The sequence below is a fragment of the Hymenobacter sp. AT01-02 genome, assembly GCF_000961955.2.
Classification (GTDB): domain Bacteria; phylum Bacteroidota; class Bacteroidia; order Cytophagales; family Hymenobacteraceae; genus Hymenobacter; species Hymenobacter mucosus.
On the sequence record NZ_JZIR02000014.1, the window covers coordinates 57,235 to 172,577 of the forward strand.

Genomic DNA, 115,343 nt, shown 5'->3' on the forward strand with positions numbered 1-115,343 from the left:
TATTATATAGTAGCAGAAGAAAAGAAAACGGCCGACCTCACGGCTGAAGCGCTGCGCAAAGCAGGCCATCAGCTGCATGCTAAACTGAAAGCCGACAAAGTCCCGGAACTGTTCATCAACGACCTAACTGAAAACGGTGCTCTGGCAGTTGCCGAAGGTCTTGCTCTCACAGCCTACCAGTTCGAGGGCTACAAAACTGACGAGAAGTCGCGCAAGGCGCCCAATCTGCAACTCCTGACGCTCATCAGCCCCGCGCTTACGGCCGAAAAAGTGCAGGAGCTCGACTACTTGTTACAGGGCGTGTACCTGGCCCGCGACTTGGTCAACATGCCCTACAGCCACCTCAATGCCACCCAGCTGGCCCAGCGTTTTGAGCAGGCAGGGGAAGAAGCCGGTTTCCACGTAGAAGTGTTGGACCTAGTGCGCATCGAAGCGTTGCGCATGGGCGGTCTGCTGGCCGTAAACCAAGGTAGCCCCGAGCCGCCTACCTTCACTATAATGGAGTACAAGCCGGAAGGCGCTACCAATGCCAAGCCCATTATTCTGGTGGGCAAAGGTGTGGTATACGACACGGGTGGGCTTAGCCTCAAACCCACGCCCAACAGCATGGATTTGATGAAGTGCGATATGGCCGGCTCAGCAGTGGTAGTGGGGGTACTGTCGGCGCTGGCGAAGAACCAGGTGCCACTTCACGTTATTGGCCTAGTACCCGCTACCGACAACCGTCCGGGCGGTCCGGCCTTGGCTCCCGGCGACGTCATCACAATGTACAGTGGCCTCACGGTAGAGGTTATGAACACCGACGCCGAAGGGCGGCTCATCTTAGCCGATGCGCTGGCTTTTGCCAAGAAGTATGAGCCTGAGCTAGTTCTTGACTACGCTACTCTTACCGGCTCGGCGGTTCGGGCCATTGGCGTCGAAGGCATTGTATGCATGGGTACTGCCAGCGAAGAAGTGCTAGGACAGCTAAAGCAAGCCGGTAATGCCACGCACGAACGCCTAGTAGAGTTTCCGCTGTGGGATGAATACGCTGACCACATCAAAAGCAGCATTGCCGATATTTCGAACCTGGGCAAGGCAGAGGCCGGCGCCATCTCAGCCGGCAAGTTTTTGGAGCGCTTCACCGAAGGCTACCCATGGGTACACTTTGACATTGCTGGTCCCGCCTTCCTTACTGCCCCTGATTCCTACCGTGGCAAGGGCGGCACCGGCTCGGCGGTGCGCCTGACGTATGAGTTCCTGAAAAAGCAGGCCTAGCCTAAGCAGTTTACTGCTGGCGCGCCGCGCTGTCTAGGCGCGGTTGAGTAGGTTCCTCGGGGCTAACTTCCCGTCTTCTGCATTTCTCATTTCCCAAAGCACCCTTCATGCTTCCACGCATTGGTATTTCTGTCGGTGACTTAGCTGGCATTGGACCGGAAATAATTTATAAGACCTTTCTCGACCACCGTTTGCTTAAGCTATGTACCCCCGTGGTGTATGGCACGGCCACTGTGCTGTTCGATGACTTCCCTATTCCTGAAGGAGCAGAGCCACTAACCTTCCGCCAGGTACGGGAAGCGGCTGACATTGCTCCTGGCAAACACAACGCCGTGACCTGCTGGGACGACGACCACGCCCTCACACCCGGCCAACCTAGCCAAGCCAGTGGCACCGCTGCCCGCCAGAGCCTGCTGGCCGCTGCTCGCGACCTGAAGGCGGGCTTGCTCGATGCACTTGTAACGGCCCCTATCAGCAAGGAAAACACCCAAGCCGACGACTTCCGTTACCCCGGCCATACGGAGTTTCTCACGTCGTTCTTCGACGCGAAGGAAAGCCTTATGCTACTGGCAACGGATAACCTGCGTGTTGCTACGGCCACGGGTCATATTCCGCTGAAAGACGTGGCTTCTCGGGTTACCAAGGAGCTGCTGACTACCAAGCTTCGCATCCTGTTTGCTTCGTTAAAGCAAGACTTCGGCATCGAAAAGCCACGCGTAGCAGTCCTTGGCCTCAACCCGCACGCTGGTGAGAATGGGCTGCTTGGCACGGAGGAAGCCGATGTAGTAACGCCGGTACTCCAGCAGTTTTTGCAGGAAGGCCATCTTGCCTACGGCCCTTTCCCCGCCGACGGATACTTTGGTACGGGTCAGTTTCGTCAGTTCGATGCCACCTTGTCTTTGTATCATGACCAAGGCCTGATTCCGTTCAAAACGCTGGCCTTCGAGAAAGGAGTCAACTTCACTGCAGGACTCTCCGTTATCCGTACCTCTCCCGACCATGGCACCGCGTACGGCTTAGCCGGCCAGTTCAAAGCTGATCCTACCTCCTTCCGCGAGGCGCTATACATGGCTTGCGACCTAGTGCGCCACCGCAAAGCCGAAGCTGAGATTGTGCCCTTAATTCCGGGGCCACCTTTGCGTGGTGGTCGTCATGAATAAGTTGTCTTAACGAAGTAGCACACCAGCTTCCTCCGAGTGCTCTGGCCACTATCTATCCTAGATGGTGGCCATTCTTTTTGCCCTACCCGTAACATACTGGGTTACAACTGTAGAACAACTACTGTAATAACGCACAAACGAAACAATCTTTCCAAAAACGAAATTTACTTTGTGATAATAAAACTAATCTCTACATTTGCACCCTCAAAACTGTAATCAATCATTTATTCCCGATTTGCTTCTGTTTGCATGATGCTCCAGACCCCTGCCGACTACCGTACCGCCTTACGTCGCCTAGACGCATTGGCTGCTGCTGGGGTGGAAGGCAATGCAGCGCTGGAAACGGAATTTCGAGAACTGATTGCGGCACTGGATAACTATGAGGGTCAGTTGGGTCTGCTACCTATTCCAACCCTACCTACTTCCTTAGCCGAAATGATTGAGCTGAAACGCCAACAGATGCGGCTTAAACAAAAGGAATTGGCAGAGTTGTTAGAAGTACCAGCCGGGCGTCTCTCCCAGATCCTAAGTGGCAAACGTCGCGTCACGCTCGACCTAGCCAAACGCTTATATGAGCGCTTGGGCATTCCGCCCGATTTCATTCTTAAAAACGCCTAGGGTCGGCTCCAACAGCCGTTTCACTTTTACAAAACGGGGAAAACTTTCTACTTTTGCCCCCTGCTACAAATTCAGTTGTGAAGAAGGACTCCCAATACGACCTCAACATCGCCCGCCTGGCCGATAAAACGCATCACTTTGCGTTTGAGCTCGACCGCGCCTTCTTTGAGCAGTTTGACCAACAGCTCATTCCCGATGGCAAGGTGCACGCTGATGTGACCCTCACAAAAACCGAGCGTCTGCTGACCCTTGATTTCGACCTCCAGGGTACCGTTCGTCAAATCTGCGACCGGAGCCTGGATGAGTACGACCAGGAAGTAGAAGCGCACGAACAACTACTCGTCCGCTTCGGCGACCGGGTTGAGGAATTGGATGACAACGTGTTGCAAATCACGCCTGACACCCAGACTCTGCCTATCGCTCAGCACCTATTTGATTACATCGGGCTGGCTTTGCCAATGAAGAAGCTGCACCCGCGCTTCCAGAATGAGCCCGATGAAAACCCCGAGGCCGATGCCAAGCTCATCTTCACTACTCGCCAAGAGGGTGATGAGGATGATGATAACAACGATGACATCGACCCGCGCTGGAATGCGCTGCGCAATCTTAACTAGCGCCCCCGCCCCTGACTTCCGTTTGTATATTTTCTCTGCTTTTAATTAGCGTTTTCAACCATGGCACATCCTAAGCGCCGGACCTCCTCCGCTACCCGTGACAAGCGTCGTAGCCACCACAAATTGACTCCTAAGGCTATCAGCATCTGCTCGACTACCGGTGAGACCCACCTGCGTCATAAGGCGTATGTAGTAGACGGCGACCTGTACCTGAATGGTAAAGTAGCCATCAAGGACTACGCGCCCGTAGCTGCACCGGCTGCTGCTTCTGATACCGACGAAGAATAGTCAGCCCCGCCGCTTTTCTACCTTACGGTGAGTTCACATCCCCGGCTTGGCTACTTTCACTCAGGAGAAGCCAACCGGGGGTATTACTCCCATAAGGTTCTCCTCTCCGGACCTATTTGATACCTCGTTCATGAAGATAGCCCTGGACGCAATGGGGGGCGATTTCGCACCTCAGGCCGCCGTCGATGGGGCCATACTGGCCGCTAAGGAACTAGTCGGCAAGGCCCAGATTGTGCTCATTGGTCAGGAAGAACATGTGGCGCCGTTGCTCCAACAACACGGTGCCGACGCTGCTGACCTGCTCTTTATATCTGCTTCGCAGGTTATTGAGATGGGTGAGCACCCAGCGAAAGCCTACCAGCAGAAGCAGGACTCGAGTATTGCCGTGGGCTACCGCATGCTGCATGCTGGCGAAGTAGAAGCCTTCTGCTCAGCTGGCAATACTGGTGCTATGCTCGTAGGTGCTATGTTCTCCGTGAAACCAGTGCCCGGCGTGATGCGCCCAGCTATTGCCAACTTCGTTCCGAAGTTGCACGGTGGCCTTGGTATCCTTCTGGACGTGGGAGCTAACGCCGAGTGTAAACCTGAGATGCTTGAGCAGTTTGGGGAACTAGGTTCATTATATGCCCAGTACGTGCTTAGCATTAATGCTCCTAAGGTAGGACTAATGAACCTGGGCGAAGAAGAAGGCAAAGGCACTTCCATTACTCAGGCGGCGCACCAGCTCCTGAAAGTGAATCCCCACATTCAGTTCATTGGCAACATTGAAGGACGCGACCTGTTTAATGACAAGGCCGACGTAATTGTGTGTGATGGCTATACTGGAAATGTGATGCTGAAAATGGCAGAGTCCATTTACGACATCATCGCCTCCAAGCAGATTCACGACCCCTTCTTCGATAAGTTCAACTACGAAGCCGTAGGAGGTTCCCCTATTCTAGGTATCAACGACAACGCCATTATTGGGCACGGAGTAAGCACGCCATTGGCAATTTGCAACATGTTGCTGCAAGGCTACCAAATGGCTCACTCGGGCATCTCCGACCAAATAAAAAATACCTTCAAGTCCTAGCGACATAAGTCCGGCCACCAGCCGGACTTTTCCTTTGCCGCGTTTTTCCCTTCCTCAGTAATGAAGATTACCGCTGCCATCACCGGAGTAGGCGCCTACGTGCCCGACTACGTGCTCACCAATCAGGAACTCGAATCAATTGTGGATACAACGGACGAGTGGATTATGAGCCGAACGGGGATTAAGGAGCGACACATCCTAAAAGGCGACGACCAGGGCACCTCCGTCATGGGCATCAAGGCAGTAGAACAGCTACTGGCTAAGACAGGAACTGCCGCCGCAGACATCGACCTGATTATTTGCGCTACTACTACTCCTGACCTCGTATTTCCAGCCACTGCCAATATCATTTCGGCAGCAATTGGCGCTACGAAAGCGTTTAGCTTTGACATGCAGGCAGCCTGCTCGGGCTTTATGTACGCGCTAGCTACGGGCTCCCAGTTTATTGCCACCGGGGCCTACAAGAAAGTGGTAGTCATTGGAGCCGATAAAATGTCGAGCATCATTGACTATACTGACCGCTCCACTTGCATTATTTTTGGTGATGGTGCTGGCGCAGTATTGCTAGAACCTAACACCGAAGGCCTGGGCCTGCTCGATCAAGAGCTGCACTCAGATGGCAACGGAGAGCAGTACCTCCACCAGAAAGCTGGTGGTTCGCGTCGTCCTCCATCGGCTACTACGGTCGCTAACAGAGAGCATTTCGTATACCAAGAGGGAGCCGCAGTTTTTAAGTTTGCCGTCAAAAACATGGCCGATGTAGCGGCCCAGGTAGCCGACCGTAACGGTCTGACTCCTGATACCATTGACTGGCTGGTTCCGCATCAGGCCAACAAGCGCATAATTGATGCCACTGCGAACCGCGTGGGCATTGGCCCCGAGAAGGTAATGCTCAACATTCACAAGTACGGCAACACAACGAACGGCACTATCCCGTTGTGTTTAGCTGACTACGAGCAGCAGCTCCGCAAGGGCGACAACCTGATTGTTGCCGCCTTTGGTGGCGGCTTTACGTGGGGGTCCTTATACCTCAAATGGGCCTATGACCCGAAGCCCGGTCCTGCAGCTGTTTAACTCCAAGCGGCACTAAATCGGAAAACCTCCTATACTTGCACTCCCGACGTGCCGCCCCGCCATCTACCCGGGACGGCACTTCTGTTTAGAATTAGAAAGTAAAAGCCATAGAATACGACCAGTGGCGGGTCCCGGAAGGGCTTGTATCAATCGGTCAGCATTTTTTACTTTCTACTTCTCCCCTTTTAATACCCACTTCCTACCCATGGCCACCACCGCAGATTTTCGCAATGGGCTCGTGTTGAACTACAACGGCGAGCTGCACGTCATCACCGAATTCCAGCACGTAAAACCCGGCAAAGGCCCGGCTTTCGTACGCACCAAACTCCGTAACATCAAAACCGGCCGTGTCATTGACAACACGTTCAACGCTGGAGTGAAAGTAGAAACGGCGCGTGTAGAGCAACGTCCTCACCAGTACCTATTTAAGGACGACTACGGCTACACCTTCATGGACAATGAGTCGTTTGAGCAGGTGGTGCTGCCAGAAGCCATGGTACCCTTTGCCGACCTGATGAAGGAAGGCCAGGTAGCTACTATTCTTTTCCACGCAGAAACTGAGCAGCCCCTCACGGCGGAACTGCCTACTACCGTGGAACTGGTAGTAACGTACACTGAGCCCGGTTTGAAGGGCGATACGGCGACGAACACGCTCAAGCCTGCCATCGTGGAAACGGGGGCGCGCATTCAAGTGCCACTGTTCATTGACCAAGACCAGAAAATCCGCGTGGATACGCGCGACTACTCCTATGTCGAAAGAGTCAAATAAACAGTCCTCCAGCAAGCCCTCTCCCGCTGCCATGAAAGCCAAAGAACTACAAGAACTTATCGACTTCATCGCCAAGTCGGGCCTGAACAAGGTTAACATTGAAACCGAAGAGTTCAAGATTTCGGTGCAGCGTGAGCCTAGCTACAAGCCCGTAGTAAGCGTAGGACCCGCCTCGGTACCGGCTCCAGCAGCGGCTCCCGCCGCCGCGCCGGCCCTAGCGGCGTCGGCCCCAGCAACTACCCCCGCGCCCGCTCCTGCGGCAGAAGCTGCTTCTACCGGCAACTACCTCCCCCTGAAAGCACCCATGATTGGTACTTTCTACCGGAGCAGCGGCCCCGACGCCCCGGCCTTCGTACAAGTAGGCGACTTAGTGGAGAAAGGCCAGGTTATCTGCATCATCGAAGCCATGAAGCTGTTCAACGAAATCGAGGCCGAGCAGAGTGGCCGCGTAGTGAAAGCCCTGGTGGAGAATGCCTCTCCTGTGGAGTACGACCAGCCGCTCTTCCTGATTGAGCCAATGTAATTTGAGACCCGAGTAGCACGAAGTGAGAAGTGAGGCCGTAGAAGCAGTTTTTACTGTTCAGGTTTTACTTCTCACTTCGCTATTCTCACTTCTACAAAACGACCTGTGTTCAAGAAAATATTGATTGCCAACCGGGGCGAAATTGCCTTGCGCATTATTCGTACCTGCAAGGAAATGGGCATCAAGACGGTGGCCGTATATTCTACCGCCGACAAGGAAAGCCTGCACGTACGCTTTGCCGACGAAGCCGTGTGCATTGGCCCTCCCGCTTCTGCTCAAAGCTACCTGAGCATTCCTACCCTCATTGCAGCCGCTGAAATCACCAACGCCGATGCTATCCACCCCGGCTATGGCTTTCTAAGCGAAAACGCGGAATTCTCGCGCGTGTGCCAGGAAAATGGCATCAAGTTCATTGGAGCTACGCCCGAGATGATCAATCAGATGGGTGATAAGGCTTCGGCCAAAGCCACCATGATTGCAGCCGGTGTACCGTGCATTCCCGGTTCGGTGGGCTTGCTAGAATCGGTAGAACAAGGCAAGAAGGTAGCTGCCAAGATTAAGTATCCCGTTATCCTGAAGGCTACGGCCGGGGGCGGCGGACGTGGTATGCGTATCATTCCCTCGGAAGAGGACTTCGAGAAAGCCTGGAATGACGCCCGCACCGAAGCTAAGGCCGCCTTCGGCAACGACGGGGTGTACTTAGAGAAGTTTGTGGAGGAGCCACGCCACATTGAGATACAAGTATGCGGCGACCAATACGGCCGCGTGTGTCACCTCTCAGAGCGCGACTGCTCTATTCAGCGCCGTCACCAGAAACTAGTGGAGGAAGCCCCTTCTCCTTTCATGACCGAGGAGCTGCGCGAGCGGATGGGTAAGGCTGCCATTGCTGGCGCTTCGGCCATTAATTACGAAGGCGTGGGCACAATAGAATTCCTAGTTGACAAAAACCGGGATTTCTACTTCATGGAGATGAATACTCGTATTCAGGTAGAACATCCTGTGACGGAGGAAATCATCAACTACGACCTAATTAAGGAGCAGATTAAAGTAGCCGCAGGCATTCCTATTTCGGGTGACAACTACTTCCCCCGCATGCATGCCATGGAGTGCCGTATCAATGCGGAAGATCCCACTAAGGACTTCCGCCCCTCGCCTGGCAAAATTACGGTTCTGCACATCCCTGGCGGCCACGGCGTACGCGTAGACACGCACGTTTATGCTGGCTATCAAATTCCGCCAAACTATGATTCCATGATTGCGAAGCTTATCACCGTGGCCCAGACCCGCGAGGAGTGCATCGTGAAAATGAAGCGGGCTTTGAGCGAGTTCGTAGTAGAAGGTGTAAAAACAACTATTCCCTTCCACTTGGCCCTGATGGACAACGCCAGCTTCCAGCAAGGCGACTTTACCACTAAATTCCTAGAAACGTCGTTCGACTTCTCGACGCTCTAGCATCAAGTAGTCGCAAAGGCTCCACTAGCTCAGCTAATGGAGCCTTTGCATTCAGGCAGTGTATAGACACCACTGTAAGACATTATCAAGCTCCTGATGCTTGTTGCCAAAAAAAGGCCGACTTTGTAGTCGGCCTTTTTTGTAATTTATTTATTAGCTAATGGGCTGTTAGTCTCAATTTCCGTGACTAATTCTTGGTACCACTCCTCGCCGTACTTGCGCACCAGCGGCTCTTTGAGAAACTGGTAGATGCGCACCCCCAGATTGGCCCCGAAGGAGCAAGCCGGCGAGCAGATGTTCCACCGGTCATAGTTCAAGGCCTCGAAGTCCTCGTACTTTGTGATGCGGATGGGATACAAATGGCAGCTGATGGGCTTCTTGAAGCTGGTAGCACCGGCTAAGTACGCCTGCTCAATACCGCATTTCAGGATGCCACGCTCATCATAGAGCGCATAGGCACACTCCCGGTCGTTGATGGTTGTGGTGCTGTAGTCACCCTCCCAGTCCTTGATGTAAAGGCCCTGTTGCTCAATGGCCTGACGACCAGCTTCCGTCAGGAAGGGCTTGATTGCATCGTAGTCGTTGTGCAAAATCTGCAATTCGTTTTCTTCCAGCGGTGCGCCTAGGTCACCTTCTACGCAACAAGCACCTTTGCAGGCATCTAGATTGCAGACGAAGAAATTGTCCCGCACATCGTCGGAAATAACGGTATTCTGAATGATAATCATGGGAAGGCTTCTCGCGAGAATATGAGGCGGAAGAAAGACATTGATTTGGGGTCCACTGTTCCAGCCGGGTCACCAATCAATCCGCAAAGATACCCGAATTACGCCAGCGACCAGAGCACTTTCTCCGTCAGTTCGCATTGCCGCTGATGCGAATACGTGGTTAGAGCCTCAGCTTGTGCCGCTTGCCCTACACTGGCTGCCAGCGTGGGGGTTTGCAGCAAGCGGACAACAACAGCCGTAAAAGCAGCTACGTCGCGCAAAGGATACAACAGGCCCGTACGGCCGTCTTCTACTATTTCCAGCGTGCCCCCGGCAGCCGAAGCTACCACGGGCAAGCCAGCAGCCATAGCTTCAATCGTGACCATGCCGTAGGTTTCATTGGTTGATGCCGTAATAGAGATATCAAGGGCACGATAAGCTACCTCAGGCTGAAGCGTAAACTCTCGTACGTGCACTGCCTCGGCCAACCCAAGCGTCTGCACGCGATTCAGCACTGCTTCTCGGTAGTCATTCCCCTCATTACGCGTCGATTCGCCCACGAATAGCACCTGCACCTGCGGGTACTGCCGCCGTATTTCGGCCAGGGCCTCAACTACAAAGTCCTGGCCTTTGCCATCGTCAAAGCGGCCAATTAGCCCAAGCAAAACAGTGCTGTCGGGTAGGTGCAGGTTGAGGTGCTGCCGAGCCTGGGCTTGGGTTAGGCTGGCGTTAGCAAACTTTTCCAGCTCAATTCCTAAAGGCACTACGTGGAGTTTGTGGGGAGCCAGCCGGGTTTTTTCGAGCACTTGCCGGGCTAGGCCAGGTAGCGGCGAAAGCCACGCCGATAAGGCGCGGTACCGCAACGTGTGCACCAAGCCGCGTTTGGCTAGCCCCAACTGCATGTGCTGCTGGTATACTAAGTGCAGCCGTGGTAAACGCAAAGTTTTACATAGCACCGCCAAGCCCAGATCACCATTGCGGGTAATGAGTAGCACTTGGGTGCCAAAGCTGCGCACAAGTCCCGCAAGGCGGCCAGCCGCAGGTATATCGGCCGCTTTCCAAGGGTTTTGAAGCAGCGCAACGGATAACCCTATTTCTTGAGCCCGCGCCGCAATAGGCGAGTTGGGCACAGTAATAACTTGCACCGGCCACCCCCGCTGCTGCATCCAATTGGCAAAGCGCACTGTGTTCAGTTCCAACCCGCCCCAACTCTTGGAAAGGCAGAGCAGAGAAATGGAAAATTTGCTTTCAGCGGAGACAGATTCGGCAGGATTCACACCGCGAAGATACGGTCTGGTTTAGCAGCTTGCGCTTCAACTCTGGGTAGCAACCGAACGACTACCGGCCACGAGCTACTCAGCTACTAGCAGCAAATGCAAGCCGTGTTAACCTGATTTCGCTGCTGTTGCCTGAAAACAGGCAAGCGGAAGGCCATTGTATTGGTCATAGCTTTGTGAATAAATGCCAGGAGCAGCTACTTAACTACCCTTGCTCATTGCCAACACTTGGTGGGCGGTGCGCGCAACGAATCCAAGCAAGACGCGGTTATAACCTGGATAGCTACGGACCTTGTATAGCTAGAGTTAATCAGGCTGCGGGCCTTGCTTGTGGGGGTGCCTAATGCTTGTGGAGTGTTGCTTGCTGTATTTCCATCCCCCACCCGAAAGCCGTACCTTTGCTAACAAGCCAAAAAGCTTAGTTTCTCGACTACCTGACGAATGGGACTGGATTATCTTTCTTTACTGAACCCCTCGCAGGCGGCCGCGTGATGCAAATCGACGGGCCCTGCATGATTATAGCCGGTGCTGGCTCCGGCAAAACGCGCGTGCTTACCTACCGCATCGCCAATTTGCTAGAACAAGGTGTTGACCCGTTCAACATTCTTGCCCTCACCTTTACCAACAAGGCGGCCAAAGAAATGCGCGCGCGTATTGAGAAGGTAGTAGGTCCGGAGGCCAAAAACCTCTGGATGGGCACCTTCCACAGCATCTTCGCACGCATTTTGCGCTCTGAGGCCGATAAAATTGGCTTTCCACGCTCCTTTACAATCTACGATACGCAGGACTCTAAAACGCTTATCGGGCAGATTTTGAAGGAGCTAGAGCTGGACGACAAGCTCTACAAGCCCAACATGGTGCTAGGCCGAATTTCGTCAGCTAAAAACAAGTTGATTTCGGTGCAGCAGTACCTCAACGACCCCGTAATTCGGCAGGATGATGAAGCTGCATTACGGCCTAAGTTGGGCGTGATTTATCAGCAGTACGCCAACCGTTGCTTCAAAGCGGGAGCTATGGACTTCGACGACCTGCTCTACCAAACCAACGTTCTCTTCAAAGACCACCCCGATGTACTGAACAAATATCAGAACATCTTTAAGTATGTAATGGTCGACGAGTATCAGGACACGAACTACTCGCAGTACCTGATTGCGCGGAAGCTGGCAGCCAAAGAACGGAACATATGCGTGGTAGGCGACGATGCTCAGAGCATTTACGCCTTCCGAGGCGCCGACATTCAGAACATTCTCAACTTCGAGAAAGACTACCCTGAGCTGCAGGTTTTTAAGCTAGAGCAGAACTACCGCTCTACCAAGAACATTGTGTGGGCCGCCAATTCAGTTATTAAAAACAACCAGGCCCAGCTGCGCAAAGACGTATTCTCGGATAATGAGGACGGCCCATTAATCGAAGTGTTCAAAGCTGCTTCTGATAACGAGGAAGGCAAATTGGTAGCGCAGAGCATCTACGAAGACAAGATGAATTTTCACTTGTCGTACGATGATTTTGCTATCCTCTACCGCACCAACGCCCAGAGCCGGGCCATGGAAGAATCCTTGCGGAAGCTGAACATCAAGTACAAAATCGTAGGTGGTCTATCCTTCTACCAGCGTAAGGAAATCAAGGACCTAGTGTCCTATCTGCGCCTCACGGTAAACCCCAATGATGAGCAAGCCCTTCGGCGCGTCATTAATTATCCTAAGCGCGGCATTGGCGATACTACTCTGGCGAAGCTCATCAACACGGCGGAGGAGACCAACCACACCATTTGGGAGGTAGTTAGCAATGCCGATAAGTTTCTGCCTACCCGGGTGGCTAACCCAATCGTAGACTTTGCCGAGAAAATCAAGGCTTACACGGCCGTCGCGGCCAAAGAAGATGCGTTTGAGGCGGCTAAGTTCATTGCCAAGAACTCGGGCATGATTGAGGAGCTCTACGCCGATAAAAGCATTGAGGGTCTCTCCCGCTACGAGAACATCCAAGAACTTCTGAACGGTATCAAGGCCTATACTGAAGACCCCGAGCGGGAAGACAAGAGCCTAGGCTCCTTCTTGCAGGATATTGCCCTAGTGACTGACGCCGATACCAAAGATGCTCAGAGTGAGGGCGAGCAAGTAACCTTGATGACGATTCACTCGGCCAAGGGCTTGGAGTTCCGCAACGTCTACATTGTGGGTATGGAGGAAAATCTCTTCCCTTCCCAAATGATGATTACCTCCCGGGCCGATTTGGAGGAGGAGCGCCGCTTGTTTTACGTAGCCATCACCCGGGCCGAGAAAAAGCTCACGCTTAGCTACGCTACCTCCCGCTACCAGTGGGGAAACTTGCGCAGTTGCGAAAAAAGCCGATTCCTTGATGAAATAGACCCGCAATACGTGGACTTCAAGTTTTCGGCCGGGCCCGTTGGTGCCGCTGGTCCGGGGGAGTCGCCGTTTGGGCACGTGTTTGAGCGCCGCAGCAACTTGGTACCGCCAGCGCCTCGTAAAACGGTGGCGGCGAAGTATATCCCTCCGGCTGACTTTAAGCCATCTGACACGAGCAACCTTCAAACCGGACAACGAGTAGAACACCCCAAATTTGGGTTCGGCACCGTTAGTAAGCTCGAAACGGTGCAAGGCTCTACCAAGGCAATTATCCACTTTGAAGAAGTGGGCGAAAAGACTCTGCTGCTAAGTTTCGCCAAGCTGCGCGTGCACTAGTCTGAGCCAACTTGCGCGGGCCATTTTGGGTAAACCCTCTGAATGGCCCGTCTTTCCTTTGCTTTTGGCTTGCGCATGTAGATAGCATTGTCGCCATAGCTACAGTATTACCGTATCCGTCTTACCTTGGTAGCAGCACACCCCGGCTACCGTGGTAGTTCATCCATGCTATCCGTATCCTATTTGGGCGCCCGCGCGCCGTGGGGTTAGGTTTGGCTATATTTGTCCGGCGGTATGTACTGCCTCATTTCTTTCTATGACTCTTCCTTCTCTTCATAAGCACGAACTCCTTCAGCGCGAGTACGGCCAAAGCACTTTCCAACTAGTGCAGCAGCTACGCGACGTAGAAGACCGGGCCGAGCGTACCCGCCGTGCCCAGCAGATTGTGCAGCTTATTTTTCGTATTCAGCCCGGCCTACGCGACCAACCCGACAGTCAACAGAAGGTGTGGAACCACATCTTTGAAATGGCCGATGGGGAACTGGACGTGGATGCCCCATACCCCCTGGCGGCGCAGGCCAATTTGCCCGCTCCTAGCCGGGTAGTATATCCTAGCAAGGGCCCTAAGCTGCGTGCCTATGGCCGGGCAGTGGAACAGCTTATTGACAAAGCGCTGGCTATTGAAGACCCGGCTGAGCGTGAGCAGGCGACCATTTTAATTGGCCGCACCATGAAGTTCCTGTACCGGTCCCACAATAAGGAAAATGCAAAGGATGTCACCATTCTTAAGCATTTGAAAGAATTGTCGGGAGGCAAGCTCACGCTAGACCCTGACCAGGTAGACGCTCAGAACCTCTTTGAATTTACCGCAAATGGCCGGCCAGCACCCTTTATTGTGCCCCAGCCTCGCCAGGAGCGCGACCCTCGTCGTCTTACAGGTGGCGGCAACAACAACCGGCGTGATAAGCAGCGTCGGGGTGGGAAGAAAGGCCGGCAAGAGCCACAGCAACCCCCTCAGTAATATATTTGCAGAAACTAGGAGCTAGCTACGTTGAGTTAGCAAAGCAAGCGGACGTCTCATGGAGGTCTCGCTACTTTGCTTGTAACTCAGAGTACCTAGCTCTTAGCTCGTAACTACTCTCTCCATGGCCTCTTTTGAAGTAATTGGCGGTAAACCGCTGAAGGGTGAAATCGTGCCGCAGGGCGCCAAAAATGAAGCACTGCAGATCCTGTGCGCAGTGCTACTTACCGACGAGCCCGTCACCATTTCCAACATTCCCGATATTCGCGACGTCAATAAGCTTATTGAGTTGCTACGCGACATGGGTGTAAAGGTGGGCAAGCTCTCCCCCGACACCTACCGTTTCCAGGCCGACGACGTTCACCTCGACTACCTAGACACCCCCGAATTTGCTGCGCAGGGCCGCGCCCTTCGTGGTTCCGTCATGATTCTTGGCCCCATGCTGGCGCGCTTTGGCAAGTGTCAGCTTCCAAAGCCTGGTGGCGACAAAATTGGACGACGCCCTCTGGACACGCACTTCTTGGGTCTTGAGAAATTAGGCGGCAAGCTCACGTTGGAAGGCACGGATTTTTACCGCATCAGCACCGAAGGTCGCTTGCACGGAGCCTACATGCTGCTCGATGAAGCTTCTGTAACGGGTACGGCCAACATTGTCATGGGGGCAGTGCTGGCCGAAGGAGTTACTACCATCTATAACGCTGCTTGCGAGCCCTACTTGCAACAGCTCTGCAAGATGCTGGTGCGCATGGGAGCCAAAATCAACGGTATTGGCTCTAACCTACTGACTATTGAAGGGGTAGAGCGTCTGGGCGGTACGGAACACCGTATGCTGCCCGACATGATTGAAATTGGTTCTTTCATTGGCCTGGCCGCCATGACGGGCTCCGAAATTACCATCAAGGACTGCCAGATTCCAGAGCTGGGCTTAATTCCGGATACCTTCCGTAAGCTGGGCATTCAGTTGGAATTCCGAGGTGATGATATCTTTGTGCCAGCCCAGGACAACTACGAAATTGCTACCTACCTCGACGGCAGCATCCTTACCATCTCCGACCATACATGGCCGGGCCTCACACCCGATTTGTTGAGCGTGCTTTTGGTGGTGGCTACGCAAGCGAAGGGCACCGTTCTTATCCACCAGAAGATGTTTGAGTCGCGGCTGTTTTTCGTGGATAAGCTTATTGATATGGGCGCGCAAATTATTCTTTGCGACCCGCACCGAGCTACCGTTATCGGGCTGGATAAGCGTACCCGCCTGCACGGCATCACGATGACTTCGCCTGACATTCGGGCGGGGGTAGCCTTACTCATTGCAGCACTTTCTGCTAATGGCCGCAGCGTCATCGAAAATGTAGAGCAAATTGACCGTGGCTACCAGTACATCGACAAACGTCTCACGGCACTAGGCGCCCAACTGCGCCGCCTGTAAAGACATTGCATCTGCCTACATATAAAAGGCCCCGGCTACTGCAGTAGTAGCCGGGGCCTTTTATATGTAGGCGGTGTAGAATTGCTCTAGTTCACGACCATGTCTACAACAGCAGTAACTACTGATAGGGCAACGCTGAAGATTAAAGCGGCAATAAACCCGTCAATTTCGAAGCCGGAGAGTAATGCGCTTGCAATCATGACAATGGCAGCATTGATTACCAGTAGAAACAGGCCTAACGTCAGGATGGTAATGGGTAAGCCGATAATCTTTAGGATTGGCTTTAGCACAGCGTTTAAAATTGCTAGCACAACTACCAGAATCATTGCATCACCAAAGCCATCAATGTGGGCACCGGGGAGGTACGTAGCCAGCAGATAGGTAATGAGGGCCGTGAGCAGAAACTTGAGAATGAATCCCATGTGGTGTAAGGTTGAATGAGGGGAGAGAAATACTTCTAACGGAGCATACGCCACGATACGCATTTCTGCGCGCAGCGTTGGCCCCCTACCCTTACTTCTCTGTAGCCCGGGCTTTCAAGCGGCCTTGGGAGACGCCCATCCAATTGGCCATATGATAAAGCAAACGGCACCCACAATGGCATTCCACTCTGTATCGCCAGGAGCTACTTCGTTTAGGTCGCAGCCAATAATGGTGCGACCCGAACGCACTACCATTCGAATCAGATAGAGTGCTTGTTCAAACTCAAGACCACCGGGTACGGGCGTGCCAGTGCCGGGGCAAAGTTTGGGGTCAAGCCCATCAATATCGAAGCTCAAGTACACTTTCTGGGGAAGCTGAGCAATAATCTTCTTGCATTCCTTCTTCCACGACTTGCCAGCTAGCATTTCAGCTTGCAGGAAACGGTCGGCAAACAGAGCTACGCGACCATTGCTTTGGTCAATGAGTTCAGCTTCCTGCTGGCAGTAGTCACGAATACCTACTTGTACTAGCTTCTTTACTTGTGGCAGCTTCAGGGCATTATACATGATAGAAGCGTGCGAAAACTCGAAGCCTTCGTAAGCTGGCCGCAAGTCGCAGTGGGCATCAATCTGCAGAATACCAAACTCCGTGTGACGCTCGGCTAGGGCGTGTAAATAGCCCAGCGGAGTGCTATGGTCGCCCCCTAAAACGACGACACCTTTGCCCGCGTCAAGCAGGACACCCGTTTTGGCCTTAAGCCACTCAAGCAGGGCCTGGCCGCGCTGGTTAAGTTGCGCCGGCACCCCCGAGTGTTGGCCGTGCGTGGCTTCGGGCTCGCCTTCCTCTAGCCAGCCAATGTACTGCTCCGCGGTTGGCCGCAACTGACGGCTCTCCGCCGCTATCTGTTCATCTGGTTCCTCCATGGCCAAGCCCATCTTCCAGGCGTCGGGCAGGTCGGGGTCATAGAGGTCTACTTGTAGAGAAGCATCCCGAATAGCCTCAGGACCATCCGCAGTACCCGCCCGGTAAGAAACAGTAACTTCCCAAGGAACAGGCACTACCACCACTTGGGCCTCCTCAGGGGTGAAGGGTAGTCCGTACAAGCCGCCGGCAGCATCGCCTAGGGCGTTTGGGTTAAAAGCAGCAATTTTATCTTCTAAAGAGGACGAAGCCATAGAAAACAAAAGATTAAGGTGAGAGAAAGTATGTTAACGACAGCGGCCCCCGCGCAGCGAAGCTGAACCTGATGGGTTCTGCTCCCGGCATCGGGGGCCACTACTAGGTGTCAACCAGACTGGTAGTAGAGCTTACAAATTGGGCTGCTGGCCGCCCATAAAGTCGTAGGTGCGAATGATTTCAAGGATTTTCTCGAACGTCTCCCGATCGAAGAAGATCATCAGCGGCAACTCGACCGAATTCTCTTTGTCGGAGAACTGCGTGATAACCGAGAAAATCAGCGGCTGCACCATGGGACGGTCTAGCAGCAAGTTTTGTAAGGCGTTGGCCATATCACCGCGGGGGTGAGCGGGCGGAGCACCATAAATGTGAGCCTTTAGAATGTTGGCCAGCTGCGTCACCAAAGCACCGGTGATGATGTTACTAATTTCCAGTAACAACGACTCCTGCATTTCATCAATGTCGATGGAGTCGGACGTTTTCATGCGTAGACACACGCGTGAAAGCCGCTGCACATGCTGGCCGGAGAAGAACATGAGCGTAGTGCCGTTGAACTCGCCCCGAATATCAGACTGAATGATGACGTTCTTCTGCTGCAGTTCCCGCACCCGCTCGAGGATGCTTTTCCCCGACACGAGGTTCAGGTTAGGTACCTCCAGCAGCACCTTTTCCTGGGCAATTACCGCGAACGAATCGGCTGCACGGGCGAGGCCGATATTTAAGATTTCGCGGATAATATCCCGTTCCAGTTCCGTCATGTGCAAATCCATAAGAGTCAATCAATTGGAAGGCCTGCCGTCAAAACAAGCGGCATAGGTCTGCATTACGTGAGTTTATGGTCGTTTGGCTAAGAACAGACGAGTTAGTGCTGGTACATCCAGTACCAGACATACCTGTCCGCTGCCTAGAAGCGTAACGCCACCAAACAAATCAATGGTATCCAGCGGCTTACTCATGGGTTTAATGACGATGTCCTGCTGGCGCAGAAAACGGTCGACAATAAGCCCGAGCTTGCGGTTGCTGTAGTTAACGATGATGATATCCTGTCGGCCGGTAAGCTCTCCTTTTACGGCGGGAGGCAATGGACCATCACCATTGTGGAGTAAGTTTCGCAACGGTACTACCGGCACGTTTTCGTCCTGTACCCGGCTCATTAGCAACCCACCTACCACGTGAAAGTCGGTAGGTTGCAAGGAAACCACAGAATCGGTGTGCATGAGCGGAATAGCATAGCTACGCGCATCCAACTCGAATAAAAGGGCTCCTTTTACGGCAATAGAAGTAGGAAGCACCAGGGTAAACGTAGTGCCCTCTCCTAATACTGAATCAACACGGAGCTGCCCACCAAGGGAGTCGATGGCAAGCTTCACCACGTCGAGACCTACGCCACGGCCGGAAATTTCAGTTACTTCCTTAGCCATAGAAAAACCGGGTTCGAACAGGAAGGCCCGCACCGCGTCATCGTCTAGATTAGCCGCTACCTCTTGGCTTACTAGTCCTCGTTCAATAGCTTTCCGACGAACGTTCCCTACGTTGATACCCCGCCCATCATCTACTACTTGCAGCAACACTTCATCGCGTTGCGTCTGAGCAGAAAGGGTAAGGTGTCCTTGCGCCGACTTACCAGCAGCTAAACGGTCAGCGGGGGTTTCCAGTCCGTGACCAACGGCGTTCCGAACTAAATGCAGAAGCGCATCAGTAATTATCTGAAGGATGTTCCGATCGATCTGGATGTCTTCACCTACAATAGTCAGCTCTACATCCTTCTTCTCAGCCGTGGCTACGTCACGAACGACCCGAGGGAACTTGTTCAGCAACGAGCCCACATTCACCAAGCGAGCGTCCATTACGCTGTACTGGAGCTCGTCGGCAATGCGTGAGAAATGAGCTGCGGCCGTAGCTAGTGCTGGATTGCCAATCTCTCGACTGAGTGTCAGCACCCGGTCCCGATCAATAATTAGCTCGCCAACTAGGTTGAGTAGGTGATCTAACTTTTTAATTTGGATGTAGACCAAGTCAGAAAGCTCCAACTTCCGGTTAGCATCCTCATCATCTTCGTCAGAATCATCCTCCAGTATAGGCTCCTCTCCCTGTACCAGTCGGTCAAGGTTAGTGATTAGCTGGCTAATATCTGGTAGTTCGGCGCCTTCTCCTACCGCCCGAATCATTTCGCCAATGGTATCGACCCCGCGAAAGAGAACAGGCACCACTAGGCCCGTGAACGTCATTTCCTTGCTTCGAATGAGCCCGAAAATGGTTTCCATGTGGTGGGCGGCTTCTCCAATCTGGGTATAGCCCATCGCCCGGGAGTTCGACTTGAGATTGTGCATCAAGCGAAACAGCTCGTTTAAAGCTGCCTCGTCGGTTGGATTGCGCTCTAGCTCACTGATATGGCGGCTCATGGCGTCGTAATACTCGAGCGCCTCAGCCATGAATATTTCGCGGTACTCTTGCTCTCTCGACTTCATCGTGGTAGTGAATGAGAAGAAGCAAACATACCAGCCCGCCGTGCTGGCACCTGGCTAACGTGACGTAACACATAAGCCGTGATTTCGCGCAGCGGCAGCACTGCAGTAGCTAGCCCGGCCATAATTACGGCTTTAGGCATGCCGAATACAGCGGACGAAGCCTCATCTTGCGCTATTACTACTCCACCTTTCTGCCGGACATAGCTTGCACCCCGGGTCCCATCACTTCCGAGGCCAGAGAGAACCACCCCTAGTACTGAGCGCCCTGCAGTAGTTGCTACTGATTGCATCAATATATCAACAGAGGCACATCTAGGCTGGTTTCGTTTAAAAACTCAGTTTGCCAACCTTGCCAAGGAGAATTAGGTACGGGGCGAACTACCATATTGTACCCCCCAGGAGCTACCAACACGTGCCCCGCAACCAAGCGTGCTCCTTGTGTTGCAGCTTCTACGGGCAGCGAGGAGGCACGCTGCAGCCGATCTACTAGTGCATCGGTAAAGCCAGCCGGCAAGTGTACTGCTACCAGTACTGCCCAAGGGAAGTTAGTCGGCAGGTTGCGGACTACAGCCTCCACAGCGGTACTACCTCCCGTAGAGCCTCCAATAACCACAACCCCACCCGGTAGCAGGGGTGCCACTACTCGGCGCGCACTCATAGGTAAAGGCAAAGCTGCAGTAGGCTTCGGACGCATAGCGCCTACTTTCCGTAGGACCTCTCGTCGCCAGACTAGCTGCTCAGAGCCGTTTACAGGTAGTGCCGACAAATAATCCTGCACCCCTAATTGCGCTACTTCCCGCAACATTCCTGATAAGGGTGGGCGGGTACTATAAAGCAATACGGGGCCAGCGTATTGGCGGCGTAATTGCTCTAATCCTAGTAATTGATCTTCTCCCACTATTATTCCCCCTGGCTGCAAGCGCCTAGCCAATCGTGCTAATTCTTCGGTACCCGAAGCCGTACCAACAACTCGCAGGGAGGCATCGGTATGCAGCAAGCGGGTCAGCTCCCCTACCACTAGGTAGGAAGATTACCGAATACTATAGTGAAAGGAGTAGAAGAGTTGAGCACAGAGAAAATAGTGCGAGTAGAGGCAAACTGGGGTGGTACCCCTGTTGGCAGGTGATGGAAACGAGGTTATGCTTCGGTAGAATCTGAACCTTGCAAGGCGCTACCCACAATCTCAAGTACCTTCTCTTCCGAGAAAGGCTTCACGATGTAGGCAGTAGCACCGCTTTCCAACGCTTCGTTTACAATAACCTCCTGGCCTACAGCTGAACACATTACTACTTTAACGTCGGGCTGGTCCTGGCGAATACCTTTAAGAACATCAAGCCCCGTGTTATCAGGTAGGATGACGTCAAGGGTGATAAGGTCAGGAGTAGTTTGAGCTGCCATTTCCAGCGCCTGCTGCCCATTAGCAGCTTCTCCTACTACCTCATAGCCGGCGTCGGTGAGCATGTTCTTGAGCATCGTGCGCATGTAAAAAGAGTCGTCGACGATGAGGATGCGGTTTTTCATATTGGGTTGATCAAACAGAGAGAAAGAAGAGCAGCTGAACAGTTTATTAGCTTAGGCTTTTGTACGCGCGGCGGCGGCGGAAGATTCCCCTTTGGATTGCAACTGCATTATTTCGCCGGGGGTAAGCAATTTCAGCATGTCGAGTACCACGATAATTCGATCCTCGATTTTGGCAATTCCTTCAATGTACTTGTCGTGAATATTCAGATCCTGAATGAATTCAGGAGCCTTCTCGATAATGGAGACCGGAATAGACAAAGGCTGCGGTACTTCCCGCACCATAATGCCAATGGTGTAATCCTTGGCTTCGATGGCGAGGGTATACGTCACAGCAGGCAATTCCTCTCCTGCCGGCCGGAGCTGAAACCGCTCTTCCAGATCAATAACGGCAATGATGTCGCCGCGCAGGTTCGCAATGCCCTTCACGAAAGGAGGAGTTTTGGGCATACGCGCAATTTCAGGAGTAATAGTTACCTCCTTTACTTGTTCTATGCGAATGCCGTACTCCTCTTCTCCTAGCCGGAATACGATTAGCTGAATGACGGCTTCTTGTTTGCTGTATTTTTCGGACTCAGGCATACCTGAAACGGAAAGGGGGAAGTAGTAGCCAACCCATAATTAGCGGGTTGGCTTCACTATGCATCAGTAGAAAAATCAGAATTATTTCGCCTTGGCTTTGGTCTGCCGGGGCTTGGTGACAGGAGCTTCAGCCGCATCCGCAGGCTGAGGCGCTGCTTTTGCCGCACGGCGGGTGCTAGCCTTGCGGCTATTACCTCCGTTTGGCTGCTCAGTGGCAGCCTTTTCCTCCGTAGGCACTGCCGCCGGAACAGCCCGACGACCTGTTTTGCGCGCTGGAGCAGCAGTAATTACCTCTGGGGTAGCAACTGCTGAGGCCGCATTATGTCGGGTAGGGCGCGTGGCTGGGGCAGCTGGAACTGGAACTGCTGGGGCATTAGCACGCCGCGAAAGCAACCTATGACGCCGGATGGGCTCAGGCTCAGGCTCGGGTTCGGGCTCCAAATCCTCAATGAGTTGGAAGGCTGACAACCCAAGCTGAAGGTCATCGGCAATATCCGTGAGGTTTTGACTGCTGGTGGTTAGCTCCTGCATGCTGGTTGAGAGCTGCTTGGCAGTGCTAGCCACTTGCTGGGTACCAGAAGCTGTTTGCTCAGCAATGGCTACTACCTCTTCCACGTATTTTACTACGTCGCCAATCGAGGTCTTCTGAATTTCGGTAGCCGTTAGGATATCGCGCGAGGTGCGTAGCGTTTCGCCGCTGCTGGTAGCAATGTTTTTGAAGGCAGAGCTAGCTTCAAACGTAGCGTTTTTGCCTTTGAGTACCCGGCCTTCCATGGTTGAAATTGCCGTAGCAGCAGAAGTTGTATCCTTACGCACATCTTCTACCAGGGTAGCAATTTCGTTGGCCGACTTGCGGGAGCCCTCTGCTAGCTTGCGAATCTCTTCTGCTACTACCGCGAAACCCCGACCCGCTTCACCAGCGCGGGCTGCTTCGATAGCCGCATTCAGCGCGAGTAGATTGGTTTGCGCAGCAATGTCAGAGATGACGCCAAGCGACTTGCTAATCTCTACCGAACGCGTGTTAAGTACTTCAATGGTTTTAGAAGTTTGAGCAGCAGCTGAGCTGATTTCCTCCATGTTCTTCACCACCTCAGCCACTGTCTTTAGACCAAGCTGAGAAGTTTGCTCACCCAGAATAGCTGCTTTAATGCCTACATCGGCCTTGCCAGCGGTTTCCTTGGTGGCCTGCATGATTTCTTCAATCAGCTTAAAGGCCTGGTCAGTTTTAAGGGCTTGGTTCTGGGCACCTTCGGCCATCTGCTGCATAGCAAGGGCCACATCTACCGTTACTCGGCTCATTTCCTGGCCTTTCACTACCATTTCCTCCGACGACGTTCCTACTACTTGTGACGAGTCGTTGATTTCAGCCAGCAGGTCGTTCAAATTGTCAACGGCAAGGTTCAGGGCCGCAGCCATTGATTGAATGTCGCCGGCCGTTGTTACCTCTACCTGTTGCGTAAGGTCACCCTCAGAAATAGCGCGCACTACACGGCTTACCTCCAGTACCGGAGAGGCAATGGATTCGAGCAGGTCGTTGAGCGTATCTACAATTTCCTTCCACGAACCACTCACGCCGCCTACCGTAGCTCGCTCCGTCAGTTTGCCTTCTACGCCAGCTACTTTAGCCACGCGGCTTACTTCCTGAGCGAGGCGGTTCAGGTCATCCACCATGCGGTTGATGGTATCTGCTAGGTCTGCTACCTCACCCTTGGCATCTAGCGTCAGCTTCTGTGTTAGGTCACCTTGCGATACGCCAGTTACTACTTTTACAATGCCTCGTACTTGCGTTGTGAGGTTGGCGGCAAGGATGTTTACGTTATCCGTCAAGTCCTTCCACACCCCCGTCACATTGGGCACATTGGCCTGGCCACCGAGTTTACCCTCGGTACCTACTTCCTGAGCCACACGGGTTACCTCACCCGCAAAGATGTTGAGCGAGTCCACCATCTGGTTGATGTTGTCCTTCAAGTCAAGCAGCTCACCTTTTACGTCTACGGATACCTTCTGACTCAAGTCGCCGCGGGCAACAGCCGTCGTCACGTTGGCGATGTCGCGTACCTGGCTAGTCAAGGAAGCCGCCATCGTGTTTACGTTGTCGGTCAAGTCCTTCCATGTACCACGCACATTGGGCACAACCGCCTGGCCGCCGAGACGACCTTCGGTACCTACCTCGCGCGCTACACGGGTTACTTCGTCGCCGAACGTATTCAGCGAGTCCACCATCTGGTTTAGGTTGTCTTTAAGCTGTAGCAGCTCACCGCGTACATTTACCGTCACTTTCTGGCTCAAGTCGCCGCGGGCAACAGCCGTCGTTACGTTGGCGATGTCGCGTACCTGGCTAGTCAAGGAAGCCGCCATCGTGTTTACGTTGTCGGTCAAGTCCTTCCATGTGCCTGACACGCTAGGTACGTTGGCCTGGCCACCCAGGATACCCTCGGTGCCTACCTCCCGTGCTACACGGGTTACTTCGCCCGCAAAGATGTTGAGCGAGTCCACCATTTGATTGAGGATGTTTTTCAGGTCGAGAATTTCGCCTTTCACATCCACCGTCATCTTCTGGGTTAGGTCGCCTTTTGCTACGGCCGTGGCTACGTTGGCAATGTCTCGTACCTGAGAGGTCAGGTTCGAGGCCATCGTGTTTACGTTGTCGGTCAACTCCTTCCAAGTTCCCCCTACCCGAGGTACAGAAGCTTGGCCACCCAAGCGACCTTCGGTACCTACTTCACGCGCTACACGGGTTACTTCATCGCCAAAGATGTTGAGCGAGTCCACCATCTGGTTCAGGATGTTTTTCAGCTCTAGGATTTCGCCTTTCACATCCACCGTCATCTTCTGGCTCAAGTCACCGCGGGCTACGGCGGTAGCTACGTTGGCAATGTCTCGCACCTGCAGTGTCAGGTTTGAGGCCATGTAGTTTACGTTGTCGGTCAACTCCTTCCACACCCCCGCCACATTGGGCACCGAGGCCTGGCCACCCAGCTTACCTTCCGTACCTACTTCGAGGGCTACGCGGGTTACTTCGCCCGCAAACAGGTTGAGCGAGTCCACCATCTGGTTCAGGTTCTGCTTCAACTGCAGCAGTTCCCCCTTCACATCCACCGTAATCTTCTGACTTAGGTCGCCCTTGGCTACAGCGGTAGCTACGTTGGCAATGTCTCGCACCTGCAGTGTCAGGTTTGAGGCCATGTAGTTTACGTTGTCGGTCAACTCCTTCCACACCCCTGCCACATTGGGCACCGAGGCCTGGCCGCCTAGGCGGCCTTCCGTACCTACCTCTTGTGCCACGCGGGTTACTTCGCCCGCAAACAGGTTGAGCGAGTCCACCATCTGGTTCAGGTTCTGCTTCAACTGCAGCAGTTCCCCCTTCACATCCACCGTAATCTTCTGGGTCAGGTCGCCCTTGGCTACAGCGGTAGCTACGTTGGCAATGTCTCGTACCTGCAGTGTCAGGTTTGAGGCCATTGTGTTCACGTTATCGGTCAGCTGCTTCCATACACCACCCACGTTCGGTACTGAGGCTTGACCACCCAGCTTACCTTCCGTACCTACCTCTTGTGCCACGCGGGTTACTTCGCCCGCAAACAGGTTGAGCGAGTCCACCATCTGGTTCAGGTTCTGCTTCAACTGCAGCAGTTCCCCCTTCACATCCACCGTAATCTTCTGGGTCAGGTCGCCCTTGGCTACGGCCGTGGCTACGTTGGCAATGTCTCGTACCTGAGAGGTCAGGTTCGAAGCCATGTAGTTTACGTTGTCCGTCAGTTCTTTCCAAATACCACCCACGTTCGGTACCGAAGCCTGGCCACCCAGCTTACCTTCCGTACCTACCTCTTGTGCTACGCGGGTTACTTCGCCCGCGAACAGGTTGAGGTTGTCAATTGTCTTGTTGATGGTTTCGGCCATCACCTTGAAGTCACCCGACACGGGAATTTGGAAGGTCTCATCCAAATTGCCCTTGCTGATGTTCTTCAGTACTTTGCCTACTTCCAACACCGGTACGGCAATGCTGTCTACCAAGCCGTTGATGTTATTGATCATATCGCGCCAGAAACCAGCGGCATTATCGGCAGAGGCACGTGCCTTCAGGTTGCCTTCTACTCCCGCTACTTTCGAGATGCGCGACACTTCTCCTCCTACTCCACCAATCATCTCCACCATGGAGTTGTAGGCTTCAGCTATTTCGGCAAAGATGTCATCGTTTTGCTTGGTCAGGCGCACTGATACGTCCCCCTTCTTAAAGGCGTCGAGGGCGTAGAGCACCCGGTTGAGCTGCTCGTTGACATACTCTGAATCAGCCGTGGCACCCAAGTGGGAGCTGCTCCCCCGTTTTCGGTAGAGTTGCCATTGCGGGTTCCGTTTGCACGGCCTGGTTCCTCCGAGCCATTGGCAAGCGCGGGGGTCAAGGCATTTAAAGATTCCGGGTTGGTGGTATCCGGTTGATTATTCCTGGGCGTCTTTGCTGAGGCCATAGACAAAGTAGAGTGGCGATGTCAGCAAAAGCTGACGGTGCACGAACGGAACGGTTGGTGGGCTGGTTCCTAGACTTACAAAGGTAGTAAATCAAGCATTGTAGCCACTATTCAGCTTGAAAACTTACTCCTTAATATTAACTGGCGGATGCTGAACCTCTTGCCTGCGGGTTCATGTTCCTCAACTACCTTATAAAGCCTCAACTAGGGCTTTTCTACATCGTAATATTACTGGGCCGCAGTTGTCTACCGGATTATTCCAGCATCTTTGCGGCAAAATTCAACTTTACGCCGTGTGGACCGTTTTTAATACTCCACCCACGGCAACGCTCCTGTCGCCAGCATCCCCTGTATGGTAAAAAATCTAGTCATCGTCGAGTCTCCGGCCAAAGCCAAAACCATTGAAGGGTATTTGGGGAAGGACTTTATTGTCAAATCCAGCTTTGGCCACGTACGTGACTTGCCGAAGGACAACAATGCCATCGACATTGCGAATGGCTTCAAACCTACCTATGTTGTTTCGGCCGACAAGCGGGAGGTTATCAGCCAACTGAAGAAACTAGCGAAGGAGGCTGAAACGGTATGGCTAGCCAGTGACGACGACCGGGAGGGTGAAGCTATTTCTTGGCACTTAGCCGAAACCTTGAATCTGAGCGGTGGCGAAAAAACGCGCCGCATCGTGTTTCGTGAAATCACGAAGAACGCCATTCTCAATGCCATTGCTAGCCCTCGGGAAATCGACCTTAACTTGGTGAATGCCCAACAGGCCCGGCGGGTGCTTGACCGTTTGGTTGGCTTTGAGCTGAGCCCAGTACTGTGGAAGAAAGTAAAGACTGGCCTTTCTGCTGGGCGCGTGCAATCGGTGGCAGTGCGTCTGGTAGTTGAGCGGGAGCGGGAAATCAATCAGTTTAAGGTTTCCTCGGTGTACCGCGTGGTTGCCAAGTTTGATGCAGGCCGCGGTGCCGTGCTAGAAGCCGAGCTTCCTACCCGCTTTAAAACCCGCGAAGAAGCTGAGGCATTCTTGTCGCGTTGCATTGGCGCTACCTATCGCATTGAGAACTTGGAGAAGAAACCTGGTAAGCGCAGCCCTGCGCCACCTTTTACTACTTCTACTCTGCAACAGGAGGCTTCGCGTAAGCTAGGCTTCTCAGTAGCGCAAACCATGAGTGTGGCTCAAAAGCTGTACGAAGGTGGCAAGATCAGCTATATGCGTACTGACTCCGTAAACTTATCGCAAGATGCGTTAGCAGCCGCTAAGGAAGCTATTTCGGCCGCCTATGGTCCAGAATATGCGCACAGCCGTCAATTTAAGACTAAGTCGGCGTCGGCCCAGGAAGCTCACGAAGCTATTAGGCCTACTGATTTCGCTCTGGTAAAAGCTGGTGAGGACTCGCAAGAGCAGCGCCTATACGACCTGATTCGTAAGCGTGCCTTAGCTTCGCAAATGGCCGATGCCACTATTGAGCGCACGGTAGCCACCATTGGTATCAGCACGCAACCAGGTGTGTCCTTATCTGCTACGGGCGAGGTTATCACGTTTGAGGGCTTCCTCAAAGCCTATGCAGAGTCAAAAGACGAGGATGAGCAAGACGGTGAGTCGTCGTTCTCGCGTGGCTTGCCGCCCCTCAACGTGGACCAGGAGTTACCCTTGCAGCAGTTGCGGGCTACGGAGCGCTACGCTCAGCCCCCAGCGCGCTACACGGAAGCTTCACTGGTAAAGAAGTTGGAGGAAATGGGTATTGGCCGTCCTTCTACCTACGCGCCTACTATCAGCACCATTCAGAAGCGGGGCTACGTAGAGAAAGACTCCCGTGAAGGCAAGGAACGTAAATTCCACCTGCTCACGCTGGAAGGTGACACGGTAAAAACCGAAGTAAAAACTGAGACCTTCGGCGCCGATAAAGCTAAGCTGTTTCCCACCGACACGGCTATGGTGGTAAACGACTTTTTAGTGGAGCACTTCCCCGTAATCGTTGACTTCCAGTTCACCGCTAAGGTAGAAGACGAGTTCGACCGCATTGCAGATGGTCAAGAGCAGTGGACGGACATGCTGGCTGGCTTCTACGGAACCTTCCACGAGACTGTGGAGCGTGGTCAGGATATTGAACGTAGCACCCTGGGTAGCACTCGGGAGATTGGTGCTCACCCGGAAACGGGGCAAAAAATTACTGCTCGCCTAGGCCGCTTCGGTCCCTACGTGCAGATAGAGCCCAAAGAAGGCTCGGAAGAAAAGGCCGTGTATGCTAGCCTGCGCAAAGGGCAGTTTATCGAGAATATTACCTTAGAGGAGGCACTGGACCTGTTCAAACTCCCACGCATTGTAGGGCAGTTTGAAGAAAAGGACATGACGGCTGCTCTCGGCCGCTTTGGTCCCTACATCCGCCACGACAGCAAGTTCTACTCGATTGGCAAGGAGCAAGATCCGCACACCATTACAGCTCAGGAAGCAATTGACTTGATTGAAGCCAAGCGCAAAGCAGATGCGGAACGCCTCATCAAGGAGTTTACGGAGCGCCCAGATGTGCAAATCCTGAACGGCCGCTTTGGACCATACATCGTAGTCGGCAAGAAAAATGTGAAGATTCCAAAGGGCGAAGAGCCCGCCGGACTCACCTTAGAGCGTTGCTTGGAACTAGCCGAAGCTACTCCCGACAAGCCAGCCAAGGGCGGACGCTTTGCTAAGAAGGCCGTTACCCCCGATGCAACGGAGAAGGTGGACATGCCTGCCAAGAAGCCTGCAGCGAAAAAAGCAGCAGCAAAGAAGCCCGCTGCCAAGAAAGCCACCGATACAACCACTAAAAAGGCCACCAAAGCCAAATAGTCCTTTTAAAATTACTCAAAAGCCCTACCCTGTCTATATCAGGTAGGGCTTTTTTGTGCTCTGAGAATTGGCTTATTGACAATCAATCTTATAAGGTCATTCAGTAGTAGTTACTCTAATTTGCTTGGGCAGGTGCCGGTCTTTAGGCGCAGCAGTAGCAGCGTGGACCAAGTAACAGAAGAAGATGAAAATGCGTCTTTAGTAGCGTTTGTCGTTCTATACTGTCAAAGATGAAGAAGATTGTAGCGCTAACAGGAGCAGGTATTTCGGCGGAAAGCGGATTAGCGACGTTTCGTGGCGCCGATGGGCTTTGGGAAGGACACCGAATAGAGGATTTGGCCTCTCCAGAAGGCTGGGCACGAAACCCTAGTCTTGTCCTGGATTTTTATAATCAACGACGCCGATCAGCCCGTGAGGCTGAGCCCAACGCTGGTCACCAAGCCCTAGTGGAGCTAGCACAGGACTTTGAGGTCGTGATTATCACGCAAAACGTAGACAACCTTCACGAGCGGGCTGGTAGTCAGCAGGTAATTCATTTGCACGGGCAGCTATTTGAAGCCCGTAGCTCTTACTTCGACCAGTTGGTTTACCCCATGGAATCGGACCTCATAGAGCTTGGCGACCTGTGTGAAAAAGGCTACCAGCTTCGTCCAAACATTGTATGGTTTGGCGAGCAAGTACCCCTTATGGAACGCGCTATTGAAGAAGCCGCTACCGCCGATGCCTTCCTAGTTATCGGTACTTCCTTACAAGTGTACCCTGCAGCTAGCCTGGTGCATTATACTCGCCCGGATTGTCCTATCTATATCATTGACCCAAACCAACCTGCCGTTTCGGGCCGCCCTAGCCTGCACTTTGTGCCAGAGCCAGCCACTACCGGGGTAACACGGGTAGCGCGCGAGTTACGAGAGCAACTCGTTTGACGGCGTCCATCCCCAGTCAAGGCAGCGTAGTGCTCGTCCGTTTTGCGGAAACAGGCTCCCCACTAGCCAAGTGCATAGTTCCTTCCAAACAGTCAAAGATGGCATCCATTGTTGGGCACATGGTATTGGGTACAACCCTGGGCAAACTGCTGCTGCCGGCCAAGAGCAATTGGCGCTGGTGGTTACTGCCGCTGCCTGTGCATTTCTGCCCGATGCCGATGGTATTGGGTTTGCCTTTCGCGTGCCGTATGCGGGGTTGTGAGGCCACCACGGACTTCCCCATCCCCTGTTGGCCGCCGTGGTGGTTACGGCAAGTATCGTAGCTGGTGTAGCCATCATTCGGCCGAAGCCAGCCCCACCTCTCTTGCGGGTTTGGATAGCACTCAGGCTGGCTACTGCTTCGCACGGGGTGCTAGATGCCATGACAACCGGTGGCCTCAGTGTGGCCTTCTTCAGCCCTTGAAACCCAGAACGCTATTTCTTTGATTTACGCCCCATTCAAGTTTCGCCGATTGGGGTGAAGAAGTTTATAGGTGAGTGGGTAGCGCGTGTTCCCCGTAGTGAAGCACAATGGATTGATACTACCCTGTTTGGTAGTGCTTGTAGTGCAGCGGTTTATACACAGCATAGAAGCGAGGGCATAGCCGATTTAGCTTATTTTAGAGCAGAACAAGAAGTGAAGAAAACCTTAAAATTAAAATTAGGTTAAATCTGATCCGTTGCTTCTGCGTAGAACAGCCTTCTACAACTCCCCTTATGCCTCCACGCTACACTCGCGCGCTGCTTACTGGCCTTGGTTTAGCGGCCACTTTCCCCGCCTTTTCGCAGTCAGTTTCTCCTACTCATACTGTTTACTTACTCGGCAACACTGCTACTACCGATCTTCCAGTTCAACATGTACAGGCGCTGCGTCGGACTTTGGAGCAGCAAACTGGTACGTTCACGGTAGTTCATCTGGGCGATGTAGTAGGAAACGAAGGCCTGGGCAGTAAGAAGGACTCTGCTCAGGCTGCACAAACTGCCCGGGCCGATGCACTTATTGGCTTGGTTCAGGGACTACCGAATGGTAAGCTATACTTCATCCCCGGCGACAAGGATTGGGCGAACTCCGGGCCCGAAGGCCTAAAGCGGGTGCGGCGCCTCGAAAAGTATATCGAGGACAGGCTGCCCGGCCAAAACGCCTTCCTGCCTACCGGTGGATGCCCAGGCCCTGAAGTGGTAGATGTTGCCAGCAATGTGCGCCTTGTGGCCATCAACTCGCCGTGGTGGACCCATCCGTACGACCGGCCTGAAGCCCCCGACACGGAGTGCAAAACGCTTACGAAGGAAGAATTCCGAGAGCAGCTGCAAGATGTGCTGGACGACACCAAGGGCCGCAATGTGCTGCTGGTTGGTCACCAACCCATTTTCAGTACGGGCGTGTATGGTGGCCACATGCCCTTGAGCCGGCATTTGCTGCCTCCAGTGCTGGGCACCGTATACGCAGCTTACCGCCAAAACGTGGGGTCTCCGCGCGATTTAGCCAACCCAGCCTACCAGGAGTTCCAGAAGGACATGACGAACACCTTAAAGGATAATCCTGGGGTTGTGTACGCCTCCGCCCACGACTACAGCTTACAGCTGACCCCGTTTGCGGGCAACTACCAGGTGGTATCAGGCTCTTTTTCTGAGAAGCAGCACGTGGGCGCCAATGGCACGTCGCAGTTCAATATATCGGAGGAAGGATTTTCCAAGGTAGAGTACTACGCAGATGGCACTGTAAAAACCGCTTTTTACACGTTCACCGGAAGCGGTACCGACGTGAAGGAGGCGTATGCTACTACCCTGTTTCAGTCGGCTTGCCAGGAACCGCGCTTACCCAAAATTCCGGTCAATAGCTTTATTCCCGAGTGTCCTACGGCGCCCAAAGGAGTAGCTGAGGTCAAACCAGATGCCCCGTTTCAACCTACTCAAACCCTGGCCGCGGGCAAGCAGTACGGCGGCACCCGATCATCCCGGTTCTGGCTCGGCGACCTGTATCGGACTTCTTGGACCCAGCCGGTGCAAGTGCCTACTCTTAACCTAGCGACAGAAAAGGGTGGGCTGCGGCCGTTTGGTCGTGGGGGCGGACGCCAGACTACCTCCCTTAAGCTTATTGCTGCCGACTCTTCAGAGTACGTGTTTCGCTCGGTTGATAAGGATGTGACGCGCATCTTGCCACCCGAATTGCGCCGCTCTATTGCCGCCGACGTGCTGCGCGAAATCACGGCTACGGCCCACCCTACTCGGCGCTGGTTACGGGGTCATTACTGGATAAAACGGATATTCTGCATGCCCGGCCGCGGTTGTTTGTGCTCCCCGACAACAACCAGCTGGGCCCCTACCGAGAAGAGTATGCCGGTCTGCTTGGCACGCTAGAGGACCGGCCTGTAGACCCCAAGCCAAACCTACCCGGCTTTGGAGGGGCCACCGATGTGCGCCGTTCGTTTAGCTTCTTCCGCCAGCTGTATAAAGACAACGATAACCGCATTGATGCCGTGGCGCTGGGCCGCGCCCGCGCCTTCGATATGCTGGTGGCCGATTTTGGCAAGCACGAAGACAACTGGAAGTGGGCCGGCTATAAAGACGGCAAGAAGACCGTGTACAAACCCATTCCGCGCGACCGGGACCAGTCGTTTACGCTGTGGAATGGGGCACTTACTTACCTTGCCAACCGGGAATGGGCTGTGCCCAGCATCGAAGACTTCCAATCAGAGTTTCATGACCTGAAGAGCCTAAACTGGCCGGCTCGCCACCTCGACCGTTTTTTGCTTCAAAGCCTAAGCCGGGAGCAATGGCAGGAAATAGGCAAGTACATGCAGGAACGCATTACGCCGGCCGCCATCGACGAGGCAACGGCTACGTTGCCTCAAGAGCTAAAACCCCTTTCAGGCGACCAACTAAATCGTAAGCTAAAAGCTCGCATTCAGGAGCTACCCCGGGCACTCGATGATTACTACCTGCTCCTGGCAAAACGGGTAGACATAGTAGGCTCCAACAAGGCGGAAGTATTCTTGGTAGACCGCCTCTCGAATGGTAGTGTGCGGGTGCAGATGTTTGATAAAGCCAAGGAAGGTGACGGACCCAATGGCAGGCCGCTTTTTGACCGCACGTTCCACCCCAAGGAAACCAGTGAGGTGAGCCTCTACGGCCTCGATGGCAAAGATGTATTCACCGTCGCGGGAACGGCTAAGCGCAGTGTATTGGTACGCATCATAGGGGGCGACGGCAAAGACCAGATTGCCGACGACTCGCACGTGAGCGGCCTGCGCGCTAAAACCAAGGTGTACGATGTAATTGATACGGACTTGAAAGCCAGCTCCGAGACGGATAACCGCACCTCTACCCAACCAGAGGTAAACGCCTACGACCGGGAGCAGTTTGAATACGACACGTATAAGCCCCGTGCTACCTTAATCTATAATCAGAGCGACGGGTTTGGCGCAGGCGTAGGAGTAGACTTCGTGCACCAAGGGTTCCGCAAGCCGAACTACAAAAACCTGTATTCATTTGATATACGGGGGTCTAGCAACGGCAATTTTCAGGTAGCCTTGGCTTCGCGTTATCGGCATGCATTCGGGCAGTGGGATATAGGCGCCCGCACCGAGTATGGTAATTTTTTCCCTTTCTACAACTTCTTTGGCTTGGGGAACAACACTAACAAAGACGAAGGACTGTACGACGATAACTACTATAAGGCCCGCTACAAAGGCTACACGCTCAGCGCCTTCACGGAGCGGGTGTTTTGGCAGCGCAGCGTGTTTCGCATCGGGCCAACGTATGAGCACTACACGTCGAATTACGCCACCAACAGCTACCTGGGGCAGCTATTCAACAGCCCGCAGTTCCCCGAAACAGGAGTTCCTAATGCTAGTTTCCAGCGTCTAATTGGCTTAAACGCTTTGCTAGACTTGGATTTGCGAGACCGACAGAGCTTTGCTCGACGTGGCGTGCGCCTGCGCGTACAGCACGACAGCTACCATCAGCTTAATCGCAGCAAGAGCAACTTTGGCCTCACCCAAGCCTTCGCTGAGTACTATGGCACGGCTCGGCTGGGTATTCCCGTAACGCTGGTTCTAAAGGGCGGAGGCGCCAAAAATTACGGCAACGACGAGGAAATTCCCTTCTACAAATTTACCAGCTTAGGACTCCGTGAAAACCTACGCGGCTACTACCGCAACCGCTTCACCGGCGACGCCAGCTTGTATCTGAATACAGAGCTACGCTTGGCGCTTGGGCGGGTGCAAACGGGCTTCTTGCCTTTCTCGTACGGTGTATTCGGCTTCTATGATAAAGGCCGAGTATACTTCCAAGGCTCCTCCCCTAGCGGCTGGCATGAAGGCTACGGCGGCGGCTTCTACATCGCCCCGGTGTCCGACCAACTGGCATTGTCCGTATCCTATCAAAAGTCGCCAGAAAATGGTCTGATTCAGTTCGGCCTGGGCTTCCGCATTGATAACTAAGTGCTTTGCTGCTGACTGATGCGCCCTGTTTCCGCGAAAACAGGGCGCATTGACTTGCTAACGTGCTTTTGACCGTGCCTTCCCCACTATGACCGGCTATATTTGGTCATATTCTTTCGCTCAACTCTCTACTGAATGGAATATCCGCTCCTGAAACTTGCTGCCATTGACATCGGCTCGAATGCCGTGCGGTGCCAGATTTCGGCCGTACTCCACTACGGCGACCGGTACCGCCTCAAGCGCGTAGAGTACGTGCGCTACCCACTGCGTCTAGGCGAAGATGTTTTCGCCACCGGCCGCATCTCAGACAAGAAACAGGAGAAGTTTGTCAAGTTTCTGCATGCGTTGCGCTTACTCATGGAAGTGCACGACGTAGCCCCCAACCATTACCTCATTTGCGCCACTTCCGCTATGCGCACCGCCACCAATGGCCAGGCTGTAGCGCAACGAGTGCAGAAGGAACTGGGTATGACCATCCGCGTGATTGATGGCCAGGATGAGGCGGCCTACATCAACCGCGTAATTGAACAACTGCTCGAAGACAATAAGCACTACCTGCATATTGACGTGGGAGGTGGCAGCACTGAGTTCAACATCTACCACAACCGCCGCAAGGTAGCTTCCCAGTCGTTTGAGGTAGGCTCAATCCGCCGGATGCAGCAAGAAGAATCTGGCCTGGGTGCCGATGCGCTTAACGCTACCTGGAAGCGCATGGAGGAGTGGGTTACTGAGAATGCCCGCCGCTACCACGTATCGCGCGCCATTGGCACGGGCGGCAACATCAACAAGCTCTACAGCTTAGCCCAGCCCCAGCTTGATAAGCCCGTAACGCGGCGGCGTATTGCCACCATCCTCGAGCAGCTCACGGGCATGACCATGGATGAGCGCGTTAACGTAGCGCTACTCAACCCCGACCGGGCCGACGTGATTGTGCCGGCTGGTCACATCTACTTGTCGGCTATGGAGTGGGCCCACATTCACCAAATGATTGTACCCGACATTGGCCTTAAGGATGGTATGCTGCAAACGCTGTTTGAAGACCACTTTGACGAAATTCGGGCTAATGATGACCATTCTTTACAGAAGCCTATTCCCGCGGTGCAGAGTCGCCCAACCGAGGTAGAATAAGTAGCTGCGGATTCAACTCAAAGAAACAAAAAGGCCGGTACCACATGGTACCGGCCTTTTTGCTTCTCTTACTCTTGCGGATTGGCAACGCCTACTCTAACGCAGCCTCTTCATCTGGCTCTTGCCCGTCGTGGGCATCTACGGCAACGGGCTGCTCATTTTCTTCCTCCTCTACTTCTTGCGCATTGGGCTGATCGTAGGACGGGATGGAAGTGTGGTCATTGCCATTCGAATCAGCATTATCGTACAGTACATCGGCCCGGTTAAGCCATTCCTCGTACAGCGCGTTTTCACTCAGCAATGCGAAATTCTTGCTATAAAACTCCTTGTGCACGTTGAATACCGGCTCATCCGGCACTGGTTGGCGACGGATGTAGGCCCCATCCTCGCGCATGAGGTAGGTATTCTGATTATCCTTGAGGTTGAAATACAGGATATTGATGGCTTCCCGTTTTAGCTGCGGATTCACAATCAAGAACAAGGCTTCAATGCGACGGTCGAAGGAGCGCACCATCAGGTCGGCAGAGCCAGCGTAGACTTTCGGGTGGCCGGCTTGATGGAAGTAGAACAAGCGTGAGTGCTCCAAGTAGTCGCCTACAATGCTGCGTACCTCAATGTTGTCGCTGAGGCTAGCGCGCCCAGGACGCAGGCAGCAGATACCCCGTACGATGAAACGAATGGGCACGCCGGCACGGCTGGCTTTGTAGAACTCATCTATCATCTCCTTGTCCTCCAAGGAGTTCATCTTCATCACAATGCCACTGGGCAGCCCTTTTTTAGCGTTGCGCACTTCCTCCCGAATCAGAGAAATAAGCTGCTGACGCATGTCTTTAGGAGCCGTAATCAGGTACTCGTAGTCATCGGGCTGGGAATGGCCCGTGATAACGTTGAAAAACTCTGATACATCATGCCCATACACGTCGTTGGTTGTCAATAGGCTGACGTCGGTATAAATGCGCGACGTTTGCTCGTTGTAGTTACCTGACCCAATGTGCACGTAGCGCGTTACCTTCTCCCCTTCCTTACGGATAATTTGGAGCATTTTGGTGTGCGTCTTGTACTTGCTCACCCCGTAGATAACAAAGCAGCCAGCCTTTTCCAGGCGGGCCCCCTCCCGGATGTTGCGCTCCTCATCGAAACGCGCTTTCACCTCAAACAGTACCGATACGTGCTTGCCGTTTTCAGCGGCTTTAAGCAAAGCGGCTGTCACGCGCGAATCATCGGCCAGGCGGTAAATGGTTTGCTTGATTCCCAGAACGTGGGGGTCTTCAGCAGCTTGCTCCAACAAGCGTACTACTGGCTCAATGCTGTTGTACGGGTGGTGGAGCAGCACATCATGCTGCTTTAAGTAGTCAAATAAGTTGTCTTCGGCCCCCTCTGGCAGGCTGAGGGGCGTAACAGCCGCAGGCTGCTTGAAACCCTTGCCTCGGAAGTTCGGATGCTTTAGGACCTGGAATAGCCCCTTCAAATCAATTAAAGAACTGATAACAAATACATTGCCGTTATCAATATTCCACCGCTCCTTCAGTACTTGCATGAGTAGCGCCGAGGCATTTGGCTCTACCTCCAAGCGCACTACCCGGCCCTTCTTGCGAGTTTTCAGGCCCAGCTGAATTTCCTTGATGAAGTCCACATCAATGTCGTCAGACTCTTCCAAGGTGAAGTCGCCATTGCGCGTGATGCGAAACAAATCGGCCGATACAATTTCAACATTACGGAACAGCTTAGGCAGATTGGCCCGCACAATTTCCTCAATGGGCACAAAAATAACTTTGTCTTTGCGCGTTAGCTCAAAGAAGCGCGACAGGTTCTGGGGAATCTGCACGAAGGTGAGACGGTCTTGCCCGCGTTCCGCTTCCATGCTACCATCCAATCCACCGCCGGCTCGCGTCACAACCCCATAGATGAGCATCTGATTCATCATCAGCGGGAACCCGTGGTAGGAGTCGTACACCATGGGCGTGAGCAGCGGAAAGATGGTGTTCTTGAAGTAGCCATCAGCCTTCTTGAGCTCCAGCTCCGTCAGTTCAGACATCTTCAGTATGTTGAAGCCGTTTCTCTCAAACAGCGGCTTCAGCTCGTTGAGGTACGTGAGCGACTGATCGTTGACGAAACGGTGGGCAAAATCCAGCAGCTTGCGCCGGAATGGCAGCTCTCGCAGGCCAGAGTAATCAACCCGCTCTTTGCCATAATCCAGATAGTTATACAACGACCCCACCCGAATCATGAAGAATTCGTCAAGGTTGCTGGAAGTAATGGCCATAAACCGCAGCCGATCAAATAAGGACCGACCGGCATCTTTCGCTTGGTCGAGCACGCGGTAATTAAACCGTAACCAGCTCAGGTCGCGGCTAATGTATTTACTCTTGCGGATTAAGTCCGCGGATTTAAACAGTTTCATAACAGCAAGGAAAGGCCGGACAAAATACGAGCAAACGGCCCTTTGTAGGTACGTTACGCAGGAATAATAGCTGTGGCCTCTATTTCAACCAATAACTGTGGATCAATTGGGGCCTGTCCGGCTAGCATGGTGCTAGCAGACTAGATCTTGCCAAACGCTTCTGCATGGGCCTTCCCCACAGCTTCCCAATCAGCAATGTTGCTAAGGAAAATGCGTGTGCGGACCACCTGCTCGCAGGTAGCTCCAGCTTCTCATAAGGCTTCCTTAATTTTCTCCAGAACGCGCTTTGTTTGTGCATACGCATCGCGACCCGTGGTAGGGGTACCATCTCGCGCGGTAGTGCCAGCCACTTCCACCATATTGCTTTCCTGCATTGCCCGGGGGTAGCCTACGATTGGTTCCGAGGGCGCACCTGAATTAATTAAAGTTCTTATACTAGTGAAAAGCTAGGGTGGCACACTTGTACTCGCGCTGGTCGGCGTTCCACTTGGTTGAATAGACAGCCATGTAGGACAACAAAAAGGCCCGCTATACGGCGGGCCTTTCCAATCTAGTGATTACACGTCCAATTTCGCGTATTTGGCGTTTTTCTCGATGAAGTCGCGGCGGGGTGCCACTTCGTCTCCCATAAGCATGGAGAACAAATGGTCGGCTTCCGCAGCCGAATCTACCGTTACTTGCTTGAGGGAGCGGGTGTCCGGCTGCATGGTGGTTTCCCACAGCTGTTCGGCGTTCATTTCCCCAAGGCCTTTATAACGCTGCACGTTCACAGTCTCAGGACGACCTTTGCCCATTTCTTCCTGGGCTTGCATACGCTCATCCTCAGTCCAGCAGTAGCGCTCTTCTTTGCCCCGCTTTACAAGGTAGAGCGGCGGCAGGGCGATGTAGATATAGCCACGATCTACCAGTCACGCATGTAGCGGAAGAAGAACGTCAGAATCAGGGTACGGATGTGCGAACCGTCAATGTCAGCATCTGTCATGATGATGACTTTATGGTAGCGCAGCTTTGCGGTGTTCAGCGCTTTGGCATCTGCTTCAATACCCTTCTCTGGGTCGGCATTGACACCAAACGTAACTCCCAATGCCGTAATCATATTACGAATTTCTTCGTTCTCCAGGATGCGGTGCTCTTGCGCTTTCTCTACGTTCAGAATTTTACCCCGCAGGGGCAGAATGGCCTGAAATGCGCGGTTACGGCCCTGCTTGGCCGTCCCACCGGCCGAGTCACCTTCCACCAAGTAAAGCTCGCATACCTCCGGGTCTGATTCGGAGCAGTCGGCTAGCTTACCAGGTAGTGAGTTTGAACCTAACACCGTTTTGCGCTGCACCATTTCGCGGGCTTTGCGAGCAGCAATGCGGGCCTTGGCGGCCAGGATTACCTTCTCCACAATGATGCTAGCCTCTTTCGGGTTTTCTTCTAGGTACTGCGCCAGAATCTCACCCACAACGGTGTTCACTGCGCCGCTAACTTCACTGTTCCCTAGCTTTGTTTTGGTCTGCCCCTCAAATTGAGGCTCCGCTACTTTCACTGAAATAACTGCCGTGAGCCCTTCGCGAAAGTCTTCGCCCGAAATTTCCACCTTAGCCTTTTCCAGCTTGCCAGACTTATCGGCGTAGGCTTTGAGTGTGCGAGTAAGGGCAGAGCGGAAGCCAGCTACGTGCGTACCGCCTTCGTGGGTATTGATGTTGTTAACATACGAGAAGATATTCTCTTGGTAAGAGTCGTTGTACTGCAATGCAACCTCCACCGGCGTGTTGCCCTTCTCGCTTACCACGTGGATAGGCGTAGGCATCAGCGCATGACGCTCCGAGCCGTCGAGGTACTGTACAAACTCAGCCAGGCCACCTTCAGAGTGGAAGGTTTCTGTCAGGAAATCGGCTCCATCTTCTCCCTTCTCACGACGGTCGGTGAGGATAATGGTGATGCCCTTGTTCAAGTACGACAGCTCCCGCAGACGCGACGCGATAGTGGCGTACTTGTAGACCGACTCGGTAAAGATTGTATCGTCAGGCAAGAAGTCTACTTGCGTGCCGTGCTCTTCCGTTTCGCCAATCTCCCGTACTGGGTACTGAGGCGCCCCAATTTTGTACTCCTGCTCGTACATTTTACCGTTGCGGCGCACGGTTACTTTCAGGTCTTGGCTAAGCGCGTTCACGCAGCTTACCCCTACCCCGTGCAAACCACCGGATACTTTGTACGTGTCCTTATCAAATTTACCACCGGCGTGCAGCACAGTCATTACCACCTCTAGAGCCGAGCGGCCCTCTTTCTGGTGGAAGTCGACAGGAATGCCGCGACCATTGTCACGCACGGTGATGGAGTTGTTCTCGTTGATTGTTACTTGAATTGTATCGCAGTAGCCGGCCAAGGCTTCATCAATGGAGTTGTCCACTACTTCCCACACCAAGTGGTGCAGGCCCTTCACCCCGATATCCCCAATGTACATGGCCGGGCGCTTGCGCACAGCTTCGAGCCCTTCGAGTACTTGAATGCTGTTCGCGGAGTACTCGGCGGGGGCTTTTTTCTCTTTCGTTTCGCTCATGTTGCGGTAGGTTCAGCGCTAACTGCTTAAGTAGGCAAACATACCAAATTTATTCGGTTTTTGCCACTGTTTGCGCGGTTTTGGGTATTCTTGTCTTAACGCGCACCGACGCTTTATAGTGCCCTCAAACCGACTATTCTGCGCTACCAAACTATGCCAGAATCACGACCCATAAGCCCTCCCACTCGACCGACCAACGCTCTGCCTTCGATAGCCGAATTACTCCTCAAAGTTAGTGCGGAAAGCTGCTGACCAACCGTAAGTAGGCGAAACAGCTATACATCAAAGTACCGAGCGAAAAGCATCTCAACTGTCCTTAGCTTGTCCTAGGTGCAAGTATGGATCTGGCACTCTCGCCTGGTGGTGGGTACTAGTAATCTGCCTGCTTTCACGCCGCTGCGGACGCACTATGTATGTAAAGTACTAATCATCAGCATCCCAATTAGAGAGAACACAGTGCGCCGAACCATAGTGGATACAGTCAAGAGGTTGAAACTTAGAAGAGGTTGCGGCCTACTACAACAACCAATTATCGTGGCACTATCATCCTGTGTTCCAAGGCGCAACGTATTCACCGAAAAGCCATTCAATATAAAATACACAATTATCTTTGATTATTTACGTTATACTGCCTCCTGTTTCCAAAGTGAGCACTAGTCGTGCAACTCAGCATTACCAATCTCCGGCATGTCCACAACTGTTTCGAAGCGAGAAGATCGTAATTATGCGCTTGACCTATTGCGCTTTATTGCGGCTTTCGCTGTAGTTATATTCCACTACACTTACCGTGGCTACATGGCCGACAACTTGAACCCTGTATCCTACCCTTGGTTAGGCTCTATCTGTAAATACGGATACCTGGGGGTTCACCTTTTTTTTGTAATCAGCGGCTACGTCGTACTCATGAGCGCCATGGGGAAAACGGTATGGCAGTTCTTCTTTTCCCGCTTTACTAGATTGTATCCTGCATTCTGGGTTGCCTGCACCCTTACGTTCTTAGCAATACGATTTCTGGGACCAGTAGCTGACTCCCCCTTTCGAACTCATCTTATGGATGCCTCTTTGACCCAGTACATTGTTAACATGACAATGCTACAGCAGTTCTTTGGTTTTCGAGATTTAGATGGGGTGTATTGGACCCTGACCGTTGAAATCAGTTTTTACTTTTTAATCTCCCTACTGATTGCATATAAGCTAGTTGATTATATGCAATGGATTCTGATGGGGTGGTTGTTTTACTCGTTGCTGGCAGGAAGTACGCCTGCCCCCTCTGTTTTCTCCTTTGCGTTCTTTCCTCAATTCGCTCCCCTCTTCATTGGGGGCATGCTTCTTTACTTGCGAAAGATCGGTTTTACTCAGCGGTGGAAGCTTCATATCCTGTTGTTGGTTGCTTTAGGGCTGGCCCTACGTAATGGAATAGCAGCAAGCGTAGGGTTAGGCGTAGCATTCCATGACCAGTTTTCGCCTGTCATAGTAGGCAGTATCATTGTGGCAATATTTGCCGTTTTACTGCTGATTACAGACGGCCACATCACGCTAAAGCGCTTCAACGGCCTCGGCACACTAGGGGCCCTTACCTACCCCGTTTATCTGCTACACCATAACATTGGCTACATCTTCTACCAGCGCCTGCATACTATATCCAATAAATATGTACTCCTAGTAGGGCTGACGATTGCCAGCTTCATAGCGGCCTACTTGGTACATGTCTTAGTGGAAAAAAGATATGCCCGGGCACTAGGACAGCAAGTAGATGCTTTTCTTAAGAAGTTTACTCCTGCCTCATCAAAAGCGTAAGGAAACTGTATTTGAAAAGATTGATTAACGGAGGGCGTATCCTCAATACTTGACTAAGAGCTTTATAGTCACCTAATCAGAACTGACTAGAAGCAGCAAAATAAGATGGTTCAGTTAGGTGGAACAGATTAGGGCAATATTTATAAGTTGTTGTAAGTAACATATTTGCGAGGTTAAGTAGGCAAGAGTTGAGTGGCTTCACTCGTAACTATAGTAGCCAAAATACGTGGCTACGCTGTGCTGGGTGTCAGCTATGTCGTGAAAGGCAGGCCACTCCCGTTGTTCGAATTGCTCGGTTTTGAGGCGCAACTACAGGCATTCGGTATGGGCATTAGCGAGGCATTCCCACGTCGGCTTTAGAAGTATACAATTCCGTGCTGATGGAGCAGCGCCCAGTAGGCGTTGACGCAGTATTACCCACTCCGGTCGGAATGCCTTCGAAACATATTGATAAAACCGAGCGGCTAGGCAATTATGCTGGCTACCACACAGCGCATAACTAGTGGGGGTTAGTGAACCTAATGTTGTGGCTTGCCTAAAAGAGACTATCGGGTAAGGACAGGCTACTGAGCATGCCGCAGCCAATAGAGAATATAACCAGACCCATTTCAATGTAGATATCGAAAGCGGCTACCTATTCCACATAGTTGTCATGCGATTTGTGAATCAAGAAGTAGTATCGCTTCCGATGATCTACGATTAAGAGTCACAGGATGGAGTTATGCACCAACAACTGTTGGCTACTATCAGAAACTAGATCTGCTGCATAGTAGCAGACCTAATACTGGTTTTTCAGCCGATAGATATTGACGCGGTGAATAATATCACTCCTTGGATTGCGCTTATCACTTCCTTTTTACACCCATAGAGCCACTCGCATGAACCAACGTGTAAACTATCAACAAAAAAGCCACCCAGCGCAAAAGCTAAGTGGCTTATTATCAGCGTGGCCCCGATGTGATTCGAACACATGACCGGCTGCTTAGAAGGCAGCTGCTCTATCCAGCTGAGCTACGGAAAAACGTCCCTGCCAGCGTTTCTGGATGGTCTGAGTAGTGTTCTGCAGCTGAATTTCCCACTGTCGTCATCACTTGTATGCACCGCTGTAGGCACCGCGCCACAGTGGCCCTTTACGATGAGCAGAACGACAGAACACAAGGAAGGTCAGGCAACTGTACGCACTTACTACAAGGTCGGCAAGACCCTTGCTGACGGATCCCACCCCTTTCTGATCCGGATTACGAAAAACAGAAAACAGATTTACCGGTCCACAGGGCTATCCTTACACCCGAAGTACTGGAACCCTGAAAAACAGGAAATACGGCGTAGTTATCCGGAACCACAACGGACCCAACTTCTGCTGGAACTGCAGAAGTGGGAACTCAAGTACACAGAAGCTGCTAAATCCCTGGCCCTTTTCGATGAGCGGCATGATGCTGGCTCCGTCCTGGTTCAGGCAGCAACAGAGCGAAAGCAGTTACGCCGGGTCCATTTGCTTGAGTACGTCGGCGAGTTGATTACTGCCATGCTGGAATCGGGGCAAGCGGGCAACGCCAGAGTATACAGGGACTTACGCAACCAGCTGAGCAAGTTCATATCCGCCGAGTTCAACACCACCGATATACCTTTTGAGAAAGTAACAGTATCGTTCTGTAACAGATGGGAAATCGTACTGCGAGCTGCCGGGGCCAAGGAAACGACTTTCTCTAACAGGTTTCGCACCCTCCGAGCCGTTCTCAATAAGGCTATTGCGGCTGGTGACGCCAAGTCGTCTTATTATCCCTTTGCCCGGAACGCTGCGGAGCGTCACAAGTTCAGCATTGGCAAATTTGACGTCTCTACTACCAAGCGCGCAATCAGTCGTGAGTCCGTCCGCCGGCTTGAAGCTCTTCAGCCTGGAACCCGGCGTCTTTGCTTAGCCAGGAGTCTGTTTCTGTTCTCATTCTACTGCGGCGGTATCAACTTCGTTGATATGGCGAAACTAAGATGGAGCAACTTCACAGAGGAAGAAGCAGGTGCCATCAGACTCCGCTACGAACGCCAGAAGACTGGTGGTAAATTCATCATCAAGCTTCTCACACCCGCTGTCGAGATTTTGAACAGTTACCGTTCTCCAGCTCCCCTCTCCCCTCAGAGTTACGTGTTTCCTGTGCTACATACACAGAGACACCTGACATCTACTCAGATTCAGAACCGCTTACACAAGATGCTCGCGTGGGTAAATCAGGACCTGAAGGTGCTGGCTCTGCAAGCAAACATTACCACTCCCTTGACAACGTATGTAGCCCGTCACTCATTTGCTACGAGCCTAAAAAAAGGTGGGGTGGCTACCAGCATGATCAGTGAAGCAATGGGGCACAGCTCTGAAGCCGTGACAATGACCTACCTCGACTCATTCGACTCCGAAACAATGGACGCGGTTTTCAATCAGCTGCTTTAGTTCTGGGCGGATAGAACTGCTGCTCGCTCTGTTAGGGGGCCGAGTAGAAATCAGTAGCGGTGAGTACACTTTTGCGCTCATATGTCAATCATGTTCTGACAGCCCGGGTTCACAACAGCTTGGCGTCTTACTGCAGCCCAGTTCGTCGCTTACTCCCACCAGATTTCTCAGAAAGCCGACCAGCACTTGCATCCCTACACAACCATCAAATAGTTACCTAACAACGACTTACAACTTGTTTAACACGCTCCATTTTCGTATATTCTTGTACTCCCCCTTTGCCTTTTTAGTAATGTTCAACACACTACCCTACTACCTGTTTTTCGATACGGAAACCAGCGGAATCCCTCAAAACTTTTACGCACCCGCGTCTGACACTGACAACTGGCCCCGAGTTGTTCAGCTTGCATGGGCTCTCTACGATGAAGCGGGAGACCCCATTGAACACAAGAATTACCTCATCCGCCCGGATGGGTTTGCCATTCCACAAGAAGCCACTCTTGTTCATGGCATCTCTCACGCTCGGGCTGTGGCAGAAGGAACAGCCCTGGCTGATGTGTTGGAGGATTTTGCATTCGACCTCTCCTGCGTAAAGAAGATCGTTGCACACAACATCAACTTCGACACCAAGGTCGTAGGAGCAGAATTTCACCGTCTTGGCATTACCTCACAGCTCGAAACGGTGCCCAAGATCTGCACGATGGAAATTGGTACTGACTACTGTCGTTTTCCGGCTGCGGGCAGCTTCAAAGGCCACTCGTACAAGTGGCCCAAGCTTGGGGAATTGTACCAAGAGATATTTGGGCACGAGTTTAAGGGTGCACACGACGCACTGAACGACGTTATGGCGTGCGTGCGTTGCTTTTTCGCCATGCAGTACATGGGCTTGGTTGCATGAGTACAAGTTCACAGAAACTCACCCGCGACTTAGTCTGCGCATTCGTCATGTTAGTAGTTCATTATCTACTGCCCTACCTTCTCTAGGAGGTGTTCTCATCAGACAAGGGACTCACTGGTTGAAACTGGTGAGTCCCTTTTTGCATTTAAATGAGGTGTGCATGTTTCCACGGCATACAACGCTCCTCAGGACAGAGTTACGTCCGTAATCTCACTCATTCACTAACCAGTAGGTACACAGCTAGTGGGGTGCAGGCGCATTAGTCTGTACTCAGTACTTGTTCACGGTGAGCAGACAGAAGTGCTCCCACTGATATAGTTAGAGCGAACGTCAAATCCGCGCCGCTACCAAAAAGGGACAGCTTATGCTGCTCTCTCCTAGACTAACTCGGCTACTTCCGCAGACACATACCTTGTTTCAATACTGCCGGCAGATAGTAGTTCGGCTCGAACAGCAGCAAGCTCCATATTCAGTCCGAATGTACCCTGGCTAACGACATCCTCCCACGACTCACTTTTCTTCGCCCATTCACTTGGCAGCCGTCCTACAGATGCAGTAAGAATAAACTCATCAATAAGCGGCACAACAGTGTGAATAAGCTGCGATTGAGCCACCGTCAGGCTTTGACGTCGCCAGATACCGGGTAGGTCAAGGCGTGTCATTACACTGCCTTCCACGTCAACCTCGCCTGTAACATGGCTGAGCCACGCCAGCGTGTATGGAACGGCCAGGAACTTAGTGCCCTTGCGTTTAGCGGCTGTGTACGCAGCATCTGCCTCTTTCCAGAGTATCGCTACTGCTACCAAATCTTCAAACCAAGCGTTATTCGGGAGCTGACCCTCCTCTACCCTCTCACGGAATGCCGCATATGCCTTCTCCCCTCCCATTGCAACCTTATGGGGATTTTGCTCCCAGGCCAGCCGGCATTTTGCTACTAACTCCTTTGTAATAAGCTTGTTACGTGGGTTGTCAGAGTCAAATCTCTTCATGTTTGCCTTAGTCATTGTCCGGGCTCGTTCAACCCGGTACTGACCACGTGCCCGTTCAAAAAACCACCGCTGCTGCTTTCCGGTCCCGCTAAGAGCTGGAGCCCACGTGCTACGCGAAATTCTCTGCAGGGCGACATTAAACGGCTCGTTGGCTGACAGATCTGCCTGCTTTATCTGATTCTGCGTGTTTGCATATTGCGCAATGAGTGCAGCAAAGCGGTCAGTGTCGTGTGCCTCACTGAGCACCGTCAGTTTCATCTGCACAAACACTTTGTCAAGAGGAGCAGCGCCTTTACTCTGGTAATGCAGCTGGTAAATGGACGCTGTCGTCTGCCCTCCATTAACAATCTGCAGATCGTGAATCCGTCGGATAGCTGAGCCATCTTCTGTCAGCTCGACCCGTGCAGCTGTAGCAGCCAGACCATTGTTATAAGCCAGGAACCGCTCAGGAGTTTTCATGACAGTCTCCTGAATCCCTCTGTTTACTTTAGTACTGAACTGAAGAAACGCCCGGACGTTGCGCTCAAGTAGTCGCTGTCCATGACGCTCATATAGTTCGGCCAACACACTACCAGGCAAAATGGCCAGCCACGTCTGATAGTCGTCAGTAGCTACGGGCATGGGCAGGCAACGAATAGGGTGTGAGTGCTCAACGTCGAAGTCGATTACTATCGGCCCTTTGTCTGCAGTGCCTGCGCTAAGCCGCTGAAACCTTTCAATATCCCACAACTCATAGCTCACCATTATGCCGCCAATCTGCTTCTTCTCTGCAGCTCCTTCGGGTGAGCTCGCCCGCCCGTTAGTAAGTATGAATATGCGCACCCGCACTAATTCACTACCATATTTTGCGAGGTGGTAAGCCAGAGCGTATACAGGCGCGGAATCCTCAACTTGGTCAACATACCCCTTAACGGCTGTTTCCAGGAAGCGTGTTGCTTGTGAAATCGACTTTTCCAGATCTGCTTTCCCGAAAGTGCGCACACCTTCCTCAGGCCCTCCTGGACGATAAAAGCTGGTGATAAAAAGATCCAGGGAACTCCCCCCTTCGTTGATGGCATAGGCACTGATCCGGTGTATAATACGACGTCCAGACCTATCCTCACGCGCATCATGGCAGAGTAACGCGTCGCTGATGTAACCAGTGTCCTGCAGCAGATCTAACATGTAGCGGGTAGCTACCTCTTCCAGCAGAGCACCTCCTTCTTCTACACTTGCACGGTCAAGAACTTCTTGATTCAGCTGATCTAAGTAAACGGGTAGAGCATTCATAACACGCGTTAGTACAGCAACGTAAAAAGGGTACTCTCGTGGCAAAGCCAGGGATCGAGTGCGCCCGCATCAAGCTCGTATGTAGCTGCTGTGATAGCCGCGGGCAGCTCATGCGTGCGTAACCGTGGGAAGTCTTCTGAGACTGTCATTAGACGTGTGGGCTTCACCGACCACTTTTCGTCTTTGTACATAGCGGCCTGACTGTGCAGGTAACCGGCCGTTAGAAGCCGTGCTTCGAAACGACTTCCCAGGACAGGGTCGAGTGCAAACCTTTCCACTAAATCAGCGACAAGGACTGGAAGACTTTCTCCGGAAGCACTATTAACCAAAGGGATGTGTAACAGAAAAAAGTCAGTCGCGGCAACTGACTCAAGTTGCCAGAGTCCACCTATGCAGAGTGTGTTACTACCTCCCGAAGTTGTTTTAACCTCTAAGGCAGTGCCAGGGAACTGGAAATCCTGAGGTGCCCGTTCTGGCCCTACCCAAGCGCTGAGGACGGGTGAAGCGGGCACATTTCCAACCGCCAGCAACCAACGCATTGCCCAGAGCTCTCCGAAAAGCCCCTGACGGGCCGGGGCACTCAAACCACCCGGACTATAGTAGTTAAGTAGATCCTGCCAACGACTGAGTCTTTTCAGAAACGCACGAAGTTGATCAGCTTGAACGGTGATTGGCCCCACGACTTCAAGCATGTCAGTAGCCAGTATTGTAAAGATGTCACGTAGTTCTCCCTTCGTGAGCACCAGTGCAACGAACCCGTACCCTGGCGCATTTTGATCTTCTAAGGGGTCAAGGCGCAATCCTTGGTTACGGTCACTGGAAACGACCTTCCGTACCAGATGTACCGGCAGACGAAGTAAAACAGCTCTATTTGTGGGTCCTCCAGGTACGCGTCGTACCCCAGCCAGTAATTGTGCGGAAGGACTTCCTGTATTCTGGTACGACAGCGTATCAATGGACGAGTCGCTCTCCATCTGCTGCCAAATGATATCCAGCTTGCTCATTTGCTAAGTGCCAGTGCTTCTTCGTCTGGATCGACCTCATCGAAGTCGGTTTCAAACTCTTTCTGGAATACTTCATTTACAGCGTACTCCACACCTTCGTCGTTCCCAATCTTTGGAAAACTCAGAGCGTACCCGATAACAGGATGCTCTGCACCTAATCCAGCGGGTACAGGACTCAATGGGTAGAGCAACAACAACGCCTGGGTTTCCGGACGGGCAGCACGTATAAAACGGCCAGCGGGAAGATCTACCTTGAGTTCTTGGAATGCCGGTTCAGGCATCCCTACCTGAATTGAGTGTTTACGTTTCTCTTCTTGCTCCCATTTCTTCGCAGCCAAGTGGGCTTGGCACGCACGGTCTAACTGCTCATCCGAAAGATCCAGCAGTTCATGACGAGGGCTGATTATATGTGAGCGAACGACCATGTACGGCCCCTCTGTTGGAGGTTGCGCAGGAACGTCTTTATTCTTTTCGCCACGGGGACGCTCGTGCGCTCGATAAGTACTGTTTACAGACGTTAGCTCACCGTTGATGACAAATGGGTACGCAGGGGCATCCTCAGATTTTGCTTTTCGTTCAGGCTGAACCAACACTACAGTCCAATTGGTAATAATTCCGTGAGCTGACTGCTTCTGAATGTAGTCTGTCAGCTTCAGTGCTTCAATATTCGGCTGGCTGGTTTTAAAACGTTTCAGAAAGTCCATCACTACATCGGCAGTAGTGCTCCACGATAATGACTGTTGAGGAGATACTTCCCGTACAATGCGATTTGGCAGCTTCCCTGGTGCTCCCAGACCAGATACTAAATCACGCGTGAGCTGGTAGTTGTCAGCAACAATCCTTGGATCCCGCTTAAAACTGTACGTTTCCATAAGTCTGTCAGAATAGCTCAAACTCATCTTCACAGCTCCACGCATCTTGTTGGCAGCGGTAATCTGCAGCATACCTGGCAAAGTCCTGATCTTGATGCCGTACTTCCTGGGAGTACTGTTAAGCTGCACCATCTCGTCAAACTGGTCGCGCATTTCCTCCGAGGCGAGAGCAATGTGTTGATACCACTCCAGAAGTTGTGTAGTGGTAAACAAACGGCACAAATCTGCATACCCTGGTCGGTAGCCGAACCAGCGGCCCATCTGCATGAGTGTATCGTACATGCGGGATGCCCTTAAGAAATAGCTGACAGAGAGTCCTTCCAGTGTCAGACCTCTGGAAAGTTTGTCTCCGCCCACAGCAATCACCGAAAGTCCTGCTTCTGTACCATCTTCAGGATTTACCTTTTCATAGTCGACATAATTGATCGGCCGGTGCAGCGGGTTCCCACCAGATTTATCTGGAGACCCATGCGCTACACGGACAACTATTTTCTCCGTTGCTGGCAGTAGCGCAGGCAACACTTGCTCCCATGTACAAGAAACCACTGCCGGGTCACGCCAGTGCGGATCATTCTGCAGGACATGTACTACTTTACTAGTGGTGTCCTTATAATCCGCTTCGAACAACTCTTTCAGTTCTTCCAGCAGACTACCATTGCCGTAGCGAAGCTCACGTTGCATGTTCTTCAACGCGTCATCAACGAGTTCAGCCAACGCGTCCTGCCATATCACAAACCGACTGACATGCACCAGCATTGAACTATGGCGGTGTTGTTGCCCACGCACGCGCCGGATTGCGCATGTCAGAATAAAGCACCGCATGGCCCGCTCCAGACTTGGCGGCAGAGTAGACGGTGGCGTATCCTGCATCTTATGCTTGTCCGGTATGTAAGGCTTGTAGTCATCGACCAGACGCACTATGGGCAACAACTTCGCGGCAGCAGCTTCAGCCTGCTCATCATCCAGCACTCCCCCAAGACCAAAAATGCGCGTTGCACCTATGTAGTTAGATGGTGCAGGCAGGTTGACGATGAAGTCCCGCGGGAATAAGTCCTGCCCTACTATAAACTCTGCACCACTCACTTTATGCTGATGCCCCTCGTAATCAGCAGGTGCAAGTTCTGGAATGTATACGTTAGCGTAGGGGGTGGCGGTGTAACCCACATAAGCCTTCTGCTCAAACAATGAGAGGAGGGCACGTATGTTCCGGTTAATGGCCGATGCTGTAGTCTTACTAACGTTGACAGAAGCATTGTCAGCTTCGTCATCAATGAGCAGGAGTGGCAGGCGTGGGATGATTTTTGTCTTCCCATCTAACGTCTCGCCCTGTGCACCCAGCCAGCGTAACAGCGCGTTGAGAACACTGACGTTTTTCTTAACCACAATGAGCGTCGGGTCTGAGCTCAGAATACTGACCCCAGAGCTACGGGCTGACTTCAAACTAAAGTCTCCATCTTCAGCACTGGTTGTCAAAGCGTTGGCCGAAAACTGGTTATTAAAGCGGCCAGCGCCGATAATGTTGGTATCGTGTCCCGGCACCCAGGCACGCTCCATCTGAGTGTCCCGGCCTATAAAACCCTCGTCGAGACGGTGTTGCGTCTGGCTACGCAGACTACTGTGCAAACCTGTGAGGACGATAATGACACGGTAGCCTGCATCAGCTGCTTTACAGATGAGCCCTGTGTAATTACCTGTTTTACCAGACTGTACGTGTCCCACTACCATGCCGCGCCTGTCCCATCCCTTCGCTTGAGCTGGATTAGTGAGACGGTCGAGTATATCGTCGGTCAGGTTGTCCATCTTATTGATGGTATCTGTCGGCAACTCAACCACCTGCTCCATGAAGTCACGGTAACGCCGCCAGAAACGCCACTCGATATTGTTCTTGTTGCCAAACAACCATGTACGTTGCTGTTGGTCCTCACCATCCAGAATCTTATAATCCTGATTTACTACAACTGAGTTGGCCAGGAGCTCCTGTATCAGACGCTCTTGCTCTTCACCTGGAAGCTTTTTACGTGTAGAAGCATAGACAACCTCCTCGCGAATGAAGTCTTCTGTAAGCCCTGTTTCACCCGATAATGCACCAATGACACTCTTGCGAACCTGTTCGTAAGTGTTACTATTCATAATGTAGTTTATTTCAGCCTACCAGCTGCTCCAGAAGGTGGGGCTTGCGGTGGAAAGGATCGATACAAGATACGTACTGCCGGGCTTCATTTTGCGTGTGTCCAGCTGCTCTCTTTCGCTTGTAGACACGCTGCATCATTTCAAACGCTTCCCCCTCGTCATCATCAAAAGGGTATCCTTCCGAGCCATTGGCTTCTGACATTGTCACAGCTATCTGAGAAGTCGGAATAGACTCTTCCACTAAGCGCAGGGCGTCCTTCAACCTTGTGGCCAGAGGTGAGCCATCAAGGTCTGTCAGGAGTGACTGCAAGAATGGATGATCACGGTTAAGCTTGTAACGCGTCCTACCCTCCTTAACTTCCAGCATCCACACCGGAGACACATCATCACCTGCCCCGGTTAATTTTTGGAGTCTGGAACCGCGCGAACGATACACGTCTGCAGCCCGCTTGCGAGTTACCGCAGCAATAGCCTGCAACCGCTCTCTTAAGAAATGCGGCGGCCGGGCTCTTGCTTTACGAATGTCGATCTGCCACTCCTGGTCCAGGCTTGCAGGCAGAGAAATGGCGATACGTGCCAGTCTGTGGTGCTCGTTTCTGGGGAACATCCCCAGCCAGTCACCAGCGACCAGCAATCTGTCGTTGCGGTACACGTAGAACCCCTGATGACTATTCCAGCCCTTAATCCTTCCTGCGTTAGCACACTCCTCATCAGTATCAAACATCCTGTGATGAGGCAGGACGTAGGGAGTGATGGAAACCTGCTCGGCGAGTTCTTCATCCGGTAAGCGCTGTGTACCCTTCCGGCCAGCGAGAAAAGGATCCCACGGCTTGAGCAACACCCCGTTTATTTTTATTACCAGCCCTTGCTGCAGGTACCTGTGAAAGGTCATTTCGAGATGCCACTGTACCCGTTCGATGATTTGGTTGAACTTGCTCAGATCCTTACCCTTTTCGGATAGCATGCCCCCCACCAGCCGGTCTGCCAGCTCCCACACCACTACTGTTCCATGGGGCTGGGTCTTCAGTTGAGCCACAAGTATGGGGTCTGACACCCATGTTAGTAGTTGCCAGTCGTCAGTTGATGCTATATGGTTCAGATCCCAGCACCTGTAATGCACGTCACCGTCCTCTTCCTTGGACAGAACTGTCAGACGGCGGCACTGAGAAAACGACGCAGTCTTAAGCCCCATACCAAAGCGTCCTAAATCAGTGCTGTTACGCTCCTGAAGCGGGTTCTTGGAACCTGGACGCATTGCATTGACAAGTGAATCCTCAGACATACCATGCCATCATCGGTAATTATCACGACTGAGTCGGAACCTGCCCAACGGAAATCGACGGAAACTACGGATGCTGAAGCCGTTATACTGTTGTCCACTAAGTCAGCGATGGCAGTCTCAGGTGAGTACCCAATGGCGCGAAGCGTTTCGACAAAAGCCGCCGCCTCTGGCCGGACCTCTTCGTAAGCAACCCCAGCAAACGCCCCTGACTTCACATGTCCGATTAGGGGCTGCACCTGGAGTTGTGTTCTGTCAGGGAGTTGTTCGCTGGTAAGGCGATCCTGCTCCATTGCTCGTCCGGCTGAATGTACCTGAGGGCTGGCAATAACTACTGTAGCCCCACCTGCTTGATCATCACACATATCCAGCGGGACGTTGGACAAAAACGAGCGAACTGGATGAACTTCAGAGAGAGCATCTTGCAGTTTTCTGGCTAGCGTTTCCGGACTTACACCTATCATGCTTCCACGTACTCCTCCGCTCACGAGAAGTTCGCGCAACGCAGCATGTATTGCCTTGTCGTCATTCTGTGTCACACTCACAAGCAGAAGATTAACCCGGAAGGGCAGACCATCCGGACCATCGACAAACTCAATCAGAGCCAGATCGTCGGGTTTCAACTGACCGTAACGCGAAGGATCGCCATCCTGAGGGTCGTCTATCAACGCTCCTTCAAGTCTCCAGTTCTTGGACTGCTTTCTGACATAGCGCAGCATCTGGTGAACAGACGTTACGCCTGGCCCCTGCACATTCAGCTGCACTGGTATGGAAACTTCGGCTTCGCGTAACGCAGGAAAGAACAGATGAACCAGCACTGCCGCGTCCAGGTTGATGGCTTTCTGCTTGCTGGAGCGAGGAGTTGAGTCGAAGTACCGCTTGAATATTGTCAGATCAGAGTGTTTGAGGCACTTGAGCGCAATCTTGCGTGACGGCGGCGCGAGCTCCGTCGAGAGTAGTGGATATAGTACTGGCAACTGCATAAGAAAGTAAAGGAGGGACGGCGTTACCGATCTGTTTAAATGCCGGGTTCATAGTGCCGCAGAAGCCGAATCCGTCTGGGAATGATTGAAGACGGGCGGCCTCACGTACAGATATGGTACGCGCCTGTGCGCTGTCGTAGTGAATATGTGAATAGCTGTCCTTGCCCAGGTGTGCCATTAGTGTACGGGCAGGCTGATCCGGCTCCATCTTTCTCCACTTATTGGGAAACTTCTCCGGATCGTAGGGTGGTACGTATTCCTTGTGAAGCTTCTTGTAGCGTGCACTATCTACAGGGAGCGGCCGCTTGTAGCGCCTTTTAAGCTCCTCCTGGAACATCTGATTGGCGTACATGTGTGCCTGTGGATACTGGTCGCCTGCAGCCATACGCTGGAATATCTTGTAGTCTCGCGGCAGACTGCGGATCACATGGGCATCCACACCAGCTGTGCTCTCAAATCCACCCCATTCCCGCATCATAGTCCCATAAGCTCCTGGCTCAACTCCTGGGTTGTAAGGGCAAATGGCGTCCAGACGCTTTGTTCCACGCTTCATTTTGCCACGCAGATGCTCGGTAATCTTCGGTAAGTCACAGAGAGCGTCCTGTGCAGTAACAGCCGGAGGCAACGCTGGATTATCACGTCCTACTTCTACATAGTGACGCGAGAACAGGTCTACCCTAACGTGTTTGAGAGCGGCGTTACGTGCACTCAGGTAACCACGTGGAAGTTGAATGGAGTGGGTGGCTTCAGGAAATGTTACCTCTACGCCAAGTTCAGTCCGGTAGGCAATCAAGACCATCCGCTCACGCATCTGCGGGACTCCATAAAATGCTGAGTTCAACAACGTGTACTGGCAAGTGTATCCAAAACCCTTCAGCTCCTCACACGTCTCTTCAGCCACATTAATCCCACCATAATTCAATGCATCCGGCACATTCTCCATGACCAGCGCAAGTGGCTTAAACAGGGCAACGTACTCCAAATAACGCAAATACAGGTTACCACGCGTATCCTGCAGGTACGCTTCCGGGTGCTCAGCAAGCGCCCTGAGTTTTGCCCTCCCTATCCGGGTGTAAGCCTGACACGGAGGCCCCCCAACAATGATATCGACAGCTTCGTCAATAGGCCCCCTAATTCCTAACTCTTCCAACAGGTCACCAGGATCAACCTTAGTAATGTCACGGGAGCGGCCATGAACCTCCATTTCCTCAGGAGACCTATTGTGAAAGTTGCGGGCATGGGTAAGTGCCGCATGTGGATCCACTTCTACCGCACCAGCGATAGTGAACCCAGCCCGATGGAAGCCCAGGGATAGTCCCCCGCATCCCGAAAACAGATCTAACACACGAAGGGGAGCCCCTTCTCGAAATCGATTTAACTTCTCAACAAACGCCAACGGTAATCTATGGAGCGGTAAATCGGAGTAAATACAGACTGTCGTCACATACCGTTCCTCTCCAATTCTACAAAGAAGCAAAATGTAAGTTCAGGTAGCAAGGGCAGCTGAATCAGGTGGTCCTGTGATGTTATCCACTAATGCAGCCAGAGTTTCCTGCCTTCTGTGCGTCTTAAGCTCGCACTCCCAGATCGTTACCACTTTCCATCCAAGTGTTGCCAGTTCTGCCTGTTGCTTCAGGTCATTGGCTACATTTCGGCCTATTTTGTTCATCCAGAAGTCTGTACGTGTCTTTGGAGTAACAAAGTAGCGACACCCTTCATGCCCGTGCCAGAAACACCCGTGGACGAATACTGCAGTACGATATCTGGGTAGGACTATATCTGGTTTACCCGGCAGCTCCTTCTGATGGAGACGAAATCTGAGTCCCTGCCCATGAAGGTATTGCCGGACAACCAGCTCAGGTTTGGTGTCCTTACCCTTAATCTGGGACATATTGTAGCTACGGGTAGCGGTACTGTGAACATCAGCCATACTTTCTCAACACTCACATTGTACGTCAAATTCCCTCAGCAAGAGTTACGAAATCATCCTGCGGTAGCTCCTTAACCAAGCTCATCAGGCTCGGCAAACAGCACCTCACACTACAACGTCACCTGTAAGACACAGGCTCCTCAGTAAGCGAACCGTATACGGCACAGGTTTTATGAGTGTATTGCGGTACCTTTGTTACCACATCTCGACTGTAATGATCTTAGCTGAACCTACTGGCTTTGGATACTCTCCCAGAACATTTCTACACCTGTATTGCGAGTGTCAGAATGGTTCTACACCCCATTCAGCAGGGCGTACAATTCTTCAGGAGGACTCCAATATGCGAGTTGACCTGCACTGTCGTCGTTGTGGCAACCACGTTGAGCACATTACTAACAGGCTCCCTGATGGCTACCACGCTTACCATATACGGGTCACAGGAGAAGACGGGCCCCATCTACCTGACGAATTCAGACCGCTTCCTTACCTGGAAGAGGAGTTTCTTGTGGTAGGGCGCTCGAACCAGGATGCATATGAGCGTGCTGCTTTTGCATGTGGACTACACTTCTCGGGTCACAAAACTACATGGTACGTTGACGGAAGTGAGTGGAGGGACGAGCGGTTCTAGTTGCAGTGTAATGTTCCAAGCTACCTGTTAAAATCCCCCTCACCGACAGGCAGCAGGAAACACCAAAGCAAAATGAACGAGTACAGTTCTGTCCAACACGACCTCGACCCCAATCCACAACCAATTAGCTATTTCGAGCTAAAAGCCGACCTTTTCCGGGAAAAGGACAACTCGTTCTCAGACGCTCCTGTAAGCAAATACAGAACGGTTTTTCACAAGGTCGCGCTCGACCCAGGAACCTACCTCTCTTGTGGCACTCATCTGCGTGAATTAGATCTCCTCGCAGCCGATACTGCAGTGCTTAATTTCCAGGCTGGTTCGGGTAAGACCGAATTGCTGCTGGATTGTGTGCAGCGATACGCTGCATCTAATGAGTATGTGGTATTCTACTGCGCACCCTTTCTGCGCCTGCTCAGCGAACTAAGTGATAAGCTCACGCAGCGGAAAGTAACTTACGTCGACTGCACCAAACTTGCGAAGCTTGATACAGCGGCATCCCCATCTCCCCAGGCTATCGTTCACCTAATGACGCCGGATTTCCTGCTCAGCAGTGGGGGGCGAAAGTATGTACGACAAGCGACTAAAAAGCGTGATTACCGGGAAGAACTACGATCCTACTTGCATACTCACGGATGCAAGGTCATTGTGATACTGGACGAGATTCATGAGAAAACCTCTGTGTTCGATGCGGAGCGTTTTCCTCATCTGCTGGAGTGGTTCGGCTTGGTACACAAGGTCTTCATTGCCAGTGCCACCTTTACTCACGATGCTGTTGAGGTAGTCAAAGCAGTATCGTTTCTGACAGAAAGACGTATCAGCGTTTTCCAGGCCGACCGGGTCAAAGGGAAGACTCAAGCTCGTTTACATCTGCACATTTGCGCCCAGAACTATAGCGAGCGTGATCTGCACGGCCTTGCAGGTTTGGATAGGGTCATCCGTGCTGCCTCAGACCGGCAGTTTCACTTGCTGGCTGCGTTCAAAAACCTGGCAAAAAAACTAATCGACGACAAGCACAGCCCCTCAGGTCAAGCTATTAGCGAGCGAACATCAAAGCCCCTCCTACTCACAGGCAACAACAAAACTGCCTTCGATGAGTCCAGGTGCTCCATCGGCACCACCTTTAAAACGGGCGTAAACATCACCACTTCCGAGGCAGTGCTCATTGTCGTACTGCCCGGCATAACTGGTGAGAACGTGGATTCAGCTAAGCTAGGGGCGTTTAGTGACATGCGTTCCTCGGTGATTCAGGCCTTCGCCCGAGTTCGCAATGGTGGAGACATTCATGTGTTCATGCCACCCTTCACAACATATATCCACAACACGGACTTTCTGCTAGATGTAAGGTGCGAGAATGTGCTCCGCTCGCTTCGTGGCGAGACTATCAGTCAGGTGGCTTACCGGAATGAGCAGGAATTATTCGACGAGTTTACCCAGCTACATCATATTCGCCAACAGAAACTTGCGGCCTTCAAGCGTAGTGTAGACCCTGCTACAGCTAATGCTTACGACCACACAGTAGGCTTCAGTAGCTTGTATGACTACACCCTTGCCGAATATCCGTCTTTCAAAGATGAGACGTTGGACGAAAATGGGCAGGGCCTGGGTCCGTTCATCCTGTGGATGGCGCTACAAGAACAATTCACCAATTGCTCGCTCTCAACCCTGACCGTAGAAGCATATACGGGAGCCACAGTTTCACTGCCTAAGGATTCGTCCTGGACAGAGTTTCTGCAGGCTGAAGCCAAACGCCGCCTTGCAGAGTACCATCCATCGTCCATTCACGACGGCATTGAGACGATACTTCAAGTGCTCGGGGAAAACTCTTCTGGTGAACAGATTACTTACCTTCTCGACCCGCGTACCAGTGGATTGAAAACAGGAACGCTTCGTGAGCTGTATGGGCAGACCAGAGTTATCACCGAAGCAGTGTACAACGTAGCAGAAGCACTGGTGCTATCTAAACCGCTGAAGAAAGGTGCCCGCTTCAATTTCCTGGTAAGTAGCGCCATAAGCCAGCCCCTGATAGTGCCCAAAACACAGGAGGACTACTTCACCCTCATTCAGAACAGCCTGCAGGACCTCAAGCACGAGGTGCTCAATTCCGCGAAAAATGTTGGTGGGAAGCTCTACTTGCCTGCTTCATTCACTGACGTGCTGTCTGAAAGCGTCAAGCAAGTCTGTGCTAAGCTGGTGGATCTTCTCCAAACAGCGACGACTGAAGTTGCTTTACTCAAGAGCGGCCTTGTCCCTCTACCGGGCTACTCGAAAGAGGACCTTGATTACTGGAGTGTTGCACTACGGTTATTGCGTCAGGAGCTAGGTTTATCAGGTGTACCACATTCACGCGAGGGACGTGCTGACATCTTCGGCAAGCAGGAACCTCACTATAAGCTTAAGGTGACGAACATTGCTTCGTCGACAGAAGACTTTCGGCAGAGCTAGTCATGCTTACCCGACAAGGGTGTCGACGATTAGAGGTGACCACACTTGTCGTTTAACTTACCAGTTTTCTGGAATAGTCTTATATGGGAGTTGCGCAGAAAATCGGTAAGTCGTCGGGCAGTGACGCCGTGTTGTCTAATGCTTGCCCCTTGTCGAGAAATTATCATTGTCTCCGTCTTGACGTCGGTAACAATTTCATGTGCGCATGTGCGAACAAGGAGATAGCCGTAATGCTGCTTTAAGACGCTTTCTCCTGACCACACAACTTTCAGCGCCTGATAGTACACTAGATAGCTAACTCCGTGAGTTCAGACGCTAGTAACAGTCTTCTGCACATGTTTAACAACCTTCACGTTCGGCACAAGCAATCAAGTCGACACGCCGAAGCTGCCTAGTGAACAGAGCATTACTACACAACTACACAGCACTTTCTAGCAGCACTATATAGCTAACTCCTCTCTTATACAAACTACTGTAGTAGGTGCACTATGCCGCGTAATACAGTGGGGTTCAAAGCAGGAAGGCCACAGAAACGGACACTCAGAAAAAATTTGGGAAAAATCTGAGCTTTAGTGAACGCGAGTGTGCTGGGTACCCTAAGAAACACCCCCCGGTACTTCGGGGCAACCGACCTCCCCCCCACCTCATGTAGCTTCACTTGATGTTTAGTAAGTTACATCGATCATGTTTAAATGCGGTGGAGTTAGGAATCTCCTCTGTTCCTTACCCTACAAGCTCTTGAGACGAAGGTACTGGCTTTACAATCAGGCGTTCGGGGTAAGGACTTAAACGATGTCTGACCGAGTCGGAATTACAGCATGAAGAGTTACGTGTCCTTCGACACAGCTAAGTGTTTGAATTGTTTACTCAATGGTTTGAATCTCTTTTTCCAGCGTAGCACGACTGCTAGAACTTTGTCATAGTCATGTAAGCTGCTGGGCCCGTCTGTCGCTCTTCACTCTAGTTAACCCAGACGCAGACAGGGGCTGGTGTAGTCCTTCTACGTTCCCAGATGGCAGTCACCTAAACTCTACCTATGAACATGGACGCTTCATCCGGGAAACCGATTTCACACCTTAACCGCCGCGACCTGCTGAAAACGGGTTTGCTCTTGGCTGGAGGCGCTATGTTGCCGTCCGCCTGCTCCGTTTCTGTACCCGCCTCTTCATCTCGGTCCGCAGCCGCCAAAAGCCAAGTGAGTGGCAGACGTAAGCTGGGCACTCTGGAAGTTTCCAGTGTCGGCCTGGGAGTGCAGAACATGAGTCGCAAGTACACTACGGAAGTGCCTAACCGGGTCGAGATGCACAACATCATCCGGGCGGCCTACGATCAAGGGGTCACTTTGTTTGATGCTGCGGAAGCGTACGGGCCGTTTGAGGTGGAGCGTATCTTGGGTGAAGCAGTAGCCCCTTTCCGCAATAAAATTGTCATTGAGACGAAGTTTGGCTGGAACATCGACCAAAAAACCGGGCAGCGGCTACCCGGTTTAAACAGCCGACCCGACCACATCAAAGTCGTGGTAGACGGCATGCTGCAGCGCCTGCGCACCGACCGCATAGACCTCTTATACCAACACCGGGTGGACCCGGCTGTGCCTATTGAAGATGTGGTCGGGGCCATCAAAGACCTCATCAGCCAGGGCAAAGTGTTGCACTACGGTTTGTCCGAGCCTGGCCTACAAACCGTACGGCGCGCGCATGCCGTGCATCCGGTGACGGCTATCCAGAACGAATACTCGCTGCTCTGGCGGGGACCGGAAACGGAAGTGCTGCCGCTCTGTCAGGAACTCGGCATCGGCTTCGTATCGTGGAGCCCTTTAGGTGTAGGGTTTCTCACCGGGGCCATTGACGTGGGCACCCGGTTTGCACCCGGCGATATTCGTGGCATAGAATCCCGGTTTTCGCCGGAAAATCTGCCTAACAACCTAGCCCTTGTCGAACTGGTCAAACGCTGGGGTGTGCAGAAAGGCGCCTCCCCCGCCCAAATCTCGCTGGCTTGGTTACTGGCACAGAAACCGTGGATTGTGCCTATCCCGGGCACCACACAGATGGCCCACATGCTGGAGAACAACGGCGCGGATGCGGTCCGGTTTACGGCCGATGAGTTGGGGCAATTCAATGCGGAGTTAGCTACGATTCAGGTCAAAGGAGAACGGCTACCGCAGATGGTCCTCCAGTTTTCCGGGGTGGAAGCAGCACCCAAACAGTAGCATCCAGTAGCCTCAAGACGAACTGTGGCATCCCCACAGCAATAACCACTTCTCTCATTGGTCGCTCCACTACTAGCGGCCTCATCAGCTACCTACCCCTATGAAAGGTATAGTTCTCGGCCTGAGTTTCTTACTGCTGGGTGCGCCAGGCTCCTACGCCCAACAAAAAAGTGGAAGTGCTGCACCGGCGAAGAATGTGCTTGCAGAGCAACAGATCAAGAAGCTTTCCAAGGACAAGTGGCGCTGGATGGCCGAGCGCAAAGCCGACACGCTGGCGGTCCTCTTCGATGACCAGGCGATGTTTGTCCATATGGGCGGAAGCTGGGGCAAAAAACAGGAACTCGATGTCATCCGCAGCGGGAGCATACACTACAAGCAGGCGGACGTAGAGGAAACGTCGGTGCAGATTATTGAAAACACGGCCATTCTGCTGAGTAAGATCCGGCTGCTTGCCGTGGTGGGAGGAAATGAGGTCACCAACCCCTTCATCGTGACGGAAGTGTACGTGCGCGAAAAAGGCAAGTGGAAGCTGGGCTCGCTCTCCTTTACCCGCCTGCTCACTCCCTAGTGCCAGACGTTTCCCAGGCTGCCAGCGTTGAAATCTTCGTTCGGAACCTTCACCAGCCAACAGTACTTCTCATGGAAAAACAGGCGCACCAACACCTGCAAAGCTGGAAGCAATTTTCGACTGCCATCACGCGCTGGCTGCTGGGGTGCTTCCTCTTGCTTTCAGCGTGTTCGTTCTCCCAGTCGGAAGACCAACAGGCACCCGTGAAAGCGCCCCCCGAGCCGAGCAAAGTGCTTATCGTGTACCTGTCGCGCACGAACAACACTAAGGCCGTAGCGGGCATGATTCACCAAGCCGTAGGCGGGACGCTGGTAGCGCTGGAACTGGAGCAGCCCTACCCGGCCAACTACCAAGCCACGGTGCAACAAGTGGCCCGGGAAAATCAAACCGGCTACCTGCCCCCACTGCGCACGAAAATTGCAAACCTGCAGCAGTACGACGTAGTCTTTGTGGGATTCCCGACCTGGGGCATGCAGTTGCCCCCGCCCATCAAGAGCTTTCTAAAGCAGGTTGACCTGAGCGGCAAAACTCTCGTGCCCTTCAACACCAATGCGGGCTATGGGGTAGGCAGCAGCTTCGAGACGGTCAAAGCGCTGGCTCCCCAGAGTACCATTCTGGAAGGTTTTTCGACCCGAGGCGGGGTAGAACGGGACGGTGTGCTCTTCGTGATGGAGGGGACGAAAGAAAAGCAGGTCCAGACGGAAGTTCACGCCTGGCTGAAAAGAATCAACCTGCTCGGCACCAAGTAAATGGCCCCGGCCGCGTCAGCAGCCAGGGCCATTTACTGAATGAACGGGGTGAAACGGTCCGTTTAGCGGTTGATGGCTTGTTGCGACTGCGCCGAGTAGCGGGCTCCCTGGATTTCTACCTGGGCAAGAGCCTGCTCGATGCGCTGCAGGTCGTCGGCGGTCAACTGCACAGCAGCTGCACTGATGTTTTCTTCCAGCCGGTGCAGCTTGGTCGTACCGGGAATGGGCGCAATCCACGGCTTCTGCGCCAGCAGCCAAGCCAACGCAATCTGAGCCGGGGTAACCTGCTTGTCGGCGGCAATGGTGCCTAACAGGTCCACCAGCGCCTGATTGGCTTTGCGCGCTTCGGGCGAGAAGCGAGGTACCGTGTTGCGGAAGTCCGTCGGGTCAAACTCGGTCTTCTCGTCAATCTTGCCGGTGAGAAAGCCTTGCCCAGCGGGCTGAACGGGACAAAGCCGATACCCAGCTCTTCGAGCGTAGGCAGCACACTCTGCTCCGGCTCGCGCCACCACAGGGAGTACTCGCTCTGCAGGGCCGACAACGGCTGCACGGCGTGTGCCTGGCGAATGGCGGCCGCGCCGGCTTCCGAAAGGCCAAAGTACCTCACCTTACCTTCCTGAATCAGGTCCTTGACCGCCCCGGCCACGTCCTCCATGGGCACGCTCGGGTCGACGCGATGCTGATAGAACAGGTCGATGTAGTCGGTCTTCATGCGTCGGAGCGACTGCTCCAAAACTTCCCGGATACGCTCGGGCCGGCTGTCCATCCCGAGCTGGGGCTTGCCCTCCTTGAAACCGAACTTGGTGGCAATGACTACCTGCTCGCGCACCGGGGCCAGGGCTTGCCCCACGAGTGTTTCGTTGAGTTCCCCGTAGGCTTCCGCCGTGTCAAAGAAGGTCACGCCCCGCTCGAAAGCGGACCGAATCAATTGAATAGCGTCATCCGGCGCCACTCCCGGACCTAGTCCGAAGGTCAGACCCATGCAGCCCAGTCCGAGCGCGGAGACTTCCAGGCCACTGGTGCCCACTTTTCGCTTTTCCATAGGTATTAGTTGTAGGTGTAAACAGGTTGATGGCTTACTTGCCCTTCGGTGCGCTCGTCTGGCTGCTGGTCTCCAGCACCTTGGCGAGGACGGCCCGGCCGGCGTCTGCTCCCGTTTTTCCGCCACTCACCTCCGTTAAGGCCAGCAGCTGCCGGAGTTGAGCGGGCGTTAAGCCGATGTGCAGTCCAATGCTCAGATGCCCTTGCAGCATGGGCTCGACGCCCCCCAGGCTTACCAGCGCGGCAATGGTGGCCAGCTCCCGCTCCTGGTAGGTCAGCACGTCACGCTCAAAGAGGTCAGCAAACAAATGCTCTTTCAGGAAGCGGTCTATTTCCGGGCTGAAGGCGCTGTAACCTGTCTTCAGCCCCGTTTCGGGTGTGCCGGTGAGCGTTTCCAGGTTCTGTTTGCCGCGCTCGTACTTGGAGGCGGTGCTGGTAATGGGCGAGGCTTCTTTGCCCAGCACATGCGTAATTCCTTTCGCTTTGCGCTCCTCCATTACCTTGAGCAGTGTGTTGAGGCCGTTGATGCTGCGAGGAAAGCCGCAGTAGGCATACAGGTGCACCAGCACTTCCTTCTCCTCATTTATGGTCAGGCCCGACTCTAATCCTTTGCCCAGGGCCTGCTGCAGCCGGGGTAAATAGCCCTTGGCCGTGAGGACGGCAATGGTCACGATGGCTTGTTGGCGACCCGTCAGCGAATCGGCTGCGGGCGCAGAATCTCCGGCTTGCAAGGGCAGCACAAACAACAGGAGCAAAAACGTCAGCGCTGGTATCCGAAAGAAGAGTTGCCGCATGAGTTTAGGCAGGTTGACGCAAGGCGTCCAGTACCTTGTCCGGGGTCATGGGTAGGGAGCGCAGCCGCCGACCGGTGGCGTGGAACACGGCGTTGGCCACGGCGGCCGTTACCCCCACGATGGCAATTTCGCCGATGCCCTTCACGCCCATGGCGTTGACGTAGGGGTCGTGCTCGTCGACGAACTCCACCTGCATGTCGGGAATGTCAGCATTGACGGGAATGTGATAGTTGGCCAGGTCGGCGTTGGTGTAGCGGGCCAGATGCGGGTCACGCACGGTTTGCTCCATCAGGGCTGCTCCGATGCCGAAGATACTTCCCCCAATGACCTGCGAACGAGCGGTTTTGGGGTTGAGGATACGGCCGGCCGCCATCACGCTTACCCAGCGGGTGACGCGCACGGTGCCTAAGTCGGGATCTACCAGCACCTCGCAGAAATGTGTGCCGAAGGCGTGCATGGAGTGGGGGGCCGCTTCTTCCTTCTTGTTCATGTTGGCGTTGGCTGTGGCCTGTGGGGCTTCGTAGCCTGCCCCGTAGCGGCCCAGGGCGCTGCCTTCACATCGCTCAGGTTGGCGCGCTTCATTACCTCGCCGAACGCCTCACCCTTGCTCGGGTCAGCTTTCAGCTGCAGGCGGCCCTGCTCGACTGCTACGTCGGCCGGTTTGGCTCCGTACAGCGGCGAGCGTTTGTCCATGGCGGCCACCTTGATGAGCTTCTGCCACACTTCCTGGGCCGCCAGATACACCGACGAGGACACCCGGCCGGCCGCCGTGGAGCCGCCTGACCACTGCGTAGTAGGTAACACGGTGTCGCCCAGTTCAAAGCGGATTTTCTCTGGCGGCAGGCCCAACGCGTCGGCCGCCACCTGGGTGATAATGGTGTAGGTGCCCGTGCCCAGGTCGGTGGCCCCGGCCTGCACCACGGCCCGGCCGTCGGCGTAGAGGCGCACGCGGGCGTTGCCCTGGGAGCTGTGTACGGGGTAGCTGGCCGTGGCCATGCCGTAACCTACCAGGTACTTGCCGTTGCGGGTCTGGCCATTCTTCGGGTTGCGCTGGCTCCAGCCGAACAGCTCGGCCCCGCGCTGGTAGCACTCTTTCAGGCTCTTGCTCGACCAGGGATGGCCATTGGTCGGGTCCTTCTCGGCGTAGTTGAGTAGCCGCACCTGAATCGGGTCCAGACCAAGCTGGTAGGCCAGATCGTCCATGGCGCACTCGATGGCAAACGAGCCGGGCATGTCGCCCGGAGCACGAGTAGAGGTGGGCGTCATTATGTTGGCCCGACCCAGGCGGTAGGTGCCCTCGAAGGCGGGACACTGGTAGAGCATGTTGATGATGCGGCCGTTGGTTTCGGCCCAGTCTTCCCAAGGCGAGGTGGTCGACCGTTTCTCGTGCACCAGTGCCAGCAGTTTGCCCTCTTTAGTGGCCCCGACGCGCAGAGTTTGTTCCTGTTCCTCGCGCAGGCCCATGCCGGTAAACTGCTGCTGGCGGGTAAGTACGAGTTTCACGGGCCGGCCCACGGCCTTGGCGGCCAGCGGTGCCAGCACCACATGGGGCCACACCCAGGCCTTACAGCCAAAGCCGCCGCCGAGAAACTTGTTGACCACGCGCACCTGCTCGGTAGAGAGGCCCAGCATGGCCGCCAAGGTCTTTTGCGTTTCGGACACGCCCTGGGTGGTATCGTACACAGTCAGGCGGTCCGCGGCTTCCCAGTGGGCCGTGGTCGCGCCCGGTTCCATGGGGTTGTGATGGGTAGTGGCGTGAGAGTAGGTGGCCGTGAGCTGCACCGGGGCACTGGCAAACGCGGCCTGGGCGTCGCCGCGCTTCGTGACGCCGGGCTGATAGCCCCGGATGGTCTTCGGCACGTAGAGTTCCGCCTTGGGGTTCTGATAGGAAGCCATGGGCGCTTCCGGAGCAATAGTCACCTTCAGCAGAGCGGCGGCGTACTGCGCGTGTTCCAGTGTATCGGCCACGACGATGGCCACCGGTTGTCCCGCGTAGTGCACCTGATCCGACTCCATCGGGAAAAAGCTCATTGGCGAGGAGGCGAAGGAGCGGCGGTCGTCGGGGTTGTTAGGGGTCTTGGCCAGCTTGGGCAGGTTCTGGTGGGTCAGGATAGCCAGCACCCCCGGCTGCTTCTGCGCCAAGCTGGTATCAAAGCCGGTGACGCGGCCCTTGGCCACGTCGCTGGTTTTGAGCACGGCGTGCACTAAGCCCGGCAAGCGGTTGTACTCGGCCGAGTACTTGGCCTGTCCTGTCACTTTCGCCCAGCCATCCACCCGGTTCAGGGGCTGGCCTACAACGCCCGGCGTCGCGTTCGTGTCAAAGAATTGGGGTTCGGTATCCATCGGGAAGCGTCAGACTGAAGGAAGGATAGGGCACGCGTTGGGCAACTAGCTGGACGTCATCTGCTGCAGGGCACGCACAAGTGTGTTCTGTGCCAGTTCGACCTTGTAGCGGTTATGCTCCCGGGGTTGAGCGCCCTGTAAAGCGGTCGCAGCAGCTGCTCGGAAGGTAGCCTCCGTAGCCGGTTGACCGACCAATGCCCGTTCTGCTTCGCGGCTGCGCCAGGGCTGCGCGCCAACCCCACCCAATGCTACGCGGGCCGTGCGAATAGTGCCGCCCTGCACGTCCAGGCCCACGGCCGCCGAAGCCAAGGCATACGCGTAACTGCTCCGCTCGCGCACCTTCAGGTATGTCGAGCGCTGGGCATGAGCGGCCGGTGGTAGGGTGACGGCTACGATCAGCTCGCCGGGCTCCAATATCGTCTCCAGGTGAGGCGTGTTGCCGGGTAGCCGGTAAAAATCGGTGAGCGGCACCCGCCGCTGCCTACCCTTCTGATTTTCCAGCGTCAGCACCGCATCGAAGGCAGCCAGGGCCACAGAGAAGTCACCGGGGTAGGAGTTGGCAATGCACGAGTCACTCACGCCCAAGATGGCCAGGTTATGGTTATCCCCGTCCAGGGCAGGACAACCCGAGCCGGGTATGCGCTTGTTGCAGGGAAAGGCTGGGTCGCGGAAGTAGCCGCAGCGGGTGCGCTGCAGAATGTTGCCCCCGATGCTGGCCATGTTGCGCAGCTGGGGCGAGGCCGCCAGTAGCAGGGACTGAGACACAGCCGGGAACTGCTGCACAACCAGTGGATGCTCGCCTACGTCACTCATGGTTTCCAGCGCCCCGATACGCAGCCCGTCTTTGGTCTGCTCAATACCCTTGAAAGGCAGCCGGTTGATATCGATGAGCTGGGGGTGTTCCTGCAGATGGGCTTTCATCAAGTCCAGCAGGGTGGTGCCGCCGGCGATGTAGGCCGCCGTGGGCGTGTCTTTGCGCAGGCGGGCAGCGTCTTTAGTCGAAGCGGCCTGGACGTAGCTGAAGTCGTTCATCTTGGTTAGCCTTTCGTGGATTGAGCGGCCACTTCACGCACGGCGGCCAGGATGTTGGGGTAGGCCCCGCAGCGGCACAGGTTGCCACTCATCCATTCGCGGGCCTGGGCGTCAGTGGTAGCGTGGCCTTCCTGCACGCAGGCGACGCCCGACATAATCTGGCCCGGCGTGCAGTACCCGCACTGAAAGCCATCGTGCTTGATAAAAGCCGCTTGCATCGGATGCAGCTGGTCGCCTTGGGCCAAGCCCTCAATGGTGGTGATTTCCTTGCCCTGCGTCATCACGGCCAGCGTCAGGCACGACAGAGTTCGTTTGCCGTTGACGTGCACCGTGCAGGCCCCGCACTGGCCGTGGTCACAGCCTTTCTTGGTGCCGGTCAGATCCAGCCGCTCGCGCAGCGCGTCCAGCAGCGTCACACGGGGCTCCACGCGCACCGAGTGGGCCTGGCCGTTCACGCGTAGGGTGATGTCAGTAACACCCTGCATGACCTTGGAGTAGGCCGTCAGGCGCTCGGCCTGGCTCACGAGTGGCGGGGCCAGCGCCAAGCCCACAATACCACCGGCCTGTTTCATGAACGAGCGGCGAGAAGTGTCGGCTGGTGGCGTGCCCGCGTTGGGAAACAAGTCGGATTCCATAACAAAAGGGGTAGTAGTACAGTCAGCAAGAGCGTCGCAAGCGGCTTGACCCAGCACGAGGTATTAACAGGCGAAAAATGCGAGCCTGTACTATGTACATCTGTCCTAGCGCAAGCACCTGACACTAGGGAGGGCTGGCTGAGCGACACTACACAAAAGACACACGCACCAGTACTCTAGGTCTGCGACTCAGTAGGGAATATACCTAGCGGCACGGTCGAAGTTGCTGCCCTCCCCGGTATTGTTTGAAACCCTTACTGATTTGTTTGATTCGTGTACTCCATCGTCGTCTGGTAATCTGACGGAGACGTAGCGTGGAACCCAACGGGCCGCGACGCGCTAGGCATCCGCCACCTGTTCGGCATCCCGACGATAGGCCAGGGGCGTAGTGCCCGTATGCTTCTTGAAGAAGTTGTTGAAGTAAGTAGGGTACTCAAAGCCCAGGCTGTAGGCAATTTCGGCCGTGCTCCACGAGGTGTGATGCAGCAGCGCTTTGGCTTCACCGATGACTCGTTCGGCAATGTGCGTCGTCGTGGGCTTGCCAGTGACTTCCTTCACAGCACGGTTCAGGTGGTTGACGTGCACCCCCAGTTGGTGAGCAAAGTCCTGGGCAGTTTTCAGCGGCAGGGACTGGCCCGGGCTTTCCACTGGAAAAAACCGTTCCAGCAGCTCCAGAAACAGCGCCGTTATCCGGGACGAGGCGTTTTTGTGTTGCACGTAGCTTTCCGTGGGCTGCATACGCAAGGCCTCGTGGATGAGCAAATGCAGGTAGGTGCGAATCAGGTCCCCTTTGTACAGGTACTCAGTGCTCTGCTCGGCCAGAATCTTCTCAAAGATGCCTTGGGCGTAGGCAGCCTGCGCCTCGTTCAGGTGAAAAACGGGCGTGCCCCCAACCTTGAACAGGGGGGACTGTTGCAGGCTTTCCGACCGGTCGTTTTCCTTCATGAACGCCTCAGTAAAGAGGCAGGAGTAGCCCGTCAGGCGCGGATCATGCAGCTCGATGGAGTACGGAATGTGCGGGTTGGCAAACATCAGGCTGGGGCCGGTGATGCCAATGCTGCGGTCCGCGTAATGAACGGTGCAGGGACTGGTCACCAAGGCTACCTTGTAGAAGTCCCGGCGGCGGTACGCATGGCTTGGGCCGGCGGCCGTGTCGACCTGGTAGGCCTTAAACCTTTCAGCTTGAGCTCCTGGGGGGTCAGATCATCGTGGCTGCTGATCGGCTGCGTGGTGGGGGCGGCTCCGGGGTTCATAACGTTCAGTCGGTAAGGGCATTCGTACGCGGGTGCTGCGTTAGGGAAGGTAAGCCTTTGTAACCACACCCGAAAAACGGAAGCGTCAGCAAGTACGAGTTGCGTGTCTGCTGACGTCCTGGGTTGGGGTAGCAGCGGGTTAGTCGTGGATTTTCCGCTCGCTGATCCACTTGACCATGTTCGGGTCGCGGTGATCGAAGAAGAGGCTGGCCTTCGTGTCGAGCGTGGCAATGGCCTGCATATCCTCTGGGCTCAGCTCGAAGTCGAAAATGTTGAAGTTTTCGGCCATGCGCTCGGGGCGCACCGACTTGGGGATGGCAACCACGCCGCGCTGAGTAAGCCAGCGCAGGACCACCTGCGCCACCGACTTCTGATACTTACCGGCAATGCTTTGCAGCAGCTCGTTGTGAAACAGGTCGTTCTTACCCTCGGCAAACGGGCCCCAGGATTCAATCTGCACCTGGTTTTCGGCCATGAACTTCTGCTCCTCTACCTGCTGATGGAAGGGGTGAGTTTCCACTTGGTTCACGGCCGGTTTTACCTCGTGCTGCACGAGGAAGTCCATCAGACGGTCAGGCGCGAAGTTGCTGACCCCGATGGCCTTGATGCGGCCGACTTTGTAGAGCTCTTCCATAGCCCGCCAAGCCCCGTGCACGTCGCCGTAGGGCTGGTGAATGAGGTAGAGGTCCAGGTAGTCGAGCTGAAGCTTGCGCAAGGACGTTTCAAATGCCTGCTTGGCTCCTTCGTAGCTGGCGTCCTGCACCCACAGCTTGGTGGTGATGAACAGCTCTTCACGCGGCACCCCACTCTTCTTAATGGCGTTACCGACGGCTTCCTCGTTCATATAGGAAGCAGCCGTATCAATCAGGCGGTAGCCGGCTTTGATGGCTTCCAGCACGCTACGTTCGCACTCGGCCGGGTCGGGAACCTGGAAGACGCCAAAACCCAGCAGTGGCATTTCCACCCCGTTATTTAACTCTACAGTCTGCATATATGTGTTGACTAAAAGGTGAGTAGAAGGAGGTCAGCTGACGTTGCGCTCCTGTGTAGTTCGATGCGTCTCAGGGTACAGAACAGCCTTAACCAGCACGAACTTGCTCTGCAAAGGTCCGGCAAGGGCATCCGCTCTGAAAAAGAGAATCAAACCAATCAGTACACAATTCAAACAATTCGAAAGCGGAACACCCACCGTTAGTTCGCGTCTTGATATTGCTCAGCGGTAACCGGCTGGAGCCAAACCGCCCCACCCTTCTCGGTATTGGGCACAATGGCAACATGGGTCATGGGCTGCTGGGAGGAGGCACCGTGCCAGTGTTCCACCCCGGGCGGGGCTTGGATGACATCGCCCTTACGCAACAACCGCTTGGGACGGCCCTTCTCCTGGTAGTACCCTACCCCACCCGTTACCAGCAGAATCTGCCCGGTAGGGTGGCGGTGCCAGTGGGTGCGGGCGCCGGGTTCAAACACGACGTTGCCGACTACACACTGAAAGGTGCTATCATTGTTTACCAAAGACTTGACCCATACGGTGCCAGTAAAATGCTGCGCTGAAGCCCGTTCGCCCTGAGCGAAGATGCGGCCTGAAGTATTGGTTGGAGCTGTGGGGGCGCCAGTTTGTGCATGGCTGGGTAGGACGAACAGGCCGAGCAACGCACTCAAACCAAGAGCAAATCGTGTCATCGCGTAGTGGAGTAAGGTCAAGTACTAGAGCCGCGAGGCAGTGTATTTAATGATGTAGAGAATTACGACCGTCGGCGTTGACGCTTCGCCAGATGGAGCCTGGTACGTCTCCCGCAGGTCCTGGCAGGCGCACATAGCAGTGAAATACGCGTGCGGGTGTAGGAAGGCGCAGGAGTTCGTGGAGGATCAGGCGCAGGTAGCTGCGGAGTAACTCGTGCTTGAAGAGATACGCTGATTGTTGTTCAGCCAGCATTCTCTCAAACAGGCTGGTGAGGTAGGCGGCCTGCGGGCCTTGAAGCAGAAAAACACGATTGTTCCTTCTATTGAACAGTTGCCCCAGTTCCCCTCCGCACGCGTGCACAAATGACTCAGTGAACAGGCAACCGTAGCCCGTTTGGCGGGCCGACAACCAAGTGGAAGCAGCCTTAAGGGAGGGGGTACCCAACAGCATATACGTACTGTCTCGCTCGGCTTCACGGCCGACGTCCTGAAGTTGACGCTGGTCGGAAAGCAAATACATTGTGTAATAGTCACGGCGGTGGCAAGCTGGAACCGGACCCGAAGACGTGTCTATCTGGTAAGCTTTGAACCCTCTCATAATCATCCTGACAGTACCCAAACTTTGGTCGTTAACTGCCAACGCCCCATTGACGCATGTGGCAGGGAGTCAACTTCTGCTGGTACCTAACTACAGTTTCTTCTCGCACCTGTCCCGTCTCGATGAGAAAGACCGGATACGATGGAAGCAGCTTGTTGTACTAGTTCTGCAAAGGTCCGCTCGTCAGACCACGTCGAATAATGGAAATCAAACGGATGGGTATGAGATTCAAACAACTGGTGCTCAAACCACCTTGTTGCATCTAGTTTCACTGTTGAAATGGCGCAATGACGATTTCCCACAGCCACCAACCACCGTGTACAATCATACATGTTGTGTGCACGCACGAGACCTGTCTCATTTAGCGTGATCCTGCATGTTTCTACAGGTATCACTCCCTGCAGTAGCCAGGAGGTATCACCTACAATGATTCCAGTACCCAACTAGATGTCACACCCCGTGGTTCAGAAGGAACCGGCCGGCAAAAAACAATGGAAAAACGGAGTTGCTGTGAATGCGAGAGTACTGGGTACCCTAAGAGAGACACCCCCCGGTGCGTAGGAGTAACCGGTCTACCCCCCTCATGCAGCCTCACCTGATGTTTAAGCGAGTTAAATCGTTCACGTTTAACTGCTGTAGAGTTATGTCCCTCTTCCACCTAGCCAGTGCCCGTGTGATTATGTCAGCAGAGAGGTAGTCTTGCAAACCGTGCACAGTTACTACCCTTCTTCTACGAACTCGTCTAAACCGTCAAGCACCTCCATTAGACGCACACGGTAGTGGCGGCAGAGCGTCATGAGGGTAAGTAATGTTACGTTTGATTTGCTCGACTCGATGCGGGCAATGTGCACGCCGGTAGCATCATAGACTTCCTGAAGCGTGAGCTTTCTGTCCTCACGCATTGACTTCAGCCGACGTGCTAACTCTGACAAAAAACGTGATTCGTGCTTACGCCCCATTGAGGTGGCAAAATCACTCCTCTCACCAGACCCAACAATGACATATTTGTCATTAACAAACTGAGGTCATAACTTTAGCACTCCAACACTACCTGCTCTACGGTCTATGCTCCCAGGGTCACCTTCATTATCACTGGCAGACCTCGACACCTCCCAAGCGGCTTGGACTCTGTTTGTTGTTCTGGTCCAGCAACTGACGATGCCCGATCAGCCCCTTTGCCATGTAGAGGTTGACGTAATCTTTACTCCCGACGAACACCTGAGCAGAGCAAAGATCAAGCTCACAACCGTCCTGCTTAGCCGCTTCACGGTTCAGATGTTTGACGAAACATACAAGGTAGATAGTTCAGTCCCCCTTTTCGAGAAGGTAACCTGGGCAGGAGACTCGGGCATTGTGATGGCATTCCTGAACCCAAGGGCTTATCAGAAGTGGCAACTTCTCCGGAAGGTCGTTGCGGAGTTGGTGCAAGAAGGCACGTTAACAGAGCACACATTGCAGCACTCACTGGAGCGTATGGAGCCCGGTGTTGTATTATCCATCAGCTAGTCTCCTTGCCAGAAGTGAAAAAGTTAAGTGCACTGCTCGGGTGCTTGGTAATGTCATCGGGTGTTCAAGCGCAGGAACTGTTGTACCCGGCGAAGTACCATGTTTATAAAGTAGTGCTCAGCCGCTTCATCTCGTTTGATGCTGGCTATCAAGCGCTCAAATCGTGGAAGATCGACTTGCTGATGGTGACAGGTCGGTCAAACGTTCTTATGTATAACACGGCAGGTAATGGAGTATACCGCACGCCAGTTGGTGCGCCAACTTACCGACTAAGTCACTTGAAGCATGCGTACAGAAACAGTTATGACGGTGTAGTCACAGAAGGTTACCATGACGCTCTATACTTGGGTCAGATATCCCCGCCATCGGAAGAGGTCCCTGATCCGAGCGAACCTGATGTCGTGTGGCGTTCCACTGTTTCAGGCAACAAGTCTCTTAACCTCCACTGGATGACATTGAGAACTCAGTTTAGACTTACGTTCTACTGCCGCCCGCTTTAGAGCACAGAGCATCTACACAAGCAGCTTGCTTCTGAGACGTACAGTTGAGGAAACAGCATCAGTACTGATTAGCTCTCACCGCCAGTTATCTGGTAGTAACGCTACCTACCGTGGCACTTTTTGAATTTGAGTCCAGAACCACAGAAGCAAATGTCATTGCGACCCAACTTTGTTGGTTGAGAAGTCCGGCCCTGGTTCCCTACAAAAACCGGTTGACCAGCTTTTAGACTTGCATGAATGTCCATAACAGACGGCTCGGGAAGCTTCTGTTTGGGCGCCGGCCCTCCGTGCTTCAGGTGGTCATATAACTCGTCGAAGAAGTCTGAGTAGTGCGGATTAAGCTGCACGAAGTCGAGCCCACGCTCAAGTCCAGTTTCCAGGCTGTCATGATGAATGAACGAGCCGACAAATTCCAGTTCGTCGCTACCCAACACCCGCCCCTGCACCCGTTGACGCTGGCGAAGGTATTCGGTCAACTTGTTGAAGTCCCAACGCAGAAACTTCCAAGCATCGACCAGGGCTTCTAAATCCCAGATGTTAACCGCCCAGGGATACGGCTCATTCGGTTCCTTTTCCAGAAGAAGGCTCAGGTTGGTGGCTAGGTGCCCGAAGTCGTCACGGGTCAGGCATACACAGAAACATTCAGTATGCTCATGAGGCGTGAGTGTAATGACTAATTCACCCGTACGGGTGTAGAGAGGTACATCTTCGCCAGCCGCTAAGCGACGCTGTATCCGCGCAGCTTGCTCAAACCCTTTTTGAATACCTGTGTCTTTTCGAAAACTCTGACGCAGCCGATCAAATGCTCTTTCGGGGGTACGAGACGGCTCAATGGGCGGACTGGCTTTGGCTTCAACTACCAGGACCGTGTTTGCTACTACTACAAGCAAGTCGTGCTCGCCTTGCGAGTGCGGTGTTTCAAAGAGTGTACTGAATACTAGTCCCTGATCACCAATTAGTCGTCTGAGCTGCGCCACTCCTTCTCGTTCAAGCACCTTGTCGCGATATGTGAAGTAGCGTCTGCGGTCAGGATTATCATTTGCTTCCAGTGCAGCCTCACAGGTGCGTAGTACTGCTTCAAACAGATTGTGGGGGGACGGGCAGCTGAAGTGTTCGTCATCTGCTACAATGAGAGGTTTATAGTCAAAAACCGAATCCTCCGTAGGGTACTCCAGAGAGTTGCCTTGCCCTCTTTCGACGGTGTAGCGTGTCCAGAAAGCCGGTGCCTGCTCCGGGAAGGCCGCTTGAATGACGGCCCGCGCTACCTGTCCTTTTCGCTGAAAGCGCGAGAAGTACCCGTACTGAATGGGATAATTCTCACGCAGGAACGCTGGGTAATCAGGATTAGCACGCCGCATAAAATCGCCGCTTTTGAAAAAGCGCTCCTGCTCTCCCTCCAGTTGGGAATGCAATTCGCGCATGATGCGCTCGTCTTCCCGCATGGTATGCACGATGAAGTCCATCATGGCCAATGAGTCGCTGGCAGAGATGCCAATAGTGCGCATTAACTCCGCATCGAAAGGAATACAGTACTCTTGAATGCGAGAGCGAACCTGCTCTACCGTCGCAATCAGGCTCGTGTTAAAGTAGTGCATGAAGGTCGGCCCTGCCACCTCCCGAATCCGCCACCACTGCTCACTTTGCTCACCAGGAGTGCTAGGCAGGAAAAGCTCTTCGTATACACCGAACGCATCATTAAGTAGTTGTACACATTGGTTCCAGGCAGCAAAGTCAAACTCCTTAGGTTCATCCGGCTCTTCAGTAGTCAACAACAATCCTAACAGGAAGGCGTGCTGGCGTGCCGGTGACTCAAGTTGGAGCACACCGGGTGGGGTACTGTTTTCTGCACCTACAACCCGTAGACGCATAGCGTAGAGCATGTTAGTGATGTCGCTGGTAGCGTAGCCAGCCAACAAGCTTTTGAGTGTGGTAACGAAGTGCTGAAGTTGTTCGGTAATATCCGCCATAGACGCGTTTCGCTTGCCGGCTACCTGCTGTACTTCTCGGCGTTCTGTACACGAAAAGTAACACGGCGTTTGGAGTAGCAATCAACAGAAATATAGACAGAGGGCTCAACAACAACCCCAACTTCTTCCTGAACTATGCATTAACGACAGGTCGGTTGCGCTCATGCATTCGGCACCTAATGGGTGCATATGTAACTCGCCAGTGTATCCCAACCGTTTTCTTGACCACATGACTACTTCTACCGCTACTTGGTTTTCCTACCACAGTTTGAGACGAACAATTTTCCACTGTGGTTTGAACCCGTACATTTGAGTTAACCAACAAGAGAAAGATACACACCCGATACGGGAGATTTCCGGCTCTTTCCAAGGGTTTCAAGCCGACAACGGAAACCTGTTACTCATTTCTCACGACGACTGTGGGAAGAGGTTGTAGGCACCATCGTGGGCACCACAAACAAAAAGCCACTCAGCAGCTAAGCTAAGTGGCTTAATATCAAGGTGGCCCCGATTGGATTCGAACCAATGACCGGCTGCTTAGAAGGCAGCTGCTCTATCCAGCTGAGCTACGGGGTCAAAAAAGAATAGCCGCCCGCCCCAAAGGCGGGCTGGCGGCTATAAAGTCGGGGTGGCAGGATTCGAACCTGCGGCCTCCTGCTCCCAAAGCAGGCGCGATACCGGGCTACGCTACACCCCGAGAACTGACAGAGTCAGCAATATTTCGTAAGAAGGCTTTCCACGTGGGAAAGTTTAGGCTCGCATTATAGAAAGCCTTCTTATGTGGAGAGGGGGGGATTCGAACCCCCGGTAACCTTTAGAGCTACGGCAGTTTAGCAAACTACTGGTTTAAGCCACTCACCCACCTCTCCAATGGGACGTCTTTCCGTCCGAAAGCTGTGCAAATATACAAGCAGATTGGAGATTCAAACGTTTTTCAAAAAAAATATCTTCCATCTTGCCACTCTAACGCGGGTAGAAACTCACGTTGAAGGAGTTGTTCGGCTACCTCTTTTTTCACCTTTTGCCAGTCTTGTATTTTGAACAATAAGCGGTTACCGTCATGTTGAGTTGGGCTTATCCGCTGGGTTGGCCCGAGGCACTAGCGGCAATTTTATTTTTTCTTTTTTACCTCGGGTACGCTGTTCGGACGCGTCGGCTGGCGGCTCCACTAGGACAGCGGGGTTGGTCTTTAGGCTGGAAGCTAACGTTACGCTTCACCTATCTAGCCTTGTTAGGTGTCGCCTTACTAGGCCCGGCCTATGGGCTCACCCAACGTCCAGTTCGCACGGCGGGTAAAGATGTATGGCTGTTAGTAGACCTTTCCCGGTCTATGAATGCGCCTGATGTATCGCCAACGCGGCTTCAAAAAGCGAAGGCAGAACTTGCGACTCTCGTAAGCCGCTTCCAAGCCGACCGCCTAGGTTTGATTGTATTCGCGAATGAGGCGTTCGTGCAGTGTCCGCTCACGTATGATCAGGCTGCTCTACAACTATTTCTCAGTACGCTTCAAACGTCGCTAGTGCCAGCGGGCAGTACTGATTTGGTGCCGCCACTTGAGTTGGTGCTTACTCGATTGGAATCAAGCACCCCCACAACGAACAGTAATCTACCGAGGGCTACGGCCGTGGTACTCGTGACTGATGGAGAGGACTTCGGGGAAAACTTAGAACCAACCGTACGAGTGCTGGCACGCACCGGAGCCCGCGTGTTTACGATGGGTGTAGGCACGACGGAAGGCAGCGCTATTCCGCAGCCAGGAGGCCGAGGCTACTTACGGGACGCACGCGGCAGAGAGGCTGTCAGCCGCCTAGTACCGGCACCGTTACGTAGACTTGCGGAGCAAACGGGCGGACAGTACTTCGAACTAACCGACCGACGCAACGAGTTTCCACTACTAGTGAATGCGCTCAACCGCATGGAAGGACAAGCGGAACAGGTACGCACTGTGTCGGTGGCAGATAACCGCTACCGGTACCCGCTGCTGCTAGCGTTGGCACTGATGATGCTGGATGTGCTAATAACTATCAAAGTGATAAAGCCATGAAAATTTCTCTGGTGAGCAGCCTCCTACTTCTTGGTCTATGGGGCGGCCTGACGAAAATTCACGACAGAAATTTGGCAATCCAGCAGGCTGGCCAGGCTTACTTTCACCACGATTTTACGTCGGCAGCGCAGGCTTATAAGGAGGCCACGTTCGAGTTGGGTGCTTCAGCCGAAGCTGTGTGGCTCAACTTAGCCCACGCAACTGCCCAGGATGGGCGGCCGCAGGAAGCACGCGCTTATTACGGACGTTTGCTTAGCAGTAAGACGCCCGCTGTTCGAAGTACAGCAGCCCAGCAACTGGCCGTGTTAGCGGCTGGCCAAGGTGACTATGCGCAAGCACTAGCCCTCTTGCGGCAAGCTTTACTAGCTGCTCCTGCTAACGCCGATGCCCGCTATAACTACGAAGTACTACATGACTTCTTAACTCGTAGAGCAGCTGACCCGCATATGCCGCCCCCCGGCACCGACGGCAACCCCACTGAGCCCACTAAAGGCCCATCGGAGCGGAACCCGACGAGGCAGCCTCAAGCGCAGCCGGGTACTATGCAGCAAGGTCAGCTCAACGATCCTACTCAGCCGCAGAACCCGCGGAATGCTCCGGAATCCCGGGAGAACTCCAACGGACAACGCGACCCCAACCGGCCATCTACAACGCCCGGTAATTCCGCCGCCGGTAGTTTCCAGCCGGGCAAGGGGGAACAACGAAACGTAGCACAAGGGTCTCAGCCTGGCTCGGTGCAGGGCCTTAGCAATGAGGAAACCGGACCTGAAGCAACAGGCGGGGTAAGCCGGCGCGCAGGCACTGAGCAAGCCGCTGCTGATGAAGCCCAGGTGCAAACTCAGCGTGCCCGCCTACAACAGATGAATCTCAGCTCAGGGCAGGCTCGTCAACTACTCGAGGCGCTTGGGGCAGCAGAGCAGCAGTATTTGCAACAACTACCCCACCAGCTACCCGCAAAGCGGAGAAAGGCAAGCCCGGCTGGTAATGCTACGGGCAATACGAATAGAGTGGCAACTAGCAACCCAGTACTGCTCCTACCCTACCAGCAGTCCTTCACAGTCCAAATACATACCTTTGCCTCCCACATCCAACCAATCCCACCCACTCATTTTATGCAAATCAAAGAAGTAGTCATCGTAGCTGCGGTGCGCACACCTATCGGCTCATTTGGCGGCAGTTTAGCATCGTTGTCGGCCACGGAGCTGGGAGCTATTGCTATGCGAGGTGCGCTAGAAAAAGCCGGCCTCGATGGCAAGGAAGTAGATCAAGTAATAATGGGCAATGTTATTTCTGCTAATCTAGGGCAGGCGCCCGCACGCCAAGCCGCGAAGAAGGCAGGCTTGCCCGATACCGTGGAGTGCACTACCGTGAACAAGGTATGCGCTTCCGGCACCAAGGCCATTATGTTCGGAGCCCAAGCCATCATGCTTGGGCAGTCGGAGGTAGTGCTGGCGGGCGGCATGGAAAGCATGTCGAATGTGCCTACTACCTTGACAAAGCCCGTTTTGGTGCCAAATACGGTCACAGCCAGATGATTGATGGCTTGATGAAGGATGGCCTCTGGGACCCGTATAACGACTACGCCATGGGCAACGCCGCCGATGCTACAGCGGTGCACTATGGCATTACCCGCGAAGAGCAAGATGCCTTTGCCCAGCAGAGCTACGAGCGGAGCGCCGCCGCTGCTAAGGCAGGCAAGAAAAAGGACGAAATTATTCCGGTAACCATTACGGTGCGTGGTAAGAACATAGTAGTGGAAGACGACGAGGAGTATACTAAAGCTGACTTCGCCAAATTCGCAACTCTTAAGCCAGCCTTCACCAAGGAGGCTCCGTAACCGCCGCCAATGCATCTACGCTGAATGATGGTGCAGCTGCCGTGCTACTCATGAGTCGCGAAAAGGCCGAAGCGCTGGGCATCAAGCCTCTAGCACTTATCCGCGGTTTTGCCGATGCTGAGCAAGCACCAGAGTGGTTTACTACTACTCCTTCCTTGGCTATTCCGAAGGCCTTGAAGCATGCGGGAGTAGAAGCTTCTGAGGTTGATTTCTACGAAATAAACGAGGCTTTTTCGGTGGTTTCACTGGCGAACAACAAGCTTCTGAACCTGGAAGGCACTAAGGTAAACGTGTACGGGGGAGCTGTGTCGCTGGGCCACCCGCTAGGGGCGTCCGGGGCTCGCATTGTAACCACTCTTTTGAACGTGCTCCAAAATGAGGGCGGTAAGATTGGGGTGACGGGCATTTGCAACGGTGGCGGCGGCGCGAGCAGCCTCGTTCTTGAGAAGCTCTAATTCTTAGCTAGATCTAGCTAGTAATAGTGTCCTAATCCAGTAAAAAAGCCTGGCCCTTAGCGGCCAGGCTTTTTTTGTAGTTGCTGCTGATGGGCACGAAGGTTGCGCATGGTGCAGGGGTAGGCAGGCGCAGTACCCGCACTATCTACCGTAAAGTTTCGTTCTTGCTCTTATGAAACCACATCTTTTGTTGCTGCCTTTGGGGCTGCTGGCCGCTAGCACGGCCCATGCCCAGAAGCTACGGCGGCTTACTACCTTCTTCGATTCTACAAACACGCACAAGCGCGAACTATTCTCGGCAGTAGTGGGCGCCGATACGGTCATGCAAGGCCCTTACAAGCGGTTTTACTACTCGGGCAAGCTGGAAGCCCAAACCCGCTACACCGACGGCAAGCGCGACTCAGCATACGTGGAGTTTCACCCCAATGGTGGGCGGCGCCTGGAAGTAACGTACCAGCAAGGCGTCCGTCAGGGGCCCTTCAAAACATACTACGACTCAGGCAAAATTGCGCAGGAAGGCTCCTACGAAAACGACCAGCCCAGTGGTACGCTCCGCTATTACCATCCTAGTGGGGAAGTAAAGCTGGAAACAACACTCACCAACGGACAACCCGCCGGCACCATCCGGGAACTGTACCCATCGGGCAAGCCTAAGGTTGAAATTGCTTACCTAAATGGGCAAGCCAGTGGGCCCGTTAAGACCTACTACCCCAACGGGCAACTGCAGAGCGAAGGCACGTTTAACCGAGGACTGCTGGCGGGCCCTTACAAAACGTATTACGACAACGGCCAGCTGGAGGTAGATGTACAGGCCGACAAAAGCGGCAAGGGGTCTTACCGCAGCTATTACCGCTCCGGCAAACTACGCACGGAGGGCACCTATGCCCCGGCCAACTTGGTAGGGCGAGCCGTAAAAAACCCACTGGCTGATGACCTCACCAAGCAGGCCAAAAACCTGGCCGGCGGCACCAGCAACCTCGATGGACCGGCCAAATCCTACTACGAAAGCGGCGCCATCAAGAGCATCCAAACCTACCGCCAAGGTGTGCTAGTGGGTACCCAGCAGGATTATTACGAGTCGGGAAAGGTGGAGCAGAAGATAGACTATGCTAACCAGGGCCGAGACCGAAAAATCACGCTGTATTATGAGGATGGCTTCCCGCGGGAAGAGCAGCAGTATAAAAACAGCCAACCAGTAGGCCTCTGGCGTGCCTTTCACCCGGGTGGTAAGCAAGTCCAGAAGCAGGAAACGTACGTGAACGGCAAACTGGCGGGCGAGCAAATCAACTACTACCCTACCGGAACTGTGCAAAGCAAATTGACCAACGAAAATGGCAAGCCCACTGGCGTAGGTCAGGAATTTTATCCATCGGGGAAGCTGAAGGCCGAGACTACCTATGTTAAGGGTTTAAAGATGGGCACCTTCCGTCAGCTGCGCGAAGACGGCACAGCCGAAATAGCCGGCGCCTTCCGCAATGGAAAAGAAACTGGCGTGTGGAGCTACTTCGGCCCCGATGGCAAGACAGTTCAAGAAAAGAAGACGTTTCGCAATGGCCAAGTAGCCGCCCCCGGAGCTGCTCCAGCTACCAAGCCCACCCCCGCCCGCAAGCCCACTACCGCGGCAAAGCGCAAGTAGCGCACAGAAGGTAAAACCAGAGCTGGCGAGTAGATACGCTGCTCCTACCAGCACTCAGCCTCCTCGTTTCCCAGCCCAAATAGCAAGCGTAGCTTCCGTTGGTAGTACTGCCAACGGGAAGCTACGCTTGCTATTTGGGCTGGTTGGCGGAGCGAAGCACAAGCCAGCCTGGTTAGAACAGAATTGAAAATGCTGTACGGCCATTCTCCTGAGTTTCGAGCCGGAAAGTGAAATCGTGCTGCAGTAGAATGTCGCGGATAAGGGTAAGGCCGATGCCCTGACCATCGCGCTTGGTGCTGAAAAAGGGCGTAAACAGGCGTTGCTGCACCTCGGGTGCAATACCAGGTCCGTTGTTTTCGATGCACAGCCTGGCAGGCGTGTTGGTAGTACGCACCCAAACGGTACCATCCTCCCCAATGGCTTCGAGGGCGTTTTTGCAGATATTGAGCACAGCCTGCTCCAATTGTAAGGGGTCTAGCAGCACTACCAGCGGGGTAGGCGCTAGCTCCCACTGCCATTGAATGCGGCGACGCTCTGCTTGCACTTGCAGCAGGCGGGCAGTGGCGCGCAGCATTTCGTGCACATCAGTGGGCTGCCGTTGCGGCAATGGCAGGCGCACTAGGTTGGCGAAGCCAGCCATAAAGTTGGCCAAGTGAGTATTGCGGCCAATGGAAACGTCTAAGGCTTCCGTGAAATCAGGCTGGTCTTCTGCTTGCAGTTGGGGCGTGTAGTAATGGAAGCTCTGTAGGATAGAATTGATGGCGCCAATGGAGTTGTTGATTTCGTGCGACATCATGCGGATCAGCTTTTCGTAGGCTTGCTTTTCCTGCCGAATTAGATCCTGAGTTAACTCTTCCAACAGAATAAACCGCCGCGTGAACCCCCGGTCTATGAAATGCGAACAGTGGGCCCGGTACGTTTGAATACCTGATAGCTGTACTACGTGGGGCGCTTGCTCCGAGAGGTCGGCGAGGGCTGTGCCCCAATGGCCTGGTAGCTGAGCGGGTTGCTGGCCTAGAATGGCGGTGGCTGAGAGACCAAGTATGCGCTCAGCGGCGGGGTTTGTGCCCTCAATTCGGCCATCGAAGGAAAGTAGGAGTACACCCGCCGGCGAGGCCTGAATAAGACTTTCGAGCAGAAAACTCTTTTCGTGCTGCGTAATCCGCTCCTTCCGCAATTCCTCAATCATGTGGTTGTACACGTGAATGAGCTGATCCATCTCGCGCTGGCCTACGGGCACAAATTTCATAGAGAAGTCTTTGGCCCGAATTGCCTCAGTACCAGCTGCTATCAGATGAAACGGCCGCACAAATCCCTTGTATAGCTGCACCGTCAGCAGGATGCTGATAAGCAGCAGCACCTCTAGACCCACAAACAGCGGCGCGTTGCGGCGCATCACTTGCGCCGCCAGTACGATGAGCACTGCGTGAATGATGACGGCAAACAGGATAAACTTAAGACGCAGGCTCATGTGAAGCAGGTAATCGAGTTACAGAGCCAAAAGCTACCTATTCTGCATCGAACGGAATGGCATACTTCTCCAATCGGCGGTAGAGGGCCCCACGGCTGAGGCCCAGGGCTTTTGCTACGCGGCTGATGTTGCCGCCGTAGTGCTCCAGAGTCCGCCGAATCATTTGGGCTTCAAGCTCATCGAGGGTTATGGTACCAGGCTCGGGTAGCTCGCCCGCCTCAGAGGCGCGCACGAGGGGCCGCTGGAATTGGGCTTGAAAGTCTTCGGGGCCGAGCTCGTCTTTGCCAGACACCAGCACCGCGCGCTCCACTAGGTTTTTTAGCTCTCGGATGTTGCCTGGCAGGGGCTGCTCCTGCAACCAGTGTTGGGCCCGCGTACCTACTTTCAGGGCGGGCCGGTTGTAGGTAGCACGCAACCCGTCCACGAAGTGCTGCACAAGCAGTGGAATGTCCTGGGGCCGCTCGCGCAGGGCGGGTAGGCGCACCGTAATCAGGTTGATGCGGTAAAACAAATCCTCGCGAAAACGGCCCTGCTGCACCATCTCGGCCAGGTTGCGGTTGGTGGCACAAATCACCCGAATGTCGAGGCGGCGGGGCTTGCTGTCGCCCAGCACCTCGTAGGTGCGGTCTTGCAGCACACGCAGCAGCTTCACTTGGCTACCCAGGTCCAGCTCCCCTATCTCATCCAGAAAAATGGTGCCGCCATTGGCTAGCTCAAAGCGCCCCACACGGTCGGTTTTCGCATCGGTGAAGGCGCCGCGGCGGTGCCCAAACATTTCACTCTCGAACAAGGAGGCTGAAATACCGCCTAGGTTTACTTTCACAAAGGGCTGCCGCCGACGCTGGCTGTTGTGGTGCACAGCCTCGGCAATTAGCTCCTTACCCGTTCCCGATTCGCCTTCAATGAGTACCGAAGCATCAGTAGCGGCTACCTGGCCCACGTTGCGCAGCACGTGCAGGAGGCGCGCATCCTGACCCACAATATCCCGGAAATTATACTGCTTATCTAGTTGGCGGCGACTGAGGGCGGCCGGGTCGGCGTCGGATTCTGCTTCGTGCAGGCTCAGGATAGTGCGGATAGTTTGGAGCAGGGCGTCGTTGTTCCAGGGCTTGGTAACAAACTCAGCTGCTCCCGCCTTCATGCCTTCTACGGCCAGCGTGATAGAGCCCCAGCCCGTAATTAGTACCACTGGTAAGGCCGGGCGCAACTGCTTTACCTGGCCCAGCAGGTCTAAGCCATCTCGGCCCGACGTATCCAGGGAATAGTTCATATCCATCAGCACGAGGCGAGGCTGCTTTTCACGCACGGCATGCAAGGCCTCGGCCGGGGTAGCTACTGCTTCTACCACGTAGCCGTGTTGTTTGAGAAGCAACCGCAAAGAAGTGCGAACGGCTACATCATCGTCGATAATCAGTATCATAGCGTGGGCGAAGGACGGAAATTGAACGCGAAGGACAATGCCTCCACCCTACTCTTCGCGCAAGGCTACGGCGGGCTGAATAGCCGAGGCCATACGGCTGGGATACAGGGCGCACAGGGCCGTGAGCACGTAGATCAGCATGGAGGCCAGAGCCATACCGGCCAGGTACACGGGTAGCTTAATGCTCATTACGCCCAGTAGCGGAAACTGCGCCGCTACCAGCAGCCCGAAAGCCAGTCCGAACGTGGTAACGACCATTACCTCACCCAGAAATTGCGCGCTGATGCGGCTGCCAGTGGCGCCAATGGCCCGGCGCAGCCCGATTTCGGCGCGGCGCTGGCTGATATTGTACCACAGTACCCCAAACAGCCCCAGGGCCACGTTGAAAATCAGGAAGCTGCATACCAGCACCATACCACCCATGGGGGCCAGCGCATACTTCATACGAGTGGTGCGCTGCTCACGCAGGGTAGTAACGGCAGATTTCCAGCCACCCGTCACGGCCGCTATTTCTTTGGTGATGCGCTGCTCTAGCTCGGCGGTGGCGGTAGGCTGCACCCGAATCAGCAGCCGGGGCCGGTCGAAGTTGGTGGTGTCGTTAGGGTCTACTAAGGTTTTGCTGCGTTGAAAAACGGCCGGCTGTAGTTCCTGAAATTCGCCCCGGCCGCGGTAAGACGACGCCAATACGCCTATCACCTGGTATTCGTCGTTGTCTGAATCACGAATGATTTTGCCAACGGCCGACTCGTTGGGAAACAAGGCTTGGCGCATTTCTTTGGAGATGACGAGCGGTGAACGGGCAGCCGCTTCGTCGTGCCGGTTAAACCAGCGGCCTTCCGCCAGCTCTAGGCTCAGCACGTCCTGCATATCATCGCCAGCAGTGTAGAAGTCGCTGTTGGTTGACTTGGTACCGGCTTTAAAGTCGGTGCTACTGTCGCTGAATGAGAACGGCGTATTGGAGTAGGTAGACGCTACACTACGGACACCGGGCACGGATTTGAGGTGCTGAATCAGGCGCTGAAACGTGGCGTCCTGCCGGCTGATGGGCTGACCGTTGGGGTCCATATCTACCTGCCACACGTACTCGTAGGTGTAGCCTAGCGGGGCCGTGTACTTACGGTAGTTGTCAACCAGTAGGCTGCCCAGCACGAACAGCACCACGAAGGCAAAGAATATTTCGGTAACCAGCAGGAAATTAGCCCGTTTGCGGTTCCAAATCAAAGTAAACAGGTGGCGTATCATGGGATTGGGAGAGCAAAAGTGAAAACTAGTTACGGCCGCCTTTCAGGGCTTGCACAGCCTGAAGCTTCGACATTTTGTAGGCCGGGTACACGCCCGACAGCACCCCGAACAGCAAGCTCAGTAGCAGCCCACCCGCGAAAATGCGGGGATTGAGCGTGAGCGTGGTGTAAGGGATGAAGCCGCTGCTATCAATTAGGTGCAGCACCACGCTGGCCAGCACCAGGCCTAACACCCCGCCCAGCAAGGTCAGAAACACATTCTCCACCAGAAACTGCCGGATGAGCGTGCCCGAAGTAGCCCCGAAGGCCTTCCGCACCCCGATTTCTGAGGAGCGCTCCAGAATACGGCTCACGTTGACGTTGATGAGGTTGAGTGCCGGCAGCAGCATGAACAACAACGTGACGAGGGCCACTTTGCCCATCAGATCGGCCACCCCGTCGTCGGGCTTGCTGTTGTTGTTGAACCAGCGCACCGTGGAGGACAGCAGCGTGCCGGCGTACACGTGCACTTTTGCGTGCTTTTTGGGGTCGGGCACGGGCACTTGGTCTACCACTCGGTTGAACTCGGCCTGAATGGCGGGCAGGTCGGCAGGGGTGCGGGCTTGCAAAATGGCCATACAGTCGCCGAAGTAGCTGGGGTCTTTGGCATCTTGGGTGCTGGTGCTGATGGGCGCCCACATGTCGGCGTAGGAGTTGAAGCGCATGCCGGGCACATCCTTCACCACTCCTATCACCTGATAGCGTATCCGGTCGGTTTCAATGGTTTTGCCCAGCACGCCGCTGATCGTGCCGAAGTAAGCGCGGCAGGTTCGCTCGTTGATAACAGCAACGTGGGCTCCGCTTTGCACTTCGCTTAGGGTATAGGGGCGACCTTCTACAAAGTCGAAATCCAGCACTTGCCAAAACTGGCCGTCAGTATATTTCAGGTCCACGTCTAGCTTTTGATTGCCCACATAGGCAGCGGTAGAGCTGAAATACGTGCTGATGGAAACAACTTCCGGCGTTTTGAGTGGCCGCACATAGCGCTCCAGGAAGCTGTAGCTGATAGTGCCGTTATTGGTGCCGTTGTCGTTCTTGAAAGATATCGTTGCGCGGTTGACGAATAGCAGCCGGTCCACTTTTTTTTCGGGCGTGTGAGGGCCCACAGTGTGGTCGTAGAAAGCATACACCACCAGCAGAATCATCAGCGTGAAGCTGATACCAAACAGGCTGATGAAGGTGAAGAACTTGCGGCGCAGCAAGACTTTCCAGGCAATTTTTAGATAGCTAAGCAACATGAGCGTAGGTAGTAGAGGAAGAGGAGTAGGAATAGTGCAGGGCCATCACCCGCCGCTGAAGCACCGCGCGCGCCTTGCTGAGTTGCGACTTGCTGGTGCCTTCTGAAATCCCCAAAAGAGCCGCCACCTCGGGGTGAGTGTAGCCCTCCAGGGCGCAGAGGTTGAACACTACGCGGTAGCCAGCGGGCAACTCCTGCACGAGTTGTAGTAGGTCAGCGGCTTGCAGTTCCACGTCGGCCGTGGGCAAACTGGTGGCCAGGTAGCTAGTGGGGCAGTCGTCAATGCAGATTGTGAGCGACTCCCGGCGGCGCAGGCAGTTTAGGGCTTCGTGCACCATAATGCGGCGCACCCACCCTTCTAGGCTACCCTTGCCCTCAAACTGGTGGAGGCTGCGAAAAACCTTCACAAACCCACGGGCCAGCACATCTTCCGCTTCGAACTTATGCCGCACGTAGCGCAGGCATAGGGCCAACATTTTAGAAGCGAAGCGGGAGTACAACTGCTCCTGGGCGGCGGCATTTTGGCGGCGGCAAGCAGCTACCAATTCAGCGTCCGTAAGTGGGAGGGCAAGCGACTTCATAGGGGGAGCGTGTAGCGCGAAGCGCGGGTTACACATGGTGGTTGTAAGTCAACTGGGCGTTCGGCAAGCGGCAAGGGGAACTATTGCACTTGGCTGCCGTCGAAGAAGCGGATGAGGCGCTGCGTGCGGCGGCCTTGCTGCTCGTCGTGGGTTACCATCACAATGGTGGTGCCTTCCTCCCGGTTGAGGCTTAGCAACAACTCCATAATCTCCTCCCCCATCACCGAGTCGAGGTTGCCGGTGGGTTCGTCGGCCAGAATAATTTCGGGGCGACCGGCCAAGGCCCGGGCAATGGCTACCCGCTGGCGCTGCCCGCCCGATAGTTGGCTGGGGAAATGGTGGGTCCGAGCGCCCAGCCCTACTTTCTCGAGGGCGGCGTAGGCCCGCGCCCGCCGCTCCTTACCGCTTACCCCCGGCCGGTACAGGAGAGGTAGCTCCACGTTGTCGAGCACGGAGAGGTCGTTGATGAGGTGGTAGCTCTGAAAAACGAAGCCGATTTTGTGGTTGCGCAACGAAGCCAGCTCTTTATCGGAGTACGACTGCACTGGGCGGCCATCCAGCTCAATTACTCCGGCGGTAGGCTCATCCAGCAGGCCCATAATGCTGAGCAGCGTAGACTTGCCGCAGCCAGAAGGCCCCATAATCGACACGAACTCGCCTTTATTAATGGTGAGGTTCACGCGGTTCAGCGCTACGGTTTCAATCGTTTTGGTCTGGTATACCTTCTCAATATCGCGCAGTTGAATAACAGGTTGGGGCTGGGCAGATGCAGTGACCGTAGCGGCGGTTACCTGGGGCCGAACCACCGATTGAGTGAGGATATTTTCCATGAGAGTATAGAGTAGGGATGAGAAGAGTGACGAAGAAGGGTGTCCGGTTTCGAGCAGCTGAGTACCGGGTTCTCTGTAGTATAGCCAAGCGCCATGCCATGTTTTTATCACATTGAATTACAGTATCTTATATCAATAATAAGGTTTGCACTAACTAGAAATATTGTCCAAAAACGGACACTGTGTTCGGTAATAAATGGGCGAGTGTACGCTTTTCGTCTTTTGCAGACTTGTGGTATGTAGCCCAGGAATGGGTTTCGCACAACCATAAGTTCTAGCCAAACTTTCTGGCCCTCGTCGGGTTGCTCATGCTTTGAATTCTACAAGCCATTTGCTGCCATGACGACTACCGCGCTTACTACCCTTTATCAAGAGTTGGCTCCTTGTACCAGTCTCAGCTTAAGCACACTGCTACCCCAGGGCATTCAGCGCGAAGTAGGCCACTTCAATGCGTTTGATTTAGCCAACTTCTGGGATTCTACCCACCTACTACCGGCCACGTCTTACCCTTGCCGTTCCTTCTACAAAATCAGCTTGTTGCGCAGCCGCAGCCGCGCCGAATACGCCGACCAAACTATTACTATTGAGCCCAATGCTTTAGTATTTTCGTCGCCCAAGGTATCGTTTCAGTGGCAGCCCGTTGAGACGCAACAGGGGCATCTTTGCCTCTTCACGGCGGAGTTCTTGCTGCCGGTTCTCGGAGGCCTTACCCCCGACGAGCTGCCCCTATTCCAAGCCAACGGCTACCCTGTGTTTCAACTGACGTCAACTGAAGCCGCGCGGGCGGAGAGTATTTTCGCCAGGATGCACGAGGAACTAACCTCCGACTACACCCACAAGTACGACCTACTGCGGGCCTACGTGCTGGAATTGTTGCATCTGGGCCAGAAACGGCAGCCGGCCACCATGCTACACCCCGCTCATTCGGCAGCGGCCCGGCTCTCGTCGCGCTTTATAGAGTTGCTGGAACGGCAGTTCCCGCTCACCACGCCCCAGCAGCGCGTACCGTTGCGCACCGCCAAAGACTTTGCCGACCACTTAGCGGTGCACGTCAACCACCTCAACAAGGTGCTCAAGGACAGTACCGGCCGCACCACCACTAACCTCATCGGGGGGCGGCTAGCACAGGAGGCTAAGGTGCTCCTACACCAAACTGACTGGACACTCTGGGAAATTGCCGACAGTCTGGGTTTCGTGGATGTGGCGCACTTCTCGCATTTCTTCCGCCGCTACGCCACCGTGAGCCCCGGCGCTTTCCGTACGCTGGAGGCCTTCCCGATTTGATTTCTACAATAAGTAGATTGGCGGGTACAACACCGCTGCTCGCAAGCCGAAGGACCTTTGCCGTGTTCCATTAACACTACAAACGCACTTCGCATGAGTACTTCCAAAATAGCCCTCGTAACCGGCAGCAGCCGGGGCCTGGGCAAAGACATGGCCTTGAAACTAGCCCAGCAGGGCATCGACGTTATCCTAACCTACCGCAGTCAGCAGGCTGATGCCGCCGCCGTAGTAGCCGAAATCGAAGCCCTAGGACGCCGCGCCGTGGCTCTGCCCCTGAACGCCGCCGATATCAGTACGTTTGACACTTTCTTCGCGCAGGTCACTACGGCCTTAGCCGATACCTTTGGCACCGACCGGTTCGACTTTCTCATCAACAACGCCGGCACCAGCCTCACCGCTCCTATTGCCGAGAATACTGAGGCGCAGTTTGACGAGATGCTCAACATTCACTTCAAGGGCGTGTACTTCCTCACGCAAAAGGCGTTGCCGCTCCTACGCGACGGGGGTCGGATTATTAATATTTCCTCCGGTACCACGCGGGTTGCTTTCGCAGGAAGCTCGGCCTACGCCAGTATGAAAGGAGCGGTGGAAGTCTTCACGCGCTACCTGGCCCTGGAGCTAGGTAGCCGAGGCATTGCCGCCAATGTGGTAGCGCCTGGGGCAGTATTCGGTGGCGGCGCCATGACGGATACGCCTGAAATCCGCGCCTACGTGGCCCAAATTACGGCCCTAGGCCGCGTGGCCGAGCCCGACGACATCGGTGGCATTGTCGCCTTCCTCTGCACCGATGCCGCACGGTGGCTCAACGGCCAGCGTCTTGAAGCAACGGGCGGAATGATGCTGTAAGACAGTAGCTAGGCAATAATTTACCCATCTGCTTCGCAGACAACAAGCCTGCCGCTGCCGGTAAGTCCGGCAGCGGCAGGCTTGTTGTCTGTAATAGTGAGAATAAGCTGTATGAATAGTGAATGATGTACAAAAACTATAATCAAAAGGTCGTCATTCCTCGACAAGCTCAGAATGACGACCTTTATTGAACTGCTATCCACATAGCATAGGTATAATTTATTTATTATCAATCACTTACTAAATATATAATGCTAAAATGCGTTTTATGAACTGTTAAGCCGGTTTACTTTGCTGCTAGGGGTAGTTGGCGTTCAAAGTCGTAGAGAGTGAGGGCCCGCAACCGGTAGTGCGCTACCCACGCTGCGCGCAGGGCCTGGATGTAGGCACGACGAGCTTGGTCTTTTTCAGCGGAAGCAATGGTGAGGTCGGTGAGGCTGATGCGGCCGACTTTGTAGGTAGCCTGGGCAATAGTGTAGCGCTGCAAGGCCAAGGAATCGGCGCGGGTGGCTAGGTCGAGTTGTTGGCTGAGGGTACCGAGTTGGGTGGCCTGGACTTGTACACTCTGTTCGAAGGCGGCTTCCTCTTGGGCCACATCGGTCTGAACTTGGCGGCGCGTTAGCTCCGCTGTTTTCACAATGGCCTTTTGCCGGCCCCAGTCTACTAGTGGCAAAGCAAACGTCAGCTGTACTTGCTGCTGATTTTGCAAGGCGGCATATGTGGCCCACAGGTTGCCCGCTTGGTTCACGTAGCCCAGGTTGGCCGACAGCGTTGCTTGAAACCCGGTAGTGCCCCGCGCTAGCGCCACCTCCCGCTCCGCCTGCAACAACCGGCGGCGGTAGGCCAGCACTACGCTTCTGTTTTGGCGGGCCTCCCCCAGCGCTTGCTCGGCGGGCACTACCAGCCGGGGCGCCGCCACTGGCACCAATAGGCGCAGGGCTTCGGCCCGCAACCCGGTGTAGCTTTGCAGGCTCACGGCGGCATTCTGCGCATCTAGCTGGCCCTGCGCCATGGCCTGGCGGGCATTCAGCAGGTTGAGTTCCAAACGTAGCACGTCGCTCTGGGAGAGGCGGCCTAACTGGAAGCGCTCCTTGCCTATGCGTAGCAATTCCTCATTGGCTCGCACGTTTTGGCTTGCCACCTCGGCATTTACTTGTTGCTGCAACACGTCAAAAAACAACTCTGTGATGCGCTGTGCAATACTTTCGCGCTCCTCAACGTACAGCCGCTGGCTTTCCTGGTAGCGCAAGGGCTCAATACGCCGGTCCCACTTCAAGCTGTTAAACCGCCCGAGCGGCTGGGTAAGTCCAATGGCTACGGGCTGGTTATTATAGCGTTTTAGTTGGCCGTTGAAGTCATCGAAGCGCTGCACCTCCGAAGCCACGAATACTTGCCCACCCGTCAGGCCAATGTTCTGGCTCACGCTAGGGCCAGGTTGGAGTTGTTGATGCGCACAGCCCGGAAGTCGGTAGTGCCATCGGGCTGCACCACGGGCGTGATGACGCGGCTGAACCCGGGCAATGTGCCCTGCAAGCCTAGCTGGGGCTTGTAATTAGCCTGGTAGGTGCGCCACTGCCAGTAGCTTTGGTCGCGGGAGGTTTGGGTTTGCTTTGCCACGGCCGACTGGTTCAGCGCTACCTCAATAACTTCTTGCAGCGTCAGGGGGGCCGACTGGTTTTGGGCTACTACTGGTCCGCCGGCCAGCAGCAACAGGAAAGCAAGTATCCGTTTCATGGTGCTAGCTAGTTTTGGATGAGTAGTTCGGGCGTGTCCGCGTAGTCCTTGGTATCCGACACAATGAGTTGCTCGCCGGGTTGTACACCACTTGTTATCTGCACGAAGTCGAGGTTGCTCTCGCCGAATTGCGCAATGCGCCGAATAGCTTTGCCATCCTTCACCACAAACACGGGCTGCTCCTTACCTCCCTGGTAGAAAGAGCCATTCTTTACCCGCACTACGTTGTGCAGAGCTTTCGTTATCACAAACACGTCGGCCCGGAGGTTGGAGCGCAGGGCCGAGTGGTGGTCTTGCGTGAGCATGGCGTAGAAGGTCACTACGCCCTTGTCAACGGCGGGACTCACGGTGCTGATGGAACCCCGCAAATCGGTGCCATTGACGCGGACTATAACGGGGTCGCCGAGGTGCAGCGCGTCGGCATAGGCATCGGAAATGGTGGCGCGCACCCGGAAGCGGCTCAAGTCGGCTATCCGGGCCAGGGGGTCGCCAGCCTGCACGGTAGAGCCCAGGTCCTCATTTACCCACGTGAGCACTCCCGGCTGCTGGCTGCTAATATTCGCTTGGGCTAGCTTGCCGGCCAACTCCCCAATGCTGCGGTCCTGAATCTGCATGGTGAAGCCCAGTTCCCGCACATCGGCCGCATTAGCCGCCCGCTGGTTGCGGATCTGCTCGCCTAAGCGGCGTAGCTCAAGCTGCGCTACCTTCAGACTCAACTCAGCTTGGCGCACGCTCTCAGACGTTCCCCCGCCTATCTTCAGAAGGTATTGCTCGTCGCGCAGTGCCGATTGCAGGCTGCGTACTTTCACTTGCTGCACCTGCTCTTGGGAGCGAAGGTCGTTCAGGGCTTTTTCCAGGGTGAGTTGCAACTGCCCGTTTTTGTTCCGGTTCTGCTGCTGCTCGTCTTGGAGCTTAGCTAAGGCGGAGGTAGTCAACTCCCGGTCCAGCTCCACAATGATTTGCCCCGGCTGCACCTTACTACCCACCGGTACCACTACCCGCCGGATAGTGCTCTGGATAGGGCTAGTAATAACTGCTTCGTGCGCCGGAATGATAACGCCAGCGGCAGTGAGCGAAGCCTCCATATCGCCAGTTCGGTGGTAGCAGTGAGAACAGTACTGCGTTCCAATGTGGGCTGAAGGACGTTGCGGAAGGCTAATAGGGTAGCTGCTAGTGCCAGCAACAGGCCGGCTCCCACCAGCCAACGACGGCGCTGGCGGCGGTTTTGAGTAGAAGTAGATAAGGCTCTGTCCATTTTCGTACAGGAAGGAAAGGAGTTCCCTACCTATCAGCCAAGCCCCATGCCACTTTGTTATTTAACTTAATATCAATAACTTATATGATATACACTCAGAATCACTACTCAGAAACGTGTCCACTAATGGACAGCATGTTCGGAAATACAATACACCATGCGGTAGCCCCTAGCAAACGCCGACAGGTATCTACCTGTCGGGGCCGTTTGGCTAGGGGCTAGTTCGAATTCCCAGAACGCTCCGGAGTATTCCCTTAGCGCTGGTTGCGAATAGCAAAATGGTTGAAGCCTATCGTCGCCAAGCTCGAACCTTGCGCCAGTAGGCCTACGCGTACGCCTCGGTCCCATGGGGGGAGGTACTCGCCGTTCAGCGCAAAGCTATCCAGGATGATAGGATGCCAGGTGCTGCCATCGGTGCTATAGGTGAAGCGGAACCGCTGACCGCCCCAAGCTTCCAAGCGCATATTCAGGGTTTGGCAGGTGGGCAGGTCCAGCTTAGCCAAGGCCTGGTGAGTACCACCTTTCACGTGCCACACCTGCAAGGTACCATTGCCAGCCATCAGAGCCAGGGCGTTATCGGGGTCGCCAATGGCACATAGGCCCGCAAACACGTCCTGCTCCAGGGAAGACGTAGCCAAGGAGGTAGTAGCCTTATAAGTAGCCGTGAACGTACGCTGGGCTACTACGGAGCCGATACCCGTGGGGCTGGCCGTCAGCAGCAACTGACCGTCGCTTACCCCTACTTCCGGCTGGCGGCCAATCGGCCACTGCCAAGTACCAGCCAGGCAGTTACCCGCAAAATTTTCCGTGACGTTGAGGACGCTCACATCTTTCAGCGGAGCCGCCTGGGGGCTGTTGCCTTCAAATTCGGGCCAGCCTTCTTCGTTGAAGGTGAACTCACTTAAAATGCCCTGACGCCCTACAAACTCATGGCTCTGGTTGTAGTACGCGTGGTGGAGCAAGAACCAGCGGCCTTCGTACTGGGCTACCGTACCATGACCAGGGCACTTCCAGGTGGCATTTTTCTTTAGAATCGGGTTCTGAGGGCACTTCTCCCAGGGCCCGAGCAAGCTCTTGGCCCGAGCTACTCCGGTAGCATAGGTGCAGCATTTGCCACAGCAGCCATTACCAGCGTAGAACATGTAGAAGTAGTCGTTGTGGCGAATGATGGCCGAACCTTCCACAAGGCATCCTTCCCAGGAGGCAGGGTCGTTGCGGAAGAGCTCTACTTTCTTTCCAACCAGCTTGGTATGGGTTTCATTGATGCGCTGGGCAAAAATGGGCGTGGGCTTCTTGTACGCATTGCCGTCTTCCTTCCATACCAAGTATAGCTTGCCGTGCTCGTCGCGCATGGGGAAACCATCAATGGAGCCGTAACGCTGCGCCACCAAGGGGCCGTGGTCGGTGTAGGGCCCAGCAGGATTGTCGGCGCTAGCTACCCCAATAGCCAAGCGGCCCTTTTTGCCCTTCTGACGGGCCGTATAATAGAGGTAGGTCTTCCCGTTTTCGTGGAAGATTTCGGGCGCCCAAAAGTTAGTACCCGCCCATTCTGGCATCGATTCCATAGTAGGGAATACATGACTTACCAGCTCCCAATCCACCAAGTTGGTAGACTTGAAAAGCGGGAATACCGGCCCCCACTCTGCCGAGGTGGCACTAGCCCAATACGTATCGCCTATCTGGGCAATAGTTGGGTCGGGGAAGTCGCCGGGCAGAATAATGTTGGCGTACGAAGTGACGGGCGCCGACGTAACAGGGGGCGCTAGGTGTACTGCCGTGTTAGTAGCCTCGGCGGAACAGTTGGTGGGGGCGGGGGTGGCAGATTCCATCGTAATGGCCTGCGATTCTACTGTGAAAGACACAACAGAGAGAATTGAAAGAACAGGGAGAATGTAAACGTCAAAAGCAGAAGCTGGCCCTCTATGGAAGCAACTTCTTTGCTGAGGCAGAGCGAACAGCTCATTCTTCAGAAGTGGGAGCTTGCCTGGCTGGAATAGCATTCCGGCCAAACACGAAAACACATAGCTAAATTGAAGTATTTCTGCTTACACGCAGAGGACAACCACACTCTTCACAAGCCTGGTTCGAGTATAAAACGCAAACAAGGCAAAACGCAAAAAGTGTCATTGAGCGGTATAAATGAATTGTATTGCTCAATAACGCTCTTCCTACGTTATATGTATAAGAGCATAATTCGCGCCATTAGTAGCTATTTTGCAAGCACTTTACTAATAATAAATTATAATTTTTACAATATGATTCTTAAAAAGCGACTTCCCTATCCGTATTACTACTTATAACAGGGTTTCTCGATGGGTTGTAGGCTACACGACTCAAGGCAGGCCTTTTATCTCTTATTTCTGCTAGGCAACCGTAGTGCAGCGCCTACCATCTAGCTGAGTATGCTAAGAAGCATATTCTAACGGCCTCGTAAGCCACGAGTGTGGCCTCCCCCACTTTCCCTTTTCAAGTGACAAACATCGTTTATGAGGTTTATAAAATATTTAAGCGAAGGTACCTTGCGTTACATAGTACCTTTACATACATTTGTCACGGTGATTGATTGAACTCCGGCTTCGGTCACCTGCCTGCACTGCAGCAGGCTCCGACCGAAGCCCACCACCTCCTCCTTCGCCAGCCGGGCGTGGGGCTTCTGAGGCCAAGGCAGCACATATGCTGCCAGACCATAGGTAGCTGGCGGTGGGTAGGGCCCGTAGTGCGGCCCGCTTTTCTACTTACGTTTCTGCAACGAGCATCCCGAGGAACCGCGGCCTCCGGACATGGCTTCGCTTTGCCCGAATATTCCACTTCTTCACTCTTCCCGATGACTTCCTTCCTGCCTTTCGGCCGGGCCCTCCAAGGCCTGGGGTTCCTCGCTATGCTCTCTCCGCTAGCTGCCACGGCACAGCAGCAGCCTACTGGCGCTGTAAGCGGAATCCTGCTCGATCAAGCTAACAATCAACCCGTTCCGTTTGCCAACGTGGTAGTACTCCGCGCTCAGGATTCTACCTTTGTAGCGGGTACCGCCACGGGCGAAAATGGAGGGTTTGCCCTGGAAAAGCTGGGCCTGGGCTCCTACTTAGTGAAGGCTTCGGCCATTGGCTACCAGGGCCTACGCCGCTCAGTTACGCTAACTACAGCGGCGCCCACTATGCAGTTGGGCAAGCTCAAACTCGCGCCTACCGCCACCCAACTTAGCGGCGTAACGGTGCAGGGCGAACGGGCTGCCGTGCAAGAAAGCCTTGATAAAAAGGTTATCAATGTAGAAAAAGACCTGAGCACCGTGGGCGGCACAGCAGTGAATGTGCTCCAGAATGTGCCCTCAGTAACCGTAGCCGCCGACGGAACCGTGAGCATGCGTGGCTCGTCTAACATTACTATTCTCATTGATGGCAAACCCAGCAACGCTGCCAACAGCGGTGCGGGTGGCAACCGACTAGAGCAAATCCCGGCCAGCGCCATTGAGCGGGTGGAGGTAGTCACCAACCCCTCGGCCCGCTATGATGCTGCTGGCGCGGGGGGCGTGCTCAACATCATTCTGAAAAAGCAGAAAAAGGATGGCTGGAACGGCCAAGCGGTGGCGAATGTGGGCACCCGCGACAAGTACAACACCAGTCTGAGCCTCAACCGCCGCACGGGCAAGCTAAACATGTTTGGCTCTCTTGACCTGCGCAACGACCAGTACCGGAGCCGCATGTGGAGTGACCAATACACAACCCTGGAAAACCAAGACCTACGCACGTACCAAACCGGCAATAACTTGCGCCACAGCAAGAACTACAGTGGGCGCTTTGGGTTCGACTACACCTTACCAGCTAACCAAAGCCTGACGCTGACAGTGGAGCCGAACATGAACCGCGGCTATAATACCGGAACCCAGCTGGCTACGCTTAGCGGGGCCACCAACGCCCGTATCGGCAGCACGTTTGGCGTAACGGAGGATGTTGACAACATCGACTCCTCCATCGACTACCGCCGCACCTGGGATGAGCACAAGGGCCGGGAACTGACGGCCAGCGCAAACTACACCTACCTGAATGCCGACCTTGTAATAGCCCAGCGCAACACCGAAGGCACCGCCGACCTAATGGAATGGCGCCAGCTGTTGCACGTTGACCTTGATGCGGTGAACGGACAGGTAGATTACGTGCACCCGCTGGGCGAAAAGGCCCGCTTCGATGTAGGCCTGAAAGGCCAGTACCAAACCAACAGTGGCACCGACGATTTCCTGCGCCAGCAGTCCGATGGGCCAGGGTTTGACCGCCTTCCCGACCGCTCCTACCAGTATACCTTCAAGGAGTACACCCAGGCAGGCTACGCTACCTACCAACACGAAATAGGAAAGTGGCGCATGCAAGGTGGCCTGCGGGCGGAGTACACCAACACAAGCGGAGAAGTGCTCAATGGCACCGGCCCTTTCCAACTTGAATACCTCAACCTGTTCCCTTCTGCTACGGTAGCCCGCACCCTACCCGGCGCCGACCAGCGGGTGCAAGTAAGCTACTCGCGGCGCCTCAACCGGCCCAACTTTATGCAGTTGCTGGCTTTCCCGCTCTACCAAGACCAACGCACCTACCGCATCGGCGACCCTACCCTACGGCCGGAATATGTGAATGCGTTTGAGCTTGGGCACCAAATCACGCTGGGGCAAGCCTCCATCACGTCCACGCTGTTTTACCGCCAAATCAATAACGCCATTCAGCGCCTGGTGCGGGTAGACACCACTGCTACTCGCCTCTACGGGGCCGGAGCTGTTATTACGGCCCAGTACAACGACAACTTCGGGCAGGCTACCAGCTACGGCGCCGAAATGTCGCTGAACCAGCCCCTGGCTAAATGGTGGCGCCTCACAGCGAGCGGCTCGCTTTTTCAGAACACCGTCACGGCTGCTACCGGCAACGAAGCTAACCGCCGGGTAGTGTCGGGCACGGCCCGCCTCATGAACTCCTTCACTCCTACGCCCAAGCTAGACCTGCAACTAACCGGTAACTACCGCGCCGCCGCCGTAACGGCTCAAGGTCGGATTGCCCCGGTGGGCTCCGTGGACGTGGCCCTGCGCCAGCGCCTGTTCAACGACCGCGCCGCCGTTACCCTGCGCGTATCGGATCTGTTCAACACCCAGCGCAATCGTACTGAGTCGTTCACCGAGAATTTCCGGGCTACGTATTATAACAAGTGGGAATCGCGCGTGGGCTACCTGGGCTTCTCTTGGTATCTGGGCTCCAACAAGCCTCCTAAGAAAATTGAGAACCAGCCCCAAGGTGGGGGCGGCGGGTTCGGCGGCTAGCCTGAATAGTTAGTAGCCAATACAGATAATTGACGAAGGGGATGCCAGCAGGTTCTGGCATCCCCTTCGTCGCATTTGCAAGAGCGGGTTACCCCCGGCCTGGCACTAGTATCAACGGTATAGTCGGTGTCTTATGGCCACCCGTGTATGCCTCTTCAACCTCGCCACCTGTTTTTGCGCCTGTGTATGTCGGCTTTCGTGGCCCTAATCGTGTTTTTGCTTACCGGAACGCTGGTGCCTGTAAACCGCAAGTTTCGACAAACGCCGGATGGGGTACCCGTGTTTGTAGTTTCCAACGGCTTTCATACCGACGTGGTGCTTCCCCTGCGCGAGCATCGCACCGGCACGTACTGGCTAACTGAGCTAAATCAACCCACCTTTAACACGCGGTTTGGCCGCCACCAGTACGTAGCATTTGGCTGGGGTAATGAGGGATTTTATTTGGGCTCAATGGGGGGCAAGTTTCCTGGCCCCAAAGCCGTGGTGGGGGCGCTGTTTCCCTCGCGCACCCTGATGCACGTGGGATTCTACCCAACTGCGCCCGACTCTGGGGCCCGGGTAGTACCGCTCCGCATTTCCCCCGAGGAGTACCGCCGCCTAGCCAGCTACGTGCGCCAGTCGTTTCAACTCGATACGCTCAAGCAGTATCAGCTCCGGCAGGCTACCGGCTACACCTCCCACGACTTTTTCTTCCGCAGTCAGGGCCGCTACCACGCCTTGCGCACCTGCAACGACTGGACCAACCACGCCCTGCGCCAAGCTGGCATTCGGGCGGCTCTTAAGGCTCCGCTTGCTGCTTCTGTCCTATTTCAAATTCGCCGTGCTCATTAACTATATCTAAAACTTCTTGTTCAGCTTACTTACAATTTTACCATATTCCTATCCTATTGCTTAATATTAAATTATTCAACCTTGGCGCATAATCCTATTTTTTCTGCTTTTTCCGCAAAACATAATGATTTCTTTTACCGGTATTATACAGAACTTTACCCCCTCATACATACCGTTACGCTATGTTGGATGTGCACCGGGAAATGCTGCCTAATGGGTTCCTGTTAATCTTGTCGCCAGACACGTCTTCTTCGGATGAGGTAAAGCTTACACGTGCCTTGCACCGCGCCAGTCGCAGTGAGAAAGGCGCCATCCTCGTAGACCTGAGTTTGGTGGACACGTTGTCGGACGAAGCTATCGACTTGTTGTTGGCCTACGCGTTCATGCTGCATGCCCAGGACCGTCGTCTCATTCTGTGCCACGTCCCCCAGCCGGCTCAGCACCACTTCCTGTATTTAGACGCGGCCTCTCAACCCTTGTTGGTTCCTTCCTTGCTGGATGCTATCCAGGAAATAGACTTCAGCGAAAACCGTAATCGGGCGCGCTACTAGGTAGTACTTCCTTGAGCTAAGGGAAGTAAAAGGGAAGTAGCAACGCCAATTTGGTGGTCATAGAAGATGCATTCCGGAAAATCCGTTGTAAACCGCGAATTTTGCGGCCGTATTACGCATCCTGACTTTCCGCAATGAGCGCACAGAGCCCCAGCATCCCACGCGGCACCCGCGACTTCGGCCCGGCCGTAGTGGCCCGCCGCAACTATATTTTTGGCGTCATCCGCCGCGTATTTGAGAAGTTCGGCTACGCTCCGCTCGAAACTCCTACTCTCGAAAACCTATCGGTATTGACAGGCAAGTACGGCGAAGAAGGCGACCAGCTTCTCTTCAAAGTGCTGAACTCCGGTGACTTTGCGAAGGACGTAACCGCCGATGACCTCAGCGCCGACAACCGCAGCAAACGCCTATTGCCCAAAGTAGCCGAGAAGGGCCTGCGCTACGACCTCACGGTGCCGTTTGCCCGTTACGTAGTGATGAACCGGAATACCCTGGTGTTCCCCTTCAAGCGCTACCAGATTCAGCCAGTGTGGCGCGCCGACCGCCCGCAGCGCGGCCGCTACCGGGAATTTTATCAGTGCGACGCCGACGTGGTAGGTACCAACTCGCTGCTGTGCGAGGCAGAAATTGTGCTGATGATGTCAGAAGTACTGACCACGCTGGGCCTCACTGACCACACCATCAAAATCAACCACCGGCGTGTGTTGGGCGCATTTTATCAAGCCTGGGTGGCGAAGGAACCGAAGTAGACCTCTTTACGGCCATCGACAAGCTCGATAAAATTGGGCGCGAGGGCGTAGAGAAAGAACTACTTGGGCGGGGGTTCTCAGCGGAAGCTACCGAGCGCCTTTTCGACCTCCTAAGCGTGGGTGGCAACTTCGAAGAGAAGATAGAGCGCCTGCTGGCTGCCTTTGCTACGGCTGGTGTGGAGCCCGATAACGCTAGCGGCTACAAAGGCCTGCAGGATTTACGCCAGGTACTCGATTATCTGCGCAGCTTTGAGTTTGCTAAGTGGCAGAACCTGGAGTTTGACGTGACCCTGGCCCGCGGACTAAGCTACTACACTGGCTGCATCTTCGAAATCAAGATCAACAACGTGAACATGGGTAGCGTGAGCGGCGGCGGCCGCTACGACAACCTCACGGGCGCCTTCGGGTTGCCGGGCGTGTCGGGGGTAGGCTTCTCATTCGGGGTAGACCGGCTCTACGACTGCCTAGAAGAATTGAAGCTGTTCCCCGAGGCGGTGGCTACCACAACCCAGTGCCTGATTGCTAACTTCGATGCCGAAAGTGAGGCGGCCGTGCTGCCCGTGCTCCGCCAGCTGCGCGCCGCGGGCATCCCGAGCGAGCTGTTCCCTGAAGCGGGCAAGCTCAAGAAGCAGTTTCAGTACGCCGATCAAAAAGGCATTCCCTACGTGTTGCTGCAGGGCTCGGAGGAACGCGCGGCTAGCCAGTTTAAGCTCAAGAAGTTGAGCACTGGCGAGGAACGCACCATGTCGCTGGAGGAGGTACTGGCGGAGCTAGCCCGCTAAGCAACTAAGAAATACTGAAGTACACGTCCTGCTACGCTGGTAGAGGCCACCTTTCATGCAGTAGCGCCAGCCTGCTTTCCGCCGGCTAAGCTACCGTTTGGCAAGGTCGGGGCTTTCTGCTAGGCTAGCAGGACGTTCTGTTTTCTGATTCGGGCAGAAAAGCTCACTTTTGCCTGTTCACCCGGCTCCACCCAGCCGCCTCACCCTCCTACTCTTCATGGCTGCCGACTTTGCTCTTACCCCTTCTACTCACTTAGATCTTGCTACCCTCGACTACTTGGTTCGCACCAAGGCCCGCGTGGTGCTGAGCGAGGAAGCCCGCCAACGAATTGACAGCTGTTATCAGTACCTGCACACCCGGCTGGCCACGTCCGACGCTCCGATATATGGTATCAATACGGGTTTTGGAGCCTTGTGCAACAAAACCATTTCGGCCGCCGACCGGGGCCAGCTGCAAGCCAACTTGCTGATGTCGCACGCCTGCGGCACGGGTGACGAGGTTCCTGGCGAACTGGTGCGGCTGATGTTGATTTTAAAAGCGCAGAGCTTGAGCTACGGCCACAGTGGCGTACAACTGCGCACCGTACAACGCCTACTTGATTTTTATAACCGCGGCATGCTACCGGTAGTGTACCAGCAGGGGTCGTTGGGCGCTAGCGGCGACTTGGCACCCTTGGCGCACCTGTGCTTGCCATTGCTAGGCTTGGGCGAAGTACTATATGAAGGATACCGCCTAGCCGCCGCCGACGCAATGAGCCTGTTTAGCTGGGAGCCCCTCACGCTGGAAGCCAAGGAAGGACTGGCCCTACTGAACGGCACCCAGTTCATGCTGGCGTACGCCGTGCACAGCCTGCTGCGCGTACGCCGCCTACTTGCCGCCGCCGATGTTATTGGCACTTTGTCCTTGGAAGCCTTTGACGGACGAGCTGAGCCGTTTGATGCGCGCTTGCACCGCATCCGGCCCCACGCCGGGCAGCTGACGGTAGCGGCCCGGATTCGGGCGCTGCTAGAAGGTAGTGAATTGCAGCAGCAACCCAAGACCGCCGTGCAAGACCCCTATTCTTTCCGGTGCATGCCCCAGGTGCACGGTGCCTCCCGCGACGCCGTGGCCTACGTGCAGCAGGTAGTAGAAACCGAGTGCAACGCCGTAACTGATAACCCCACTATCTTCTCCGACGAGGATATTATCCTGAGCGGAGGCAACTTCCATGGGCAGCCGTTGGCGCTAGCACTCGATATGCTGGCCATTGCAACGGCCGAAATTGGTAGTATCTCTCAGCAGCGCACCACCCAGCTCATTGGGGGGCAACGGGGCTTGCCGCCCTTCCTGGTAGCTGAGCCGGGCTTGCACTCTGGACTCATGATTCCACAGTACACGGCCGCCGGTATTGCCAGCCAAAACAAGCAGCTTTGTACGCCCGCATCCGTCGATAGTGTAGTCAGCAGCAACGGCCAAGAAGACCACGTGAGCATGGGCGCCAATGCGGCAACAAAGGCCCTGCGGGTAGTACAAAACGTGGAGCAGCTACTGGGTATTGAACTCCTAAACGCGGTGCAGGCCCTCGATTTTCGCCGGCCAGCCCGCCCCTCGGCGGCCTTGGAGCAAGTGGCAACAGCCTTCCGCGAGAAAATACCGTTCCTGCACCAAGACCGCGTATTATACCCGGAGCTGCACGCAGCGGCAGCATTCGTACGCGACCACCACTGGGAAGAAATCTAGTCACATTGCTGGTACACTCCTAGGTGCTTCGCCACGTCTGCACGTTGGTGATCGGGGCGCATAGCTGGCATTGCCTGCTATTTTAAGGGTTTCGCAAACGCAACTGACTACGGCTTTCGTTCTATGGGTATGTTGAAGAACTTTTTACTGGTGCTGCTACCCCTACTGGTCTTGTTGTCGGGCGTAGGATCAGTAGCGCAGGCCCAGATTTGCTTTGCTACCCCAAATTCTGGTGCCGACTTCCAGGTGTATGAGCCCGGCGGCCGAGAACCCCTGCAAGTGCTCTGCGTGGGTAAAACGGTACGCCTTAAGGACGCCAGTGAACGCCGCCTTAACCCAGCCCAGGTGTACTACCAAAAGGGGGCTACTATTGTGTGCAGTGGTTTTACGGATACTACTACCTTCTACACGCCTACTACCCCGGGTCAAGTAGTCATCACGCAGAACACTCAGAACCCGCAGCCTGGTCAGTCAGGCTTATTTTTGCGCGTACCTACGAAGTAAAAGCGGCTCCCCAGCCCACTTTTACCGTGGCTGTGTGCACACCCGGACTGGTGCAAGTAATAATCACGGACACCAATTACGATCAGTACACCGTGCAGATTGGCTCCGGTACGCCGGTGTCAGCCGTGCGCAACACACCCGCCACCTACCCCGCAGCTAACCCGGCTACCGTTACTGTAACGGGCCGTTACACCGGCGCCGCCTGTGTGGCTGCTAGCACCCAGAATTTCACGCCCAAATCCGCTCCGCAGGCACCTATCCTGCAACGCCTTACGGTGCAGGGCAGCAGCCTAGAGGCGCAGTTCGCCGCGTTATCGGCCGAGTATCAGTACAGCCTGCAAGTAGCCGACGCGGCGGCCATGGGTGGTTACCGCACCGTAGCGGCGGTGCCAGTTGGCACAACAAGCTTTATGCTACCGAACGCGCCCCTCCCGGGTTGTTACCGCCTGCTCTTGCAAGACATCTGCCAGCCAGCCAGCGTGGCTCTTCCCTCCCAGTCAGTGTGCACCCTGGCCTTGGCAGTGACTTCGGGCAATGGACGCAATCAATTATCTTGGGTAACTAGCCAACCGGGCAGCTTTAGCATTAGCCGCAACGGCAGCGTGCTTGCTCAATTACCACCCGGCACTACGCAATACCAGGATACTGCCGTAGTATGTGGCACTAGCTATAGCTACCGTGTAGCCGCTGCTACGGGCGGCACAATCTCCGTATCGAATGAGGCTGGGGCAACTACAGTTTCTAATGTGGCGCCCCCCGCTCCCCGTTTGCTGGCCTCCTTCAACCTTCGCAATCAGGTAGAGCTAACTGCCAGGTGCCTCGTGCTCCTACCGGGGGGCAGCTTAGCTACGCGCGCAATGGCTCCCCCATCGGCAGCAGTAGCACCCGTACCTTCCGGGATTCACTGAGTACGCCTACCCCCAGCGCCGCCCAGTGCTATACTGCGCAGTTCCTGGATGCCTGCGGCAACCGCTCGGCCGTCAGCACCTCGGTTTGCCCCGTGGTGCTGACGGCCACGGCTACCAACGAGGAGGGCACCAACATCCAGCTCAATTGGACGGCCTTCCAAAGTGGGGCGACTTCTACCCTCACCTACCTCGTCATTAGCCTTTCAGCAAGCAATGCCGTGCTGAGCAGTACGGCCGTATCCTCCAGGCTCACCTTTTTTGATACGAGCCCACCCCAGAATCAGCAGGTGGTACGCTACCGCATTGAGGCAACGGGCCCGGGCTTAAATGCCCCCACCTACTCCAACGTTGCTACCGTAGCGCGGCAAGTAAAGCTGTTTGTTCCCACGGCCTTCTCTCCCAATGGCGACGGCCTGAATGATGTGCTGGAACTGAAGGGCCGCTACCTCGACAACTTCCGTTTCACCATCATCGACCGCAACGGCCAGCAGGTATTTCAGAGCACCTCACGTACTCAATCTTGGGATGGTCGCATTGGCACTGCCTCCCCCGTACCTGGTACCTACGCGTGGCGCTACGAGTCCACTGACCAGGCTGGCCGGCGCGTGGTTCAGCACGGTAGCGTTACCATTGTGCGCTAGTTGGTTAGCCTACCTTAGTCTGCGGCGGGCACCCATGAGGCCTCAATCTAGCAGGCCTTCTCTTGCGGAGAAGGAAGCTAATTTTGGATATTTGCGCAACCCAGAGCTGGAATAGCGTATGCTAGGCGTGGCTAATGGGCGGGGGCAGCTACTTCAGCACTCCCACAAACTTTTTTCACCGTTTACTTTTGACGCTGCCGCGCAGCACCCCGCTATATGTTTGATATGATGGGCATGATGGGCAAAATGAAAGAGCTTCAGGAAAAGATGAAGCAGGCCCAAAACGAACTCCAACACATTACTGCTACTGCCGAGTCGGGTGGTGGCTTGGTGCGGGCTACTGCTAATGGTCACCGCCGCTTGCTTAAGCTGGAAATAGACGAAACCCTGCTGCAGCCCCAGGATCGCGACATGCTAGCTGATTTGGTAGTAGCAGCCGTAAATAAAGTGATGGAAGAAGCCGGTGATAAGGCCAAGGAAGAACTAAAAAACAAAACATCCGGCCTCATTCCCAACATTCCTGGCCTCGACCTTGGTGGCTTTGGCCTCTGATACCAGCGCTGGTATTTGCCAAGATGTTGCCGTTGTAATTCTGAACTGGAACGGCCGGGCTTTTTTGCAGAAGTTTCTGCCATCAGTACTAGCCTATTCCGACGGTGCGCAGGTTATCGTGGCCGATAATGCTTCTACCGACGATTCCGTAGCCTTCCTGGACCGGGAGTTTCCGCAGGTGCAGCTTGTTCAGAACGGCAACAATCTGGGTTTTTGCGAGGGCTACAACCAGGCCCTCGCAACAGTGCAAGCCACTAGTCTGGGCCGCTTCCGCTACTACGTGCTGCTGAACTCCGACGTGGAAGTAACGGCGGGCTGGCTGCGGCCCCAACGTGAGCTATTAGAGCGGAACCCACGTATTGCGGCCTGCCAGCCCAAAATTTGTCAGTACGAGGAAAACCCGAAGCGCCGGCAGGCATTTGAATATGCTGGGGCCGGTGGTGGCTACCTCGACCGCCTAGGCTATCCTTTCTGCCGGGGTCGCCTCTTCGACACGCTCGAACCCGATGCCCACCAATACGACGACGCGCGTCCGGTAGCTTGGGCTACCGGGGCCTGCATGTTGGTACGGGCCAGAGTCTGGCACGAGTTGGGTGGACTAGAACCCGCCTTCTTCGCCCACATGGAAGAAATTGACCTGTGCTGGCGGCTTTGGAACGCAGGATTTGAGGTATGGTATTATGGTGGCGCTATGGTATACCATGTAGGTGGTGGCACGTTACACAAGTCAAACCCACGCAAAACCTACCTCAACTTTCGCAATGGGTTGGCGCTGGTGTTCATGAATACGCCGGCCGGAGAGTTAGCCAGCGTGTTACCTACCCGGGTTATTCTCGACTGGGTGGCGGCGGCGCGCCTGCTTATGCAAGGCTCCCTGGCCGACTTTCAGGCTATTGTCCGGGCTCACTGGCATTTCTTCCTAAAGCTGGCTTATTGGCGCAAGCGCCGTCGAACGCACCCTCCCCGTTTGCGCACTGCGCAGCGCCCCGGGGTATACCAAGGAAGCCTTGTGTGGGCCTATTTCGGGCAAGGCAAGCACCGGTTCACTGACTTACCCCAGAGGCAACTAACATAGGTTGCTACAAGAGGACTGCTTTATGTTCTGCGCTGTGCACCCTGCCGAAAGCGGTTACAATGGCACTCATCAATAAGAAAGCCCTGGCTGAGCCAGGGCTTTTCTAGCGACCATAAAGACCGTTGATATTGCGTGAGAAGAACCACAATGCGCGTCAATCACTAGTCGTGACTGCATCTTTGATTACTTTACAAGTCCCATATGGTGCTACGCTGCCGACGCATAGCCCGGCGCACGTTCATCCAGAAGGCTAAGGCAAAATATAGCACGATGGGTGAGCCAAACGTGAAAAACGACGCATACACAAATGATAGCCGCACACTGCTGCTGGAGAAGCCCAAGCGGTTGCCCACAGCGTTGCAGACACCGAAGCTCTGCTTTTCGATAAAGTCGGTTAGTCGTTTCATATCTGCTGAAGTTGAAGCTGCCCGGGTTGGCTAACCTGTGTTCAAAATACGATAAATCGTGGCGTGCATCAAGCACTTACGATAGAAACGCACCGCAAGATACGTCGGTGCAGCAGAGTTTTCCGTTTGTAGTCCGAAATTCCGCCCCGCGTATTCCACTCGTGCATGAGAAATCTGTTGTCCCGCTGTTCTTTCTTAGGTGTTCTTATCGGCGTAGCCGGGGGGCTGCCTGCGTGTTCGCCCCTATCCAAAGTACTGAAATCGGCGCAAGCTGGGCAGCAGCTACTGGTGGAACCAGCTGTGCTGGAAAGCAACGGCGAAAACGTACTGTTTGAGGTAACAGCTAAGGTTCCTGCCAACCACGTGAAAAAGGGAGCTGCGTACAACCTAGGCCTCACCTACCGGTACGACAATGGCTTGCGAGAAGACACAGTAGGCCGGCTCACGTTTGTCTCGGGTGAATACGTGTACGACGAGGAAAAAAAGAACCAACTGGTTATCAAGCGGCAGTTCTCCTTCCCTTATTCCTCTCGCAAAAGTCCGGGCGAGTTGCTGGCACTGCCCGACGCCCGGGAAACCAAGCCCAACGGTAAGCGTGTGAAGGGGAAGGAAATTGTACTGGCCCGCGGCATTGTAACCACCAGTCGTTTAGTGGTGCGGCAGGATACGGTGCTCACCCTACTCCCGGAAAATGCCGATAATAACATGAGCGGCACGCGGGTGCTACCCTTCTTTTTTGACGCAGGCAAGGCCGAAATTCGCAACTACCTGGGCACCAACGTGGCGGCCTTAGAAGACTTTATTGAAGCCAACCAACATACCGAGAAGGTAATGATTGTAGCTGGGCACTCCCCGGACTCCCTCGACCGCCATGATGCCCGCTTGGCTGATAAGCGAGTACAAGCCCTGCTTACGTACTACAAAAAGCGCGTTGACACCTACTCCTACCTCAACAAAGTCGGTCAGATTGATTTTGAGACGGAGGCCTATCATCGTCGCTGGGATTTATTTCTCAACAAGGTGCAGCAGTCAGCCCTCAAGCCCGCCCAGCAAGACTCGGTGCTCCTGCTGATTAATGACACGCCGGGCACGTTTGCGCAGAAGGAGAAAAGCCTGCACGCCCTCACCTTCTACGATTATCTGGAGCAGTACATTTATCCGGTTATGCGTTTTGGCACGGTGGCCGTGCGCTATACTGCTCCCAAGCGCTACGATTCGGAAATCTACATGTTATCTAAAAAGATAGTTGAGAAACAGACCGAAACGGACGCCCTCACGCCGGAAGAGTTGCGCTACTCGGCTACTCTCACGCCGCTGCTGGCGGAAAAGCAGCGCATTTACGAAACCTCCGTTGCTACTACGGGCATGTGGCAGGCCTACCACAACTTGGCGGTAGTATTGTTGCTGCGTTCTGAAAAAGAAGTAAATCCCAAGGTGCAAAAGGCCTACGTGCGTCGTGCTGCCGTTAACTTTACCTTAGCGGCCCATCGCAACCCTACTGCCGAGCTGTTTTACCGGGTAGGCAGTGCCTACCATCGTGCTGGCGATAAGCTGGAGGCCCTACAGAATTATGATTACGCCATTAAGCTTGGCGGCCCCCAAGCTGTCCTCAACAAGATATTTGCGGACAAGGCGGCCCTGGAAATTGAAATTGGTCAGCTAGACGACGCTTTGCGCAGCCTGAGCTACAGTGGCAAGAGCTATCAAAACATCATGAATCGGGCCCTGATTTACGTGCTCAAAGGCAACTACCAGGCGCGGCTGATATTTACCACGAGGCCATAGCCCTCCGCCCTGACGACCCATTATTGGCTTACTGCTTAGCTGTAGTAGCAGCACGCCAGCAAAACGAGCCGGCCGTGGCTATGCACCTACGCCGTGCCGTGCAGCTAGACCGCACGTTTGCAAACCGAGCGGTGGAAGACCTTGAATTCCGAGATTTCTCCAAGGGTAAGCCGTTCCTAGAAGCCCTACGCTAACAGCTCTTTTGCTCAGACTATGCACCCCCCTACTTCTACACAGTTACTCACTATGTAGAAGTAGGGGGTTTCTACGGAAGGTAAAGCTGGATGCCCTTCCCTCTCTACGGTGCACAAGCAGAGGTGAAACCGTAGCAGAAACAGAAGCACGTTTTCTAGTTTCTAGTTGGCACAAGTGTAGATTTCTAGATAGGTAAGTATATTTGTAAGTACTTACGTAAATAGAGCTATGAACTTTTTTGAGCAGGTAGGTAGCGCGGCATTAGGCAGCCGCCTACGTCGACTTAGTGAACAAATGACAGCTCAGGCCGCCGACGTGTATGCGTTGTACCACGTTCCTTGTGAGCCCCGCTGGTTTCCGGTTTTTTATTTGGTTGCCACAAAACCAGGCCTCCACGTTGGCGAAATAGCAGAGTCTATTGGGCAAACGCACGCCGCCGTAAGCCAAGTAATTAAGGAGTTAGCTAAGCACGGATTGGTGGACGTACAGCGTGGGGAAGCCGATTTGCGCCGCAGTGTGGTAACGCTCACCACACAAGGAGCTGCACTCTGGCCTACCCTGCAACAACAGGCTGCCGATGTGCGTCAAGCAACCGAGGAGCTTCTGGCCGAAACTCGCCATAACCTATGGCTAGCTATAGGAGAGATGGAATATGCCCTGTCGCGCAATAGCCTGACCAACCGAGTGAAAGCCATTCGAGACCAACGGACTGCAGCCGAGGTTCAGATAATAGACTACGCGCCGCAGTACCAACCCGCCTTCAAACACCTCAACGTAGAGTGGATTGAGCACTACTTTCGGCTGGAACCTACCGACTTAAAAGCCTTGGACCACCCCGATGAATACATTATACAGCGGGGCGGCCACATTCTACTAGCCTCCTACCAAGCAGTATTGTGGGCACTTGCGCCCTTATTCCCATGGATACTACCACCTACGAGCTTGCCAAGATGGCCGTATCGCCTGCGGCTCAGGGGTTGGGCATCGGGTGGCGGCTGGGAGAGGCGGCCATTGCCAAAGCACAAGTCTTAGGAGCCAGCCGCTTGTATTTGGAGAGCAACACAAAACTAGGTCCAGCACTAAATCTGTATCACAAGCTTGGCTTCCGCAAAACGGTGGCGGGCCCTCCCTCCCCCTACGAACGGTGCGACATTCAAATGGAACTCCTGATTTCTGCGTAGCCAGCGCCCCCCTGCGAGTTGTGCCGGTGCTGCCCACTACAGCTAAAAATGTTTGGAGGCAGAGTAAGAGTTGCCCCAATGCCTAGTGGCGGTATCCTACAGGTGCATTATCGTAGCACAATCGTTTACGAGAGGCTAGCACCCGAGGCAGGCAGGAAGTAATAGCACCGCCTTGCGAAAGGTTAGCGGTTCCTAGTTTGCCCATCCGCCCTGCTCGTCGTAGCTTTACGCGCCGGATAGCCTCCGGCTTTTTGTTTCTGAACAGATCTTTTCGACATTCCTACCGATTATGCGGACCATCCAATTCCGGGAAGCCCTGCGTGAAGCCATGTCTGAGGAAATGCGCCGCGACCCGCGCGTATTTCTGATGGGCGAAGAAGTAGCCGAGTACAACGGCGCCTACAAAGTTAGCCAGGGCATGCTCGACGAATTCGGCCCGGAGCGCGTGATTGACACGCCGATTGCCGAGCTGGGTTTCGCCGGTATCGGCGTAGGGGCAGCCGCCAATGGCTTGCTACCCATCATCGAGTTCATGACCTTCAACTTCTCGTTGGTGGCTATTGACCAGGTGATTAACTCAGCGGCTAAAATCTACTCCATGTCGGGTGGACAGTACTCCTGCCCCATTGTATTTCGCGGCCCTACCGGCAACGCCGGCATGCTGTCCTCGCAGCACTCTCAAAACTTTGAGAACTGGTACGCCAATACGCCCGGCCTTAAGGTAGTAGTGCCTTCTACCCCGTACGATGCCAAAGGCCTACTTAAGTCTGCCATCCGTGATGCTGACCCCGTTATCTTCATGGAGTCGGAGCTGATGTATGGTGATAAGGCGAAGTGCCTGAGGAAGAGTACCTGATTCCGATTGGCAAAGCCAACGTGGTGCGCCAAGGCGACGCCGTAACTATCGTAAGCTTCGGCAAAATGATGAAGGTAGCTCTAGCGGCTGCCGACGAGCTGGCCAAAGAGGGCATCAACGCCGAAGTTATTGACTTGCGTTCCGTGCGTCCTATCGACTACGATACCCTGGTGGAATCGGTGAAGAAGACAAACCGCATGGTAGTGGTCGAGGAAGCTTGGCCGCTGGCAAGCATCAGCTCGGAGCTTTCGTACATGGTGCAACGCCGTGCCTTCGATTACCTCGACGCTCCCGTACTCCGCATCACCAACATGGACGTGCCACTGCCCTATGCCCCTACCCTCATTGATGCTGCTCTGCCCAACGTAGAGCGCACGGTGAAAGCAGTGAAAGAAGTACTGTACGTGCAGAAGTAAGCGTAGCCTAGCGCACGTAGCACGCAAGAAAAGCCCCCGGGACTACATTGGTCCGGGGGCTTTTCTTGTGTAGTGCTCTTAGGTAGCCGCCTTCCCACTAGTAGAGCACGCTTTTTGCATATCTTCTACTCGACACTAACTCCCGCCTTTTCCCGCCTGCCCCACCCATGAATAACCGCTTGCACCTTCGCCTCGAGCAACTGGAACACGCCACAGAACGCCTGCTAGCATCGGCAGCTGCCCTCGGCGACAAAGCGCACCAAGCGCCGGGGCCGGGGCAGTGGTCGGCTGCTCAAGTAGTGCAGCACTTGGTACTATCAGAAACGGGGATTGGGCAGTACATTGAGAAGAAGGTACTGCAGGAAGAAGGGTTGCAAAAGGCTGGCATTGCTGCCTTCCTGAAGTCCAAGTTGTTGCGAGTATTGCTGCGGCTACCCTTCACACGGTTTAAAGCCCCGTCTTATTTGGCGAAGATGATGCCCGAGCAGGCGCCACCCATCTCGGAGCTACGGGCTGAATGGGAAGCGGTACGCCGCCGTTTGGAGCGTTTGCTGAATGAGTACCCCAGCCGATTGACCAACCGGGCCATTTTCAAGCACCCGCGCACCGGCATGCTCACGATATATCAGACCCTAGATTTTATGCTAGACCACGTATTGCACCACCAGAAACAACTAGAACGCATTACAAGGGCATTGAAGTAGCGTCATACCGGAAAGGGACAACATAGGAAAGGCCACACTACCTAAGGCAGTGTGGCCTTTCCTTATGGAAAAGACTACCGCCTACCCAGCATTCCGCACAATATCAGCATAGGATTCGTGGCGCGGTAGCTGACGCATAACTTCCGTAATTTCGGCGGGCGGCACCATGAGCTTCCGGGCCCGTAGGTCCAGCCAAGCCCCATCGACGGTAACTGTAGCGGAAGGCCGGCCGTCGGCCTTGAACAGGGTATGCACAATTCGCCAACGAGAACCATCTTCGCTCAAACCAGCTAGCTCCCCATTCACCCGCAAGGCTTCATTTATGTGCATCTCCTTAAGGAACCGAGTATCCTCGCGGAACAGAATAGGGCCGATGCTAAGCTGGGCAAACTTTTGCAACGTGAATCCTTGCGCCGACAGATACTCGATGCGCAACTGCGCGGCATAATCGGTGTAGGCTGAGTGGCGCATATGGCCATTGGGGTCCATATCGGCCCAACGTACGGTGTAGGTTCTCTCGTAAGGATTCATACAAACTAGGTGGAAGGATGCAGCCCTCGGGGCCACAGCCAATGAATGATGGGGAGGTAGTACGCAGTATCAGCCCGAGAAATGGTAGCAGCCCTAGCCGCTACCGCCTACTTATTGCACCGTGAGGCGCACTAGGTATTGTTGCTGGTCGTCTTCGCCCAAAAACTCTACTTGGTAGCCAGCTGCTTCCGCGTAGTCTTGCAGGATACTAGCGTCGGCAAAAATCCAGTGAAACGTGTGGCCTTCCTGCTGGCCGTACTGCATGGTATACTCTACCTCGCCGTAGTAGGGGCCGTTTAAGTCGAACAGCAAGGCCCCATCCTCGTCTTCGTACAGGTAGCTAATGTCGGAAGAGGTGGCTAAAATTTGGCCTCCGGGGGCAAGTAAGGTGCGCGCATGAGCAAGAAACCGCTCTAGCCCTTCGAGAGTACCGGCAAGGCCAATACCGTTCATCAGCAGGAGCAAAGTATCGTACTTTTCAGCACCTACTGCATCCTCAAAGATATCGTGGCAGGCTACTTCTTGCACGCCCCGTTCCTGCATTACCTGCACTGCGCCGGCCGAAATATCCACGGCTTTCACTTGAAAGCCGCGGCTCTGTAGCTCCAATGAATGACAGCCAGCCCCGGCTCCTAGGTCGAGCACCCGGCCGCGGCATTCATCCAAGGCGGTACGCTCTAACTCAGGCATTTCCCATAAGGAGCGAAAGAAATAAGCAGCGGGCAGCGGTTCTTCGTCCGCTACATTGCTGTGCACAGTGATAGTAGCACTATGGTGGCCACGCTGGTAATCTTGCAGCGCCTGGCCCAGTGGATCGGAGGAGAAGGAAGTAGTTCGAGACATAGCGCAAAGATACACGCGAGCCGCTTGGAGCGAAGTTCAGCAACCTAACATGCACAGCAAGGGTACACAGTCTAATATATTCTGGCCTCCGCTCCCTCATGCCAAATTCTACTTCACCCAATCTCGGTCGCCTAGGTAAGGGAAACTTGCCCACTAAGGTTTGTCTTACGTGCGGGCGGCCCTTCGAGTACCGAAAAAAATGGCGCAACTCCTGGGAGGAGGTAAAATACTGTGGGGAGAAGTGCCAGCGCAATAAGCCTCGCCCCACGGCTGAGTAAGTACACTTGCTTATTTTGCCCGTATGCGAAGTAGTGGCCTTGTATCCTTCCAGGCCGGAGCTGCGTTCTGCAACAGAACTGTTTCCTCATCTCTCCCTGCATATGGCTAGCAACTTAAACTACCTCGATCCTACTCTGCAACCGCTTGAAGAAAAACTTAAGGCCTATCTAGCCACGGAGAAGGAAATACAACAGGCGACAACGGCAGCTACTTTGCACACGCACCCCAATGCGCAGCCCCACCCTGCTCCAACCCAACCCACCGCTAC

Annotated in this window: 88 protein-coding genes, 4 tRNA genes and 8 pseudogenes (2 of these 100 only partly in view); 51 read left to right on the forward strand and 49 right to left on the reverse strand. The window is 54.4% G+C overall.

Annotated features, from left to right (window positions below):
• The 10 genes from VI25_RS05175 to accC form a co-directional block, all read left to right on the forward strand.
• Positions 1–1,257, forward strand: the 3' portion of a protein-coding gene (locus VI25_RS05175; protein ID WP_045688537.1) for a leucyl aminopeptidase family protein. The gene continues 192 nt to the left of window position 1, outside the view; 1,257 of the gene's 1,449 nt are visible here — the last part of the coding sequence; the start codon falls outside the window, past its left edge; the stop codon is at positions 1,255–1,257.
• A gap of 107 nt (positions 1,258–1,364) precedes the next feature.
• A complete protein-coding gene (pdxA, locus tag VI25_RS05180) occupies positions 1,365–2,417 on the forward strand; it encodes a 4-hydroxythreonine-4-phosphate dehydrogenase PdxA (protein WP_045688536.1) in 1,053 nt (350 codons plus the stop codon).
• A gap of 249 nt (positions 2,418–2,666) precedes the next feature.
• Positions 2,667–3,035: a helix-turn-helix domain-containing protein gene (locus tag VI25_RS05185; protein WP_045688535.1), complete on the forward strand. Its 369-nt coding sequence runs from the start codon at positions 2,667–2,669 to the stop codon at positions 3,033–3,035.
• Between the two features lie 77 nt (positions 3,036–3,112).
• Positions 3,113–3,649: a YceD family protein gene (locus tag VI25_RS05190; RefSeq protein WP_045688534.1), complete on the forward strand. Its 537-nt coding sequence runs from the start codon at positions 3,113–3,115 to the stop codon at positions 3,647–3,649.
• Positions 3,650–3,709: 60 nt separating this feature from the next.
• The gene (gene rpmF / locus VI25_RS05195) at positions 3,710–3,937 is read left to right on the forward strand and encodes a 50S ribosomal protein L32 (protein WP_045688533.1); all 228 of its coding nucleotides are present in this window, start codon (positions 3,710–3,712) and stop codon (positions 3,935–3,937) included.
• Positions 3,938–4,067: 130 nt separating this feature from the next.
• A complete protein-coding gene (gene plsX, locus VI25_RS05200) occupies positions 4,068–5,009 on the forward strand; it encodes a phosphate acyltransferase PlsX (protein ID WP_045688568.1) in 942 nt (313 codons plus the stop codon).
• Positions 5,010–5,069: 60 nt separating this feature from the next.
• Entirely contained in the window at positions 5,070–6,083 is a 1,014-nt protein-coding gene (locus VI25_RS05205; RefSeq protein WP_045688532.1) for a beta-ketoacyl-ACP synthase III, read from the forward strand.
• A 205-nt stretch (positions 6,084–6,288) separates the two neighbouring features.
• The gene (efp, locus tag VI25_RS05210) at positions 6,289–6,852 is read left to right on the forward strand and encodes an elongation factor P (RefSeq protein WP_045688531.1); all 564 of its coding nucleotides are present in this window, start codon (positions 6,289–6,291) and stop codon (positions 6,850–6,852) included.
• 31 nt (positions 6,853–6,883) lie between these two features.
• Positions 6,884–7,375: an acetyl-CoA carboxylase biotin carboxyl carrier protein gene (gene accB / locus VI25_RS05215; RefSeq protein ID WP_055562330.1), complete on the forward strand. Its 492-nt coding sequence runs from the start codon at positions 6,884–6,886 to the stop codon at positions 7,373–7,375.
• Between the two features lie 105 nt (positions 7,376–7,480).
• The gene (gene accC / locus VI25_RS05220) at positions 7,481–8,827 is read left to right on the forward strand and encodes an acetyl-CoA carboxylase biotin carboxylase subunit (protein WP_055562331.1); all 1,347 of its coding nucleotides are present in this window, start codon (positions 7,481–7,483) and stop codon (positions 8,825–8,827) included.
• Between the two features lie 146 nt (positions 8,828–8,973).
• Here accC and VI25_RS05225 read toward each other — a convergent pair whose 3' ends face one another.
• The gene (locus VI25_RS05225; protein ID WP_045687329.1) at positions 8,974–9,555 is read right to left on the reverse strand and encodes a DUF3109 family protein; all 582 of its coding nucleotides are present in this window, start codon (positions 9,553–9,555) and stop codon (positions 8,974–8,976) included.
• A gap of 98 nt (positions 9,556–9,653) precedes the next feature.
• Positions 9,654–10,811: a glycosyltransferase family 4 protein gene (locus tag VI25_RS05230; protein ID WP_152981495.1), complete on the reverse strand. Its 1,158-nt coding sequence runs from the start codon at positions 10,809–10,811 to the stop codon at positions 9,654–9,656.
• A gap of 447 nt (positions 10,812–11,258) precedes the next feature.
• On the opposite strand from VI25_RS05230, the pseudogene VI25_RS05235 reads away from it, so the two are divergent.
• From VI25_RS05235 to murA, 3 genes and pseudogenes are all read left to right on the forward strand, one after another.
• Positions 11,259–13,510: pseudogene (locus VI25_RS05235) on the forward strand (ATP-dependent helicase).
• A 256-nt stretch (positions 13,511–13,766) separates the two neighbouring features.
• On the forward strand, positions 13,767–14,471 hold the full coding sequence (locus VI25_RS05240) for a DUF4290 domain-containing protein (RefSeq protein ID WP_045687326.1): 705 nt from the start codon (positions 13,767–13,769) through the stop codon (positions 14,469–14,471).
• 124 nt (positions 14,472–14,595) lie between these two features.
• Positions 14,596–15,900 (forward strand): UDP-N-acetylglucosamine 1-carboxyvinyltransferase, encoded by a 1,305-nt coding sequence (gene murA, locus VI25_RS05245; protein ID WP_045687325.1) that lies wholly within the window; start codon positions 14,596–14,598, stop codon positions 15,898–15,900.
• An 86-nt stretch (positions 15,901–15,986) separates the two neighbouring features.
• On the opposite strand, the gene VI25_RS05250 is transcribed toward murA, so the two are convergent.
• The 9 genes and pseudogenes from VI25_RS05250 to VI25_RS05285 all read right to left on the reverse strand — a co-directional run bounded on the left by VI25_RS05250 (position 15,987) and on the right by VI25_RS05285 (position 26,372).
• Complete coding sequence (locus VI25_RS05250) at positions 15,987–16,322, reverse strand: phage holin family protein (protein ID WP_045687324.1); 336 nt, start codon at positions 16,320–16,322, stop codon at positions 15,987–15,989.
• A gap of 114 nt (positions 16,323–16,436) precedes the next feature.
• A complete protein-coding gene (locus VI25_RS05255; protein ID WP_316934260.1) occupies positions 16,437–17,498 on the reverse strand; it encodes an agmatinase family protein in 1,062 nt (353 codons plus the stop codon).
• Between the two features lie 132 nt (positions 17,499–17,630).
• Positions 17,631–18,257 (reverse strand): chemotaxis protein CheC, encoded by a 627-nt coding sequence (locus VI25_RS05260; protein WP_045687331.1) that lies wholly within the window; start codon positions 18,255–18,257, stop codon positions 17,631–17,633.
• A 75-nt stretch (positions 18,258–18,332) separates the two neighbouring features.
• Complete coding sequence (locus VI25_RS05265) at positions 18,333–19,931, reverse strand: chemotaxis protein CheA (protein WP_236704895.1); 1,599 nt, start codon at positions 19,929–19,931, stop codon at positions 18,333–18,335.
• A 170-nt stretch (positions 19,932–20,101) separates the two neighbouring features.
• Positions 20,102–20,257, reverse strand: a pseudogene (locus tag VI25_RS28815) (chemotaxis protein CheB); the annotation flags it as partial.
• Positions 20,257–20,985, reverse strand: coding sequence for a chemotaxis protein CheB (locus tag VI25_RS05270; protein WP_152981497.1), 729 nt, complete (start codon positions 20,983–20,985; stop codon positions 20,257–20,259). The pseudogene VI25_RS28815 and the gene VI25_RS05270, both read right to left, overlap by 1 nt.
• Before the next feature lie 119 nt (positions 20,986–21,104).
• Positions 21,105–21,488: a response regulator gene (locus tag VI25_RS05275; RefSeq protein ID WP_045687322.1), complete on the reverse strand. Its 384-nt coding sequence runs from the start codon at positions 21,486–21,488 to the stop codon at positions 21,105–21,107.
• Positions 21,489–21,539: 51 nt separating this feature from the next.
• Positions 21,540–22,067, reverse strand: coding sequence for a chemotaxis protein CheW (locus VI25_RS05280; RefSeq protein WP_045687321.1), 528 nt, complete (start codon positions 22,065–22,067; stop codon positions 21,540–21,542).
• An 81-nt stretch (positions 22,068–22,148) separates the two neighbouring features.
• Positions 22,149–26,372, reverse strand: a complete 4,224-nt coding sequence (locus VI25_RS05285) for a HAMP domain-containing protein (protein ID WP_152981498.1) — start codon at positions 26,370–26,372, stop codon at positions 22,149–22,151.
• Between the two features lie 513 nt (positions 26,373–26,885).
• Between VI25_RS05285 and topA the strand changes: the two genes are divergently transcribed.
• The 7 genes from topA (at position 26,886) to VI25_RS05315 (ending at position 35,886) form a co-directional block, all read left to right on the forward strand.
• Complete coding sequence (topA, locus tag VI25_RS05290; RefSeq protein ID WP_045688840.1) at positions 26,886–29,354, forward strand: type I DNA topoisomerase; 2,469 nt, start codon at positions 26,886–26,888, stop codon at positions 29,352–29,354.
• Between the two features lie 230 nt (positions 29,355–29,584).
• Positions 29,585–30,277, forward strand: coding sequence for an SIR2 family NAD-dependent protein deacylase (locus tag VI25_RS05295; RefSeq protein ID WP_045688839.1), 693 nt, complete (start codon positions 29,585–29,587; stop codon positions 30,275–30,277).
• Between the two features lie 70 nt (positions 30,278–30,347).
• The gene (locus VI25_RS05300; protein ID WP_055562332.1) at positions 30,348–30,539 is read left to right on the forward strand and encodes a hypothetical protein; all 192 of its coding nucleotides are present in this window, start codon (positions 30,348–30,350) and stop codon (positions 30,537–30,539) included.
• Between the two features lie 255 nt (positions 30,540–30,794).
• Complete coding sequence (locus tag VI25_RS24605; RefSeq protein ID WP_152981499.1) at positions 30,795–30,986, forward strand: hypothetical protein; 192 nt, start codon at positions 30,795–30,797, stop codon at positions 30,984–30,986.
• Positions 30,987–31,033: 47 nt separating this feature from the next.
• Complete coding sequence (locus VI25_RS05305) at positions 31,034–32,674, forward strand: hypothetical protein (protein WP_055562333.1); 1,641 nt, start codon at positions 31,034–31,036, stop codon at positions 32,672–32,674.
• A complete protein-coding gene (locus VI25_RS05310) occupies positions 32,602–34,758 on the forward strand; it encodes a hypothetical protein (RefSeq protein WP_045688837.1) in 2,157 nt (718 codons plus the stop codon). Before VI25_RS05305 ends, VI25_RS05310 begins: the two co-directional genes overlap by 73 nt.
• A 135-nt stretch (positions 34,759–34,893) precedes the next feature.
• Positions 34,894–35,886: a Ppx/GppA phosphatase family protein gene (locus tag VI25_RS05315; protein WP_052695256.1), complete on the forward strand. Its 993-nt coding sequence runs from the start codon at positions 34,894–34,896 to the stop codon at positions 35,884–35,886.
• A 91-nt stretch (positions 35,887–35,977) separates the two neighbouring features.
• Here VI25_RS05315 and ppk1 read toward each other — a convergent pair whose 3' ends face one another.
• The 3 genes and pseudogenes from ppk1 to gyrB all read right to left on the reverse strand — a co-directional run bounded on the left by ppk1 (position 35,978) and on the right by gyrB (position 40,832).
• Complete coding sequence (gene ppk1, locus VI25_RS05320) at positions 35,978–38,287, reverse strand: polyphosphate kinase 1 (RefSeq protein ID WP_045688836.1); 2,310 nt, start codon at positions 38,285–38,287, stop codon at positions 35,978–35,980.
• 251 nt (positions 38,288–38,538) lie between these two features.
• Entirely contained in the window at positions 38,539–38,661 is a 123-nt protein-coding gene (locus VI25_RS27610; protein WP_262489918.1) for a hypothetical protein, read from the reverse strand.
• A 183-nt stretch (positions 38,662–38,844) separates the two neighbouring features.
• Positions 38,845–40,832 (reverse strand): annotated as a pseudogene (gene gyrB, locus VI25_RS05325) (DNA topoisomerase (ATP-hydrolyzing) subunit B).
• 687 nt (positions 40,833–41,519) lie between these two features.
• Between gyrB and VI25_RS05330 the strand changes: the two are divergent.
• Positions 41,520–42,629: an acyltransferase family protein gene (locus VI25_RS05330; protein WP_045688835.1), complete on the forward strand. Its 1,110-nt coding sequence runs from the start codon at positions 41,520–41,522 to the stop codon at positions 42,627–42,629.
• 947 nt (positions 42,630–43,576) lie between these two features.
• Here the strand turns inward: VI25_RS05330 and VI25_RS05335 are convergent.
• Positions 43,577–43,646: transfer RNA gene (locus VI25_RS05335), tRNA-Arg, on the reverse strand.
• Positions 43,647–43,764: 118 nt separating this feature from the next.
• Here VI25_RS05335 and VI25_RS05340 point away from each other — a divergent pair.
• Together VI25_RS05340 and VI25_RS05345 are read left to right on the forward strand one after the other, a co-directional pair.
• Positions 43,765–45,069, forward strand: coding sequence for a site-specific integrase (locus VI25_RS05340; protein WP_045688849.1), 1,305 nt, complete (start codon positions 43,765–43,767; stop codon positions 45,067–45,069).
• 292 nt (positions 45,070–45,361) lie between these two features.
• Complete coding sequence (locus tag VI25_RS05345) at positions 45,362–45,967, forward strand: 3'-5' exonuclease (protein ID WP_045688834.1); 606 nt, start codon at positions 45,362–45,364, stop codon at positions 45,965–45,967.
• Positions 45,968–46,344: 377 nt separating this feature from the next.
• On the opposite strand, the gene VI25_RS05350 is transcribed toward VI25_RS05345, so the two are convergent.
• From VI25_RS05350 to VI25_RS05380, 6 genes and pseudogenes are all read right to left on the reverse strand, one after another.
• Positions 46,345–48,225 (reverse strand): AIPR family protein, encoded by a 1,881-nt coding sequence (locus tag VI25_RS05350; RefSeq protein WP_045688833.1) that lies wholly within the window; start codon positions 48,223–48,225, stop codon positions 46,345–46,347.
• Between the two features lie 8 nt (positions 48,226–48,233).
• Positions 48,234–49,229, reverse strand: a complete 996-nt coding sequence (locus VI25_RS05355; RefSeq protein WP_045688832.1) for a PD-(D/E)XK motif protein — start codon at positions 49,227–49,229, stop codon at positions 48,234–48,236.
• A complete protein-coding gene (locus VI25_RS05360) occupies positions 49,226–52,231 on the reverse strand; it encodes a Z1 domain-containing protein (protein WP_055562335.1) in 3,006 nt (1,001 codons plus the stop codon). The genes VI25_RS05355 and VI25_RS05360 overlap by 4 nt, the downstream gene beginning before the upstream one ends.
• 13 nt (positions 52,232–52,244) lie before the next feature.
• Positions 52,245–54,493, reverse strand: a pseudogene (locus tag VI25_RS05365) (ATP-binding protein).
• On the reverse strand, positions 54,405–55,838 hold the full coding sequence (locus tag VI25_RS05375; RefSeq protein WP_082455422.1) for a DNA cytosine methyltransferase: 1,434 nt from the start codon (positions 55,836–55,838) through the stop codon (positions 54,405–54,407). The pseudogene VI25_RS05365 and the gene VI25_RS05375 overlap by 89 nt, the downstream one beginning before the upstream one ends.
• Positions 55,839–55,979: 141 nt before the next feature.
• Complete coding sequence (locus VI25_RS05380) at positions 55,980–56,423, reverse strand: very short patch repair endonuclease (protein WP_045688828.1); 444 nt, start codon at positions 56,421–56,423, stop codon at positions 55,980–55,982.
• Positions 56,424–57,123: 700 nt separating this feature from the next.
• Between VI25_RS05380 and VI25_RS05390 the strand changes: the two genes are divergently transcribed.
• The 4 genes from VI25_RS05390 (at position 57,124) to VI25_RS05405 (ending at position 63,019) form a co-directional block, all read left to right on the forward strand.
• Positions 57,124–59,493, forward strand: a complete 2,370-nt coding sequence (locus tag VI25_RS05390) for a DEAD/DEAH box helicase family protein (RefSeq protein ID WP_045688826.1) — start codon at positions 57,124–57,126, stop codon at positions 59,491–59,493.
• A 1,042-nt stretch (positions 59,494–60,535) separates the two neighbouring features.
• Positions 60,536–61,702, forward strand: coding sequence for an aldo/keto reductase (locus tag VI25_RS05395; protein WP_045688848.1), 1,167 nt, complete (start codon positions 60,536–60,538; stop codon positions 61,700–61,702).
• Between the two features lie 100 nt (positions 61,703–61,802).
• Entirely contained in the window at positions 61,803–62,270 is a 468-nt protein-coding gene (locus VI25_RS05400) for a nuclear transport factor 2 family protein (protein ID WP_045688824.1), read from the forward strand.
• A 71-nt stretch (positions 62,271–62,341) separates the two neighbouring features.
• A complete protein-coding gene (locus tag VI25_RS05405) occupies positions 62,342–63,019 on the forward strand; it encodes a flavodoxin (RefSeq protein WP_152981502.1) in 678 nt (225 codons plus the stop codon).
• Between the two features lie 62 nt (positions 63,020–63,081).
• Here the strand turns inward: VI25_RS05405 and VI25_RS28820 are convergent.
• The 11 genes and pseudogenes from VI25_RS28820 to VI25_RS05455 all read right to left on the reverse strand — a co-directional run bounded on the left by VI25_RS28820 (position 63,082) and on the right by VI25_RS05455 (position 73,297).
• Positions 63,082–64,061, reverse strand: a pseudogene (locus VI25_RS28820) (aldo/keto reductase).
• Positions 64,062–64,095: 34 nt separating this feature from the next.
• Positions 64,096–64,854: a carboxymuconolactone decarboxylase family protein gene (locus tag VI25_RS05415; RefSeq protein ID WP_045688822.1), complete on the reverse strand. Its 759-nt coding sequence runs from the start codon at positions 64,852–64,854 to the stop codon at positions 64,096–64,098.
• Positions 64,855–64,858: 4 nt separating this feature from the next.
• Positions 64,859–65,344: a xanthine dehydrogenase family protein molybdopterin-binding subunit gene (locus tag VI25_RS27615; protein ID WP_045688821.1), complete on the reverse strand. Its 486-nt coding sequence runs from the start codon at positions 65,342–65,344 to the stop codon at positions 64,859–64,861.
• Positions 65,341–67,197, reverse strand: coding sequence for a xanthine dehydrogenase family protein molybdopterin-binding subunit (locus tag VI25_RS05420; RefSeq protein ID WP_262489919.1), 1,857 nt, complete (start codon positions 67,195–67,197; stop codon positions 65,341–65,343). The genes VI25_RS27615 and VI25_RS05420 overlap by 4 nt, the downstream gene beginning before the upstream one ends.
• Positions 67,198–67,242: 45 nt before the next feature.
• A complete protein-coding gene (locus VI25_RS05425; protein WP_045688820.1) occupies positions 67,243–68,229 on the reverse strand; it encodes an FAD binding domain-containing protein in 987 nt (328 codons plus the stop codon).
• Between the two features lie 5 nt (positions 68,230–68,234).
• Positions 68,235–68,864, reverse strand: a complete 630-nt coding sequence (locus VI25_RS05430; protein WP_045688819.1) for a (2Fe-2S)-binding protein — start codon at positions 68,862–68,864, stop codon at positions 68,235–68,237.
• A gap of 339 nt (positions 68,865–69,203) precedes the next feature.
• Entirely contained in the window at positions 69,204–69,959 is a 756-nt protein-coding gene (locus VI25_RS05435) for a helix-turn-helix domain-containing protein (RefSeq protein ID WP_236704926.1), read from the reverse strand.
• Between the two features lie 297 nt (positions 69,960–70,256).
• Entirely contained in the window at positions 70,257–71,108 is an 852-nt protein-coding gene (locus VI25_RS05440; RefSeq protein ID WP_045688818.1) for an aldo/keto reductase, read from the reverse strand.
• Between the two features lie 200 nt (positions 71,109–71,308).
• The gene (locus VI25_RS05445) at positions 71,309–71,797 is read right to left on the reverse strand and encodes a cupin domain-containing protein (protein ID WP_082455405.1); all 489 of its coding nucleotides are present in this window, start codon (positions 71,795–71,797) and stop codon (positions 71,309–71,311) included.
• 46 nt (positions 71,798–71,843) lie between these two features.
• Complete coding sequence (locus VI25_RS05450; protein WP_152981503.1) at positions 71,844–72,395, reverse strand: hypothetical protein; 552 nt, start codon at positions 72,393–72,395, stop codon at positions 71,844–71,846.
• 719 nt (positions 72,396–73,114) lie between these two features.
• On the reverse strand, positions 73,115–73,297 hold the full coding sequence (locus VI25_RS05455) for a helix-turn-helix domain-containing protein (RefSeq protein ID WP_161806878.1): 183 nt from the start codon (positions 73,295–73,297) through the stop codon (positions 73,115–73,117).
• Positions 73,298–73,460: 163 nt separating this feature from the next.
• On the opposite strand from VI25_RS05455, the gene VI25_RS05460 reads away from it, so the two are divergent.
• A complete protein-coding gene (locus VI25_RS05460) occupies positions 73,461–73,901 on the forward strand; it encodes a hypothetical protein (protein WP_045688816.1) in 441 nt (146 codons plus the stop codon).
• A gap of 601 nt (positions 73,902–74,502) precedes the next feature.
• Here the strand turns inward: VI25_RS05460 and VI25_RS05470 are convergent.
• The 4 genes from VI25_RS05470 to VI25_RS05485 all read right to left on the reverse strand — a co-directional run bounded on the left by VI25_RS05470 (position 74,503) and on the right by VI25_RS05485 (position 77,237).
• Positions 74,503–76,368, reverse strand: a complete 1,866-nt coding sequence (locus VI25_RS05470) for a YecA family protein (RefSeq protein ID WP_045688814.1) — start codon at positions 76,366–76,368, stop codon at positions 74,503–74,505.
• 502 nt (positions 76,369–76,870) lie between these two features.
• Positions 76,871–76,944 (reverse strand) — tRNA-Arg (locus VI25_RS05475).
• A gap of 47 nt (positions 76,945–76,991) precedes the next feature.
• Positions 76,992–77,065: transfer RNA gene (locus tag VI25_RS05480), tRNA-Pro, on the reverse strand.
• 84 nt (positions 77,066–77,149) lie between these two features.
• Positions 77,150–77,237, reverse strand: a tRNA-Ser gene (locus tag VI25_RS05485).
• Positions 77,238–77,428: 191 nt separating this feature from the next.
• Between VI25_RS05485 and VI25_RS05490 the strand changes: the two genes are divergently transcribed.
• The 3 genes and pseudogenes from VI25_RS05490 (at position 77,429) to VI25_RS05500 (ending at position 82,340) form a co-directional block, all read left to right on the forward strand.
• A complete protein-coding gene (locus tag VI25_RS05490) occupies positions 77,429–78,412 on the forward strand; it encodes a VWA domain-containing protein (protein WP_045688813.1) in 984 nt (327 codons plus the stop codon).
• Positions 78,413–79,524: 1,112 nt separating this feature from the next.
• Positions 79,525–80,704: pseudogene (locus tag VI25_RS05495) on the forward strand (acetyl-CoA C-acyltransferase).
• A gap of 172 nt (positions 80,705–80,876) precedes the next feature.
• Positions 80,877–82,340, forward strand: a complete 1,464-nt coding sequence (locus VI25_RS05500; RefSeq protein WP_082455406.1) for a toxin-antitoxin system YwqK family antitoxin — start codon at positions 80,877–80,879, stop codon at positions 82,338–82,340.
• Between the two features lie 172 nt (positions 82,341–82,512).
• On the opposite strand, the gene VI25_RS05505 is transcribed toward VI25_RS05500, so the two are convergent.
• The 6 genes from VI25_RS05505 to VI25_RS05530 form a co-directional block, all read right to left on the reverse strand.
• Positions 82,513–83,811, reverse strand: a complete 1,299-nt coding sequence (locus VI25_RS05505) for a sensor histidine kinase (RefSeq protein WP_045689713.1) — start codon at positions 83,809–83,811, stop codon at positions 82,513–82,515.
• A gap of 37 nt (positions 83,812–83,848) precedes the next feature.
• Positions 83,849–85,231: a sigma-54-dependent transcriptional regulator gene (locus VI25_RS05510; protein WP_055562337.1), complete on the reverse strand. Its 1,383-nt coding sequence runs from the start codon at positions 85,229–85,231 to the stop codon at positions 83,849–83,851.
• A 48-nt stretch (positions 85,232–85,279) separates the two neighbouring features.
• Positions 85,280–86,473, reverse strand: a complete 1,194-nt coding sequence (locus VI25_RS05515) for an ABC transporter permease (protein ID WP_045689714.1) — start codon at positions 86,471–86,473, stop codon at positions 85,280–85,282.
• A 25-nt stretch (positions 86,474–86,498) separates the two neighbouring features.
• Positions 86,499–87,749 (reverse strand): ABC transporter permease, encoded by a 1,251-nt coding sequence (locus VI25_RS05520; RefSeq protein ID WP_045689715.1) that lies wholly within the window; start codon positions 87,747–87,749, stop codon positions 86,499–86,501.
• A complete protein-coding gene (locus VI25_RS05525) occupies positions 87,739–88,329 on the reverse strand; it encodes an RNA polymerase sigma factor (RefSeq protein WP_045689716.1) in 591 nt (196 codons plus the stop codon). The genes VI25_RS05520 and VI25_RS05525 overlap by 11 nt, the downstream gene beginning before the upstream one ends.
• An 80-nt stretch (positions 88,330–88,409) precedes the next feature.
• Entirely contained in the window at positions 88,410–89,159 is a 750-nt protein-coding gene (locus VI25_RS05530) for an ABC transporter ATP-binding protein (RefSeq protein WP_082455407.1), read from the reverse strand.
• 339 nt (positions 89,160–89,498) lie between these two features.
• On the opposite strand from VI25_RS05530, the gene VI25_RS05535 reads away from it, so the two are divergent.
• Complete coding sequence (locus VI25_RS05535; protein WP_045689717.1) at positions 89,499–90,443, forward strand: helix-turn-helix domain-containing protein; 945 nt, start codon at positions 89,499–89,501, stop codon at positions 90,441–90,443.
• Between the two features lie 93 nt (positions 90,444–90,536).
• A complete protein-coding gene (locus tag VI25_RS05540; protein WP_045689718.1) occupies positions 90,537–91,289 on the forward strand; it encodes an SDR family NAD(P)-dependent oxidoreductase in 753 nt (250 codons plus the stop codon).
• A 286-nt stretch (positions 91,290–91,575) separates the two neighbouring features.
• Here the strand turns inward: VI25_RS05540 and VI25_RS05545 are convergent, their stop codons facing one another.
• From VI25_RS05545 to VI25_RS05560, 4 genes are all read right to left on the reverse strand, one after another.
• Positions 91,576–92,712 (reverse strand): TolC family protein, encoded by a 1,137-nt coding sequence (locus VI25_RS05545; RefSeq protein ID WP_055562338.1) that lies wholly within the window; start codon positions 92,710–92,712, stop codon positions 91,576–91,578.
• Entirely contained in the window at positions 92,709–93,023 is a 315-nt protein-coding gene (locus VI25_RS23945) for a hypothetical protein (RefSeq protein WP_052695676.1), read from the reverse strand. The genes VI25_RS05545 and VI25_RS23945 overlap by 4 nt, the downstream gene beginning before the upstream one ends.
• An 8-nt stretch (positions 93,024–93,031) precedes the next feature.
• Complete coding sequence (locus VI25_RS05555) at positions 93,032–94,108, reverse strand: efflux RND transporter periplasmic adaptor subunit (RefSeq protein ID WP_055562339.1); 1,077 nt, start codon at positions 94,106–94,108, stop codon at positions 93,032–93,034.
• Positions 94,109–94,532: 424 nt separating this feature from the next.
• The gene (locus tag VI25_RS05560) at positions 94,533–96,140 is read right to left on the reverse strand and encodes a family 43 glycosylhydrolase (RefSeq protein WP_236704899.1); all 1,608 of its coding nucleotides are present in this window, start codon (positions 96,138–96,140) and stop codon (positions 94,533–94,535) included.
• 962 nt (positions 96,141–97,102) lie between these two features.
• Here VI25_RS05560 and VI25_RS05565 point away from each other — a divergent pair.
• The 10 genes and pseudogenes from VI25_RS05565 (at position 97,103) to VI25_RS05610 (ending at position 107,878) form a co-directional block, all read left to right on the forward strand.
• The gene (locus tag VI25_RS05565) at positions 97,103–99,565 is read left to right on the forward strand and encodes an outer membrane beta-barrel family protein (protein WP_055562340.1); all 2,463 of its coding nucleotides are present in this window, start codon (positions 97,103–97,105) and stop codon (positions 99,563–99,565) included.
• A gap of 147 nt (positions 99,566–99,712) precedes the next feature.
• Positions 99,713–100,396 carry a TIGR02117 family protein gene (locus tag VI25_RS05570; RefSeq protein WP_082455408.1) on the forward strand — a complete coding sequence of 228 codons (684 nt, stop codon included), beginning with the start codon at positions 99,713–99,715 and terminating at the stop codon, positions 100,394–100,396.
• A 182-nt stretch (positions 100,397–100,578) separates the two neighbouring features.
• Positions 100,579–100,947: a hypothetical protein gene (locus VI25_RS05575; RefSeq protein ID WP_045689070.1), complete on the forward strand. Its 369-nt coding sequence runs from the start codon at positions 100,579–100,581 to the stop codon at positions 100,945–100,947.
• A 134-nt stretch (positions 100,948–101,081) separates the two neighbouring features.
• Positions 101,082–102,478: pseudogene (hisS, locus tag VI25_RS05580) on the forward strand (histidine--tRNA ligase).
• Between the two features lie 217 nt (positions 102,479–102,695).
• Positions 102,696–104,198, forward strand: coding sequence for a histidine ammonia-lyase (gene hutH / locus VI25_RS05585; protein WP_045689069.1), 1,503 nt, complete (start codon positions 102,696–102,698; stop codon positions 104,196–104,198).
• Between the two features lie 129 nt (positions 104,199–104,327).
• A complete protein-coding gene (locus VI25_RS05590) occupies positions 104,328–104,702 on the forward strand; it encodes a hypothetical protein (RefSeq protein ID WP_161806879.1) in 375 nt (124 codons plus the stop codon).
• Between the two features lie 26 nt (positions 104,703–104,728).
• Complete coding sequence (locus tag VI25_RS05595) at positions 104,729–105,610, forward strand: hypothetical protein (RefSeq protein WP_152981504.1); 882 nt, start codon at positions 104,729–104,731, stop codon at positions 105,608–105,610.
• The gene (locus VI25_RS05600) at positions 105,517–106,251 is read left to right on the forward strand and encodes a gliding motility-associated C-terminal domain-containing protein (protein ID WP_082455409.1); all 735 of its coding nucleotides are present in this window, start codon (positions 105,517–105,519) and stop codon (positions 106,249–106,251) included. The genes VI25_RS05595 and VI25_RS05600 overlap by 94 nt, the downstream gene beginning before the upstream one ends.
• Before the next feature lie 216 nt (positions 106,252–106,467).
• Entirely contained in the window at positions 106,468–106,803 is a 336-nt protein-coding gene (locus tag VI25_RS05605; RefSeq protein WP_045689066.1) for a YbaB/EbfC family nucleoid-associated protein, read from the forward strand.
• Complete coding sequence (locus tag VI25_RS05610) at positions 106,793–107,878, forward strand: glycosyltransferase family 2 protein (RefSeq protein ID WP_236704900.1); 1,086 nt, start codon at positions 106,793–106,795, stop codon at positions 107,876–107,878. The genes VI25_RS05605 and VI25_RS05610 overlap by 11 nt, the downstream gene beginning before the upstream one ends.
• Positions 107,879–108,066: 188 nt before the next feature.
• On the opposite strand, the gene VI25_RS05615 is transcribed toward VI25_RS05610, so the two are convergent.
• Positions 108,067–108,285 carry a PspC domain-containing protein gene (locus VI25_RS05615; protein WP_045689065.1) on the reverse strand — a complete coding sequence of 73 codons (219 nt, stop codon included), beginning with the start codon at positions 108,283–108,285 and terminating at the stop codon, positions 108,067–108,069.
• Positions 108,286–108,450: 165 nt separating this feature from the next.
• Between VI25_RS05615 and VI25_RS05620 the strand changes: the two genes are divergently transcribed.
• From VI25_RS05620 to VI25_RS05635, 6 genes and pseudogenes are all read left to right on the forward strand, one after another.
• Entirely contained in the window at positions 108,451–110,070 is a 1,620-nt protein-coding gene (locus VI25_RS05620) for a hypothetical protein (RefSeq protein ID WP_152981505.1), read from the forward strand.
• Between the two features lie 23 nt (positions 110,071–110,093).
• Positions 110,094–110,264, forward strand: a complete 171-nt coding sequence (locus VI25_RS25035) for a hypothetical protein (protein WP_161806880.1) — start codon at positions 110,094–110,096, stop codon at positions 110,262–110,264.
• A 229-nt stretch (positions 110,265–110,493) separates the two neighbouring features.
• A complete protein-coding gene (locus tag VI25_RS26545) occupies positions 110,494–111,297 on the forward strand; it encodes a MarR family winged helix-turn-helix transcriptional regulator (protein WP_236704902.1) in 804 nt (267 codons plus the stop codon).
• Positions 111,216–111,446, forward strand: a complete 231-nt coding sequence (locus VI25_RS26550) for a GNAT family N-acetyltransferase (RefSeq protein ID WP_236704904.1) — start codon at positions 111,216–111,218, stop codon at positions 111,444–111,446. Before VI25_RS26545 ends, VI25_RS26550 begins: the two co-directional genes overlap by 82 nt.
• Positions 111,447–111,735: 289 nt before the next feature.
• Positions 111,736–112,718 (forward strand): annotated as a pseudogene (locus VI25_RS05630) (pyruvate dehydrogenase complex E1 component subunit beta).
• A 167-nt stretch (positions 112,719–112,885) separates the two neighbouring features.
• Entirely contained in the window at positions 112,886–113,422 is a 537-nt protein-coding gene (locus VI25_RS05635) for a DinB family protein (protein ID WP_045689063.1), read from the forward strand.
• An 81-nt stretch (positions 113,423–113,503) separates the two neighbouring features.
• Here VI25_RS05635 and VI25_RS05640 read toward each other — a convergent pair whose 3' ends face one another.
• A complete protein-coding gene (locus VI25_RS05640) occupies positions 113,504–113,953 on the reverse strand; it encodes an acyl-CoA thioesterase (RefSeq protein WP_045689062.1) in 450 nt (149 codons plus the stop codon).
• A 111-nt stretch (positions 113,954–114,064) separates the two neighbouring features.
• On the reverse strand, positions 114,065–114,796 hold the full coding sequence (locus VI25_RS05645) for a class I SAM-dependent methyltransferase (protein ID WP_045689061.1): 732 nt from the start codon (positions 114,794–114,796) through the stop codon (positions 114,065–114,067).
• A gap of 98 nt (positions 114,797–114,894) precedes the next feature.
• Between VI25_RS05645 and VI25_RS23260 the strand changes: the two genes are divergently transcribed.
• Together VI25_RS23260 and VI25_RS05655 are read left to right on the forward strand one after the other, a co-directional pair.
• On the forward strand, positions 114,895–115,074 hold the full coding sequence (locus VI25_RS23260) for a DUF2256 domain-containing protein (protein ID WP_072144756.1): 180 nt from the start codon (positions 114,895–114,897) through the stop codon (positions 115,072–115,074).
• Positions 115,075–115,176: 102 nt separating this feature from the next.
• Positions 115,177–115,343, forward strand: partial view of a hypothetical protein gene (locus tag VI25_RS05655; RefSeq protein WP_045689059.1) — the 5' portion only. It continues 271 nt past the right edge of the window; only the first 167 of its 438 coding nucleotides appear in the window; it begins with the start codon at positions 115,177–115,179; its stop codon lies beyond the right edge, outside the window.

Bases quoted from the DNA above. Each gene is read 5' to 3' on its own strand.
- VI25_RS05340 (WP_045688849.1), top strand. From the start codon at position 43,765: ATGAGCAGAACGACAGAACACAAGGAAGGTCAGGCAACTGTACGCACT.
- VI25_RS26545 (WP_236704902.1), top strand. From the start codon at position 110,494: ATGAACTTTTTTGAGCAGGTAGGTAGCGCGGCATTAGGCAGCCGCCTA.
- VI25_RS05305 (WP_055562333.1), top strand. From the start codon at position 31,034: ATGCCTCCACGCTACACTCGCGCGCTGCTTACTGGCCTTGGTTTAGCG.
- VI25_RS05250 (WP_045687324.1), bottom strand. From the start codon at position 16,322: ATGGGATTCATTCTCAAGTTTCTGCTCACGGCCCTCATTACCTATCTG.
- VI25_RS05430 (WP_045688819.1), bottom strand. From the start codon at position 68,864: ATGGAATCCGACTTGTTTCCCAACGCGGGCACGCCACCAGCCGACACT.
- VI25_RS05635 (WP_045689063.1), top strand. From the start codon at position 112,886: ATGAATAACCGCTTGCACCTTCGCCTCGAGCAACTGGAACACGCCACA.
- VI25_RS05555 (WP_055562339.1), bottom strand. From the start codon at position 94,108: ATGGAGGCTTCGCTCACTGCCGCTGGCGTTATCATTCCGGCGCACGAA.
- VI25_RS05460 (WP_045688816.1), top strand. From the start codon at position 73,461: ATGCTCCCAGGGTCACCTTCATTATCACTGGCAGACCTCGACACCTCC.
- VI25_RS05520 (WP_045689715.1), bottom strand. From the start codon at position 87,749: ATGTTGCTTAGCTATCTAAAAATTGCCTGGAAAGTCTTGCTGCGCCGC.
- VI25_RS05280 (WP_045687321.1), bottom strand. From the start codon at position 22,067: ATGCCTGAGTCCGAAAAATACAGCAAACAAGAAGCCGTCATTCAGCTA.
- VI25_RS05405 (WP_152981502.1), top strand. From the start codon at position 62,342: ATGGAAAAACAGGCGCACCAACACCTGCAAAGCTGGAAGCAATTTTCG.
- VI25_RS05535 (WP_045689717.1), top strand. From the start codon at position 89,499: ATGACGACTACCGCGCTTACTACCCTTTATCAAGAGTTGGCTCCTTGT.
- VI25_RS05355 (WP_045688832.1), bottom strand. From the start codon at position 49,229: ATGAGCAAGCTGGATATCATTTGGCAGCAGATGGAGAGCGACTCGTCC.
- VI25_RS05225 (WP_045687329.1), bottom strand. From the start codon at position 9,555: ATGATTATCATTCAGAATACCGTTATTTCCGACGATGTGCGGGACAAT.
- VI25_RS05240 (WP_045687326.1), top strand. From the start codon at position 13,767: ATGACTCTTCCTTCTCTTCATAAGCACGAACTCCTTCAGCGCGAGTAC.
- VI25_RS05640 (WP_045689062.1), bottom strand. From the start codon at position 113,953: ATGAATCCTTACGAGAGAACCTACACCGTACGTTGGGCCGATATGGAC.
- VI25_RS05530 (WP_082455407.1), bottom strand. From the start codon at position 89,159: ATGGAAAATATCCTCACTCAATCGGTGGTTCGGCCCCAGGTAACCGCC.
- VI25_RS05265 (WP_236704895.1), bottom strand. From the start codon at position 19,931: ATGGCTGAGGCGCTCGAGTATTACGACGCCATGAGCCGCCATATCAGT.
- VI25_RS27615 (WP_045688821.1), bottom strand. From the start codon at position 65,344: ATGAACAAGAAGGAAGAAGCGGCCCCCCACTCCATGCACGCCTTCGGC.
- VI25_RS26550 (WP_236704904.1), top strand. From the start codon at position 111,216: ATGGCCGTATCGCCTGCGGCTCAGGGGTTGGGCATCGGGTGGCGGCTG.
- VI25_RS05425 (WP_045688820.1), bottom strand. From the start codon at position 68,229: ATGAACGACTTCAGCTACGTCCAGGCCGCTTCGACTAAAGACGCTGCC.
- VI25_RS05605 (WP_045689066.1), top strand. From the start codon at position 106,468: ATGTTTGATATGATGGGCATGATGGGCAAAATGAAAGAGCTTCAGGAA.
- VI25_RS05510 (WP_055562337.1), bottom strand. From the start codon at position 85,231: ATGATACTGATTATCGACGATGATGTAGCCGTTCGCACTTCTTTGCGG.
- VI25_RS05415 (WP_045688822.1), bottom strand. From the start codon at position 64,854: ATGCGGCAACTCTTCTTTCGGATACCAGCGCTGACGTTTTTGCTCCTG.
- topA (WP_045688840.1), top strand. From the start codon at position 26,886: ATGGTAAAAAATCTAGTCATCGTCGAGTCTCCGGCCAAAGCCAAAACC.
- VI25_RS05400 (WP_045688824.1), top strand. From the start codon at position 61,803: ATGAAAGGTATAGTTCTCGGCCTGAGTTTCTTACTGCTGGGTGCGCCA.
- VI25_RS05490 (WP_045688813.1), top strand. From the start codon at position 77,429: ATGTTGAGTTGGGCTTATCCGCTGGGTTGGCCCGAGGCACTAGCGGCA.
- VI25_RS05525 (WP_045689716.1), bottom strand. From the start codon at position 88,329: ATGAAGTCGCTTGCCCTCCCACTTACGGACGCTGAATTGGTAGCTGCT.
- VI25_RS05205 (WP_045688532.1), top strand. From the start codon at position 5,070: ATGAAGATTACCGCTGCCATCACCGGAGTAGGCGCCTACGTGCCCGAC.
- VI25_RS05455 (WP_161806878.1), bottom strand. From the start codon at position 73,297: ATGCGTGAGGACAGAAAGCTCACGCTTCAGGAAGTCTATGATGCTACC.
- VI25_RS05420 (WP_262489919.1), bottom strand. From the start codon at position 67,197: ATGGATACCGAACCCCAATTCTTTGACACGAACGCGACGCCGGGCGTT.
- VI25_RS05570 (WP_082455408.1), top strand. From the start codon at position 99,713: ATGCCTCTTCAACCTCGCCACCTGTTTTTGCGCCTGTGTATGTCGGCT.
- VI25_RS05620 (WP_152981505.1), top strand. From the start codon at position 108,451: ATGAGAAATCTGTTGTCCCGCTGTTCTTTCTTAGGTGTTCTTATCGGC.
- VI25_RS05345 (WP_045688834.1), top strand. From the start codon at position 45,362: ATGTTCAACACACTACCCTACTACCTGTTTTTCGATACGGAAACCAGC.
- VI25_RS05275 (WP_045687322.1), bottom strand. From the start codon at position 21,488: ATGAAAAACCGCATCCTCATCGTCGACGACTCTTTTTACATGCGCACG.
- accB (WP_055562330.1), top strand. From the start codon at position 6,884: ATGAAAGCCAAAGAACTACAAGAACTTATCGACTTCATCGCCAAGTCG.
- VI25_RS05450 (WP_152981503.1), bottom strand. From the start codon at position 72,395: ATGAGAGGGTTCAAAGCTTACCAGATAGACACGTCTTCGGGTCCGGTT.
- VI25_RS05565 (WP_055562340.1), top strand. From the start codon at position 97,103: ATGACTTCCTTCCTGCCTTTCGGCCGGGCCCTCCAAGGCCTGGGGTTC.
- VI25_RS05590 (WP_161806879.1), top strand. From the start codon at position 104,328: ATGTTGAAGAACTTTTTACTGGTGCTGCTACCCCTACTGGTCTTGTTG.
- efp (WP_045688531.1), top strand. From the start codon at position 6,289: ATGGCCACCACCGCAGATTTTCGCAATGGGCTCGTGTTGAACTACAAC.
- VI25_RS05315 (WP_052695256.1), top strand. From the start codon at position 34,894: ATGGAATATCCGCTCCTGAAACTTGCTGCCATTGACATCGGCTCGAAT.
- VI25_RS05295 (WP_045688839.1), top strand. From the start codon at position 29,585: ATGAAGAAGATTGTAGCGCTAACAGGAGCAGGTATTTCGGCGGAAAGC.
- plsX (WP_045688568.1), top strand. From the start codon at position 4,068: ATGAAGATAGCCCTGGACGCAATGGGGGGCGATTTCGCACCTCAGGCC.
- VI25_RS05330 (WP_045688835.1), top strand. From the start codon at position 41,520: ATGTCCACAACTGTTTCGAAGCGAGAAGATCGTAATTATGCGCTTGAC.
- VI25_RS05255 (WP_316934260.1), bottom strand. From the start codon at position 17,498: ATGGCTTCGTCCTCTTTAGAAGATAAAATTGCTGCTTTTAACCCAAAC.
- VI25_RS27610 (WP_262489918.1), bottom strand. From the start codon at position 38,661: ATGCAGGAAAGCAATATGGTGGAAGTGGCTGGCACTACCGCGCGAGAT.
- VI25_RS05615 (WP_045689065.1), bottom strand. From the start codon at position 108,285: ATGAAACGACTAACCGACTTTATCGAAAAGCAGAGCTTCGGTGTCTGC.
- VI25_RS05380 (WP_045688828.1), bottom strand. From the start codon at position 56,423: ATGGCTGATGTTCACAGTACCGCTACCCGTAGCTACAATATGTCCCAG.
- ppk1 (WP_045688836.1), bottom strand. From the start codon at position 38,287: ATGAAACTGTTTAAATCCGCGGACTTAATCCGCAAGAGTAAATACATT.
- VI25_RS05360 (WP_055562335.1), bottom strand. From the start codon at position 52,231: ATGAATAGTAACACTTACGAACAGGTTCGCAAGAGTGTCATTGGTGCA.
- rpmF (WP_045688533.1), top strand. From the start codon at position 3,710: ATGGCACATCCTAAGCGCCGGACCTCCTCCGCTACCCGTGACAAGCGT.
- VI25_RS05515 (WP_045689714.1), bottom strand. From the start codon at position 86,473: ATGATACGCCACCTGTTTACTTTGATTTGGAACCGCAAACGGGCTAAT.
- VI25_RS05445 (WP_082455405.1), bottom strand. From the start codon at position 71,797: ATGACACGATTTGCTCTTGGTTTGAGTGCGTTGCTCGGCCTGTTCGTC.
- VI25_RS05505 (WP_045689713.1), bottom strand. From the start codon at position 83,811: ATGAGCCTGCGTCTTAAGTTTATCCTGTTTGCCGTCATCATTCACGCA.
- murA (WP_045687325.1), top strand. From the start codon at position 14,596: ATGGCCTCTTTTGAAGTAATTGGCGGTAAACCGCTGAAGGGTGAAATC.
- VI25_RS05350 (WP_045688833.1), bottom strand. From the start codon at position 48,225: ATGAATGCTCTACCCGTTTACTTAGATCAGCTGAATCAAGAAGTTCTT.
- VI25_RS05540 (WP_045689718.1), top strand. From the start codon at position 90,537: ATGAGTACTTCCAAAATAGCCCTCGTAACCGGCAGCAGCCGGGGCCTG.
- VI25_RS05500 (WP_082455406.1), top strand. From the start codon at position 80,877: ATGAAACCACATCTTTTGTTGCTGCCTTTGGGGCTGCTGGCCGCTAGC.
- VI25_RS05260 (WP_045687331.1), bottom strand. From the start codon at position 18,257: ATGACGGAACTGGAACGGGATATTATCCGCGAAATCTTAAATATCGGC.
- VI25_RS05185 (WP_045688535.1), top strand. From the start codon at position 2,667: ATGATGCTCCAGACCCCTGCCGACTACCGTACCGCCTTACGTCGCCTA.
- VI25_RS05440 (WP_045688818.1), bottom strand. From the start codon at position 71,108: ATGCAGACTGTAGAGTTAAATAACGGGGTGGAAATGCCACTGCTGGGT.
- VI25_RS05470 (WP_045688814.1), bottom strand. From the start codon at position 76,368: ATGGCGGATATTACCGAACAACTTCAGCACTTCGTTACCACACTCAAA.
- VI25_RS23260 (WP_072144756.1), top strand. From the start codon at position 114,895: ATGCCAAATTCTACTTCACCCAATCTCGGTCGCCTAGGTAAGGGAAAC.
- VI25_RS05390 (WP_045688826.1), top strand. From the start codon at position 57,124: ATGAACGAGTACAGTTCTGTCCAACACGACCTCGACCCCAATCCACAA.
- hutH (WP_045689069.1), top strand. From the start codon at position 102,696: ATGGCTGCCGACTTTGCTCTTACCCCTTCTACTCACTTAGATCTTGCT.
- VI25_RS23945 (WP_052695676.1), bottom strand. From the start codon at position 93,023: ATGAAACGGATACTTGCTTTCCTGTTGCTGCTGGCCGGCGGACCAGTA.
- pdxA (WP_045688536.1), top strand. From the start codon at position 1,365: ATGCTTCCACGCATTGGTATTTCTGTCGGTGACTTAGCTGGCATTGGA.
- VI25_RS05575 (WP_045689070.1), top strand. From the start codon at position 100,579: ATGTTGGATGTGCACCGGGAAATGCTGCCTAATGGGTTCCTGTTAATC.
- VI25_RS05645 (WP_045689061.1), bottom strand. From the start codon at position 114,796: ATGTCTCGAACTACTTCCTTCTCCTCCGATCCACTGGGCCAGGCGCTG.
- VI25_RS05395 (WP_045688848.1), top strand. From the start codon at position 60,536: ATGGACGCTTCATCCGGGAAACCGATTTCACACCTTAACCGCCGCGAC.